Origin of the sequence: Lentzea atacamensis, assembly GCF_003269295.1 — a bacterium.
In the GTDB taxonomy this organism is placed as follows: domain Bacteria; phylum Actinomycetota; class Actinomycetes; order Mycobacteriales; family Pseudonocardiaceae; genus Lentzea; species Lentzea atacamensis.
The window spans coordinates 112,250-223,775 of record NZ_QLTT01000009.1; the positions used below are offsets into that span (position 1 = coordinate 112,250).

The 111,526-nt window shown below is 69.6% G+C and carries 119 protein-coding genes, 2 tRNA genes and 1 riboswitch (2 of these 122 cut by a window edge); of the genes, 41 read left to right on the forward strand and 80 right to left on the reverse strand.

Annotated features, from left to right (window positions below; all coding sequences use genetic code 11):
* From C8D87_RS33720 to rimO, 7 genes are all read right to left on the reverse strand, one after another.
* On the reverse strand, nt 1–1,065 hold the 5' portion of the coding sequence (locus C8D87_RS33720; RefSeq protein ID WP_325049739.1) for a uracil-xanthine permease family protein. The gene continues 174 nt to the left of window position 1, outside the view; only the first 1,065 of its 1,239 coding nucleotides appear in the window; its start codon is at nt 1,063–1,065; the stop codon falls past the left edge of the window.
* Nucleotides 1,066–1,246: 181 nt separating this feature from the next.
* Entirely contained in the window at nt 1,247–2,068 is an 822-nt protein-coding gene (pspM, locus tag C8D87_RS33725; RefSeq protein ID WP_109635138.1) for a phage shock envelope stress response protein PspM, read from the reverse strand.
* A gap of 37 nt (nt 2,069–2,105) precedes the next feature.
* A complete protein-coding gene (locus tag C8D87_RS33730) occupies nt 2,106–2,957 on the reverse strand; it encodes a PspA/IM30 family protein (protein ID WP_109633698.1) in 852 nt (283 codons plus the stop codon).
* Between the two features lie 358 nt (nt 2,958–3,315).
* Entirely contained in the window at nt 3,316–3,744 is a 429-nt protein-coding gene (locus tag C8D87_RS33735; RefSeq protein WP_109633701.1) for a helix-turn-helix domain-containing protein, read from the reverse strand.
* 102 nt (nt 3,745–3,846) lie between these two features.
* Complete coding sequence (locus C8D87_RS33740) at nt 3,847–4,326, reverse strand: CinA family protein (RefSeq protein ID WP_112229752.1); 480 nt, start codon at nt 4,324–4,326, stop codon at nt 3,847–3,849.
* Entirely contained in the window at nt 4,323–4,901 is a 579-nt protein-coding gene (gene pgsA / locus C8D87_RS33745; RefSeq protein WP_109633706.1) for a CDP-diacylglycerol--glycerol-3-phosphate 3-phosphatidyltransferase, read from the reverse strand. Before pgsA ends, C8D87_RS33740 begins: the two co-directional genes overlap by 4 nt.
* Nucleotides 4,898–6,310: a 30S ribosomal protein S12 methylthiotransferase RimO gene (rimO, locus tag C8D87_RS33750; protein WP_211337210.1), complete on the reverse strand. Its 1,413-nt coding sequence runs from the start codon at nt 6,308–6,310 to the stop codon at nt 4,898–4,900. The genes pgsA and rimO overlap by 4 nt, the downstream gene beginning before the upstream one ends.
* Nucleotides 6,311–6,365: 55 nt before the next feature.
* Between rimO and C8D87_RS33755 the strand changes: the two genes are divergently transcribed.
* From C8D87_RS33755 to C8D87_RS33785, 9 genes are all read left to right on the forward strand, one after another.
* On the forward strand, nt 6,366–6,989 hold the full coding sequence (locus tag C8D87_RS33755; protein ID WP_112229754.1) for a hypothetical protein: 624 nt from the start codon (nt 6,366–6,368) through the stop codon (nt 6,987–6,989).
* A 5-nt stretch (nt 6,990–6,994) separates the two neighbouring features.
* A complete protein-coding gene (locus tag C8D87_RS33760) occupies nt 6,995–7,495 on the forward strand; it encodes an amino-acid N-acetyltransferase (protein WP_267899903.1) in 501 nt (166 codons plus the stop codon).
* A gap of 63 nt (nt 7,496–7,558) precedes the next feature.
* Nucleotides 7,559–8,410, forward strand: a complete 852-nt coding sequence (locus C8D87_RS33765; RefSeq protein ID WP_233439295.1) for a MerR family transcriptional regulator — start codon at nt 7,559–7,561, stop codon at nt 8,408–8,410.
* Entirely contained in the window at nt 8,394–9,182 is a 789-nt protein-coding gene (locus C8D87_RS33770) for a hypothetical protein (protein ID WP_112229756.1), read from the forward strand. Before C8D87_RS33765 ends, C8D87_RS33770 begins: the two co-directional genes overlap by 17 nt.
* 13 nt (nt 9,183–9,195) lie before the next feature.
* Entirely contained in the window at nt 9,196–9,339 is a 144-nt protein-coding gene (locus C8D87_RS46325) for a hypothetical protein (protein ID WP_170166679.1), read from the forward strand.
* The gene (locus C8D87_RS46330) at nt 9,336–9,860 is read left to right on the forward strand and encodes a hypothetical protein (protein WP_170166680.1); all 525 of its coding nucleotides are present in this window, start codon (nt 9,336–9,338) and stop codon (nt 9,858–9,860) included. Before C8D87_RS46325 ends, C8D87_RS46330 begins: the two co-directional genes overlap by 4 nt.
* Entirely contained in the window at nt 9,857–11,011 is a 1,155-nt protein-coding gene (locus tag C8D87_RS33775) for a YcaO-like family protein (protein WP_170166681.1), read from the forward strand. The genes C8D87_RS46330 and C8D87_RS33775 overlap by 4 nt, the downstream gene beginning before the upstream one ends.
* Before the next feature lie 4 nt (nt 11,012–11,015).
* Nucleotides 11,016–11,669 carry a nitroreductase family protein gene (locus C8D87_RS33780; RefSeq protein ID WP_170166682.1) on the forward strand — a complete coding sequence of 218 codons (654 nt, stop codon included), beginning with the start codon at nt 11,016–11,018 and terminating at the stop codon, nt 11,667–11,669.
* Nucleotides 11,670–11,752: 83 nt separating this feature from the next.
* Nucleotides 11,753–12,220, forward strand: a complete 468-nt coding sequence (locus tag C8D87_RS33785) for a phospholipase (protein WP_112229762.1) — start codon at nt 11,753–11,755, stop codon at nt 12,218–12,220.
* Nucleotides 12,221–12,237: 17 nt separating this feature from the next.
* Here the strand turns inward: C8D87_RS33785 and C8D87_RS33790 are convergent, their stop codons facing one another.
* Nucleotides 12,238–14,628 (reverse strand): FtsK/SpoIIIE family DNA translocase, encoded by a 2,391-nt coding sequence (locus tag C8D87_RS33790; protein WP_112229764.1) that lies wholly within the window; start codon nt 14,626–14,628, stop codon nt 12,238–12,240.
* Nucleotides 14,629–14,776: 148 nt separating this feature from the next.
* On the opposite strand from C8D87_RS33790, the gene C8D87_RS33795 reads away from it, so the two are divergent.
* On the forward strand, nt 14,777–15,520 hold the full coding sequence (locus C8D87_RS33795) for a lysophospholipid acyltransferase family protein (protein WP_233442450.1): 744 nt from the start codon (nt 14,777–14,779) through the stop codon (nt 15,518–15,520).
* On the opposite strand, the gene C8D87_RS33800 is transcribed toward C8D87_RS33795, so the two are convergent.
* Genes C8D87_RS33800 through C8D87_RS33810 form a run of 3 tightly spaced genes read right to left on the reverse strand, consistent with a single transcriptional unit; the run spans nt 15,417 to nt 19,728 of the window.
* Entirely contained in the window at nt 15,417–16,097 is a 681-nt protein-coding gene (locus C8D87_RS33800; protein WP_215732570.1) for a hypothetical protein, read from the reverse strand. The genes C8D87_RS33795 and C8D87_RS33800 overlap by 104 nt on opposite strands.
* 43 nt (nt 16,098–16,140) lie before the next feature.
* On the reverse strand, nt 16,141–16,914 hold the full coding sequence (locus tag C8D87_RS33805) for an alpha/beta fold hydrolase (RefSeq protein WP_112229768.1): 774 nt from the start codon (nt 16,912–16,914) through the stop codon (nt 16,141–16,143).
* Nucleotides 16,915–16,923: 9 nt separating this feature from the next.
* Nucleotides 16,924–19,728 (reverse strand): AfsR/SARP family transcriptional regulator, encoded by a 2,805-nt coding sequence (locus C8D87_RS33810; RefSeq protein ID WP_112229770.1) that lies wholly within the window; start codon nt 19,726–19,728, stop codon nt 16,924–16,926.
* Between the two features lie 105 nt (nt 19,729–19,833).
* Between C8D87_RS33810 and C8D87_RS33815 the strand changes: the two genes are divergently transcribed.
* The gene (locus C8D87_RS33815) at nt 19,834–20,448 is read left to right on the forward strand and encodes a class I SAM-dependent methyltransferase (RefSeq protein ID WP_109633740.1); all 615 of its coding nucleotides are present in this window, start codon (nt 19,834–19,836) and stop codon (nt 20,446–20,448) included.
* Here C8D87_RS33815 and C8D87_RS49285 read toward each other — a convergent pair.
* The 9 genes from C8D87_RS49285 to thyX form a co-directional block, all read right to left on the reverse strand.
* On the reverse strand, nt 20,384–21,139 hold the full coding sequence (locus tag C8D87_RS49285) for a DUF6891 domain-containing protein (protein ID WP_411711505.1): 756 nt from the start codon (nt 21,137–21,139) through the stop codon (nt 20,384–20,386). The genes C8D87_RS33815 and C8D87_RS49285 overlap by 65 nt on opposite strands.
* A gap of 56 nt (nt 21,140–21,195) precedes the next feature.
* Nucleotides 21,196–21,993, reverse strand: coding sequence for a F0F1 ATP synthase subunit A (gene atpB / locus C8D87_RS33825; protein WP_109633742.1), 798 nt, complete (start codon nt 21,991–21,993; stop codon nt 21,196–21,198).
* 82 nt (nt 21,994–22,075) lie between these two features.
* Entirely contained in the window at nt 22,076–23,755 is a 1,680-nt protein-coding gene (locus tag C8D87_RS33830; protein WP_109633745.1) for a ribonuclease J, read from the reverse strand.
* Complete coding sequence (gene dapA / locus C8D87_RS33835; RefSeq protein WP_109633748.1) at nt 23,752–24,648, reverse strand: 4-hydroxy-tetrahydrodipicolinate synthase; 897 nt, start codon at nt 24,646–24,648, stop codon at nt 23,752–23,754. The genes C8D87_RS33830 and dapA overlap by 4 nt, the downstream gene beginning before the upstream one ends.
* Before the next feature lie 19 nt (nt 24,649–24,667).
* Entirely contained in the window at nt 24,668–25,279 is a 612-nt protein-coding gene (locus tag C8D87_RS33840) for a TIGR03085 family metal-binding protein (protein ID WP_112229772.1), read from the reverse strand.
* Between the two features lie 23 nt (nt 25,280–25,302).
* The gene (locus C8D87_RS33845) at nt 25,303–25,716 is read right to left on the reverse strand and encodes a hypothetical protein (protein ID WP_112229774.1); all 414 of its coding nucleotides are present in this window, start codon (nt 25,714–25,716) and stop codon (nt 25,303–25,305) included.
* Between the two features lies 1 nt (nt 25,717).
* The gene (locus C8D87_RS33850; protein WP_109633755.1) at nt 25,718–27,160 is read right to left on the reverse strand and encodes a serine/threonine-protein kinase; all 1,443 of its coding nucleotides are present in this window, start codon (nt 27,158–27,160) and stop codon (nt 25,718–25,720) included.
* A gap of 68 nt (nt 27,161–27,228) precedes the next feature.
* The gene (locus C8D87_RS33855) at nt 27,229–27,630 is read right to left on the reverse strand and encodes an ACT domain-containing protein (protein ID WP_109633757.1); all 402 of its coding nucleotides are present in this window, start codon (nt 27,628–27,630) and stop codon (nt 27,229–27,231) included.
* A 5-nt stretch (nt 27,631–27,635) separates the two neighbouring features.
* Nucleotides 27,636–28,340 (reverse strand): FAD-dependent thymidylate synthase, encoded by a 705-nt coding sequence (gene thyX / locus C8D87_RS33860; RefSeq protein ID WP_112229776.1) that lies wholly within the window; start codon nt 28,338–28,340, stop codon nt 27,636–27,638.
* A 68-nt stretch (nt 28,341–28,408) separates the two neighbouring features.
* Between thyX and C8D87_RS33865 the strand changes: the two genes are divergently transcribed.
* Together C8D87_RS33865 and C8D87_RS33870 are read left to right on the forward strand one after the other, a co-directional pair.
* Nucleotides 28,409–28,912, forward strand: coding sequence for a toxin-antitoxin system HicB family antitoxin (locus C8D87_RS33865; protein WP_109633761.1), 504 nt, complete (start codon nt 28,409–28,411; stop codon nt 28,910–28,912).
* Between the two features lie 5 nt (nt 28,913–28,917).
* On the forward strand, nt 28,918–29,811 hold the full coding sequence (locus tag C8D87_RS33870; protein WP_112229778.1) for a DUF4097 family beta strand repeat-containing protein: 894 nt from the start codon (nt 28,918–28,920) through the stop codon (nt 29,809–29,811).
* Between the two features lie 31 nt (nt 29,812–29,842).
* On the opposite strand, the gene C8D87_RS33875 is transcribed toward C8D87_RS33870, so the two are convergent.
* Genes C8D87_RS33875 through C8D87_RS33885 form a run of 3 tightly spaced genes read right to left on the reverse strand, consistent with a single transcriptional unit; the run spans nt 29,843 to nt 31,952 of the window.
* Nucleotides 29,843–30,337 carry a hypothetical protein gene (locus C8D87_RS33875; protein WP_112229780.1) on the reverse strand — a complete coding sequence of 165 codons (495 nt, stop codon included), beginning with the start codon at nt 30,335–30,337 and terminating at the stop codon, nt 29,843–29,845.
* A gap of 18 nt (nt 30,338–30,355) precedes the next feature.
* Nucleotides 30,356–30,964: a TetR family transcriptional regulator gene (locus tag C8D87_RS33880; protein WP_112229782.1), complete on the reverse strand. Its 609-nt coding sequence runs from the start codon at nt 30,962–30,964 to the stop codon at nt 30,356–30,358.
* A 4-nt stretch (nt 30,965–30,968) separates the two neighbouring features.
* Entirely contained in the window at nt 30,969–31,952 is a 984-nt protein-coding gene (locus tag C8D87_RS33885) for an aldo/keto reductase (RefSeq protein WP_112229784.1), read from the reverse strand.
* Between the two features lie 128 nt (nt 31,953–32,080).
* On the opposite strand from C8D87_RS33885, the gene C8D87_RS33890 reads away from it, so the two are divergent.
* On the forward strand, nt 32,081–32,623 hold the full coding sequence (locus C8D87_RS33890; RefSeq protein WP_109633772.1) for a winged helix-turn-helix domain-containing protein: 543 nt from the start codon (nt 32,081–32,083) through the stop codon (nt 32,621–32,623).
* Nucleotides 32,620–33,486 carry an SRPBCC family protein gene (locus C8D87_RS33895; protein WP_112229786.1) on the forward strand — a complete coding sequence of 289 codons (867 nt, stop codon included), beginning with the start codon at nt 32,620–32,622 and terminating at the stop codon, nt 33,484–33,486. The genes C8D87_RS33890 and C8D87_RS33895 overlap by 4 nt, the downstream gene beginning before the upstream one ends.
* Nucleotides 33,487–33,656: 170 nt before the next feature.
* Here the strand turns inward: C8D87_RS33895 and C8D87_RS33900 are convergent, their stop codons facing one another.
* Nucleotides 33,657–34,163: a YqaA family protein gene (locus tag C8D87_RS33900; RefSeq protein WP_325049740.1), complete on the reverse strand. Its 507-nt coding sequence runs from the start codon at nt 34,161–34,163 to the stop codon at nt 33,657–33,659.
* Nucleotides 34,164–34,184: 21 nt separating this feature from the next.
* The gene (locus C8D87_RS33905) at nt 34,185–34,727 is read right to left on the reverse strand and encodes a GNAT family N-acetyltransferase (RefSeq protein WP_112229788.1); all 543 of its coding nucleotides are present in this window, start codon (nt 34,725–34,727) and stop codon (nt 34,185–34,187) included.
* A gap of 70 nt (nt 34,728–34,797) precedes the next feature.
* On the opposite strand from C8D87_RS33905, the gene C8D87_RS33910 reads away from it, so the two are divergent.
* Entirely contained in the window at nt 34,798–36,006 is a 1,209-nt protein-coding gene (locus C8D87_RS33910) for a winged helix-turn-helix domain-containing protein (protein WP_112230073.1), read from the forward strand.
* Here C8D87_RS33910 and C8D87_RS33915 read toward each other — a convergent pair.
* The 20 genes from C8D87_RS33915 to rimP form a co-directional block, all read right to left on the reverse strand.
* Nucleotides 35,994–36,551, reverse strand: coding sequence for a GrpB family protein (locus tag C8D87_RS33915; protein ID WP_112229790.1), 558 nt, complete (start codon nt 36,549–36,551; stop codon nt 35,994–35,996). The genes C8D87_RS33910 and C8D87_RS33915 overlap by 13 nt on opposite strands.
* On the reverse strand, nt 36,548–36,985 hold the full coding sequence (locus tag C8D87_RS33920; RefSeq protein ID WP_112229792.1) for a tetratricopeptide repeat protein: 438 nt from the start codon (nt 36,983–36,985) through the stop codon (nt 36,548–36,550). Before C8D87_RS33920 ends, C8D87_RS33915 begins: the two co-directional genes overlap by 4 nt.
* Nucleotides 36,982–37,719, reverse strand: coding sequence for a 4-hydroxy-tetrahydrodipicolinate reductase (dapB, locus tag C8D87_RS33925; RefSeq protein WP_112229795.1), 738 nt, complete (start codon nt 37,717–37,719; stop codon nt 36,982–36,984). The genes C8D87_RS33920 and dapB overlap by 4 nt, the downstream gene beginning before the upstream one ends.
* Complete coding sequence (locus C8D87_RS33930) at nt 37,716–39,008, reverse strand: M16 family metallopeptidase (RefSeq protein WP_170166684.1); 1,293 nt, start codon at nt 39,006–39,008, stop codon at nt 37,716–37,718. The genes dapB and C8D87_RS33930 overlap by 4 nt, the downstream gene beginning before the upstream one ends.
* Before the next feature lie 104 nt (nt 39,009–39,112).
* Complete coding sequence (locus C8D87_RS33935; RefSeq protein WP_112229799.1) at nt 39,113–41,359, reverse strand: polyribonucleotide nucleotidyltransferase; 2,247 nt, start codon at nt 41,357–41,359, stop codon at nt 39,113–39,115.
* Nucleotides 41,360–41,588: 229 nt separating this feature from the next.
* The gene (rpsO, locus tag C8D87_RS33940; protein ID WP_030471762.1) at nt 41,589–41,858 is read right to left on the reverse strand and encodes a 30S ribosomal protein S15; all 270 of its coding nucleotides are present in this window, start codon (nt 41,856–41,858) and stop codon (nt 41,589–41,591) included.
* Between the two features lie 127 nt (nt 41,859–41,985).
* Nucleotides 41,986–42,432: a 2'-5' RNA ligase family protein gene (locus C8D87_RS33945; RefSeq protein WP_109633795.1), complete on the reverse strand. Its 447-nt coding sequence runs from the start codon at nt 42,430–42,432 to the stop codon at nt 41,986–41,988.
* On the reverse strand, nt 42,429–42,905 hold the full coding sequence (locus tag C8D87_RS33950) for a helix-turn-helix domain-containing protein (protein WP_109633797.1): 477 nt from the start codon (nt 42,903–42,905) through the stop codon (nt 42,429–42,431). The genes C8D87_RS33945 and C8D87_RS33950 overlap by 4 nt, the downstream gene beginning before the upstream one ends.
* An 84-nt stretch (nt 42,906–42,989) precedes the next feature.
* Nucleotides 42,990–43,922 (reverse strand): bifunctional riboflavin kinase/FAD synthetase, encoded by a 933-nt coding sequence (locus tag C8D87_RS33955; RefSeq protein ID WP_109633800.1) that lies wholly within the window; start codon nt 43,920–43,922, stop codon nt 42,990–42,992.
* A gap of 35 nt (nt 43,923–43,957) precedes the next feature.
* Nucleotides 43,958–44,845, reverse strand: coding sequence for a tRNA pseudouridine(55) synthase TruB (gene truB, locus C8D87_RS33960; RefSeq protein ID WP_267899904.1), 888 nt, complete (start codon nt 44,843–44,845; stop codon nt 43,958–43,960).
* Nucleotides 44,846–44,856: 11 nt separating this feature from the next.
* Nucleotides 44,857–46,218, reverse strand: coding sequence for an MFS transporter (locus C8D87_RS33965; protein ID WP_215732571.1), 1,362 nt, complete (start codon nt 46,216–46,218; stop codon nt 44,857–44,859).
* A 284-nt stretch (nt 46,219–46,502) separates the two neighbouring features.
* Nucleotides 46,503–47,840, reverse strand: coding sequence for an MATE family efflux transporter (locus C8D87_RS33975; protein ID WP_112229808.1), 1,338 nt, complete (start codon nt 47,838–47,840; stop codon nt 46,503–46,505).
* Nucleotides 47,841–48,371: 531 nt separating this feature from the next.
* Nucleotides 48,372–49,505: an ROK family transcriptional regulator gene (locus C8D87_RS33980; RefSeq protein WP_112229810.1), complete on the reverse strand. Its 1,134-nt coding sequence runs from the start codon at nt 49,503–49,505 to the stop codon at nt 48,372–48,374.
* Nucleotides 49,502–50,488, reverse strand: coding sequence for a DHH family phosphoesterase (locus C8D87_RS33985; protein WP_112229812.1), 987 nt, complete (start codon nt 50,486–50,488; stop codon nt 49,502–49,504). The genes C8D87_RS33980 and C8D87_RS33985 overlap by 4 nt, the downstream gene beginning before the upstream one ends.
* Before the next feature lie 135 nt (nt 50,489–50,623).
* The gene (gene rbfA, locus C8D87_RS33990) at nt 50,624–51,073 is read right to left on the reverse strand and encodes a 30S ribosome-binding factor RbfA (protein WP_109633811.1); all 450 of its coding nucleotides are present in this window, start codon (nt 51,071–51,073) and stop codon (nt 50,624–50,626) included.
* Between the two features lie 13 nt (nt 51,074–51,086).
* The gene (locus C8D87_RS33995) at nt 51,087–51,383 is read right to left on the reverse strand and encodes a DUF503 domain-containing protein (RefSeq protein ID WP_109633814.1); all 297 of its coding nucleotides are present in this window, start codon (nt 51,381–51,383) and stop codon (nt 51,087–51,089) included.
* A gap of 71 nt (nt 51,384–51,454) precedes the next feature.
* Nucleotides 51,455–54,592 carry a translation initiation factor IF-2 gene (gene infB / locus C8D87_RS34000; RefSeq protein WP_112229814.1) on the reverse strand — a complete coding sequence of 1,046 codons (3,138 nt, stop codon included), beginning with the start codon at nt 54,590–54,592 and terminating at the stop codon, nt 51,455–51,457.
* 87 nt (nt 54,593–54,679) lie between these two features.
* Nucleotides 54,680–55,027, reverse strand: coding sequence for a YlxR family protein (locus C8D87_RS34005; RefSeq protein WP_109633819.1), 348 nt, complete (start codon nt 55,025–55,027; stop codon nt 54,680–54,682).
* 18 nt (nt 55,028–55,045) lie between these two features.
* Nucleotides 55,046–56,059 (reverse strand): transcription termination factor NusA, encoded by a 1,014-nt coding sequence (gene nusA / locus C8D87_RS34010; RefSeq protein ID WP_109633822.1) that lies wholly within the window; start codon nt 56,057–56,059, stop codon nt 55,046–55,048.
* Entirely contained in the window at nt 56,056–56,580 is a 525-nt protein-coding gene (gene rimP / locus C8D87_RS34015; RefSeq protein WP_109633824.1) for a ribosome maturation factor RimP, read from the reverse strand. The genes nusA and rimP overlap by 4 nt, the downstream gene beginning before the upstream one ends.
* Before the next feature lie 128 nt (nt 56,581–56,708).
* On the opposite strand from rimP, the gene C8D87_RS34020 reads away from it, so the two are divergent.
* A complete protein-coding gene (locus tag C8D87_RS34020) occupies nt 56,709–57,152 on the forward strand; it encodes a hypothetical protein (RefSeq protein WP_233439296.1) in 444 nt (147 codons plus the stop codon).
* Nucleotides 57,149–57,577, forward strand: coding sequence for a ferritin-like domain-containing protein (locus C8D87_RS34025; RefSeq protein WP_112229816.1), 429 nt, complete (start codon nt 57,149–57,151; stop codon nt 57,575–57,577). Before C8D87_RS34020 ends, C8D87_RS34025 begins: the two co-directional genes overlap by 4 nt.
* A 4-nt stretch (nt 57,578–57,581) precedes the next feature.
* Here C8D87_RS34025 and C8D87_RS34030 read toward each other — a convergent pair whose 3' ends face one another.
* Genes C8D87_RS34030 through C8D87_RS34055 form a run of 6 tightly spaced genes read right to left on the reverse strand, consistent with a single transcriptional unit; the run spans nt 57,582 to nt 62,155 of the window.
* Nucleotides 57,582–58,310: a hypothetical protein gene (locus tag C8D87_RS34030; protein WP_109633829.1), complete on the reverse strand. Its 729-nt coding sequence runs from the start codon at nt 58,308–58,310 to the stop codon at nt 57,582–57,584.
* A gap of 55 nt (nt 58,311–58,365) precedes the next feature.
* Nucleotides 58,366–59,319, reverse strand: a complete 954-nt coding sequence (locus C8D87_RS34035; protein WP_112229818.1) for an aminotransferase class V-fold PLP-dependent enzyme — start codon at nt 59,317–59,319, stop codon at nt 58,366–58,368.
* A complete protein-coding gene (locus C8D87_RS34040; RefSeq protein ID WP_112229820.1) occupies nt 59,312–59,776 on the reverse strand; it encodes a DUF4442 domain-containing protein in 465 nt (154 codons plus the stop codon). Before C8D87_RS34040 ends, C8D87_RS34035 begins: the two co-directional genes overlap by 8 nt.
* Nucleotides 59,777–59,787: 11 nt before the next feature.
* Complete coding sequence (locus C8D87_RS34045; RefSeq protein ID WP_112229822.1) at nt 59,788–60,735, reverse strand: glycosyltransferase; 948 nt, start codon at nt 60,733–60,735, stop codon at nt 59,788–59,790.
* Between the two features lie 9 nt (nt 60,736–60,744).
* On the reverse strand, nt 60,745–61,314 hold the full coding sequence (locus tag C8D87_RS34050) for a hypothetical protein (RefSeq protein ID WP_112229824.1): 570 nt from the start codon (nt 61,312–61,314) through the stop codon (nt 60,745–60,747).
* A 1-nt stretch (nt 61,315) separates the two neighbouring features.
* Nucleotides 61,316–62,155 carry an NAD(P)-dependent oxidoreductase gene (locus C8D87_RS34055; RefSeq protein ID WP_112229826.1) on the reverse strand — a complete coding sequence of 280 codons (840 nt, stop codon included), beginning with the start codon at nt 62,153–62,155 and terminating at the stop codon, nt 61,316–61,318.
* 115 nt (nt 62,156–62,270) lie between these two features.
* Between C8D87_RS34055 and C8D87_RS34060 the strand changes: the two genes are divergently transcribed.
* Genes C8D87_RS34060 through C8D87_RS34070 form a run of 3 tightly spaced genes read left to right on the forward strand, consistent with a single transcriptional unit; the run spans nt 62,271 to nt 64,213 of the window.
* A complete protein-coding gene (locus C8D87_RS34060; protein ID WP_112229828.1) occupies nt 62,271–63,233 on the forward strand; it encodes a GlxA family transcriptional regulator in 963 nt (320 codons plus the stop codon).
* A 10-nt stretch (nt 63,234–63,243) separates the two neighbouring features.
* Nucleotides 63,244–63,801: a sugar O-acetyltransferase gene (locus C8D87_RS34065; protein WP_233442429.1), complete on the forward strand. Its 558-nt coding sequence runs from the start codon at nt 63,244–63,246 to the stop codon at nt 63,799–63,801.
* A gap of 4 nt (nt 63,802–63,805) precedes the next feature.
* A complete protein-coding gene (locus tag C8D87_RS34070) occupies nt 63,806–64,213 on the forward strand; it encodes a secondary thiamine-phosphate synthase enzyme YjbQ (protein ID WP_112229830.1) in 408 nt (135 codons plus the stop codon).
* Here C8D87_RS34070 and C8D87_RS34075 read toward each other — a convergent pair.
* Complete coding sequence (locus C8D87_RS34075; RefSeq protein ID WP_233442430.1) at nt 64,109–65,068, reverse strand: ABC transporter permease; 960 nt, start codon at nt 65,066–65,068, stop codon at nt 64,109–64,111. The genes C8D87_RS34070 and C8D87_RS34075 overlap by 105 nt on opposite strands.
* A gap of 118 nt (nt 65,069–65,186) precedes the next feature.
* Here C8D87_RS34075 and C8D87_RS34080 point away from each other — a divergent pair, with 118 nt between their 5' ends.
* From C8D87_RS34080 to C8D87_RS45380, 3 genes are all read left to right on the forward strand, one after another.
* Entirely contained in the window at nt 65,187–66,167 is a 981-nt protein-coding gene (locus C8D87_RS34080) for a hypothetical protein (protein WP_112229834.1), read from the forward strand.
* A gap of 85 nt (nt 66,168–66,252) precedes the next feature.
* Nucleotides 66,253–67,143, forward strand: coding sequence for an AAA family ATPase (locus C8D87_RS34085; RefSeq protein WP_170166685.1), 891 nt, complete (start codon nt 66,253–66,255; stop codon nt 67,141–67,143).
* A 117-nt stretch (nt 67,144–67,260) separates the two neighbouring features.
* A complete protein-coding gene (locus tag C8D87_RS45380) occupies nt 67,261–67,494 on the forward strand; it encodes a hypothetical protein (RefSeq protein WP_146771948.1) in 234 nt (77 codons plus the stop codon).
* Between the two features lie 52 nt (nt 67,495–67,546).
* Here the strand turns inward: C8D87_RS45380 and C8D87_RS34090 are convergent, their stop codons facing one another.
* From C8D87_RS34090 to yaaA, 3 genes are all read right to left on the reverse strand, one after another.
* Complete coding sequence (locus C8D87_RS34090; protein ID WP_112229838.1) at nt 67,547–69,121, reverse strand: DEAD/DEAH box helicase; 1,575 nt, start codon at nt 69,119–69,121, stop codon at nt 67,547–67,549.
* Nucleotides 69,122–69,355: 234 nt separating this feature from the next.
* Nucleotides 69,356–70,324, reverse strand: a complete 969-nt coding sequence (locus C8D87_RS34095) for a serine protein kinase RIO (protein ID WP_407656872.1) — start codon at nt 70,322–70,324, stop codon at nt 69,356–69,358.
* Nucleotides 70,325–70,526: 202 nt separating this feature from the next.
* Complete coding sequence (yaaA, locus tag C8D87_RS34100) at nt 70,527–71,255, reverse strand: peroxide stress protein YaaA (RefSeq protein ID WP_112229840.1); 729 nt, start codon at nt 71,253–71,255, stop codon at nt 70,527–70,529.
* A gap of 60 nt (nt 71,256–71,315) precedes the next feature.
* Here yaaA and C8D87_RS34105 point away from each other — a divergent pair, with 60 nt between their 5' ends.
* From C8D87_RS34105 to C8D87_RS34120, 4 genes are all read left to right on the forward strand, one after another.
* A complete protein-coding gene (locus C8D87_RS34105; protein ID WP_112229842.1) occupies nt 71,316–71,663 on the forward strand; it encodes a hypothetical protein in 348 nt (115 codons plus the stop codon).
* Entirely contained in the window at nt 71,585–72,652 is a 1,068-nt protein-coding gene (locus C8D87_RS34110; RefSeq protein ID WP_112229844.1) for a hypothetical protein, read from the forward strand. The genes C8D87_RS34105 and C8D87_RS34110 overlap by 79 nt, the downstream gene beginning before the upstream one ends.
* 16 nt (nt 72,653–72,668) lie before the next feature.
* A tRNA-Pro gene (locus tag C8D87_RS34115) sits at nt 72,669–72,740 on the forward strand.
* A gap of 6 nt (nt 72,741–72,746) precedes the next feature.
* Nucleotides 72,747–72,817, forward strand: a tRNA-Glu gene (locus C8D87_RS34120).
* A 10-nt stretch (nt 72,818–72,827) separates the two neighbouring features.
* Here C8D87_RS34120 and C8D87_RS34125 read toward each other — a convergent pair.
* The gene (locus C8D87_RS34125) at nt 72,828–73,583 is read right to left on the reverse strand and encodes an SAM-dependent methyltransferase (protein WP_112229846.1); all 756 of its coding nucleotides are present in this window, start codon (nt 73,581–73,583) and stop codon (nt 72,828–72,830) included.
* A gap of 86 nt (nt 73,584–73,669) precedes the next feature.
* Between C8D87_RS34125 and C8D87_RS34130 the strand changes: the two genes are divergently transcribed.
* The gene (locus C8D87_RS34130) at nt 73,670–74,626 is read left to right on the forward strand and encodes a GNAT family N-acetyltransferase (protein ID WP_170166686.1); all 957 of its coding nucleotides are present in this window, start codon (nt 73,670–73,672) and stop codon (nt 74,624–74,626) included.
* On the opposite strand, the gene C8D87_RS34135 is transcribed toward C8D87_RS34130, so the two are convergent.
* Nucleotides 74,623–74,982 (reverse strand): VOC family protein, encoded by a 360-nt coding sequence (locus C8D87_RS34135; RefSeq protein ID WP_109633871.1) that lies wholly within the window; start codon nt 74,980–74,982, stop codon nt 74,623–74,625. The genes C8D87_RS34130 and C8D87_RS34135 overlap by 4 nt on opposite strands.
* 137 nt (nt 74,983–75,119) lie before the next feature.
* On the opposite strand from C8D87_RS34135, the gene C8D87_RS34140 reads away from it, so the two are divergent.
* A complete protein-coding gene (locus C8D87_RS34140) occupies nt 75,120–76,862 on the forward strand; it encodes a proline--tRNA ligase (protein ID WP_112229850.1) in 1,743 nt (580 codons plus the stop codon).
* A gap of 65 nt (nt 76,863–76,927) precedes the next feature.
* Entirely contained in the window at nt 76,928–78,154 is a 1,227-nt protein-coding gene (locus C8D87_RS34145; protein ID WP_112229852.1) for an MFS transporter, read from the forward strand.
* Here the strand turns inward: C8D87_RS34145 and C8D87_RS34150 are convergent.
* From C8D87_RS34150 to C8D87_RS34210, 13 genes are all read right to left on the reverse strand, one after another.
* Nucleotides 78,067–78,972: an RICIN domain-containing protein gene (locus tag C8D87_RS34150; protein ID WP_112229854.1), complete on the reverse strand. Its 906-nt coding sequence runs from the start codon at nt 78,970–78,972 to the stop codon at nt 78,067–78,069. The two genes, C8D87_RS34145 and C8D87_RS34150, sit on opposite strands and share 88 nt — an antisense overlap.
* An 82-nt stretch (nt 78,973–79,054) precedes the next feature.
* The gene (gene cobA / locus C8D87_RS34155; protein WP_109633881.1) at nt 79,055–80,263 is read right to left on the reverse strand and encodes a uroporphyrinogen-III C-methyltransferase; all 1,209 of its coding nucleotides are present in this window, start codon (nt 80,261–80,263) and stop codon (nt 79,055–79,057) included.
* Nucleotides 80,264–80,314: 51 nt separating this feature from the next.
* Nucleotides 80,315–81,028 (reverse strand): PIG-L deacetylase family protein, encoded by a 714-nt coding sequence (locus tag C8D87_RS34160; protein WP_109635157.1) that lies wholly within the window; start codon nt 81,026–81,028, stop codon nt 80,315–80,317.
* Nucleotides 81,029–81,136: 108 nt separating this feature from the next.
* Complete coding sequence (locus C8D87_RS34165; RefSeq protein WP_109633883.1) at nt 81,137–81,910, reverse strand: S1 family peptidase; 774 nt, start codon at nt 81,908–81,910, stop codon at nt 81,137–81,139.
* A 121-nt stretch (nt 81,911–82,031) separates the two neighbouring features.
* A complete protein-coding gene (locus C8D87_RS34170) occupies nt 82,032–83,393 on the reverse strand; it encodes a M36 family metallopeptidase (protein WP_112229856.1) in 1,362 nt (453 codons plus the stop codon).
* Nucleotides 83,394–83,493: 100 nt separating this feature from the next.
* On the reverse strand, nt 83,494–84,765 hold the full coding sequence (locus tag C8D87_RS34175) for a cobalamin biosynthesis protein (protein WP_233442431.1): 1,272 nt from the start codon (nt 84,763–84,765) through the stop codon (nt 83,494–83,496).
* Nucleotides 84,747–85,568 (reverse strand): hypothetical protein, encoded by an 822-nt coding sequence (locus tag C8D87_RS34180; protein ID WP_146231444.1) that lies wholly within the window; start codon nt 85,566–85,568, stop codon nt 84,747–84,749. Before C8D87_RS34180 ends, C8D87_RS34175 begins: the two co-directional genes overlap by 19 nt.
* On the reverse strand, nt 85,568–86,620 hold the full coding sequence (locus C8D87_RS34185; protein ID WP_112229860.1) for a cobalt-precorrin-4/precorrin-4 C(11)-methyltransferase: 1,053 nt from the start codon (nt 86,618–86,620) through the stop codon (nt 85,568–85,570). Before C8D87_RS34185 ends, C8D87_RS34180 begins: the two co-directional genes overlap by 1 nt.
* Before the next feature lie 28 nt (nt 86,621–86,648).
* Complete coding sequence (locus C8D87_RS34190; protein WP_112230077.1) at nt 86,649–88,025, reverse strand: cobyrinate a,c-diamide synthase; 1,377 nt, start codon at nt 88,023–88,025, stop codon at nt 86,649–86,651.
* Nucleotides 88,022–88,636: a cob(I)yrinic acid a,c-diamide adenosyltransferase gene (cobO, locus tag C8D87_RS34195; RefSeq protein ID WP_109633893.1), complete on the reverse strand. Its 615-nt coding sequence runs from the start codon at nt 88,634–88,636 to the stop codon at nt 88,022–88,024. The genes C8D87_RS34190 and cobO overlap by 4 nt, the downstream gene beginning before the upstream one ends.
* Before the next feature lie 12 nt (nt 88,637–88,648).
* Nucleotides 88,649–90,550 carry a putative cobaltochelatase gene (locus C8D87_RS34200; protein WP_112229862.1) on the reverse strand — a complete coding sequence of 634 codons (1,902 nt, stop codon included), beginning with the start codon at nt 90,548–90,550 and terminating at the stop codon, nt 88,649–88,651.
* 40 nt (nt 90,551–90,590) lie between these two features.
* A riboswitch (cobalamin riboswitch) is annotated at nt 90,591–90,723 on the reverse strand.
* Nucleotides 90,724–90,889: 166 nt separating this feature from the next.
* Nucleotides 90,890–91,855, reverse strand: a complete 966-nt coding sequence (locus tag C8D87_RS34205; RefSeq protein ID WP_211337216.1) for a threonine aldolase family protein — start codon at nt 91,853–91,855, stop codon at nt 90,890–90,892.
* 4 nt (nt 91,856–91,859) lie between these two features.
* Nucleotides 91,860–92,366 (reverse strand): helix-turn-helix domain-containing protein, encoded by a 507-nt coding sequence (locus C8D87_RS34210; RefSeq protein WP_233439300.1) that lies wholly within the window; start codon nt 92,364–92,366, stop codon nt 91,860–91,862.
* Between the two features lie 79 nt (nt 92,367–92,445).
* On the opposite strand from C8D87_RS34210, the gene C8D87_RS34215 reads away from it, so the two are divergent.
* Nucleotides 92,446–93,279 (forward strand): quinone oxidoreductase family protein, encoded by an 834-nt coding sequence (locus C8D87_RS34215; protein WP_233442432.1) that lies wholly within the window; start codon nt 92,446–92,448, stop codon nt 93,277–93,279.
* Here C8D87_RS34215 and C8D87_RS34220 read toward each other — a convergent pair.
* On the reverse strand, nt 93,263–94,339 hold the full coding sequence (locus C8D87_RS34220; protein ID WP_215732572.1) for a cytochrome P450 family protein: 1,077 nt from the start codon (nt 94,337–94,339) through the stop codon (nt 93,263–93,265). The two genes, C8D87_RS34215 and C8D87_RS34220, sit on opposite strands and share 17 nt — an antisense overlap.
* A gap of 43 nt (nt 94,340–94,382) precedes the next feature.
* Between C8D87_RS34220 and C8D87_RS34225 the strand changes: the two genes are divergently transcribed.
* Nucleotides 94,383–95,576 (forward strand): 8-amino-7-oxononanoate synthase, encoded by a 1,194-nt coding sequence (locus tag C8D87_RS34225; RefSeq protein ID WP_233442433.1) that lies wholly within the window; start codon nt 94,383–94,385, stop codon nt 95,574–95,576.
* On the opposite strand, the gene C8D87_RS34230 is transcribed toward C8D87_RS34225, so the two are convergent.
* On the reverse strand, nt 95,530–95,988 hold the full coding sequence (locus C8D87_RS34230; protein ID WP_233442434.1) for a GNAT family N-acetyltransferase: 459 nt from the start codon (nt 95,986–95,988) through the stop codon (nt 95,530–95,532). The two genes, C8D87_RS34225 and C8D87_RS34230, sit on opposite strands and share 47 nt — an antisense overlap.
* Before the next feature lie 13 nt (nt 95,989–96,001).
* Nucleotides 96,002–96,736, reverse strand: coding sequence for a serine protease (locus C8D87_RS34235; protein WP_233442435.1), 735 nt, complete (start codon nt 96,734–96,736; stop codon nt 96,002–96,004).
* Nucleotides 96,737–96,884: 148 nt separating this feature from the next.
* Between C8D87_RS34235 and C8D87_RS34240 the strand changes: the two genes are divergently transcribed.
* Nucleotides 96,885–97,493, forward strand: coding sequence for a LysE family translocator (locus C8D87_RS34240; RefSeq protein WP_112229870.1), 609 nt, complete (start codon nt 96,885–96,887; stop codon nt 97,491–97,493).
* 3 nt (nt 97,494–97,496) lie between these two features.
* On the opposite strand, the gene C8D87_RS34245 is transcribed toward C8D87_RS34240, so the two are convergent.
* On the reverse strand, nt 97,497–98,399 hold the full coding sequence (locus C8D87_RS34245; RefSeq protein ID WP_146771950.1) for an RICIN domain-containing protein: 903 nt from the start codon (nt 98,397–98,399) through the stop codon (nt 97,497–97,499).
* 15 nt (nt 98,400–98,414) lie between these two features.
* Nucleotides 98,415–98,585 carry a hypothetical protein gene (locus C8D87_RS46335; RefSeq protein WP_170166688.1) on the reverse strand — a complete coding sequence of 57 codons (171 nt, stop codon included), beginning with the start codon at nt 98,583–98,585 and terminating at the stop codon, nt 98,415–98,417.
* A 180-nt stretch (nt 98,586–98,765) separates the two neighbouring features.
* Here C8D87_RS46335 and C8D87_RS34250 point away from each other — a divergent pair, with 180 nt between their 5' ends.
* On the forward strand, nt 98,766–100,961 hold the full coding sequence (locus tag C8D87_RS34250) for a tetratricopeptide repeat protein (protein WP_146771951.1): 2,196 nt from the start codon (nt 98,766–98,768) through the stop codon (nt 100,959–100,961).
* Here C8D87_RS34250 and C8D87_RS34255 read toward each other — a convergent pair.
* From C8D87_RS34255 to C8D87_RS34265, 3 genes are read right to left on the reverse strand one after another with little or no spacing between them, the layout of a single operon-like run.
* Nucleotides 100,942–101,664 carry a S1 family peptidase gene (locus C8D87_RS34255; protein WP_233442436.1) on the reverse strand — a complete coding sequence of 241 codons (723 nt, stop codon included), beginning with the start codon at nt 101,662–101,664 and terminating at the stop codon, nt 100,942–100,944. The two genes, C8D87_RS34250 and C8D87_RS34255, sit on opposite strands and share 20 nt — an antisense overlap.
* A 21-nt stretch (nt 101,665–101,685) precedes the next feature.
* Nucleotides 101,686–102,462 carry a S1 family peptidase gene (locus tag C8D87_RS34260; protein WP_109633913.1) on the reverse strand — a complete coding sequence of 259 codons (777 nt, stop codon included), beginning with the start codon at nt 102,460–102,462 and terminating at the stop codon, nt 101,686–101,688.
* Between the two features lie 15 nt (nt 102,463–102,477).
* Nucleotides 102,478–103,500: a M48 family metallopeptidase gene (locus C8D87_RS34265; RefSeq protein WP_109633915.1), complete on the reverse strand. Its 1,023-nt coding sequence runs from the start codon at nt 103,498–103,500 to the stop codon at nt 102,478–102,480.
* 70 nt (nt 103,501–103,570) lie between these two features.
* Here C8D87_RS34265 and C8D87_RS34270 point away from each other — a divergent pair, with 70 nt between their 5' ends.
* The 4 genes from C8D87_RS34270 to C8D87_RS34285 are packed head-to-tail and all read left to right on the forward strand — an operon-like array spanning nt 103,571 to nt 107,526.
* Nucleotides 103,571–104,467, forward strand: coding sequence for an alpha/beta hydrolase (locus tag C8D87_RS34270; protein WP_215732573.1), 897 nt, complete (start codon nt 103,571–103,573; stop codon nt 104,465–104,467).
* Nucleotides 104,468–104,501: 34 nt separating this feature from the next.
* Entirely contained in the window at nt 104,502–106,376 is a 1,875-nt protein-coding gene (locus tag C8D87_RS34275; RefSeq protein WP_109633917.1) for an ABC transporter ATP-binding protein, read from the forward strand.
* Nucleotides 106,373–107,008: a CatB-related O-acetyltransferase gene (locus tag C8D87_RS48175; protein WP_112229875.1), complete on the forward strand. Its 636-nt coding sequence runs from the start codon at nt 106,373–106,375 to the stop codon at nt 107,006–107,008. The genes C8D87_RS34275 and C8D87_RS48175 overlap by 4 nt, the downstream gene beginning before the upstream one ends.
* Nucleotides 107,005–107,526, forward strand: coding sequence for an AAA family ATPase (locus C8D87_RS34285; RefSeq protein ID WP_112229876.1), 522 nt, complete (start codon nt 107,005–107,007; stop codon nt 107,524–107,526). The genes C8D87_RS48175 and C8D87_RS34285 overlap by 4 nt, the downstream gene beginning before the upstream one ends.
* Here C8D87_RS34285 and C8D87_RS34290 read toward each other — a convergent pair.
* The gene (locus C8D87_RS34290; protein WP_170166689.1) at nt 107,492–108,112 is read right to left on the reverse strand and encodes an MFS transporter; all 621 of its coding nucleotides are present in this window, start codon (nt 108,110–108,112) and stop codon (nt 107,492–107,494) included. The genes C8D87_RS34285 and C8D87_RS34290 overlap by 35 nt on opposite strands.
* Nucleotides 108,103–108,279, reverse strand: coding sequence for a hypothetical protein (locus C8D87_RS46340; RefSeq protein WP_170166690.1), 177 nt, complete (start codon nt 108,277–108,279; stop codon nt 108,103–108,105). The genes C8D87_RS34290 and C8D87_RS46340 overlap by 10 nt, the downstream gene beginning before the upstream one ends.
* A 292-nt stretch (nt 108,280–108,571) precedes the next feature.
* On the opposite strand from C8D87_RS46340, the gene C8D87_RS48980 reads away from it, so the two are divergent.
* Nucleotides 108,572–110,452 (forward strand): patatin-like phospholipase domain-containing protein, encoded by a 1,881-nt coding sequence (locus tag C8D87_RS48980; RefSeq protein ID WP_112229880.1) that lies wholly within the window; start codon nt 108,572–108,574, stop codon nt 110,450–110,452.
* A 124-nt stretch (nt 110,453–110,576) separates the two neighbouring features.
* On the forward strand, nt 110,577–111,526 hold the 5' portion of the coding sequence (srmL, locus tag C8D87_RS34300) for a PheS-related mystery ligase SrmL (protein WP_109633928.1). It continues 79 nt past the right edge of the window; only the first 950 of its 1,029 coding nucleotides appear in the window; it begins with the start codon at nt 110,577–110,579; its stop codon lies off the right edge, out of view.

The following is a 111,526-nucleotide window of genomic DNA, read 5'->3' on the forward strand; positions in this document are numbered from 1 at the left end:
GACGCCGCGGTCCATCCAGATCCGGACGCCGATGAGCACGATCAGGCCGTAGAGCACCAACGTGCAGCCGCCCAGCACACCTGCCGGGATGGTCCCGAACAGCGCGATGGCCTTCGGGGAGAACGCCAGCGCCGCGGCGAGCACACCGGCGAACGCGAACGCCGCCGTCGTGTAGACGCGCGTCACGGCCATGACGCCGATGTTCTCGGAGTACGTCGTCGTCCCCGCTCCACCGCCCAGTCCGGACAACGCGGTCGACAGCCCGTTCGCGATGATCGCGTCGCCCGCGCTGCCGTCGAGGTTGCGGCCCGTCAGCGCCGCGACGGCCTTCACGTGGCCCACGACCTCGGCGACCAGGACGATCACGACCGGCAGCATCAGCAGCACCACGGACGGCCGCAGCTCCGGCTGGTGCAGCTGCGGCAGGCCCACCCACGCGGCGTCGCGCAGCGCGTCGAACTTCTCCCTCGGGACGGCACCGAACGCGAGGCCGCCCAGCCAGACCGCCACGAAGCCCAGCAGGATCGAGAACCGGTACAGCAGGCCGCGGCCCAGCACGCCCGCCAGCAGGATCACCACGGTCGTCAGCGCGGCCAGCAGGGGCTGCCTGGCGAAGTTCGAGGTGGCCTGGTGCGAGAGGTTCAGGCCGATGATGATCACGACGGCGCCGGTGACGACCGGCGGCATGACCGACTCCAGCAGGCGCACGCCGAGCGCCTTGACCGCGATGCCGACGACGATCACCAGCAGGCCGGCGGCGACGACGCCACCCAGCTGGGCGGCGATGCCCTGTTCGCGGGCGGCGACGAGAGGCGCGACGAAGGCGAAGGACGAGCCCAGGTAGCTCGGGACGCGGTTCTTGGTGATCACCAGGAACAGCAGCGTGCCCAGGCCCGAGAACAGCAGCGTGGTGGCGACGGGGAGGCCGGTGGCGGTAGGGACGAGCACCGTCGCACCGAACATGGCGACCAGGTGCTGCACTCCGAACCCGATGGTGAGCGGCCAGCTCGCCCGCTCCTGCGGTGCAACGGTTTCACTGTCGGTGATCCGACCGTCCCCGTGCACGGTCCACAACGCCAACGCACTGCCTCCCGGCAACCCAGCCGGGTTCCCGCTGCCCGGCCCCGGAATCCTGCCACGCGATGTAGTGGCTACGGCTAGATAACGGTCTGATAATCACACGATTGCTGTAAAGATCTCCAGGGGGAACCGCCTAATAGGCCCGCGCGACTACCCAACGTCACCCTCAGTAGGCTGAATAGCCTGACACGTCTCGCATCGCAGACGCGAGACCGGCCATGTGGTCCGTGGCGTCGTCGAGCACCTCACGCGGATCCTGGAACGCCGTGCTCGCCGCCAGCGCCTGACCGGCGGCCGCCACCAGCGAACAGTAGCGGTCCACGCCGTCCGCCAGTTGGATTCTGAGCACGCGCACGCCCTCGACCAACGGCGCGCGCTCCAGCGGCGGGGCGGTGTCGCGAGCGCGCTCCACGGCCTGAAGCTGCGCGGACACCGAGCGGATGGCTGCGGAAGCCTCCTGGGCGGTCTGCCGGGCGTGCTGTACGGACTCGGTCGGCATCGACGTGAGCGTCGGCGAGTCGAGCTGACGCAGCAGCTCGTTCATGGCGTCCTCGGCCTCGTGCAGCTTCTCCATCGGAACGCGCGCCGCGGAGATGTGCGCGGGCAGTGGCGGCCTGGGCGGTGGCGGTGGAGCCAGCTCGAGCCGTCGGCGGGCCGCGCCCAGCTCACGCAGCTTGAACCCGCTGCGGACGGCGAGCAGTCCGGGCACGGCGGCACCGATCGTCCCGGAGACGGCGGCCCACGTGCCGAGCACGCCGGTGTAGCCGAAGACGGCGAGCGTGCCGAAGATCGTGATCAGCGCCAGCCAGAACGTCAGCACGGCGTTGGTGCGCTTGCGCTTGCGTTCCAGCTTGGCGCGCGGGTCGTTCCACTTCTGCAAGCGGTAGCGCGCCTGCTCGGCCAGCGGGTGGCCCTGGAGCGACGCACCCAACTCGTTGACGACCTTGCGGACGATCTCGTTGTTGGGACGGTTTCTCCAGGGCTCCATGATCACCTGCTGACTCCTCCTGCCCCGATGCCCAGTTCTAGCTCTGAGCCGGCGGGACCTGCTGCTGCGTGGTCTTCTGCTCCTGCTGGACGCGCTGCGCGATCTCGGCCTGGATCTGCGCCGCGGCGCTGTTGCCCGCGGTGACCTGCGGCGGCGTGCTGGCCTGGCCACCGTGCATGGACGCACGGATCTGCTCCAGCCGCGACGAACCCGCGAGCTGCGTGGTCGAGGCCTGCACCTCGAGCATGCGGCCCTGCACCGAGTTCTGGGCCAGCTCCGCCGACCCCACCGCGGTCGCGTAGCGCTTCTCGATCTTGTCGCGGACCTCTTCGAGCGACGGCACGTTGCCCGGCGCCGCGAGCTCGCTCATCTGGTTCAGCGAGGCGGAGACCTGCTCCTGCATCTTCGCCTGCTCCAGCTGGCTGAGGAGCTTGGTGCGCTCGGCGAGCTTCTGCTGCAGCATCATCGCGTTGCGCTCGACGGCCTGCTTGGCCTGAGCGGCGGCCTGCAGCGACTGGTCGTGCAGCGTCTTGAGGTCCTCGATGCCCTGCTCGGCCGTCACGAGCTGGGTGGCGAAACCCTGTGCGGCGTTCTCGAACTGCTGGGCCTTCTGCTCGTCGCCCTTCGAGCGCGCCTCGTCGGCGAGCACGAGCGCCTGACGCGCGGAGGCCTGCAGCTTCTCTACGTCGCCGAGCTGCCGGTTCAGCTTCATCTCCAGCTGACGCTGGTTGCCGATCACGGCCGCGGCCTGCTGAGAGAGCGCCTGGTGCTGACGCTGCGCCTCCTCGATGGCCTGCTGGATCTGCACCTTCGGGTCAGCGTGCTCGTCGATCTTGGACGAGAACGCCGCCATGAGGTACTTCCAGAACTTCACGAACGGACTGGCCATCTCCTACGCCTGCCTTCTCGGTGCCGGTGTTGGATCCATCGTCTCAATTGTGCGTCGGCGGTTCCACCAACCTGGGGAGATATCCGGGAACACCCTGACCCACCCCGGGACTTAGGAGTACACGCCTGACGACGTGCCAATCCTGCCCGCACCCGCGCCCGAGGACGCGGTGACCCAGCGTGCTGTGGCCAAGCCGTTGCCTGCCGTCCGGCACGCTGCCGTCGTTGTCAGTTGAACGTGCGAACGGCCGTTCTTGTTGCAGACCGTCACGTGTCGGGGGCCACAGCGCAGGGCCGGGCAGCCGAATGCGAGCGGCCCCGCTCGCCTCTGGGCGAGCGGGGCCGGCAACGACGTGTGGTCAAGCTGCGACGACTGCCTTCGGCGGCTCGCCGATCTTGCTCGTGAGCCTGTGCGTGAGCATCGGCTGCAGCCGCAGGTCGGACAGGTCGTCCGAGAGCGTGGTCGGCAGCACGCGGCCACCCTCCAGCTTCCCGCGCTCGTGCGCCGAGCGGCCGTCCGGAACGGTGTCCGGCACCGTGTCGGGCGTCTGCTGAACGGCGCCGATGTCGGAGGCGACGTGGTGCAGCAGCTCGGACAGCGGCAGGTCCAATGCTTCACAGATGGCCGCGAGGAGCTCGCTGGACGCCTCTTTGCGGCCGCGCTCCACCTCGGACAGGTACCCCAGGCTCACGCGGGCGGTCCGAGAGACCTCGCGCAGCGTGCGGCGTTGGTTGGTGCGGGCATGGCGAAGCCGATCACCGATCGCCTCGCGTAGCAGCACGGTCATCGCGCGCCTCCTTCCGGCCGGCCGTGTCCCTACGTTACCGATCGACACCGACAACGGGCAGTGACTTCCGAACACGTCCGCCAAGGGCGAACGAACGCGAAGTCATCGTTTGTTCCCGTCCGCGGTGATCAGCAGGTAATCCGACAGCAGGACCAGCGCTTTTTCAACGGCTGTGAAACGCACCGCTTTCCGGTCGCCACTAACAGTGATTGTCCGCACTGTGGACACTCCAGGACCGCTCAAGCCGATGTGGACCGTTCCTGGAGCGACTCCATCCTGCGGATCGGGGCCTGCGACCCCGGTCAGTCCGATCCCCCAGTCCGATTTGCACCGGTTCCGGGCTCCCTCGGCCAGTTGGATCGCAACATCGGGGTGCACGGCTCCGTGCTCGTCGAGCAACTGCTGATCCACGCCCGCGAGCTCGTGCTTGAGCTCGGTGGCGTAGACGATCAACCCACCGCGGACCACGGCACTCGCCCCCGGCGTGTCGACGATCGTCGCGCACAGCAGACCCGCGGTCAGCGACTCGGCGGTGGCAACGGTCTGCCCGCGCTCCTTCAGCAGTCCGACGACGTTGGTCACGCCACCGCCCTACCTGCGCGAGCTTTCAACTTGAACGCCCGGATGACGTAATCAATTCCCGTCACCACCGTGAGGGCCAGCGCGGCGGCCATGATCACCCACGCGATGATCGCGATGACGTCGTTCTGCGGCAGCAGGAACAACCCGATCGCAATGATCTGCAGCAACGTCTTGGCCTTGCCGCCGCGGCTGGCGGGGATGACGCCGTAGCGGATCACCCAGAACCGCAGCAGCGTCACGCCGACCTCGCGCACGGCGATGACGATCGTGATCCACCACGGCAGCACGTCGAGGATGCTGAGGCCCACCAGCGCGGACCCGGTCAGCGCCTTGTCCGCGATCGGGTCGGCGATCTTGCCGAAGTCGGTGATCAGCCCGTGCTTGCGGGCGAGCGTGCCGTCGATGTGGTCGGTGAAGCTCGCGACGGCGAAGATCCCGAACGCGATGAGCCGCCACGTCGTGTCGAAGCCGCCCGCCGCGAACAGTGAGAGCAGGAAGACCGGAACCAGTGCCATCCGCGCCATCGTGAGGATGTTGGCGACGTTGAGCAGCGGGACCTTCCTGGCCTCCGTCATGTCCCCAGCACCTCGATCACTTCGACGACGAGGTCGACGCCCTCGGAGTCGACCACGCGGCACCGCACGAGGTCACCGCGCTTGAGGTCCTCGGCTTCGAGCACGATGCACTCGCCGTCGACCTCGGGCGCCTGGTGCTCGGCCCTGCCGACGCAGTCGCTCTCGTCGTCCTCCTCGTGCTCGACCAGCACGACGACCTCGCTGCCGACGCGGTCCTCCGCGCGCTGGCTGGTCAGCTCCTCGACGAGGTTGCCGATGCGCTGGACCCGCTCCGCGATGGTGTCCGCGTCGAGCTTGCCGTCGAGGTTCTCGGCCTCGGTGCCGTCCTCGTCGGAGTAGCCGAAGATGCCGACCGCGTCGAGGCGCGCCTCGGTCAGGAACCGCTCCAGCTCCTGCAGGTCCTCCTCGGTCTCGCCCGGGAAGCCCACGATGAAGTTGCTGCGGATGCCCGCCTCCGGCGCGTGCTCGCGGATCTGCCACACGAGCTTGAGGAAGCTGTCGGTGTCGCCGAACCGGCGCATGCGCCGCAGCACGTTCTCGCTGGAGTGCTGGAACGACATGTCGAAGTAGTTCGCGACCTTCTCGGTCTTCGCGATGGCGGCCACCAGCGACGGCTTGGTCTCGGCCGGCTGCAGGTAGCTGACCCGCACGCGCTCGACGCCCGGGATGCTCGCGAGGCGGGGCAGCAGCTGCTCCAGCGCGCCGTGCTCACGCGGCAGGTCCTTGCCGTAGCTCGTCGAGTTCTCGCTGACGAGGAAGAGCTCCTTGACGCCGTTCTCGGCGAGCCACATGGCCTCGGCCACGACCTCGTCGGGGTGCCGCGACACGAACGCGCCGCGGAAGCTCGGGATCGCGCAGAACGAGCACCGCCGGTCGCAGCCGCTCGCGATCTTCAGCGGGGCCACGGGGGCGTCGTCGAGCCTGCGGCGCTGGACCTTGGTGGGCCCCCAGCCGTGGCCGGGCACCTGGACGTCGGCGGCCGCCTCCTGGCGCTTCACCGGCGTGATGGGCAGCAGCGTGCGGCGGTCCACCGGCACGTGCGACTCGACCCGCTTGCCGTGCAGCACGTCGTCGAGGCGCTCGGCCAGGTCGTTGTACTGGTCGAAGCCGAGCACGGCCGCCGCCTCCGGCAGGCTGTCCGCGAGCTCCTTGCCGTACCGCTCGGCCATGCAGCCGACCGCGACGACCTTGGCGCCGGTGTCGGACGCGGCGAGCAGCGTGTCGACCGAGTCCTTCTTGGCCTGCTCAACGAAGCCGCACGTGTTGACGACGACGACGTCCGCGCCCTCGTCCACCAGCTCCCAGCCGCCCTCGCCGAGGCGCCCGGCGAGTTCCTCGGAGTCGACCTCGTTGCGGGCGCAGCCCAGGGTCAGCAGCGACACGCGTCGCGGAGTGGTGGGAGAAGACACGGCGCTCAGCGTAACCGGCCCAGGTCTCCCGCCTTCAATTGCTACGGTCCCGGCCGTGGACCTGTTCGTCTCGACCCGCCCGGACGGCTCTGGGTTCTACGGCTCGCCACCGCTCGCCCCCGGCGCCCGGTGCACGTTCGACCCGGACGTGTTCTTCGCCCAGGTCCCACCACGCGAGCTCGACCCGTACGACGGGATGGTCGTGCACGAGAGTCCGCGCGACGTTGTGGCGTGGCCGTGCCGCATCTGGCGCGTGACGGACGTGGGCACGCCGGTGAGCGAACACCCTCATTTGAAGTTCTCTCGCGTCCGGGAACTGACAGGCGTCGAGGAAGTTCCGTCGTGGCAGTTCTTCGGCCCGCACGGCGACCAGGTGCTCACGATCCTCGACCAGGCCGCGCGGCTGCGCCAAGAGCAGGTGGACCGCATCGCGGCGATGGACGGGACCCGTGAGCGGAGGCTGTACGAGAAGCACTGGGACGACGGCTGGGGCAACTCGTACCTGGAGGTGCACCGCGCAGTCGAACGCGCGGCCGAGTACCGCGACGACGAGATGTGGCGAGACGCACGGGACTGCGCGGTCGCGGCGGCCTGGGGGCTGGAGCAGGACCTGTACACCCCCGCCGAACGCGAGGTGCTTGCCCGCCGGTGGACGTCCGTGATGGGCACTCATACTTGACGATCGTGACCAGTGGGGTAGTCGTGCGGCGCGCCCGCACCAGTGATGTGCGCGCCATGAAGGCGTTGATCGACGGGTACGCGGGGAAGGTCCTGCTGTCCAAACCGCTGGTCACCCTCTACGAGGCCGTCCAGGAGTTCTGGGTGGCCGAGGAGGACGGTGAGCTGCTCGGCTGCGGTGCCCTGCACGTGATGTGGGAGGACCTGGCCGAGATCCGCAGCGTCGCGGTCTCCCCCTTGGCGCTCGGCCGCGGCGTGGGTCACCGGATCGTGGCGCAGCTCATCGCGACGGCCAAGGAGCTGCAGCTCGCGCGCATCTTCGTGCTGACGTTCGAGACCAAGTTCTTCGGCAAGCACGGGTTCGTGGAGATCGAGGGCACGCCGGTGAGCCCCGAGGTCTACGAGGAGATCATGCGGTCCGTCGACGAGGGTGTCGCCGAGTTCCTCGACCTGAGCTACGTGAAGCCGAACACCCTCGGCAACAGCCGGATGCTCCTGGAGTTGTAACTCTTCGAGTAATTACTCGAAGAGTCTTGACTCGACGAACCTGGGCACACCAAGATTTGCGGTGTGCCCGAATCGCTGACCATCGACGAGCTCGCTGCCCGGATCGGCCTGCCCAGCAGCACCATTCGCATGTACCAGACGAAGGGTGTGCTGCACGCGCCGAGAAGGCAGGGGCGCGTGGCGTTCTACGACGCCTCGCACGTCGAGCGGTTGACACTGGTCCAGCGGTTGCAGCAGCGGGGGTTCTCGCTGCCGGCGATCGCGGAGCTGATCACGGCACGCGAGAAGGGCGAGTCGGTCGCCGCGGTGCTCGGCATGGGCGAGGCCGAGGGACCCGACGACTGGGTTCGGATCAAGGTGCGCGACATCAAGCACCTGATTCCGATGGGAGACGTCCAACCGCGACTCCTCCTCCGGGCTATGCGGTTGGGCTTGGTGCGGTGGAAGTACGGCTGGCCGCACGCGCGTCGCTGGGCACTCGAAGCGGGCGGCAGGCTCGCCGGCCTCAGGGTGCCCAGCGATGACGTCATGGACAGCTTCACGCGCCTGCGCACGGCGACCGACGCGATCGCGGCGGACTTCGTGCGGTTGTTCGAGCAGCAGTTCTGGCCGGAGCTGGCCCGCAAGGCCGGTGACGAGAACCAGCTGGAGAACGTGCGGACGTTGCTCGTCGAGCTGACCTACACGGCGGAGACCGCGGTGGTGGGGACGCTGCGGGAGTCGATCAGGGACGCGGCGGAGGAGTTCGCGTCGCGGCACGGGTTGCTGCCCAGCGACGAGTTCCAGCCCGCGTGGGCGGAGCAGCCGCTGCCGCCGATCGCCGAGAAGATCGTCGATCCGGACGGGGAACTGCCGAGCGAGCAGGAGATCGAGTGTTTTCTGGCGAGGGGGGACGAGGATGAGCCTGGTCGCTGATCCCCGGTGGCACGCGCAGATGAGAGACGAAGGCCTGGTCGTCTACGCGGGCGCTGACCTCGCGTACCTGATTCCAGACCTGCCCAGGGCGGTGGCCGTGGCGCTGGCGGGACTGTTCGAGCCGGTTTTGAGGGGAGTGGCTCGAACGGTCGACGAAAGCCGGTTGGGGGAACCGGTTCGCCGGCACGTGGCCCAGCTGAGGACCCTGGGCGCTCTCCGCCCGGCGCGGTTGCCCGCTGACGAGCGCAAGCCGATGGGGGTCGGCACGCGGTTCGTCGGCGAGGCACCCGCCGGGCTGGTGGAGCGGTTGCCGCAGAACGACGATCCGGACCTCTTGCTCGTTGTGCGGACCACCGGCACGTTGGTCGACCTGGTCGAGGTGGCGCGCACCACCGAGGTTCCGCACCTGTTGCTGGACCTCGCGTACCACCACACCGCCGCGATCGGGCCCCTCGTGGTGCCCGGCGCGGGCGCGTGCCTGGCGTGCCTCGCGGTGCGGGCGGGGCGGCGGTGGGGGGATCCGCCACCTCCCCCGCATCCGGGAGCGACGTCTTCGGACTTCCCGGTTTCTCTTGCGTTGCAAGCGGTTCAGAACATCCGCAACGGTTCGCTGGCGCTGCTGGACGCGGTCGTGACCGTCAACCTCGACGAGTTCACGACGACGCGCGAGAGCGTGCTGCCCGCCGCCGACTGCGAGATCTGCCCGGCGCTTCCCGTCGGGCGCGTGTCGTTGCCCTGGGGGGACAGTGAAAGCGGTACAGCCACCACCTGAACCACTCGACGGCGTGGCCGGCGGGCTCGTGATGCTCGACCTGCTCGTCTGGGTCTTCTTCTTCGTCGTGGTCGTCGCCTGCGCGGCGGTCTTGTCGGGCCTGCTCACGGGCCTCGTCTTCGGTGCTGTCCACCTCTTGAGGAGGTCCAGGCGATGACCACCGCGGTCCGGTTGCCCGACCAGTTCTCACCCGGTGCGGCCGCCGCGAACGCCGCGACGCCCACCTGTTGCTGTTGTTGTTGCTGTTGCGCGGTTTCCTCGGTCGGCGCCGCCGTGCACATCCCGGAAGCGCTGCACCAGGACACCAAAGAGCTCGAACGCCCGCGCAGCCTCCTGGTCCTGCCCGCCGCGCTCTACCCGCTGCTCGTCGTCGTGCTGCCGTTCGTCACGCTGGGCGAGGTCTTCGACCTCCACTGGGGTTGGTGGGTCGGCGGCTTCGGGGTGGCGCTCGGGTGGGCGGTCGCGTCCGGCGTCATCGCTCGATCGCCGAGGCCGGGGATGAGCGCGATACGGCTGCTCGGCTGGGCGTTCCTGTGGTGCGTCGAGCCGTTCGTCGTGCTGCCTCTGCTGGGACCGCTCGCCGAAGCCACGCACATCTCGGTGATCGCGGTGATCTACGTCGGCGGCGCATCGGCGTTCGGGTACCGGCTCTTCCGGCACTACCGGGGCAAGCGGTGAAGACCGTCGCCGAGGCGCTGATCGAGCGCGCGGTCGGGTGGCGGCAGGGTGTCGTGTCACAGCTGCACCCCGTGCCGCACAGTCTGTCCGATGTGGACATCGAGGGCTGGGCAGCGGTGCCGGAGCCCTTCGCGACCGGCGGCACTTCCGGCGGCACGACCCGGGTCGCGGCTGTTGCCGAAGCCCTGGAACGGCACGCTGCCGCGCGTGCTCCGCTGGAGGTCGCGACCGACGGGGAGTGCTGGCCGTTGGAGCACTTCAGCCTGCACACCGTGGAACAGCGGGTTCGGGGCGACTACCGCTACCGCAGGGGATACGTCGACACGCGGTACACGCGGGCCTGGACGTTGCCCGGCAACTCCCCGATCCGCGTGCCGGCCGGGCTCGTCGGCCTGGACGCCTCACACGGTCTGCCCACGACCTCGTCCGGTCTGGCGGCAGGCCCGTCGACCACCAGCGCGTTGCTGAGGGCCACCCAGGAACTGGTCGAGCGCGACGCGTTCACCACGACGTGGCTGCATTCCATTGCACCACAACGGTTCGCTGCCGATCTTCCGCACGGCGCCCAGGCGTTCGACCTCACGCCCGACTACAGCCCGCACCCGGTGATCGTCGTCGCCGGCTCCCTGCCGATCGCCGGCAAACCGCGGCCGACACTCGGCCTCGCCTGCCGCGCGACCGTGGCGGAGGCGCTGCGGAAGGCGTACGAGGAGTGGGTGCAGGGCACGGTGTTCATCGAGGTGTGGCTGGCGCGCAACGGTGATCAGCCCGTCTTGGACGTCACCGACTTCGACAAGCACGCGGTCTACTACGCGACCCACCCCGACGAGTGGGAAGCGCTGCCGTGGTGGAACGGCATCGAAACGGATCCGCCACCGGACGCGGCATGCCGTGGCGTCGCCGCTGAACTCACCGAGCTGGTGCACGCGCTGGACGACCGCGGCATCCGGCTCGCGTACCGGGAGCTCACCACGCCGGAACTGTCGGCGGTCGGCCTGCACTGCGTCCGCGTCCTCTCCCCCGACCTCGCGCCGCTGCACCCGGACCACCGCTGGCCGCACCTCGGCGGCCGCGTCCGCGAGCTGCACTGGCGCTACCCGCACGCCTCACCGGGCGTGTTCCCCAATCCAGCACCACATCCGTTGGGGTGATCGCGTGTTCGACGACTTCTGGGCCGCCAGCCGGTTCTCACCGCTGCACCAGCGCAGGCTCGGCGAACGGCTGCGCGACTTCCGGCCGCAGCCGCCGTTGATCGACCCGCTGGAACTGCCTTCCGCGCCGCGACCGCTGCCGAAACCTCACGACCGGCTGCAGAAGCTGTTCCAGGCACGGAAGAGCACCCGCGAGTTCGCGCCGAAACCGTTGACGGACAAGCAACTCGGCGCAGTCCTCGGCGCGCTGGGCGACAACAGCCACCCGTCCGCCGGCGGCCTGTACCCGTTGCGCTGCTACGCGTTCGTGAACGATCGTGCCGTCCGCTACGACATCCGCCGGCACGCCCTGCAGGACATCGGCCCGGCGCCGGCGGATCTGGCGGAGATCCTCGGCACGCCCGAGGTGCCGCCGCTCGCGATCGTGCTGGTGCTGAAGGACGACGAGGCGTTCGAGAAGTACGGCGAACGAGCGGGCAGGTTCGGCCTGATCGAGGCCGGCGCCGCCGCCCAGAGCATCTGCCTCCGTCTGGCAGAGCAGAAACTCGGCGGCTACCTGCTCGGCGGAGTAGCGGACCACGAGATGCTTCACTCACTCGGCTTACCGCGCGAACTTCGCGTGGCCACAGCGATCGCGTGCGGTCACCTGATCACCTGACGTTCATCAGATCGTGTCTACCGAGGACTGTCGATCACACGCTACAACTGGCGAGACCCCGCTCACACACCGAGGAGCTCGCCATGTCGAAGACCCTGCGCTCGGCATTCGTGGGTGCCACCGCATCCCTGGCCCTGATCTTCACGGGTGCACCGGCCCACGCCGTGGACATCGTCGCGGTGACCGACAACTACCTCTACTCGAAGACACTCAGCCAGTTCACAACACTGCGCGCCCAACAGCCCCACGCCGGCCAGCTCGACTGGTCGTCCGACGGCTGCTCGTACTCGCCGGACAACCCCTTCGGCTTCAAGTTCCTGCCGACCTGCCACCGGCACGACTTCGGCTACCGCAACTACAAGCGCCAGGGCCGGTTCAGCGAGGCGAACCGGCTGCGCATCGACAACAACTTCAAGTCCGACATGTACAAGCAGTGCGGCAGCAACTGGACGTGCAGGCGGACCGCCGACCTCTACTACGCGGCGGTGCGTGAGTTCGGTGGCAGCGCGAGCTCCACGGCCACGAGCATCCAGCAGGCAGGCCTGAAGTAAGTCCCTGAAAGCAGGACTCAGTCCTCGTCGCCGACGTCGGCGGGGCCGCCTCCACGCATCAGGTGGATCACGGACTCGAGCTCGTCCGGCTTGATCAGCACCTCACGTGCCTTCGAGCCCTCGGACGGCCCGACCACCCCGCGGGTCTCCAGCAGGTCCATGAGGCGCCCCGCCTTCGCGAACCCGACGCGGAGCTTGCGCTGCAGCATCGACGTCGAGCCGAACTGCGACGTGACGATCAGCTCGGTCGCCTGCACGAGCAGTTCGAGGTCGTCGCCGATGTCGGCGTCGATCTCCTTCTTCTCGCCGGCCTTCTGCGACGTGACGCCGTCGGTGTACTCGGGCTGCGCCTGGTTCTTGGTGAACTCGACGATCGACGAGATCTCCTCGTCGCCGACGAACGCACCCTGGATGCGCACCGGCTTCGACGCGCCCATCGGCAGGTACAGGGCGTCGCCCATGCCGATCAGCTTCTCGGCGCCCGGCTGGTCCAGGATCACTCGCGAGTCGGTCAACGACGACGTCGCGAACGCCAGCCGCGACGGCACGTTCGTCTTGATCAGACCGGTGACGACGTCGACGGACGGGCGCTGCGTCGCCAGCACCAGGTGGATGCCGGCCGCACGCGCCTTCTGCGTGATGCGGACGATGGCGTCCTCGACGTCACGCGGTGCGGTCATCATCAGGTCGGCGAGCTCGTCGACGATCGCCATGATGTACGGGTACGGCCGGTAGACGCGCTCGGAGCCGGGCGGCGCGGTGATCTCGCCGGACTTCACCTTGCGGTTGAAGTCGTCGACGTGGCGCACCCGGTTGACCTGCATGTCCTGGTAGCGCTGCTCCATCTCCTCGACGAGCCACGCCAGCGCGGCCGCGGCCTTCTTCGGCTGCGTGATGATCGGCGTGATCAGGTGCGGGATGCCCTCGTACGGCGTCAGCTCGACCATCTTCGGGTCGATCAGGATCATCCTGACCTCGTCCGGCGTCGCGCGGGACAGCAGCGACACCAGCATCGAGTTGACGAACGACGACTTGCCGGAACCCGTGGAGCCCGCGACCAGCAGGTGCGGCATCTTGGTCAGGTTCGCGGTGACCATGTGGCCCTCGATGTCCTTGCCGAGGCCGATCAGCATCGGGTGCGTGTCCTTGACCGTGGACGGCGCGCGCAGCACGTCGCCGAGGCGCACCATCTCGCGGTCGCTGTTCGGCACCTCGATGCCGACCGCCGACTTGCCGGGGATCGGGGCCAGCAGGCGCACGTTGTCCGTCGCCACGGCGTACGCGATGTTCTTGGTCAGCGCGGTGATCTTCTCGACCTTCACGCCGGGGCCGAGCTCGACCTCGTAGCGCGTGACCGTCGGGCCGCGGGTGAAGCCGGTGACCTGGGCGTCGATCGAGAACTGGTCCAGCACGCCGGTGATGGCCTCGATCATCTGGTCGTTGGCCTTGCTGCGGGTCTTCGGCGCGTCACCGTTCTTGAGGACGTCCGGCGGCGGCAGCTGGTACTCACCCTCGACGGCGCGCACGACCATCGCCGTGGCAGCGGCCTTCTCCTTCTTCGAAGCAGGGGCAGGCTTCGGCGCGGGCTCCGGCTCCTCCAGCGGCAGTTCGGCCTGCGGCTCCTCCTCGACGGGCGCGGCTGCCTGGCGGCGGCGCGACGGGCGGCGCAGGCGAACCGGCTTCGGCTCCTCCGCGGTCTCTTCCTCGTCGAACGGGGTTTCCTCTTCGGCCGCGCCGGGGTGCAACAGCGAGCGGATCCGCTCGGGCGCCTGGCGGATCGGCGTGTGCGTCACGACCAGCAGGCCGTACGCGAAGATCAGGAACAGCAACGGGCCCGCGACCCACGACGTGAGGCCCTGCGCGAGGAAACCGCCGGCCAGGTAGCCCAGCGCACCACCGGCGCTGCGGCGTTCGATCGGATCCATCGGCAGGCCGCCGATGAGGTGGAACATGCCGAGCACGCCGATCATCATCAGCAGCGAGCCGATGATCAGCCGCGGCCGCGCTTCCGGCTTCGGGTCGGTGCGCATCAGCGTGATGCCGATGCCGAGCAACACGACCGGCACGATCACCGCAGGGAACCCGACGGAGCTGCGCACCGCGACGTCGACCCACTGGCCGACCGGTCCGCCCGCCTGCCACCACACGCCGGCGCCGGTGATGAACGCGAGCGCGATCAGCAGCAGCCCGAGCCCGTCCCGGCGGTGCTCGGGGTCCAGGTCCTTGGTACGGCTGACCGTCCGCACGAGGCTGCCGACACCACGCCCCAATGCGCCCCACACGGCGCTGATGGCGCCGCCGCTCTTGCGCGGGGCGGGCTTTCTGGACGCGGTGGAGCGCGCCCGCGGCTTGGCTGGTGCTTTGCCGCGTGACGTGGTCTTTCTCGAAGTCCCTGTACGCCCGGCCATGTGTATAAGGTAGTCCCTCGCGTCTCACCAGCCCCGTTTGCAACTGGGACGCGTGCGAAAGCTCATGGTTCCCCGGATTCGGCACGGTGTCGTTCCGACACGCCGTACGCTGCCCCGCGTGTCCACACCGCTCTTCTGGCGCGTGCTCATGGCGATCGACCGTGGCTTCGTCGCGCTGACCGGCAAGCTCGAGGTGTCCGGCGACGTTCCTCAGGAGCTGCTCGGCAAACCGTTGCTGCTCGCTTCGAACCACATCGGCAACCTCGACCCGTTCGTGCTCATCGCGGCGTGCCGCAGGATCGGCATCAACCCGCGCTTCATGCTCGCGGGCGGCCTCCTCGACGCGCCGATCATGGGCCCCGCCCTGAAGGCGTGCGGCCACCTGCGCGTCGACCGCAGGTCGGCGAACGTGGGCGAGGCGATGCACCGCGCCGTCGAGGCGTTGCAGAAGGGCGGCGACCCGATCGCCGTCTACCCCGAGGGCAAGATCACGCTCGACCCAGGCATGTGGCCGGAGCGCGGCAAGACCGGTGTCGCCCGCATGGCGCTGGGCGGCGGCATCCCGGTGATCCCGATCAGCCAGTGGGGCGCCCACGAGGCCGTGTACTGGGGCAACCTGCGCGTCTCCGGCTGGCGGGACTTCCTGCCGTACCTGAGGTCGTGGCTGTCCGCGATCCGCAGGCGCCCGACGTTCAAGGTCCACTTCGGCAAGCCCGTCGAGCTCTCGGACCTCTCCGCGGAGACGATGGGCGACGCCCGCCGCGCCCACGAGCGGATCATGATCGCGATCACCGAGGGCTTGGTGCCGCTGCGTCTCGACGAGCCGGACCTGCCGCGCTTCCACGACCCGACGCGACCGACGACCGGTTCCTCCCCCTGGCGGCCCGCCTGATCGAGTAGGCGATCACGGTGATCAGCATCAGGAACGGCGCCGGGCTGCTGGTGTAGATGCCGATCACCAGGTCCGCCAGCGGGATCACCAATGCCAGCACGAACGCCTTGGTGCTCGCCGTGGGCAGCTTGACCTTCGGGTCCGCCCACGGCGTGCGGCCCCACGGCTTCGCGACGCTGAGCCACGTCTGGAACGCGAACCCGCTGATCATGCAGGCGGTGCCGACCGGCAACCACGAGGTCACGTGACCGTGCGCGGCAGCTTCGAGTTTGTCGCTCAGGATGAAGATGCCGATGTAGAGCTGAACGATGGTGATCGCGAACTTCGAAAGCACCCACCACTGCCGGAAGTAGCCCCACGGCGTCGTCGCGCTGAGCATCATGCCGGTGAACGCACTGGCGGCGCCCATGAACGCGAGCACCTGGTGATCCAGCACGCGCGCCATCCTGAACGCGTTGATGTCCCCCGTGTTCAAGCCGTAGAGCACCAGCGCCAGCAGCCCGACGGCCTGGCTGAGCCAGCCGACCGAGGTCACGACGTGCAGCCACACCACCAGCGTTCTCGCGCGTTTCGCCATGACATGTAGCTTGCCTACGCATCATGGCGTCACGCATCAGGGATCACCCTGACTCGGCAACCCGATCCAGCCACTCCCCCATGAGCGCGTTGAACAGCACAGGCTGCTCGATCTGCAGGTTGTGCCCAGCGGTGTCCAGCACGGCGAACGACGCGTACGGGTAGTGCGGGAGCAACGCGTAGACGTCCTCGTAGCCGGTCACGTTGTCCTGGCGGCCGGTCAGGAACAACGCGGGCCGCTCGTACGTCCCCAGCTCCGGACCGGCGGACAGGACCCACCTCCCGTGGATCCGCTCCATCGCGTCGCGATCCGCGAGCTCGAGACCGGGCACGATCTCGGCGGCGAAGCGCCGCGCCGTTTCCGCCGTCCGCACCACGGCCATGCCGTCGAACTGCGCGGCCAGGCCGGGATCGAGCACGACGCCGTCCGACCGGCGCACCTCGAACCGCGGCAGCGTCCGGTCGGCCGGGAACACGTTGGTACCGGTCGGGCAGATCAGCGCCAGCCCGCGCACCTGATCCGGTCGCCGATGCGCCAAGGCCCGTGCGAGGTAACCGCCGTAGGACTCCCCGACCAACAGGAACGGGCCGCCGATCTGGGTGTCGACGAACTCCTCAAGCGCCGCAAGCATGTCGTCGCTGGAGTCGATGCCGTCCGCCGGCGACTTCCCCATCGCCGGCAGGTCGGGGTAAAGGCGCCGATAACCGGGCCTGGTCTCGAAGAACGGCTCCAGGCAGCCGAGCATCAGGCGGTGGTCGGGGGTCCAGCCGTGAATCGCGAGCACCGGAGTGCCCGCACCGTGTTCTACGAAGTGCACGAGGTAGTTCTATGCCAACTCGTGCAGCCGTGCCCGCACTTCCGCGGTGAGCGGGTGGTCGTAGTCCTCGTAGATCGTCAACGCTTCGAGCAGGTGCGTGCGGGCGACGTCGGGCTGGCCCGCGCTCGTCTCCCCCAGGCCGTGCAACGCTTCCGCGAGGCTCTTGCGGTCACCCAGCACCCGCAGGAAACCGAGCGCGTGCCGGAACGAGTCGCGGGCCTCGATCCGGTGGCCCAGCTTGAACTGCGCCCAGCCGATGCTGACCAGGGCCATCGCCTTGCCGTGCACGGCGTCGTGGGAGTCCATCAGCTCGAACGCCGTCCGGGCCGAGGCCAGCGAGGTTTCGTACTGGCCGGCCGAGCGGAGGATGTCGCTCAGGAACAGGCGCGTGCCGCCCTCGCCGAACCACGAACCCACCTCGGCGTGGCCCTTCAGAGCCTCTCCGAACCTGTCGACGGCGAGGTCGAACTGGCGCATGCCGCCGTACGCCATGCCCAGGCCGGTGAGGCTCCACGCGGCGCCGACCTGGTCGCCGATCTCGCGGCGGATCGACAGAGCGCGGTCGAAGAGCTCGAGGGCGTCGGCGAAGCGCTGGCCGCGGAAGGCGGCGAGGCCCTGGCCGTGGATCGCCCAGGAGCGGGCGGCCTGGTTGCCGTCGCGAGCGGCGGTGCGTTCGGCGATGCGGTAGGTGCGGGTCCACTCGTCCAGTGCGCTGGAGACGATGAAGTAGTTCCACAGCGCGACCGGGATCTGCCAGGCCGTGGGCGAGTGGTGGTCCTCGGCGAGGCGGGAGACGGCCAGGAGGTTCGAGGACTCCCTGCGGCACCAGGAGAAGGCCTCGTCGTGCGAGGTGAAGTCCTGAGTGGACAGTGGCGGCAGCAGGAACGACGGGTGGTCCGGCGGGGCGATCACGGTGCCGGCGGCGTTCGCGGTGTCGAAGTACCACTGCAGCAGGCGTTTCACGGCTTCGGAGCGGCCCTCGGAGGACTCCTCGGTGGCGCTGAGCTCCGTGGCGTACAGGCGCAGCAGGTCGTGCAGGCGGAAGCGGCCGCGGGCGACCTCCTCCAGCATGTGACCGCCGGCCAGCACGTCCAGCAGGACCCTCGCCCTGGACACCGGCACGCCGGTCAGCGCGGCGACGGCGTTCAGGCTGATCTCGGCGCCGGGATGCAGGCCGATGAGGCGGAACATCCTCGCCGCGTCCGGCTTCAGGGCGAGGTACGACCACGAGAACGCCGCGCGCACGGCCGTGTCCTCGTCGTCGCCGGTCGCCAGCACGTTGAGCCGGTCGCGTTCGTCGGCGAGGTCGCCGGCCAGGTCGGCCAGCGTCAGGTGCGGCCGGGTGACGACGCGTTCGGCCGCGATCCGCACCGCCAGCGGCAGGTGGCCGCACAGCTCGACGAGCTTCGCGGCCGCATCGGGTTCGGCGGCGACACGGTCCGGACCCACCGCGGAAGTCAGCAACGCCAAGGCTTCGCCGCGGGTCAGCGTCGACAACGTCACCGAGTGCGCGCCATCGCGGGCGACCAGGCCGCCGAGGTGGTTGCGCGAGGTCACCAGCACCATCGACGACGAACGGCCCGGCAGCAGCGGGCGCACCTGTTCGGCGAGCCGCGCGTTGTCGAGCAGCACCAGCACCCGTTTGCCGGCGAGCACACTCCGGTACAGGGCGGACTTCGCGGGCAGGTCGTCCGGGATGCGTTCGGCCGGCACGCCGAGACTCTGCAGGAGCTGGTGCAGAGCGGCGGCGGGCTGCACGGGCGGCGACGACGCGTCGAACCCGCGCAGGTCGACGTGCAGCTGCCCGTCGGGGAACCGGGAAGCGACCTGGTGCGCGAACCGGACGGCGAGCGCGGTCTTGCCGACACCGCCGGTGCCGGTGATGGCGACGAGCACCGGCGAGTGGTCGTGCGGGACGAGTTCGGCGAGCTTCGCGAGCTCCTTGGCGCGGCCGGTGAAGTCGCGGATCTCGTGCGGCAGCTGGACGGGCACCAGCGCGGGCGCCGCGGGTTCCGGCTGCGGGTCGTGGCGGCCGACGAGAAGTTGTTCGTGGAGCTGGCGAAGCTCTGGTCCGGGCTCGATGCCGAGCTCCTCGATCAGCAGCCGGCGCAGGTCCGTGTAGACGGCGAGAGCCTCCGCCTGCCTGCCGCCGCGATACAACGCGGACATCAGCAGGCCGTGCAGCCTCTCGCGCAACGGGTGCGCGCTGACCAACGTCGTGAGCTCCGCCGCCACCTCAGCCTCACGCCCGACGGACAGCATCAACGCGGCGCGCTGCTCCACGGCCGTCAGTCGCATTTCGGCGAGGCGCGCACGTTCCACGGCGGCGAACGGTCCTGGCACGCCCTCCAGAGCGATACCGCGCCATAAGCCCAAAGCAGCGTCGAACGCGCTGATGGCGTCCGCAGGTTGAGCACGCAGCCGTCCGGCTTCGTCCAGATGGGCGCGGAACAGGGCGACGTCGGCACTGCCGGACGGGAGCCTCAGCAGGTATCCAGCGTCCGTCGAGAGCAGCACCGAGCTCGGCGCCCGCGAGGCCCTGCCCGGTTCGAAGAGCCTGCGCAGGCCGGCCACGTAGGTGTGGATGCCGTTGTCCGCGCTGGCGGGCGGCTCGTCACCCCAGACGGCGTCGATCAGCTCGCTGCGGGAGACGACGTGGTTGGCGCGCAAGGCGAGCACCGCGAGCACAGCTCTCTGCCGCGGCGGACCCAGGGTGAGCTCCTGACCGTCCACCGTCGCCGCGAGCGCGCCCAGCATGCTGACGCGCAACTCGTTCCGCACCGTGTGTCCCACTCCGTCGCTGTCCGCAGTCACCTAGCAACCTACCGTCAGTTTTCGTCCAGAAGCCATCCAGAGTCCGTGCAGAGGGCTTCTCCACACTTCACATCAGGTGGATTGGGCCGAAATGAGGGGGCGGAGATGAACGCGGCCGATGTCTTCGACACGCTCGGGCTGGAATACCAACGCGCTTGGTCGCACCAGCCCGCGCTGCACGGCACCCTCGCCTGGTTCGCCGCGACGCAGCCCTCCGGCTCGCGCGTGCTCGACATCGGTTGCGGCACGGGCGTTCCCGTCGCGCGCACCCTCGCCAAGGCGGGCATGAAGGTCACCGGCCTGGACGTGTCCCCGGTGATGGTCGACATCGCGACCGCCCAGGTCCCGGAAGCGACGTTCCACAAGATCGACATCCGCGACTTCGAGTCGCCGGCTGGTTCGTGGGACGTCATCTGCGCCGTCTTCTCCCTGCTGCAGATGCCGCAGGCCGAGATCATCCAGACCCTCGGCCGCGTCTCGGCGTGGCTGCGGCCCGGCGGCCACTTCTTCCTCGCCACCGTGGCCATCGACGTCGAGCAGATCACGCTGCCGTGGATGGGCCAGGAGATCGAGGTGTCCTCGTTCTCCGAGGAGAACTTCGAGGAGCACCTCGGCAACGTCGGTCTGCGGGTCGTGCGCCGGAGCCGGCCGGTTTTCACGCCGTCCTTCCCCGGCGCCACGCCCGAGGAGTCGCTGCACCTGGTGTGCCAACGTCCCTGACCGACCAGGCGGCGGCGCCAGTCCAGAGGACTGACGGTGATGGCCCTGCCGGGGTCGCGGACCCACTCGGTGCCACGACCTCGTGGCCGATGGCCGCAGTGGTCTCGGACGACCCGTCGAAGCCGCCGTAGAGGAGCGTCAGCCCGTGACCGGCCGCGGCGGAATCCGTGCACTGGGTGTGGGAGTAGGCGAAGCCGCGGGCATCGGAGCCGCCTTCACCGCCGATTTCGGACTGGCCGCAACTATGGCAACAGGTGAAGTTCTCGCGGGCGGTCATACCTGCCTCCTGCAGTGCGGCGAACGCGCGAGTGAGCCGCTCAGGATCGGTTTCCCCCTGCCATGAGGTCTGCTCCACGACCCGCTCCAGCCACAACCGGTCGGCCAGCGCCTGCGCCTGCGCACGCGAAACGGGCGTGGGGTACTCCGTGTGAGCTCGGCCAGTTCGGCGCGGGAGGCGTAGCCGCCGACCAGCACCTCGCGGACCCGCGCCTCCAACTCCGCGCGCTCGTCCTCGTCGAGATCGAGCCGCGGCGCCTCGCGGAAGGATGCTCCAGCTCGTAGTCACCACCGGCCTCGTGCCAGACCTGGACGAAGACGTCGGGCAGGTCGGGTATCCGCTGAACCACCAGAAACCGGTCACCCTCGCCACCGATTCGCCGGACCAGCGCAGCCAGCTCCTCGATGGACACACGGACGTGCCGCTCCCCGTTCTCCGTTTTCACCACGATCTCGAGCTTGCGCGGATCGCTAGTGCTGCTCGGCCAGCGCGCGGCCGATGAAGTGCGCCGACAGCAGGGCGAAGATGTAGGCCTGCAGGACCTGCACCAGCGCCTCGAGCAGGTACAGCGCGATGGCGAGTGCGAAGCCCAGCGCCGACAACGGCTTGAGCCAGATCGGGGCCTGCAGCAACAGGAACTCGGCGCCGAGCGTGAACACCAGCACCAGCAGGTGGCCCGCGAACATCGCCGCGAACACCCGGATCGCGAGGTTCACCGGGTCGAAGAAGAACTTCAGGATGACCTCGGTCGGGATCAGCAGACCCCACAGCACCGGCTTCGGCACGTCCGCGATGATGAACTGGTTGCGCAGGTAGCCCTTGAGGCCGAACTTCCTGATGCCCACGAAGTGGTAGAGCGGGAAGATGATGATCAGCGCGATCGCGAACGGGAACCCGCTGTGCGTGAACGTCGGGAACTGCACGAGCGGGATCAGCCCGTAGACGTTGTTCACCAGCACGAAGCAGAAGATGCTGACGATCAGCGGCACGTACGGCGCGAACTCCTTCGCACCGATCTGCTCCCGCGCGATCGTGTTGCGGCCGAAGTCGTAGACCGACTCGGCGGCGAACTGCCAGCGGCTCGGGACGATCTTCAGGTTCCTCGTGGTGACGAGGAAGAACGTCAGGATGATGACGACCGACAGAACCAGCAGAACCTGCGGTTTGGTCGGCGCGAACGTGAACGGCAGTCCGAGTGGATCGTGCCAGGTGAAGATGGGCGGCAGAAGAATGTCGTCTTTGCCGGGCGGAACAAACTCGTCGGCCATGGGCGTCCCCCTCGTCCAAGGTCAGAGATCCGACCTTAGCGGACGAGAGGGACGCAGATCACAGGAGGGTCACGGTCGTTGATCAGACCGGGATGACGGTGGGCACGATCATCGGCCGGCGGCGGTACGTCTCGGCGACCCAGCGGCCCACGACCCGCCGCACCGCCTGAGCGACCCGGTGCGTGTCGGTGATGCCCTCGGCTTCGGTGCGCGCCAGCTCCATCTCGACGAGCGGCACGACCTGGTCCAGCGCCTTGGGGTCGTCCGAGAAGCCGCGCCCGGAGATCGTCGGCGACGACACGGCCCTGCCGGTCGCGGTGTCGATGGCGACGGAGATCGAGATGAACCCGCCCTCGCCCAGGACCAGCCGGTCGGACAACGTCGACTCGCCCACGTCACCCACGGACAGACCGTCGACGTACACGTGGCCGACGACGACGCGGCCGCTGACGGCGGCCTTGCCGTCGATCAGGTCCACGACGACGCCGTCCTCGGCGATCACCACGTGGTCCTCGGCCACACCGGTCGCGACCGCGAGAGCCGCGTTCGCCCGGAGGTGCCGCCACTCGCCGTGCACCGGCATCACGTTGGACGGCCGGACGGCGTTGTAGAGGAACAGGAGCTCGCCCGCCGGGGAGTGACCGGAGACGTGGACCTTGGCGTTGCCCTGGTGCACGACGGTCGCGCCCAGCTTGGCGAGGCCGTTGACGACGTTGAAGACCGCGTTCTCGTTGCCGGGGATCAGCGACGACGCGAGGATCACCGTGTCGCCCTCGCGGATCGAGATCTGCCGGTGCTCGCCGCGGGCCATGCGCGACAACGCCGACAGCGGCTCGCCCTGCGAACCGGTCGACACGAAGAGGACCTCGTCCTCCTCCATCCGCATGGCCTCGTCCAGGTCGACGAACAGGCCATCGGGGACGTTCAGGAAGCCCAGATCCGACGCGATGCCCATGTTGCGGACCATCGAGCGGCCCACGAACGCGACCTTGCGCTTGTACTGCACGGCGACGTCGAGAACCTGCTGCACGCGGTGCACGTGCGAGGCGAAGCACGCGACGATGACCCGCTGACGCGCCTTGCGGATCACGTTCTCCAGCACCGGGCCGATCTCGCGCTCCGGCACGACGAAGCCGGGCACCTCGGCGTTGGTCGAGTCGACCAGGAACAGGTCCACGCCCTCGTCGCCCAGCCGCGAGAAGCCCGCCAGGTCGGTCAGCCGGCCGTCCAGCGGCAGCTGGTCCAGCTTGATGTCACCGGTGTGCAGCACGAGCCCGGCGGTGGTCCTGATGGCGACGGCCAGCGCGTCCGGGATCGAGTGGTTGACCGCGAAGAACTCCAGCTCGAACGGCCCGAAGGACGAACGCTGGCCCTCGCGGACCTCCACCAGCCGCGGGTTCTGGCGGTGCTCCTTGCACTTCGCCGCGAGCAGCGCCAGCGTGAAGCGGGAGCCCACGACCGGCAGGTCGGGGCGCAGCTTCAGCAGGAACGGGACCGCGCCGATGTGGTCCTCGTGGCCGTGCGTCAGGACGATGGCGTCGATGTCGTCGAGCCGGTCCTCGATGGCGCGGAAGTCGGGCAGGATCAGGTCGACGCCCGGTTGGTCGTCTTCGGGGAAAAGAACGCCGCAGTCGACGACGAGCAGCCGGCCGGCGTGCTCGAAAACCGTCATGTTGCGGCCGATCTCGCCGATTCCGCCGAGTGCGACGATCCGCAGACCGCCTTCCGGCAGAGCGGGCGGGATTTCGGTCGATTGGGTCACGCGTTGACTCCCAGTTCGGCCGCGATGGCCTCGATGTCTTCGGCCGCGGCGGGCACCAGCGGCAGACGCGGGTCGCCCACGTCCAGTCCGCGCAGGCGCAGTGCGGCCTTCGTGTAGGTCACGCCGGGAACCCGGCGGAAGGGTCGCAGCAGCGGCAGCAGCGACTCGTGGATCTCCTTCGCGCGCACCACGTCACCCGACTCGTAGGCGTCGGCCAGGTCGCGGAGGCGATCCGCGGCGAGGTGGCCGATGACGCTCACGAACCCGACGGCGCCGACGGACAGCCACGGCAGGTTCAGCGGGTCGTCACCCGAGTAGTAGGCGAGGTCGGTGCTCGCGATCACCCTGCTGCCCGCGTGGAGGTCGCCCTTGGCGTCCTTCACGGCCAGGATCCGCGGGTGTTCTGCCAGGCGCAGGAGCGTGTCGACCTCGATCGGCACGACCGCGCGCGGCGGGATGTCGTAGAGCATCACCGGCAGGTCCGACGCGTCGGCGACGGCGGTGAAGTGCGCGAGCAGGCCCTCCTGCGGCGGCCGCGAGTAGTACGGCGTCACGACGAGTGCGCCGTGCGCGCCCGCCTTCTCGGCCTGCTGCACGAGGTGGATGCTGTGCGCGGTGTCATAGGTGCCCGCGCCGGCCACCACGGTGGCCCGGTCGCCCACGGCTTCGACGACGGCCGTGATCAGCGCTGCCTTCTCACGGTCGGTCGTCGTCGGGCTCTCTCCGGTCGTGCCGTTGACGACCAGGCCGTCGTTGCCCAGGTCCACCAGGTGTTTCGCCAGCTCCTGCGCCTTGGCGAGATCGACCTCGCCGCGGGTGTCGAACGGCGTGACCATGGCGGTGAGAACGCGGCCGAACGGGCGGTTCGGCGCTGCGTACGGGCTTCCGGGCATGCGCAGAAACTACCCGAGATCAGACACTTCGGTTCAACGACCGCACGCGTTCGACCGCGTCGGCGTCACCGCTGTATTCCACGCGAGCCTCGTCGCGCCCGAACGCGAGCATCACGAGTTCGGACACCTCGCCGGTGATCACCACGCCGTTCGCTCCCGGCTTGGCGACCATGTGCTCGCCATCGGGCCGCACGAGGGTCACGCCGACCGGGGACGACCGGTAGGTGAACTTGGCGGTGAACGGCAGCAGCTTCCACAGCGCGTTCTCCCGCCTCACGTCGTACGGCCGCGGCTCCCAGTCGGTCCGTGCGCGCCGCACGTCCTCGTGGTGCACGAAGTACTCGGTTGCGTTGATGTACGCGTCGATGGGCTGGACCCAGAACGGCGGCGTGCGCACGAGGTCGAGGAGCTCGCTCCACGCCTTGTGCGCGTAGTCCTCCTGGACCTTCTCGGTCCACTTCGTGAAGACCGGCAGCAGGATGCCGGGCGCGGTGTCCAGCCGCCGCTCGCGGATCGCGAGGTGGGCGGCAAGATCCTTGGTCAGCCACGTGCCGCACAACGTCGGCGCGTCCGGGCCGAGCTCGGTCATCAGTTCGACGAGTGCTTTGCGCTCTTCACGGGCGAGACTCACCCGACCATTGCATCACAACCGGCTCAGGACTCGTTCGGCTTGTAGCAGCTGGTGAAGCCGTCCGGCTTGGCCGAGTTGCCGGCCATCAGGGCGACCACCTGCTCGCGGTTCAGGTTCTCCGGGTAGCCGGGCCAGTCCGGTTCCTGCCCGTTGACGTGCAGTTCGTCCAGCCAGTAGCCGGACTGGCCGGAGGTCTTGGCGAACTCCAGGTCGCAGCCCTTCACCCGCACGGTGACCTCGAGGGTCTTCTCCGAGGACTTCACCGTGCGCTTGCCGATCTTCTTGGACTTCTTCGACTTCTCCGTGCTGGGCTCGCCGATGCCGGTGAAACCGGCGGCCTTGAGCTCGGCGACGAACTTGTCCTCGTTGCCGGAGCAGGCCGACAGGGTGGCCGCGCAGCCGAGCGCCAGCAGGACGGAGATGATCCTTCTCTTCACGCTAGTTGTCCTTCTTCGCGCTGATGGTGCCGTCGAGAGAACTGCCGTCCTTCTTGCCCGCCACGCAGTAGATGCGGCGCTGCGCGTTGTCGTTCTTGTCCTTCTTCCACGCCGACTCGGTGGGGATCAAGGTGGTGAGCTTGAGCTTTCCGCCGTCCTTGATCCACTGCGACTTCAGCGTCAGCTCGCAGCGGGAGAGGCCGAGGTTCCTCAGCGCGTCGATGCCGGGGTAGGCCGCGTCGGGCAGGTTCGACTGCACCGGCAGCGTCTCCACGGCGTCGAACACCTCGAAGTCGTGCGGCTTGTCGCACTCCTCGCGGCTGTCGGAGTCGAGCTGCTTGGTGGGCGCGACCTGGCCGTTGCCGCAGACGTTCTCGGAGAGACCGAAGACGGGGATCTCACCGCCCTCGCCATAGGTCAGCGCCTGGCTGCCGCTGCCGCCCGGCGCCGTGGCCCAGCTGTGCGCGTAGATGCCGCCGGTGAACGCGGCCGCGGCGAGAACCACGGCACCAACCAGCGCGAGGATGCGGTTGCGCTTCTTCTTCGCCGGGTCGACGGCCTTCGTCTGCTGGTATTGCTGGGTCTGAGCGGGCGGGATGCCGGTGGGCGGCGTCGGCTGGTTGCCGATGCTGCCGAGCATCGCGCGGGCCTGCGGGCCGGACAGCCGCGCGTTCGGGTCGGCGATCAGCAGACCGGTGATGACGGCACCGAGAACACCGGTCGCGCGGGTCAGCCGCGGGGTCTCGCTCATGATCGCGTGCAGCGTCGAGGCCGTGGACGAGCGCTCGAACGGGCTCCAGCCCTCGACGGCGTAGCAAAGGGTGGCGCCCAGGGCCCACAGGTCGGCCGCCGGGCCCGCCTCGTGGCCGTGGATGCGTTCCGGCGCCATGTACGCGGGTGAGCCGATGAGGCTGCCACTGGTCGTCAGGCGCGGGTCGTCGACGGCTTGGGCGATGCCGAAGTCGGTGAGCTTGAGCTTGCCGTCCGGGCGGACCATCAGGTTGCCGGGCTTGACGTCGCGGTGCACGATCCCGGCCGCGTGGGCGGTCTCGAGCGCGGACAACGCCTGCAGCGCGATCGACACCACCTGGTTCGGCGGCATCGGGCCGTGGGTGCTGATCAACGTCGACAGCGTCGCCGCCTCGACCAGCTCCATGATGATGTACGTCGTGCCGTTCTCGTTGATCGCGTCGTACACCGTCACGATGCCGGGATCGTTGAGCTTGCCCGCGGTGCGTGCCTCACGCAGAGCGCGCTCTTCGAGCACACGGCGTTCTTCGGGCGCGATGCCGTCGGGCAGGTGCAGTTCCTTGATCGCGACGAAGCGACCGATGTGACGGTCCTGCGCGCGCCACACGATGCCCATGCCACCGCGACCGAGCTCCGCTACCAGGGCGTACCTGCCCGCGATGACGCGTGGTTCGACAGCCTGTCCGTGCAACATGCGCTCCTACACCAGAAGAACCGGGGGCGATGACGGTACTTCAGACCCGCCATGTGGAGGATCGGTTCCTACACTTCCGGCGCTACAACCAGTTCGTGACCTGCGGCACGCAGCGCGAGCACGGCACGACCGAGGTCGGTGTGCTTCACGAGCAGGTGGTCGGTGTCGTAAGTGGACACCGCGAAGAGCGAGACACCCGCGGCGGCGAGCTCACCCGCGAGCGCGGCCATGATGCCGGTGAGCGTGAACTCCAGCGGCCCGCGCACGGTGAGCAGCCGCCAGCCCTTCTCCGCGTTCTCGCCGGGCAGGGCGAACGACGACGGCGCGATGATCGACAGTTCGTCCGGGGTCCTCGTCACGGAGACCAGCACGTCGGTCAGGTCGAGCAGCCCGGCGGGGAGCGGGGCGTCCGCCGCCAGGCGCGTGACCGTGTATTCGCCGGGGCGGACGTCCACGATGAGCCGCTTCATGGGCGTCAGCCTTCAACCACCAGTGGGCTCGAAGCAACTTCTGTGCCGTCCGGGAGTGTCGAGATCACGAAGTCGGCGAACGCGTTCGGCGCGGCCTTGATCAGTTCACGCAGGCAGGCGACGGCGAGCTCGCGCAGTTCGACGTTGATGTGCTCGGTCGCGCGCATCGCGACGAAGTGCCGCCACGAACGGTAGTTGCCCGTCACGACGATCTCGGTGCCGGTCGCGTTGGGCAGCACTGACCTGGCGATCTGCCGCGCGCGCCGGCCGTTGACCGTCTTCTCCAGGCTCCGCACCAGGTCCTCGTACGCCTTGAGGCTCGCCTCGGTCGCCGCGACGAACCGGGCGTGCAGCTCCGGGTCTCCTGCGATGAGCTCGGGCTCGACCACGTCGGTCGGGTCGGTGCGCTGGGAGAGCTGCGAGTACGAGAAGTGCCGGTGCCGGATCAGCTCGTGGGTGAGCGAGCGGGGCAGCTCGGTCAGGTAGAGCGTCGCGCTGCCGTGCTCGAACGCGGCGAGGTGGCCGACGTCGAGCAGGTGGTGCAGAAACGTCGCGTTCGTGTTCGTCATGGGGTTCGAGCGGTCCCACGACTGGTAGCAGGCCCGGCCGGCGAACTCGACGAGCGCCGCGCCACCGTCCGCGTCGGTGGTCCACGGCACGTCGTCCGGTGGGATGAACTCGGTTTTCGCCACCAAGCGCACTCTCGGCATGCCCCGGACATTAGCCCTGATGCCAGGTGGCGGTTGCACGACACCAGAAGTGACGTCATAGTGGTGTCATGGATCTGTCGCCGTACATCGCGTCACTGCGCGAGGACCTGGCGACGGCCGCATCAGCGGGGGACGAGAACACCCGTCGAACGGCCGCCGCGTTGTCCGCAGCGCTCGAACCAGCCGCGCGACTGGCAATCATGAACGCACTGTCGGACCTGGCCGCGGAGGTCACCGCCTCCCTGGACGGCCAGGTCGTGGAGGTTCGGCTGGCCGGCCGGGACGTCCAGGTGGTCGTCACCGGGTCCGCGGAGCCGGAGCCTGAGCCCGCCCCGCGGCACGAGGTGCCGCTCGGTGACGCCACGGGTGACATCAGCCGCATCACGCTGCGCATGATCAACGAGCTCAAGTCGAAGGCCGAGGCCGCCGCGGCGGCCCAGGGTGTGTCGCTGAACTCGTTCATCCAGCAGGCCGTGGGTGGCGCGGTGCACGGCAAGCACAAGCATCAGCACAAGGGGTGGAGCGGAGGCACCGGCTCCGGGTCGCGTGTCCGCGGATGGGTGCAGGGGTGAGCGGGATGACCGAACCGACAGGCGTGGTGCGTCAGCAGAGCTTCGAGTTCGCGGGCATCGCCGAGATCGACATCTCGCTGCTCAGCGGGCGCGTGCAGGTGCGGCTGGTGGACGAGCCGGGCGTGCACGTCGAGGTGCGGCACGACCCGACCGCCGGCAACTCGTGGACAGAGGGCCTGTCCAGCGTGCTCAGCTGGGTGAGCGGCCAGTTCGGGCCCGAGAAGGGCGCTCCCGCGGCGGCCGGTCCCGAGGAGGCGGTCCGGGAAGCCCGCGTCGAGCTGCTGGGCAACCGTTTGCGCATCGAGTCGTCCAAGGCGCTGCCGTTGCGCGCGGTGCCGCTGTCCGTGGTCGTGACGGCGCCTGTGGGGTCACACGTGACGTCACGGACGGGCGCGGCTGACGTCACCGTGACGGGTGGCGCCGGCCGGCTCGACCTGAACACCGGCACGGGCAGCGTGTCCGCGGACCGGGCGGCCGGCGAGGCCAAGGTCAACTCGGGCGCGGGAACCGTGCGGCTGGGCACGATGCTCGCGTCGTTGAAGGCCAAGACCGGCAGCGGTGACGTCGAGGTGTCGTCCGTGGGCGGCAACACCACGCTGATCACCGGAACCGGCGACGTGTGGCTGGGCGCGGTGCAGGGCAACGTCCAGGTCCGCACCGGCAGCGGTGACCTGACCGTGGCCGACGCGGCTTCCGGCGAGATCCATCTCGGCACCGGATCCGGCAACATCCGCGTGGGCATCCGTCAGGGCACGCTCGCGCGCATCGACCTGGTCTCCACGTCCGGCAACGCCCGCAGCGACTTCGAGGTCTCGGCCGAACCGCTGGGTGACGCGTCGCTGTCGGTCACGGGCCGCACGGGCAGTGGCAACGCGCTCGTGACAGCCGCCGCGAACTGACCGGGGGGTCGGAGGGAACGGACGGCGTCCCCTACGGCTCCTGGAACGGCTTGGAGCCGCCGGGGACGTCGTCCGGGAAGATCGGGCAGCGGATCTCGCCGGTCAGGAACTTCCTGACGAAGGCCGAGAAGCTCCCGTCGAACGACCAGCTCTGCCGCAGGTCCGTGATCACCACGGTCCACTCGTCCGGCTCGCCGAGGGTGTACCAGAGGCAGTGGTCGCCGTTGAGCGTCGTGCCCCAGGGCAGCAGACCCGGCACGTCCGGGTGCACGCGGAGACCCGGCTGCCTGCGCAACGCCCGCAGGATCTTGGGCGCCTGCGCCATCCAGTTCATGAACCCGGCCCGCGCGGTGGGGTGCAGGATCCGGACGTAACCGCCGACGATCAGCGGCGGGTAGGCCTCGGCGAGGTGGACGTAGTCGCTGGGCAGCTCCGTACCCGCCCGCGCTTTGACCGCGTCCCAGTCAACCGGGTCAGGACGCCTTTCCGGCGCTCCCAGCAGATCGATCCACTCGTCAGGCGGCACCGCTCACCTCCGTGACCCTCAAGCATCGCCTGCGGCACTCGGGGTTCGGTTGTACCGCAGTCCGGCGATGACCAGTGAGACGACGGCGTCGAACGCGTCCTGAATGTGAGGATCCCCCCACTCCTGCGCGTGCGCGGGGTGGTGGAACTTCTCCGTCGCGTCCCAGACCGCCTTCGCCGTCGCGGCCACGTCGTCGGTCACGAACTCCTGGGTTTCCACTCCCGCCGAAATGATGCGCGCGACCAGACCCACCATGTGCCTGATGTGGTACTCGGGGATGGCCTTGCTCTCCTTGACCAGCACCTGGAACGTCGCGAACAGCTCAGGGTCCTCGGTGTGGCCGTGCCGCTTCTTGTCGAAGAGCTGCTGCAGCCAGGTCTTCAACGTCTCGCCGACGGTGAGGCCCTGGTCGAACCTCGGCGTCATCTGCTCGTGGACGGCGTCGAGCCAGCGGCGGGTCACCGCCTCCCTGAGCGCGGCCTTCGTGGCGAAGTGGCGGTAGACGCTGCCGTGGCTGACCCCGAGCGCCTTGGCGACGTCGACCACCGTCGCCTTGGCGGGCCCGTACCTGCGCAGCACCTCTTCGGTCGCCGCGAGGATCGCCTCTGAGGTCAACGCCTCCGCCACGTACTCACCTCTCGCTGTCCAGCATGGCCATCTGCGCGGCCGCGTAGCGCGTGCCCGCAGCGGCCCCAACAGGAACAACGGCCTCGATCTCCTGCAATTCCCGCTCGGTGAACGTCACGTCGACGGCACCGATCGCCTCGCTCAGCCTCGCACGCTTGGTCGTGCCGACGAGAGGCACCACGTCCTCACCGCGCGCCGCGACCCAGGCGATGGCCAGCTGAGCGACCGTGACGCCCTTGTTCTCCGCGATCTCGTTGAGCTTCTGGACGAGCGCGACGTTGTGGTTCAGGTTGTCGCCCTGGAACCGGGGCGAGTGGCCGCGCCAGTCGCCGGCGTCGAGGGCGGGCGGCGCGGCCGAGATCAGCCCGCGAGCGAGCACCGCGTAGGCCGTGATGCCGATGCCGAGCTCGCGCGTGGTCTGCAGGATCTCCCGCTCGACACCGCGTTCCAGCACCGAGTACTCGATCTGCAGGTCGGCGATCGGGTGGACGGCGTGGGCCCTGCGGATGGTCTCCGCGCCGACCTCGCTGAGGCCGATGTGCCGCACGTGGCCCTTCTCGATCTGCTCGGCGATGGCGCCGACGGTGTCCTCGATCGGCACGCTCGGGTCGAGCCGCGCGGGCCGGTAGATGTCGACGTGGTCGGTGCCGAGCCGCTGCAACGAGTACGCGAGGAAGTTGGCGACCGCGGCCGGCCTCGTGTCGAAGCCGATGAACCCGCCGTCCGCGTCCCGCATCCCGCCGAACTTGACGCTGAGCTGCACCTCGTCCCTGCGGCCCCGGACGACCTCGCTGATGAGCAGCTCGTTGTGCCCCATCCCGTAGAAGTCACCGGTGTCGAGCAACGTGACGCCCGCGTCCATCGCCGCGCGGATCGTCGCGATGCTCTCGTCACGGTCGGCCGGGCCGTAGCTGTGGGACATGCCCATGCAGCCGAGCCCGATGGCGGACACGACCGGGCCGGTGGCTCCGAGCTGACGCTTCTGCATCTCCGAACTCCTTCGTCTCTTCGGTCACTCCACCGTGTCCGATGGACTGACAGATTTCAATATCTGTCAGCCGTCATTTGTCTGTGGGATTGACAAAATAGTTTTGAACGTTCAAAGTTGTTTTTGCGATGAGAGACGTGATCTATCTGGACCGGATGGAGCAGGCCGAGACCCTGCTCAAGCCGCAGCGCGTGGAGGTGCTGCGGCAGCTCGCCGCGCCGCGCTCGTGCACCGAGGTCGCCGAGATGCTCGACCAGACGCCGCAACGCGTGCACTACCACGTGAAACAGCTGGTCAAGGCCGGCCTGGCCACGCAGGTCGCCGAACGCAAGGTGCGCGGCGTCCAGGAAGGCCTCTACCAGGCCGTGGCGCGTTCGTACTGGCTGTCGCCGCGGCTGGTCGGCCGGATCGGGTCGCGCGACGAGCTGGCACTGGGGCATCTCGTGGACCTCGCCGAGCAGGTGCAGGCGGACGTGGCGGCACTGGACCGCAACGCCGAGCTGCCGTCCGTGGGCGTGTCCGGCGAGATCAGGGTCCGGCCGGAAGAGCGCCAGCAGTTCCTCGCCGAGCTGCAGACGACGTTGCAGGACCTCTTCACCCGATACGGCGGCGCGGAAGGGGATGCGTTCCGCATCGCGCTCGCCTGCTACCCCAAAGGAGACAACCGATGAGCACCGGAACCATCCGGGTTCGCACGTCCGCGCCTGTCGCCAGGATCCACCAGGCGCTCACCACCGCCGACGACCTGCGGGTGTGGCTCGCCGAGCACGCGCACGTGGACCTGGAGGGCGGCGAGTACGAGTTCTGGGGGCGCTACACCCCGGACGGCGAACGCGGCCGGCAGAAGCTGCTGGGCCACGACGACACGTCGGTGCGCTTCTCGTGGCAGCTGTACGGCACCGAGTACACGGTCGATCTCGGCGTGGAGCAGCGTGACGGCGAGACGCTCATCGCGGTGGCGCAGACGCCGTACCCGTCCTGGGGCCTCGGGGACGAGCAGGCGGAGATCCTCCAGACGTTCTGGCCGCTGGTGCTGGGCAACCTGGTCGAACACGTCGAGGGCCGGCCGGTGCTGGGGTTCTGCGACTTCACGACGCCAGAGCAGCGGTTCGAGTTCGACATCGCCGCCACACCGGCGGCCATCATCGACGCGCTGACCGACCCGGACGTGTTCGCGCGGTGGTTCGGGGCACGGATGGAGATCGAGCCGCACGTCGGCGGCCGGTGGACGATGGGCAGCTTCGAGCAGAACGACCACCCGGCGAAGATCATCGCGCTCGACGAGGGACACTTCGCGCTCGACTTCCGGGAAGGGATGGTGGCGTCCTGGGAGCTGAAGGGCTCGGAGGGCCGGACGCACCTGACGTTCGTGCAGAGCGGGTTCGACACCGGCAACCCGCCCTACGGCGCGTGGATGGGCTGGCTCAGCGGTTTCGCGGACCTGCGCCGGATGCTGGAGCTGCCCGGCTGGCGTCCGATGTGGCATTCGTACGACATTCCCGGTTTGCCCGACGGCATCCTGGTTCTTGAATAATCAGGCGTGAAACGGCGGGTGAGAGCCAGATCATTCGGCTCTCACCCGTTTGCACGTGGCTTTCGTCGGCGGCGGATCTATATCGTAAACTTCGTGCTCGATTCAGCCCGCATCACCGTTGCCGCGCTCGTGATCGCGTTCTCAGTGACCGCGTCGATCGTCCTCAGCCACTAGAACCAGGCCATCACCATGGCCGGTGAGGCCGCGAGGAAGCTGAACCTCGCGAACCTGCCCACCATGCCGGTCACGACGAACATCACCGTGGACATGCCCGCGAGTCCGGCGAGAACGCTCGTCGCCATGAACGGCGGCACCCCGACCAGCGAGCTCACGGCGTGGGTGCCGGCCATCCAGTTCGGGTGCGCTTTGCACTTCACGTGCACCCAGTCGTACCAGCGGTGCGCGCGCGTGCCCGGCCCGAACCAGCGCCGAAACCGCGACGGCTTGTCGTTCGGCTTGCGGTGGAAGAACTTCGGCAGGTGGATGTCGCCCCGCGCCGCGTAGAAGTAAACGAGCTTGCCCAGGACCTGGCCGACGGCCACGACCAGGCCGACGATCCAGAAAGAGATGTCCGGCCAGCGCGTGCACAGTCCCAGAACCCAGGCTTCGATGCTGACGAAGGGGACCACCGCTGAGCCGAGCGCGACCCCGAAGGTGAGGCCAACCAAGGCGAGCACCTGGCCGAGGCTACACAGGTCTCAGTGCTCGAGCCGGACGGTCAGCGGCCCGGACACCCGGACCTCGCGCAGCGGACGCCCGCCTGCGTCCAACGTGCGTACCGTGCCGTCACCCGTCCAGCCGAGTCGTTCGTAGAAGTTCCGCGACGCCTTGTCCGCCTCCGGCACCCACGCGATCCCCCGCGTCGCACCCGCTTCCTCCAAGCGCCTGCACGCCTCCGCGACCAGCCGCGTTCCGTGGCCGCGCCTCCCCCAGCGCGGTTCGACGAGAACGCTGAGCAGCGCGGTCGTCGCCGCGTCCGGTGGCAGCGACCCGTCCGCTTTGGCCACTTCGTCGTCCGGAGCCTTGCTCGCCACGACGAACCCGACGATGAAGTCGCCCTCAGTCGCTTTGAGCACCGCGTTCTGCTGGACGGCCAACGCCCACGCCTCGTCGGTGTCGAGAGTGTCCAGCACCTCCGGCGGCAGCAGCTGGGCGTAGGCGAGCCGCCACGTCTCCCGATGGATGCGGACGATCTCCGGAAGATCAGCAGCGGTGGCGGTGTGCACGCCGGCGTCGGCCATAACCGCACCTTATCGACGCCGCGTCGCAGAATTGTCAGGGGTGCGTGGCAACATCGGCCACGTGCAGAGGATGAGTGCGGACGTGGCCCGCCGAATCGCCCTGGCCGCACAGGGCTTCACCGACCCCAGGCCGTCCACGGCCACCCGCAGGCACCTGCAACGGGTGCTCTCGCGCGTGCAGCTGCTGCAGATCGACTCGGTGAACGTGGCCGTGCGCGCGCACTACATGCCGCTCTTCTCCCGCCTGGGCGCCTACGAGCCGACGCTGCTGGACGAGGCAGCGTGGACGCACTCGTCGCGCAAACCCCGCATGCTGGTGGAAACCTGGGCGCACGAGGCGTCGCTGGTCCCGGTGCTGGACTGGCCGCTGTTCCACTCCGGAGCCAAGAAGCGCGGCTGGTGGCAGAACTACCGGACCATCCTCGAACGCTCCCCGCAGCTGGTGGACGAGGTCCTCGCCGCCGTGAAGGAGCTCGGCCCCATCGGTGCAGGCGCCCTGGAAAAGGCCCTGATCGGCGACTCCGGCCGCTCCAAGGGCCCGTGGTGGGACTGGTCCGAGGTCAAGCGGGTGTGCGAGGTCCTCTTCGGCGTCGGCGTCCTGACCACCGGCACCCGCCGCAGCTTCGAGCGCCTGTACGACCTCACCGAGCGCGTCATCCCGCCGGACGTCCTGGCGCAGAGGTGGACGCCGGAAGAGGGCGCCCGCGAACTGGTCAAGCGCTCCGCCGTGGCCCTGGGCGTGGCCACCGAGCCCGACCTGCGCGACTACTACCGCCTGGACCCTCGCCGTTGCCAGGCCGCGGTGGCCTCGCTGGTGGAAGACGGCGTGCTGGAGCCGGTGTCGGTCGACGGCTGGCGCGGCACCGGCTACCGGCACGTCGAGGCGAAGGCGCCGCGGCGCGTGGAGGGCCGCGCGTTGCTGTGCCCGTTCGACCCGCTGATCTGGGAGCGGGCGCGCACGGAACGAATCTTCGGCTTCCGGTACCGCATCGAGATCTACGTCCCGGAGCCGCGGCGGGTGCACGGCTACTACGTGTTCCCGTTCCTGCTGGACGGTCAGCTGGTGGGGCGGGTCGACCTGAAGGCGGACCGGGCGGCAGGCGTGCTGCGGGTGCAGTCGGCGTTCGCGGAGGAAGGGGTCGAGCGCGGTCGGGTCGCGGCCGAGCTGGCCGCCGAGTTGAGGCACATGGCCGAGTGGCTGGGACTGGAGGACGTTCTGGTGGTGCAGAAGGGAGATCTCGCCGCAGAACTGGCGGTCGCGGTCGCTCAGCGGGTCTGACGGTCAGGATCGGCAAGAACGCTCGCGACGAAGGCTGCTTTGCCCGCCGTGTACGCCTCACGGTCGTGCCCACTGTGCTGGGCCAACCGTCGCTTCAAGTCCTCATAGGCCTGTACGAGGCGTGCGTCGTTGCGCAGCGCATCACGGAACCGGATCTGGTCGGTCCACCTCGCGTGCCCGGCCTCGATGAGGTGCAGGTGCGCCTCGCGCCGCTGCCCTGACGCGTCCGGCTTGACGAAGAAACGGCGCCACGGCCGGCGATCCAGTTCCGGAGCCACGTACGACCAGCCGTCAGCCACGAGACGTCCGGACGCCTGCGCGACGACGATGTCCAGGTCGGACACCGAAGCCATCAGGTCCACGATCGGCTTGGCGGCCAAGCCGGGGACCGCCGTCGACCCGATGTGCTCGACACCGTCGACCAGCCAGGGTGCGAGCAGACCGGCGAGCCTGGCGCACTCCGCTTCCGCACGCGCGATCCACCGCGGGTCGTGCGGACGAACCTCTGCCCGCTCATGAGCCCACGCCGGAGCACCCTCGCTCATGAGTGCAGCTGGATGGCCTTGCGCATCGTCTCGCGCGCCCGCCCGCGGTCCCCCGCGATGTCGTAGGCGTACGCGAGCCGGAACCACACCCGCCAGTCCTCGGGCGACGCCTCGACCTCGGCCCGGCGCTCTTCGAACCACGAGTCCGCGGCGTCGCGGTCCACCCGGCCGGACGGCCAGCGCGGCAGGTGCGAGACGTCCGGCAGCAGGCCCTCGGCGTCGAGCTCGCGGGCCATCTTCTCGGTCTCCCACCCGAACCGCAGGTTGGAGTACACGAGCCACACCCCGAGCAGCGGCAGGATCAGCACGCCCGCGCCGAGCAGGATCCCGACCAGCTCACCGGTCTGCAGCAGGGCCAAGGCGCGACCGGTGAGCAGGACGAAGTAGACCGCGAGGGCCGCGATCAGCAGCCCGACGGTGACCCTGACCTTCACAGGTCCAGGTACTTGTCGAGGCCCACGGCCAGGCCGGGGCGGGACACGATCTCCCGCACACCCAGCACGACGCCCGGCATGAACGACGTCCGGTGCAGCGAGTCCTGGCGCAGCGTCAGGGTCTCGCTCTCGCCGCCGAACACGACCTCCTGGTGCGCGATCATCCCGGAGATCCGCAGCGAGTGGACCCGCACGCCGTCGACGACCGCACCGCGCGCGCCCGGCTCCTCCTGCGTGGTCGCGTCGGGCATCGGGTCCATGCCGGAGCGAGCCGCCGCGATGAGGCGAGCCGTGTGGGCTGCCGTGCCCGACGGGGCGTCGGCCTTGCGCGGGTGGTGCAGCTCGATGATCTCGGCCGACTCGTAGTAGCGGGCGGCGATCTCCGAGAAGCGCATCAGCAGCACGGCGCCGATGCCGAAGTTCGGCGCGATCAGCACGCCGACGGACGGCTTGTCCGCGAGCAGTGCGGCGACAGCGTCCAAACGCGACTGGTCGAAGCCGGAAGTGCCGACGACGCAATGGATTCCGTTCTCGATGCAGAACGAGAGGTTGTCCATCACCACGTCGGGGTGCGTGAAGTCGACGACGACCTCGACACGGGCATCCACGAGCCCGGACAGCGGGTCGTCGGCGTCGAGGGCGGCCACGACCTCCATGTCCTTCGCGGCCTCGACCGCGCGGACCACCTCGGAACCCATGCGGCCCCGCGCGCCGAGAACTCCGACGCGAATCATGCAATCACCTCGTGTACCTGGTCCGGCAGATCGTCGGCATGATCGTAGGGGCCGACCACGGCGGCAGCGACGGGGCGGCGCAGCAGATCACGTGCGAGCGACGCCACTTCGTCGGCGGAGACCTCGTCGATGCGCGCGAGAGTCGCCTCGACGCTCAGGTGGTCCCCATAGTTCAGCTCGGACTTGCCGATGCGCGACATCCGCGAGCTGGTGTCCTCCAGGCCCAGCACCAACGCACCGCGCAGCTGGCCCTTGCCCCGCGCCACCTCCGCGTCGGACAGGCCGCCACCAGCGACGTCCACGAGCACCTCGCGGATCACGCCGGCGGTCTCGCCCAGCCGATCGGGCTGGCAGCCCGCGTACACGGAGAACGTGCCGGTGTCCGCGTACAGGCCGACGGACGAGTACACCTGGTACGCCAGGCCCCGCCGCTCACGCACCTCCTGGAACAGCCGCGAGCTCATGCCGCCGCCGATGGCCGCGTTCAGCACGTTCAGCGCGAACCGGCGCTCGTCGTGGCGGTCCAGGCCGCGCATGCCGAGCATCATGTGCGCCTGCTCGGTGTCGTCGGTGTGCAGCACCAGCTTGCGGGCGTCGGCGATGCGCGCGCGGCCCGCTCGCGGTGCGACCGCGCTGCCCACCCGCGACAACCGGTCGCCGATCGCCTTGCGCACCAGGCGCATCACGTGCGTGTGCTCGATGTTGCCCGCGACGGAGAACACCATGCGCGGCAACGTGTAGTTCTTCTTGTAGAACGAGTAGAGGTTGTCCCTCTCCATGTCCTGAATGGACTTCTCGGTGCCCAGCACCGGACGTCCCAACGCATGTCCGCCGAACAACGCCTCGATGAACGCGTCGTGCAGCAGGTCCTCGGGGTCGTCGTCGCGCATCGCGATCTCTTCGAGCACGACACCGCGTTCGGTCTCGAAGTCACGCGGACCGCAGATCGCCTCGAACACCACGTCCGCGACCAGGTCGACCGCCAGCGGCAGGTCCTCGTCCAGGACGTGCGCGTAGTAGCAGGTGTGTTCCTTGGCGGTGAACGCGTTCAGCTCGCCACCGACCGCGTCGATCTCCTCGGCGATGGCGGCGGCCGACCGGCGCGCGGTTCCCTTGAACAGCAGGTGTTCCAGGTAGTGCGCGGCGCCCGCCACCTCCGGCCGCTCGTCACGGGAGCCGACCTGCACCCACAGCCCGACCGAGGCGGACCGCACGCTCGGGATGCGCTCGGTGATGACCCGCAGTCCGGAGGGCAGCATGCTGCGCCGCACCTCGGACCCCTCGGACATCTCGAACACCCGCGTGCTGCCCGGCCGCTGGAGGTGCCCCAACCGTCCGGTACGCGGACGGCCGCGGGTGGATGCACCCGCGGCCGTCCCCTTGTCTGTCACGCTCACTGCGCGGGAGCCGCCTCAGCAGCCTCGGTGGCCTCTGCGGCCTCCGGGGCGTCAGCCGGCTTGGCGGCGTCGTCGTCGTTCACGACGACGAGGCTGATCTTGCCGCGCTGGTCGATGTCGGCGATCTCGACGCGGAGCTTGTCGCCGACCTTGACGACGTCCTCCACCTTCGCGATGCGCTTGCCGTTGCCCAGCTTCGAGATGTGGACGAGGCCGTCCTTGCCGGGCAGCAGCGAGACGAACGCGCCGAACGCCGCGGTCTTCACCACGGTGCCCAGGAAGCGCTCGCCGACCTTCGGCAGCTGCGGGTTCGCGATCGCGTTGATCATGCCGATCGCGGCCTCGGCCGACGGGCCGTCCGCCGCACCGACGTAGATCGTGCCGTCGTCCTCGATCGAGATGTCGGCACCGGTCTGCTCGGTGATCGAGTTGATCATCTTGCCCTTCGGGCCGATGACCTCGCCGATCTTGTCGGTCGGGATCTTGACCGACGTGACGCGCGGAGCGTAGGCGCTCATCTCGTCCGGGTCGGAGATGGCCTCGGCCATGACCTCCAGGATGGTGTAGCGCGCGTCGCGGGCCTGGCCCAGCGCCGCCGCCAGCACCTCGGACGGGATGCCGTCGAGCTTCGTGTCGAGCTGCAGCGCCGTCACGAACTCCTTGGTGCCCGCCACCTTGAAGTCCATGTCGCCGAACGCGTCCTCGGCACCGAGGATGTCGGTCAGCGCCACGTACTCCGTCTTGCCGTCGACCTCGTCGGAGACGAGGCCCATCGCGATGCCGGAGACCGGCGCCTTCAGCGGAACACCGGCGTTGAGCAGCGACAGGGTCGACGCGCAGACCGAACCCATCGACGTCGAGCCGTTGGAGCCGAGAGCCTCGGACACCTGGCGGATCGCGTACGGGAACTCGTCGCGCTTCGGGAGCACCGGCATGAGCGCGCGCTCGGCCAGTGCGCCGTGGCCGATCTCGCGGCGCTTCGGCGAACCCACGCGGCCGGTCTCACCGGTCGAGTAGGGCGGGAAGTTGTAGTGGTGCAGGTAGCGCTTGTGCGTCTCCGGGGAGAGCGAGTCGATCTGCTGCTCCATGCGCAGCATGTTCAGCGTGGTGACGCCCAGGATCTGGGTCTCACCGCGCTCGAACAGCGCCGAACCGTGCGTCCTCGGGATCACGGCCACCTCGGCACCCAGGTCGCGGATGTCGGTGAGGCCACGGCCGTCGATGCGGACCTTGTCGCGCAGGATCCGCTGGCGCACGAGCTTCTTGGTCAGCGAGCGGAATGCGGCGCCGACCTCCTTCTCGCGGCCCTCGAACTGCTCGGCCAGCTTGTCGAGCGTGGCGGCCTTGATCTCGTCGAGCGTGTTCTCGCGCTCCTGCTTGCCCGCGATGGTCAGCGCCTGGGCCAGCTCGGCCGACGCGGCCTGCTCGACGGCCTCGTAGGCGTCGGGCTGGTAGGCCGGGTACGTCGGGTACTCACCGGTCTCCTTGGCGGCGACCTGCGCGAGCTGCGCCTGCGCCTCGCAGAGGACCTTGATGAACGGCTTGGCGGCCTCGAGACCCGCGGCCACGACCTCCTCGGTGGGGGCGACGGCGCCCTCGCCGATCAGGTCGATCACGTTCTCGGTGGCCTCGGCCTCGACCATCATGATCGCGACGTCGCCGGAGTCGACCACGCGGCCCGCGACGACCATGTCGAACACGGCCTTCTCGAGCTGCTCGTGCGTCGGGAACGCCACCCACTGGCCCTCGATCAGAGCGACGCGGACGCCACCGATCGGGCCGGAGAACGGCAGGCCGGCGAGCTGCGTGGACGCGGACGCGGCGTTGATCGCCACCACGTCGTACAGGTCGGCCGGGTTCAGGCTCATCACGGTGATGACGACCTGGATCTCGTTGCGCAGGCCGTCCACGAAGGACGGGCGCAGCGGACGGTCGATCAGGCGGCAGGTGAGGATGGCGTCCGTGCTCGGACGGCCCTCACGCCGGAAGAACGAGCCGGGGATGCGACCCGCGGCGTACATGCGCTCCTCGACGTCCACCGTGAGGGGGAAGAAGTCGAAGTGTTCCTTGGGCTGCTTCGACGCCGTGGTGGCGGAGAGCAGCATCGTGTCGTCGTCCAGATACGCGACCACGCTTCCGGCGGCCTGACGCGCGAGGCGCCCGGTCTCGAAGCGGATGGTGCGCGAGCCGAACTTGCCGTTGTCGATAACGGCAGTCGCCTCGTGGACCTCGATGTCCGTCATTTACTTGTTGCTCCTCGTCTTTTGGACACCGCTACGCGCGTTCTGACGAGGCCGGTCTTCGATCGAAGTCCCCTGGGGCGTTTCCACCAGGGGGCCACTACCGAGGACCGGCGAAAACTGCTTCGCGCGCTGCGGGCCCTGTTTTGTTCGTCTTTCAACCAGGGGTCTGTATACACCCGGCTGTACGCCGAGGGGGAGTGACCGGCCGGTCACTCCCCCTCGGCAAGTATCACCTGCGCAGACCGAGGCGCTGGATCAGCGCGCGGTAGCGGTTGATGTCCACCTTGGTCAGGTAGTTCAGCAGACGGCGGCGACGGCCGACCATCAGCAGAAGACCACGGCGGGAGTGGTGGTCGTGCTTGTGCTGCTTCAGGTGCTCCGTGAGGTCGGCGATGCGCTTGCTCAGCAGGGCGACCTGGGCCTCGGTGGAGCCGGTGTCGCTGTCGTGCAGACCGTACTCGCCGAGGATGGACTTCTTCTGCTCCGTGGACAGTGCCACTAGGTACTTCTCCTACATGTTCAGGTCCGTGCGGCCCCACGCCCGCCGAATTGCTGGCCGGGGTAGCCGGTACTGGCCGCCACGGACCGCAGCCAGACCCAACTGGGAAGGTTATCAGGCACGGTGCTCAGCGGCGCGCTGACGTGCGCAAGCCCACCCGTGCGACGGGCGTGTAGACACCATCGGCGCTGCTCACGAGCACTGCTTCTGACGGCTGCCACGGGCTGCTCAGGAACGCCGGCATCGGCTGCCCCCGGTACCCGTACGCCACTGTCAGGTGCGCCTGCCAATTGTCGTTCGCGCCCGCCGCCCTTGCCAACCGATTTAACTCGCCGTCCACTCCCGCCCACAGGATCCTGCCGCGGAAGTCGCCGAAGTCCTTCAGCCGCAGCTGCGGCACCTCGTGACCCTCAAGTGCCCGGAAACGTTCCTCATCCGCGGTCTCGCCGTGGAAGCAGAGCGTGATGTGCCACTTCTCCGGCTTCGTCCACTCCAGGCCGTGCGTGCGGTCGAGCACCGCTTCGAGCTCCGCGACCACGTGCCGCGGCGGGAAGAGCGCGGTGAAGAACTTCACCTGGCGGCGCGGACGGCCCTGCGGAACAGTTCGGCGATCGCCGGGAAGTCCGCGGACAGCAGGTCCGCGGCCTGCTGGAGCTCGGTGCGGTCGGCGACCCTGCGCAGCACCGGGTACGCGACGCTCTCGTCACCGTTGACCGGCAGCGAGTCGCGGGACACGGTCGGCTTGGACTCGCGCACGTCGTCGAGCGCCCGCTGCAACGCCTCCGGCGCCCCGGTCGCCACGTCCGGCGTGAGGATCTTGCGCTCGAGCATGATCAGCCGCGCCAGCACGGCGGGGTTGCCGATCTTGGCGCGGCGGCCGCTCATCACCTGGCTGAGCATCGGCGCGCTGATCCCCAGCACGTCCGCGAGCTGGGCCTGCGACACGTTGAAGGCGACGACCAACCGGCGCACGCGGTCACCCAGAGGCTCCCCGTACCACTCCCTCTGCAGGGCGAGGTTGCGCTGAACGATCTTGTGGTCCTCCACCTTGGCCTCTCCCGTAGCCCGCACTCCGACCCGCATCCTGCCAGCCTGCGGACGCCCCCACGGCCGCTTCGCCCAATCTGACGGTCACGACTCAGTCAGCAGTTCCCTCGTTCGGTCTACATCGCGATGCATTTGTTCGAGAAGCGCCTCGACCGAGTCGAACTTCACCATCTCGCGCAGACGGTCGACGAAGTCCACCGCGACCCGCTGCCCGTAGTAGTCCTCGTCCACGTCCAGCACGAACGCCTCGACCCGGCGTTCCCGGCCGGAGAACGTCGGGTTCGTCCCCACGCTCACCGCGGCCTTGAGCTTCTTGCCCTTCGAATCGGTGAACCAGCAGGCGTAAATGCCGTCGGCGGGAACAGCCGCGAACTTGGGCGTCGAGAGGTTGGCGGTCGGGAAGCCCAGATCCTTCCCGCGCCCATCTCCTCTGACGACGATCCCTTCGAGCCGGTGCGGCCGGCCCAGCGCCTCGGCCGCCGCCTTGACGTCCCCGGCGTCGATGCACGCCCGGACGTAGGTCGACGAGTAGGTCACCTCGTCAGCGGACACCAGATCAGCCCCCTCGGTCACGAATCCGAACCGCTGCCCGAGCCTGCGCAGCAACGCGACGTTACCCGCCGCCTTGTGCCCGAAGGTGAAGTTCTCCCCCACCACGACAGCCGCCGCGTGCAGCTTCTCGACCAGCACCTCGTGCACGAACTCGTCCGCGGGCATCCGGGACGTCTCCAGGCTGAACGGCACCACCACGAAGTGGTCGACGCCCAGCTCCTCGACCAGCTCCGCCCTGCGCCGCAGCGTGGTGAGCTGCGCGGGATGGCTGCCGGGCCGGACCACTTCGGAGGGATGCGGGTCGAAGGTCATCAGCACGCTCGGCAGCCCGCGCTGCTCCGCGAGGGCCACCGCCCGCCCGATGAGGGCCTGGTGGCCTTTGTGGACACCGTCGAACACGCCAATCGTCACGACGCAGCGGCCCCAGCCGCCGGGAAGGTGATCTAGTCCGCGCCAGCGTTGCACGGTGATCAGCCTACGTCGCGGCACGACTCGTGGCGTCACCCAGCCGGACTGAGGACCACCACGGGCTTGCACGCGTCGCCATCGTCCTTCGCCAGCGCGATGACGTGACCGTCCGGCCCGAAGACCCCGTAGGTGCCCTCGAACCCGCCCGCGCGCAGCCGTTGCCCGTGCGAGAGCGCCGACGCCTCGCGCGGGTCGATCTCGCGGCGCGGGAACGCCGTTGCCACCGCGGCGTCGAGGTCCAGCGACAGGCCGGGCGTCTCCTCAAGCTGCTGGAGCGTCTTGGCCACGCGGAGGTCGAACGGGCCGACCCTGGTACGCCGCAACGCACCCAGATGCCCACCGACGCCCAGCGCCGCGCCGAGGTCGCGGGCCAACGCGCGCACGTAGGTGCCGGAGGAGCACTCGACCATCACGTCGAGCAGGACCGTCTTGTCCTCACGGCGCGTGAACAGCACGTCGAAGCGGTGCACGGTCACGGGCCGTGCGGGGATCTCGACCTGCTCACCCGCACGCACCCGTGCGTAGGCGCGCTTGCCGTCGATCTTCACCGCGGACACGGCCGACGGCACCTGCTGGATCGGGCCGGTCAGCTTGGCCACCTCGGCGGCGATCGCGTCGTCGGCCACCCCCGACGCGTCCACAGTGGACAGAACCTCGCCCTCGGCGTCGTCCGTCGTCGTGGAAGCGCCGAGCACGATCGTCGCGAGGTAGGCCTTGCTGTCGAGCGCGAGGTGGCCGAGGAGCTTCGTCGCGCGTTCGATGCCGAGCACGAGCACGCCGGTCGCCATCGGGTCCAGCGTGCCGGCGTGCCCGACCTTGCGGGTGCCGAGAATCCTGCGCACACGCGCCACCACGTCGTGCGAGGTCATGCCGTCCGGCTTGTCGACGACTACCAGGCCCGGTGCAACAGAGGGTTTCACGGCGCGAAATCCTAAGCGACGCGCAGAGCGTCCCAACGACGACGCCGCAACTGCACCGGCACCGCCTCACCACGCTCCTCTGCCGCGAACACCGCCGCACGCGCGCGCCGCCACCACACGAGCATCCGCCAGCCACCCAGCGCCAGCACGACGACGCAGAAGCTGAGCGCGACCCGGAACGCCGTCTGCGGCGTCACGAGGTTCTCGAGCAGGTCCAGCAACACACCCACACCCAGTGCCGCGACGGTCACCGCGAGGAAGCCGCCGACGTTGACCAGGCCGCTCGCCGTGGACTGGCGGTGCGACGGGTTGTAGTCGCGGGCCAACGCGAACGCGACGCCCGAGATGGGCCCGCCGACGGTCAGCACGAGGAACACGACTGCGATGACAGGCACCGGTACGTGACCGCCCGGCCACAGCAGCAGCACGCCCCACCCGGCGAACGCGAACGCCAGGAACCAGCCCGCGATCGGCATGCGCCACTCGGGATTGCGAGAGAACAACGCCCCAACGATCGGACTCGACACAATCGCACCGATGACCAGCAGTCCGAGCGTGGACGACGCCGCCTTGGGCGACATGCCCTGCGCCTGCACGAGGTACGGGTACCCCCACAGCAGACCGATCACAGCCGGTGTGGACATGGTGCTGAAGTGCGCCCAGAAGCCGAGCCGGGTGCCGGGCACGCTCCACGCCTGCCGCACCTTCGGCCAGATCTTCTTGAGCGGCACGGCTTCGGGCTTGGGAGCCGCGAAGCCGTCCGGCACGTCCCGCAGCCGCAGGAACGCGATGATCGAGTACGCGGCAGTCGCGCCGCCCGCGATGAGGAACGCCCAGGTCCACCCGATCGAGCCGAGCATGAGCGTCAACGGCACCGTGGCGACGAGGTTGCCGACACCGCCCAGCGCGGCCGTGACCGCGACCACCAGCGAGTACTGGCGCGGCGGGAAGTGCGCCGCCACGATCCGGATCACGCTGATGAACGTCATCGCGTCGCCCATGCCGAGCACGGCCCGTGCGACGAGCCCCAGCCCGTACGAGTCGGCGACGGCGAAGAGCAACTGGCCGGTGCCCATGAGCAACGCGGCGATGGTGAGAATTTTGCGCGGGCCGAAACGGTCCACGAGCAGACCGGTGGGAATCTGCATGAAGGCGTAGACGCCAACCTGCAACACGGTGAACACACCGAGCTGCGCGGGCCCGAGCCCGAACCGCTCACTCGCCTCCAGCCCGGCGACGCCGAGCGTGGTGCGGTGGAAGACGGCGGCGAAGTAGACGAAGACGGCGGTGGTCCAGATCAGCCACGAGGTACGGGTGGCGCGATCGACCGACGGCAAGACGGCACTCTCCCCAGGTCGGAGGCGGGTAGACATTAGTTACATCGCCTAAACAACCTTCTTGGTAACGATTTCATGCCGTGAGGTCGGACACAGCGCCCACCTGGGTGTCAGCTGCGTGGATGTGAGCTGCGTGGGCGTCAGCTGCGTGGGCGTCAGCTGCGTGGGCGTCAGCTGCGTGGGCGTCAGCTGCGTGGGCGTCAGCTGCGTGGGCGTCAGCTGCGTGGGCGTCAGCGCCGTGGGCGTCAGCTGCGTGGGCGTCAGCGCCGTGGGCGTCAGCGCCGTGGGCGTCAGCTGCGTGGGCGTCAGCTGCGTGGGTGTCAGCGGACCGCGCCCTCCACCGCCCAATCACCCGATCGTGTACGCCACACCACCGCGACCAGCCGCAACACCATGAACGCCGACAGCCCGGTCCAGATCCCCGCGAGCCCCCACCCGAACACGTACGAGGCCCACACCAGCGGCAGGAACCCGATCACCGCGGACCCGAGCGTCGCCGTCCGCATGAACTTCACGTCGCCCGCGCCCAGCAACACCCCGTCCAACGCGAACACCACGCCCGCGATCGGTTGCAGCGCAACGAAAAACCACCACGCGTTCGGAATTTCTCCCAGCACGCCAGCGTCCGACGTGAACGCCTGCGGCAAAACCGGTGCCAGCGCGGCGAAAACCACCCCGAGCCCGATCCCGAACACCAGCCCGTACCGAGTGACCTGCCACGCCAGCTTCTCGGCCTGCCGGCGGTTCGACGCCCCGAGCGCCGCACCGACGAGCGACTGCGCCGCGATCGCCAGCGAATCCAGCACCAGCGCGAGGAACGTCCACAGCTGCAGCACGACCTGGTGCGCCCCCACGGCCGCGACAGACGTCCGCGCCGCCACCGAAGCCGCGCTGATGAAGCACGCCTGGAACGCCAGGCTCCGCAACACCAGATCGCGCCCCATGCCGAGCTGCGCGCGCATGGCAGCCCAATGCGGCCGCAACGGCACGCGTTCGGCGAAGAGCGCCTTGATGAACAATCCGGCCGACAGCAGCTGCGCGACCACGTTGGCGATGGCCGAGCCCTCAAGCCCCCAGCCCACGCCGTAGACGAGCGCCGGGCAGAGTACCGCGCTGATGCCGTTGCCGATCAGGATGTACTTCAGGGGCCGCCGGGTGTCCTGGACGCCCCGCATCCACCCGTTGCCCGCCATCGTTACGAGGATGAACGGCGCCCCGAGCAACGCGATGCGCACCCACTGCACCGCGGCATCGGCCACGGCGCCGCCGCCCGCGAGCACCTCCGCCACGGGCCGGGCGAACAGCTGCCCGAGCAACACCACCAGCACGCCCGCCGCGACCGCCAGCCACGTCGCCTGGACGCCCTCCTCGACCGCCTCCGCACGCCGCCCGGCTCCGTGCAGCCGGGCCGTGCGCGCCGTCGTGCCGTAGGACAGGAACGTCAGCTGCGTCGACACCTGCGTGAGCAGCACACCGCCCAGTGCCAGGCCGGCCAGTGGCAACGCGCCCAGGTGCCCGACCACGGCCGTGTCGACGAGCACGTACAACGGCTCGGCTGCCAGCACCCCCAGGGCGGGCACCGCCAGCCCGATCACCCGCCGCGCGGGAACCCGATCCTCCACACGACCGAACCTAGGTGGTCGGGAAGCGCACTCCATCCCTTTAGCGATGGAAAGCACTCACCTCCTGTTCCGCTCCCCCGCGCGCTTCCTCGTACGCGAGATTCGGTAACAGCGTTTCGGGACACGGCTCACCCGTTTGAGCGATCTGAGCCGCGTCCTGCACGCCTCGTCCGCGGCAGGCGCGTCCGGCGAGCCTTCTGACGGCGACGCCGCCGGACGTCCGCACGAACACGACGGCGCCGAACGAGCTTTCGGGACACGGATCAGCCGTTCGAGCGACCAAGACCACGCCCCGCACGCCCGTCCACAACAGCCGCGACCGCGAAGCCTCCTACAGCCGCGCCCGAGAAGCCTTCCGACAGCAACACCATCAGAAACCCGCACGAACACGACGGCACCGAACGAACCCTCAGGACACGTCTCAGCCGCACGAGCGACCAAGACCACGCCCCGCACACCCGCCCGCAACAACCGCGCCCGAGAAAGCCCTCCTACAGCAACACCATCAGAGAACCCACACGAACACCGAACAGATCCGCAGGACGCGGACCAGCCGCCAAAGCCGACCTAGGCCCGCTGCGGCAAGCCGAACACCCGCTCCCGAGCCACCGCGAGAGCCGAGTGCAGAGCTCCCGAGCGCACGGGGTTGGCGGTGATCTGCGCGAGCTGCACCGGAGTGCGCGGCACCACCAGCTTGCGCAGTTCCGACGACACCAGCTCGCACAACGTCTCGCCGCCGGCCTGTGCCACTCCGCCCGACAGCAGCACCAGTTCCGGATCGAGCACGCACACCACGTTCGCCAGACCCAAAGCGATCCTACGAGCGAGGTCTGACAAAAACGCGCGTCCCTCGGTGCCGGTGGTCAGCGCGTGTGCGACGGCCTCCAGGCCGGAGTCGGCGGAGATGCCGTGGGTGGCGGCCAGCGCCACGATGGCGTCGCTGTCCACCTGGTCGCCGTAGCGTCCGCCCGGTACCTGCATCGAGTCGATCTCGCCCGCGCCGCCGGTGACGCCGCGCAGCAGCACGCCGTTGACCACGACTGCCGAGCCGATCTCGTCGGCTGGCCAGAAGAGCACGAAGTTGCGCACGCCCACGGCCTTGCCGGAGCTCATCTCCTCCAGGGCGGCCAGGTTGATGTCGTTCTCGATCGACACCGACGTGCCCAGCAGCTCGCGCAGGGTGGCGGGGAGGTCGACGTCCACGAGTCCCGGCAGGTGCGGCGCGAAGCCCAGGTGGCCGGTGGCGGGGTCGACCGCGCCCGGCGTGCCGACCACGACGTGGGACAGCGAGTCCAGGCGCAGGCCGGCGAGCGCCGCTGCCTTCTGCACGGTCTCGCGGAACGCCGCCAGGGTGTTCTCCTTGGGCATCGGCGCGCTGTGTTCGGCCAGCAGTGAGCCGGTGATGTCCGCGATGGCCACATCGATGAGGTCCGGCGTCAGCGCCACGGCCGCCACGTGCCCCACGCCGCCGTTGACGGCCCACATCTGGGCGCGTGGGCCGCGGCCGCCGCCGCGCAAGCCCGTGCGCACGACCATGCCGTCTTCTTCGAGGCGTGCCAGCAGCTGCGCTGTCGCGGGCTTGGAGAGGCCGATGACCTCTTCCAGCTCGGCGCGCGTCATCGCGCCGCTGCGCAGCAGCGTTTCGATGGCCGCCCGGTCGTTGATCTCCCGCAGCAGCCGCGGGCTTCCTGTCCTTGTCATGACTCCACCCGCTCCAACGCGCCCTTGAGCGCGGCGACGACCTGCTCCGCGGCCCCGTCGAACGTGAACCCGGCCGCCAGCCGGTGCCCACCGCCGCCGAGCACCTGCGCCACCTCACGCACATCGACCTGGCTGACGGCTCGTAGCGAGACCGACCAGAACCCGGGCCGCAACTCCTTCAGCACAGCGGCCACCTCGGCCTCGGATGCGGAGCGCACGACGTCGATCACGCTCTCCACCTCCTCGCTGCGCACGTCCCGCGCGTCGTCCATGCCCACCACGGCGTGCACGAGCCCCAGCCCGCCGGCGGCACGCTCGTCCAGCTCGGCCTTGGCGAGCACTCGCGACAACATGCCCAAGTAAGCGAACGGATGCGCGTCCATCAACGGACGAGTGACGCTGTACGCATCGACGCCGGTCTGCAACAGCCGGGCCGCCGTCTCGTGCGCCGCGGGTCCTGCCTTCCGGAAGCCCCCGGTGTCCGTCACAAGCCCGGCGTAGATGCACCGCGCGATCGGCTCGTCGACTTCAACGCCCATCTCGTCGAGCAGTCGAAGCGCGATGAGCGCTGTGGCCTCGGCGTGCTCGTCAATGCAGTGCAACGTGCCGTAACGCGTGTTCGACACGTGGTGGTCGATGACGATGACGGGGCCCTTGGCCCGCTCAACCCGGTCAGCGAGCGGCCCCAGCCGCTGCAAGCTTCCGGTGTCCATGACGACGAGCAGCTCGGGCTCCTGCGGCACGTCGTCTCTGTGCACCAGCAGCCCGGCCGTGTCCAAGGCCTTCAAACTTTCGGGCACGTCCTCCGGCTCACCGAAGGCCACGCGCACCACGACTCCGCGCCGATGCAGCGCGAGCCCCACCGCCAACGCACTCCCGAGCGTGTCCGCGTCGGGGTTGATGTGGCCGAACAGGGTCACATCACGGGCGTCGGCCAGTAACCGCGCAGCCTCGGCAATGGTGGTGCTCAGGTCATCTGCCACAGGGAGACGTTAGCTGCTCACGATCGCAATGTGCCGCAGGGCACCCACCGACAAGACCATTTCCGCGGTCTGACGAGGTGACCGCGCCTGACAACGCGAGGTGGGGTGGTTCCGTCCCACCCCACACGCGGACGATCAGTCGTCGTCCTCGTCCTCACGAGGCGCCTTGTAAGGATCCGCCTCGCCGGCGGGCTGAGCCCCTGCCGCCAGCCGGGCCACCTCGGCGTCAGCCGCCTGAGCGCGGGCCAGCAGCTCATCCATCTTCCGCGCCGTGTCCGGCACGGTGTCCGTGATGAACGTCAAAGTGGGCGTGAACCGGACCCCGGTCTGCTGCCCGACCATGGACCGCAGCACACCCTTGGCCTTTTCCAGAGCCGCGGCGGCTCCGGCGAGATCGGGCTCGGAATCCAACCGCTCGCCGAGAACCGTGTAGTACACGGTCGCGTCGTGCAGGTCCCCGGTCACCTTCGTGTCGGTGATGGTGACCCGAGCCAGCCGAGGATCCTTGACCTCGTGCTCCAGAGCCGAAGCGACGATCTGCGAGATCCTCTTGGCGAGCTTGCGGGCACGTGCCGTGTCGGCCACGAGCCTCCCCTTCCTAGTCGTCCTCCGGCCCGACGAGACGCGTGCGGGCGGAGAGCAGTTCCAGTTCGGGTCGTCCTGCGACCAGCCTTTCACAGCCGGCCAGGACTTCCCTGACATGCGCCGCATCACCGGAGACCGCGGCAACACCGATCAACGCGCGCCGATGCAGATCCTGATGACCGGCTTCGGAAGCGGCAACTTCGAAGCGCTTGCGCAGTTCGGCCACGACGGGCCGGACGACAGAGCGCTTCTCCTTCAGCGAGTGGACGTCACCCAAAAGCACGTCCAGTTCCAGAGCCCCCACGTACATGGGCAAGATCCTCCAGAAGAAAAGGGTGCGGAGCCACCGGTTAAACGGCTCCGCACCCCCATCCAGGCCTATCAGGCGCGCGGCTTCTCGCGCATCTCGTAGGTCTCGATGACGTCCTCGAGCTTGAGGTCGCTGTAGTTGCCGAGCGTGAGACCACACTCGAAACCTTCGCGGACCTCGGTGGCGTCGTCCTTGAACCGCTTGAGCGAGCTGATCGGGAGGTTCTCCGCGATCACCTTGCCGTCACGGATCAGGCGAGCGCGCGCGTTGCGGCGGATCTCGCCCGACAGGACCATGCAGCCCGCGATCGTGCCGACCTTGGAGGACTTGAAGACGTCGCGGATCTCGGCGCGGCCGAGCTGGACCTCTTCGTACTCCGGCTTGAGGAGACCCTTGAGGGCCGCCTCGATCTCGTCGATCGCCTGGTAGATGACCGTGTAGTAACGGACGTCCACACCCTCGCGGTTCGCGAGTTCGGTCGCCTTGCCCTCGGCCCGGACGTTGAAGCCCAGGACGATGGCGGAACCGGCCACGGCGAGGTTGATGTCGCCTTCGGTGATGCCACCGACACCGCGGTGGATCACGCGCAGCTCGACGTCGTCGCCGACCTCGATCTTCATGAGCGCGTCCTCGAGGGCCTCGACGGTACCCGAGTTGTCACCCTTGATGATCAAGGTGAGAGCGCTGGTTTCCTTCAGCGCCGCATCCAGGTCTTCCAGGCTGACGCGCTTGCGCTTCGCGGCGTTCTGCGCGTTGCGGGTGCGGGCCTGACGACGCTCGGCGATCTGGCGGGCGACGCGGTCCTCGTCGACGACGAGGAACGAGTCACCGGCGCGCGGCACCGACGTGAGGCCGATGACCTGCACCGGACGCGACGGGGTCGCGTCGTGGACGTCGTCGCCGTGCTCGTCCACCATGCGGCGGACGCGGCCGTAGGCATCGCCCGCGACGATCGAGTCGCCGACGCGGAGCGTGCCGCGCTGGACCAGCACCGTGGCGACCGGACCGCGACCGCGGTCGAGGTGCGCCTCGATCGCGACACCCTGGGCCTCCATGTCCGGGTTGGCGCGGAGGTCCAGCGAAGCGTCGGCGGTCAACAGGATGGCCTCGAGGAGGCTGTCGATGTTGATGCCCTGCTTCGCGGAGATGTCGACGAACATCGTGTCGCCGCCGTACTCCTCGGCGACCAGGCCGTACTCGGTCAGCTGCTGACGGATCTTGGAGGGGTTCGCACCCTCCTTGTCGATCTTGTTCACCGCGACCACGATCGGCGCGGAGGCCGCCTGGGCGTGGTTGATCGCTTCCACCGTCTGCGGCATCACGCCGTCGTCAGCGGCGACGACGATGACCGCGATGTCGGTCGCGTTCGCACCACGGGCACGCATGGCGGTGAACGCCTCGTGACCGGGGGTGTCGATGAAGGTGATGAGCCGCGGGTTGCCCTCGAGCTCGGTCTCCACCTGGTACGCACCGATGTGCTGGGTGATGCCACCGGCCTCGCCCTCGTGCACCTTCGCCTTGCGGATGGTGTCGAGGAGTCGCGTCTTACCGTGGTCGACGTGACCCATGACGGTCACGACCGGCGGGCGAACCTGCAGGTCGTCCTCGTCACCGGCGTCCTCGCCGTAGGTGATGTCGAACGTCTCGAGCAGCTCGCGGTCCTCCTCCTCGGGGGACACGACCTGCACGACGTAGTTCATCTCGGAGCCGAGCAGCTCCAGGATCTCGTCGGACACCGACTGGGTCGCCGTGACCATCTCGCCCAGGTGGAACAGCACCTGCACGAGCGACGCCGGGTTGGCGTTGATCTTGTCGGCGAAGTCGGTCAGCGAGGCACCGCGCGGCAGGCGGATCGTCTCGCCCTGCCCCTTGGGCAGGCGGACGCCACCGACCGAAGGCGCCTGCATGTTGTCCATGTACTCCTGGCGCTTCTGCCGCTTGGACTTGCGTCCACGACGCGCCGGACCACCCGGACGACCGAAGGCACCAGCGGTACCGCCGCGGCCTGCGCCGCCGCCACCACCGGGACGACCGCGGAAACCGCCGCCACCACCGGCCGGGGCGCCGCCACCGGCACCGCCACCACCGCCGGGACGGACGCCGCCGCCACCGCCACCGCCTCCGCCACCGCGGAAGCCACCGCCGCCGCCGCCACCGCCGCCACCGCCGCGGAAGCCGCCACCGCCGCCGCCCCCACCGGGACGACCGCCGCCACCGCCACCGCCACCGGGACGGCCACCGCCGCCACCAGGGCCAGGACGGTTGCCGGCCGGACGGCCCGGCATCATGCCGGGGTTCGGGCGCGGAGGCATGTTGCCCGGGTTGGGGCGAGGACCGCCCTGACCGGGAGCGGGACGAGGCCCACCCTGGCCGGGAGCAGGACGAGGTCCGCCCTGACCGGGAGCAGGACGGCCGCCACCCTGGGCAGCCGCCGGACGGGGACCGGCAGGACGCGGGTCACCGGGCTTCGGGCCGGAGGGGCGGTCGCCGCCCTGCTCCGGACGCGGGCCGGGACGAGGTCCAGGACGCGGGCCGGGAGCGTTGCCGCCACCGACGCCGAAGGGGTTGTTGCCCGGACGCGGGGCACGCGGGCCGGCAGGCTTGGGAGCCTGCGTGCGCGGCGGCACCACGGACGGGGTCTGCGCACCAGCGGACGCGGCCGGAGCCTGCGGCTGCTGGGGCTGTTGCTGCTGCGGAGCCGGGCGCGGGCCCGGACGCGGGCCACCCGGCTTGCCGCCGGGAGCCGGGGCAGCCTTGGGAGCGGCCGGAGCCGACGCGGCGGGTGCCGGTGCGGCGGCGGCCGGAGCCTCGGGCTGCTGGACGGGCGTGGCCGGAGCCTGCGCGGCCGGAGCGGCGGGCGCGGGCTTGGGGGCCGGGGGACGCGGAGCCGCGGGCTTCGGGCCGGGAACGGCCTTGGGCGCAGCGGGCTTGCTGTCCGTCGTGGCTGCCGGCTTCGACTCCGCCGGGGCGGCGGGCGCTGCGGCAGCAGCGGGTGCGGGTGCCTTGGGCTTCGGAGCGGCCGGCTTGGGAGCCGACGGCTTCGAGGACTTGGCTTCGTAGGCGTCACGAAGCCGCCGGGCCACGGGGGCCTCGACGGTCGAGGACGCGGACTTCACGTACTCGCCTTGTTCGGCGAGCTTGTTGAGAACTTCCTTGCTCGTAACACCGAGCTCTTTCGCGAGCTCGTGCACGCGGGCCTTGCCTGCCACTGCTCTCCTTGGTCGTGAGGCCGGCGGGCAAGTCCCATCGACCTCGTCTTAACGTCGCGCGTTCATGTCTTCAGCTTCACGGCTGACTCATGACGGGTCGACCTGCTTCCTTGTTTCTTGCTGACCTCGGGGCTGTCCCGAGGCCTTGTTCCCGTGCTGCTCCAAGTGCTCGCGCAACAAAGCGACGTCGAGTGCCCCCTGGACCCGGAGGGCCCTCGAGAACGCCCGTCGCCGCTCGGCGTTGCGCAGACATTCGAGATCGAAATGCAACCAAGCACCCCGACCAGGAAGCCGCCTGCGGACGTCCGGAACCACCGAACCGTCCACCGCGACCACACGCAGCAGCTCAGAGGGCAACGTCCGGGTACGGCATCCAATGCACGTGCGAACAGGGCCGATGTGTTGGGTGACCGAACCCGACGTTGAACCGTTGATGAGTCTATCCCCTGGAGCTCATTCGGCCGAACTGGATGTGACTGCTCCGGCAGCCGGAGACTCCGCATCGCTGCGGATGTCGATGCGCCAGCCGGTCAGGCGGGCGGCCAGGCGGGCGTTCTGCCCCTCCTTGCCGATCGCCAGCGACAGCTGGAAGTCCGGCACCACGACACGTGCCGTCTTGGCACGCTCGTCGAGCACCCGTACGGACACAACCTTCGCAGGTGACAACGCATTCCCGACGAAAGTAGCGGGGTCGTCCGAGTGGTCGATGATGTCGATCTTCTCACCGCCGAGCTCGTGCATCACGTTGCGCACACGGGCACCCATCGGGCCGATGCAGGCGCCCTTCGCGTTCACGCCGGAGACCGTCGAACGGACCGCGATCTTCGAACGGTGACCTGCCTCACGTGCCACCGCGGGGATCTCCACGGTGCCGTCCGCGATCTCCGGAACCTCGAGGGCGAACAGCCGCCGCACGAGGTTCGGATGCGTCCGCGAGAGAGCGATCTGCGGTCCGCGCGCACCGCGGGACACGCTCACGACGTAGCACTTGATGCGCTCGCCGTGGTTGTACTGCTCCCCCGGCACCTGCTCGGCCGGCGGCAGCACGCCCTCGGTGTCGCCCACCTGGACGACGACCATGCCGCGGGCGTTCGCGCGGGCGTCGCGCTGCACCACACCGGCGATGATCTCGCCCTCCTTGGCGGCGAACTCGCCGAAGGTGCGCTCGTGCTCCGCGTCGCGCAGGCGCTGCAGGATCACCTGGCGCGCGGTGGTCGCGGCGATGCGGCCGAAGCCTTCCGGAGTGTCGTCCCACTCCTCCTGCACCGCGCCGTCCGGACCCAGCTCCTGCGCGAGCACGCGCACGACCCCGGTCTTGCGGTCGATCTCGACTCGCGAGTGCGAGTGATGCCCTTCGGTGTGCTTGTAGGCGGTCAGCAGTGCTGACTCGATCGCCTCGAGGACCGTCTCGAAGGGGATGTCCTTTTCACGTTCGATCGCCCTGAGGGCGGCGATGTCGACGTTCACCTCGGCTCCTCCTTCGGTGCTTTCCGAGTGAGCCGAGCCAGTTCTTCGACCGGCGGCTGCTTGAACTCGATCTCCATGACCGCGCGTTCGATGTGGCGGTACTCCACGCGCTTCAGCTCGCCCTGGTGCAGCAGCTCGACACCGGTCTCGTCGCACTCGCCGACCCGGCCGAACCACTCGACCTGCTCCGGCTGCTTGATCTTCACGAGACGCAGGTGCGCGCGCTTCCAGTGGCGCGGGCGGGTGAGCGGGCGGTCGACACCCGGCGAGGTGACCTCGAGGGTGTACGGCCCGTTGATCAGATGGTCGTGCGCGTCGAGCGCGGCGGAGACCACCCGGCTCGCCTCGGCGACCTCGTCGAGCCCGATGCCGTCCTCGCCGTCCACCACGACCTTGACCAGACGGCGGCGCCCAGCCTGATTCACGTCGAGTGCGTCGAGGTCGAAGCCGATCGCTTCGAGCGCTTCCCGCACAACGGGTGCTAGCTGCGCGGCAAGCTCTCCGCGCGGCGGGCTGGACACGTGGTGTCTCCTTCAGTTCGAACGCATGAAAACCCCGGCCGACGGTGTTTCGGCGGCCGTGGACGCCCAGACTATCTCCTTTGCCCGCCTCCCACCGCGCCGCACGGCTGCTGGCAATATGGGTTCGCGTGATCTCCGAATCGGTCAGCCGCCGCCGTGTGCTGTTCGCGGTGGCCGTCGCACCGCTCGCCGTTGCGTGCACCACAGAACCTCCCGCGCCACCGCCGCCGGACCCGTTGTCGGCGCTCGCGGCTCAGGCCCGTGCGGACGCCGCGCTGGCGAAGACGCTGACCACGGTGCCCGCGGCCGCGGAGATCGCCAAGGCTCGTGAGACCCACGCCGGCCTGCTGCAGGCGGAGGTCGACCGCGAACGGCCCCCGCTGTCCTCGACGGCCCCGCCGGCGCCCACCATCCCGCCCACTCCGCCGGACCCGCTGGCGGCGCTGCGGACCGCGCTCGACGACGCGGTGCGCGAGGCGTCGGCCCTCGTCGCCAAGGTGCCCACCTACCGCGCCGGTCTCGTCGGTTCGGTGGCCGCGGGCTGCGCCTCGCTGCGGGAGGTGCTCTCGTGAACGTGGACGCCGTGCAGACCGCGCTCGGCACCGAGCACGCGGCGTTGTGGACCTACGGCATGGTGGCGGCGTTCCTGGGCAACCAGGCCGCTGCCGTCGCGGAGGGCTCGAACGCGCACCGCGCGCGCCGGGACACGACCGAGCGGTGGCTGCGGGACCAGAACGCGACGCCGAACCCGCCCGCCGCCGCCTACCTGCCGCCGTCACCCGTCTCGGACGGGCCGTCCGCGCTCGCGGCGCTCGTCGCCGCCGAACAGGACACCTGTGCCGCGTGGCGCGGGGTGCTGGAGCGCACCGACGACGCGGCGCTGCGGACCACGGCGCTGGAGGCGCTGACGACGGCGGCGGTGCGCGCGACCCGGTGGCGCAAGGCCGCCGGAACCACCCCGGCATCGATCGCGATGCCGGGTGTCGCCTCCGGCTAGCGGGTCAGCTGCCGAAGGAGGACGCGAGCCTGATCGCGTCCGCGGAGACCTTCTTCATCTCCTTGTTGTGGGTGAGCGCGTCGGCGGACTTGACCGGCGAGTCGGACTCGACGATCACGACCAGCTGGTCGCGCTGCTCGGAGGCGTACCCGCCGTTGGCCAGCGTGGTCAGCGGCGGCACGCTGATCGCCTTGTCCAGGACCAGGTCCTTGACGTTGCCGGTGCCGTCCTTCTGGGTCAGCTCCCGCAGCTGCCTGGCTTCGTCGGCCGTCCGCATCTTCACCACGGACACCGACGAGAACACGGCCCTGCCGTCGGGCAGCTTGGCCGTGTAGAAGGCCCGCGTCAGCTGCAGGCACGGCGTGGTCTTGAGGAACGCCTGCGTCTGCCCCGTCGCGTGGGCCGCGCAGTCGCTGTCCTTCACCGGCTCCGGCAGCTGCGGCACGGTGGTGAACTCGAACTCCCCCGCGGTCTTCTGCGGCTGCGCCACGGGCTGGTCCACCGGGTCCGACGGCTGCAACACCCACCACACGAACCCCGACACCACCGCGACGCCGACGAGCGCCAGCGCCTTGCCCACCCACGTCGTCCTGCGCGGCGGTGACGGCGGCTGCGGGGGCAGCTGCCCCTGGCGGTTGTCCATGATCGACTGGAGCTTCATCAGCTCGTCGGCCGGGTAGAGCGGCGCGGTGTCGGTTGGCCTCGGTGGGAAGCGAGGCAGGTTCTGGGTCACCTCTTCAGGTGACTGGCGTGGTTCCGACACAAGGACCCACGGTAACGGACGGCGGTCAGCCAAGCGCTTTGAGCACCCGATCCACGTCCTCGACCGTGTTGTACAGGTGACAGGCGAACCGCGTCCTGCCTGCGCGAATCGACGACACGACGCCGGGGATGTGGGGCACGTCAACCGAGACGATCGCCGAGCCGTTGGGGCTGAGTCCCAGTCCGGTCAGCAGGTGATCCGTCAGATTCACGCAGTGCGCGCGCACGGCCTCCAGGTCGAGTGTGGCGATCCACGGGAGCGCCACGGCGGCACCCACGTGTGCGAACCATGTCGGCGAGAGGTCGAACCGCCGTGCGTCCGGACGGAGCAGCAGCTCGATCCCGTAGTTCTCCTCGGTGCTGTACCAGTTCGCGGCCACCGGCCTGAGAAAGTCCATCCGGTCCGGCCGCACCGCCATCCAGGCCGCGCCGCGCGGTGCCATCAGCCACTTGTAGGCGACACCGACGACGAAGTCGGCCCACGCCAGCGACAACGGCATCCACCCCGCGGCCTGCGAGACGTCGAGCAGCACCGGCTTGCCCGACGCCCGCAACGCTTCGAGGTCCGCGATCGCACCGTCCGCCGACTGGACCACGCTCAGCGCGACGAGATCCGCTTCGTCCACAGTGGACACGATCTTGTGCCCGGCCGCGACGAACGGCAGCGTCACGCTGGTGAACTCGCCGTCGTGCAGGAAGACCTTCGAACCCGCCGGCAACGCCTGCGCGACCATCGACACGAACTGCGAGACCGTGGCGCCGCATGCGACCGACGTCGCGGGCACCCCGACCAACTGGCCGAACGCCGCACGTGAGGTCTCGACGACCTCGTTGAAGGACGACGACGTGTCCTGACCGCGCCGCCATCGTTCGTGCGAGGCCGCGACCGCGTCGGCGACGTGCCGCGGAGGCACGCCGATGGACGCCGTGTTGAGGTAACCGGGCTCGATGTCGAAGACCGCCCCGAACGCCTCACGCATGGGCGAGCTGCTTACCGCGCTTACGTCGCGCGTAGACCTGCTTCTTCACCTTTGCGATCACGGTTCCATCCTGCCCCACGACGTCCGTCTCGAACCAGATCAACGCCTTCTCCCCGGAGGCGGTCTGGTCCAGCACCTGCTCGACGTGCTCGTCGGTCAGCCGGAACTCGGCGTAGACGGTGCCGCGGCCGGGCGCGACGAACTCGATCTCGCCGGCCTGGTCCCACACCACGTGCTCGCCGCCGAGCTGGTTGAACAACAGCAGCACCCAGAACGGGTCGGTCATCGCGAACAGCGAGCCACCGAAGTGGGTGCCGAAGAAGTTGCGGTTCCACGGGCGCAGACGCATCTTGACGCGCGCGTACCGGTAGTCCGGCGAGATCTCGACAACGCGGATCCCGGCGAACAGGAACGGCGGCCACAGGTTCATGCCCAGGCGCAGGCGGCTTGCCTTCATAAAAAACAGTGTTACACAACGCCCGCCAGACTGTCCGCAACTTCCTGCGGCGAAGGCATGTGACGTATCTCTTTCGCCATCTGACCTGCAGCTTTTCTGTGTTCTCCGTCCATCAGCAACCGTTGTGCGCACTCCGCGACCGCCTCGGCACTCACCGCGTCCGGCCGCACGCCCGCACCGGCTTCGACGACAGCGGCGGCGTTGCCGAACTGGTCGGCGCCTTGTGGCAACACGACCTGTGGGACCCCCTCGGCCAGGGCAGCCAGCATCGTGCCGCTGCCGCCGTGGTGGACGACGACGTCCGCCTGCCTGATCACTTCGGTCTGCGGCAGCCACGGGTGCACCGTGACGTTCGGTGGCAGGCCGGTGAGCTGGACGCGGGGTGCGGCGACGACCACCTGCGCGTCCAGCTTCCCGAGCCCCGCGATGGCCGTGGTGAGCACGGACTCCGTGCCGAACGCGGTGCCGAGCGTGAGGTAGATCAGCTTGTCGTGGGTGCGCTGGGGCACCTCACCGGGAGCTGAGTGCGGCACCGGCCGCAGCAGGATGCGGTCGTCCTGGAAGCCGGCGTCCTGCAACGAGGGCGGGCAGATGTCGATGTGCCTGCCACCGTCCGGGCGCGTGAGCCCGATGCCGTCCGGGAACATGCGGCCGAAGCCGTGCCACAGCACCGGGAACGCCCGCCTGCGCGCCTCCTTGAACACCTCGGGCACGGCCCACCCGCTGATCACCAGGTCGGGCAGGAGGCGTTCCAGCTCCGGCCTGATGTCCTCGGCGTAGATCTCGCCGAAGACCAGGTCCGGACGGAACGGCTGCAGCCCAAGCCTGTTCAGCTCGGAGTGCATCTCGTCGCCGACCGCGAAGTGGACATCGTGTCCGGCGTTGCGCAGTGCGAGCGCCAACGGGATCAACGGGTAGGTGTGGCCGACCGTCGCCATGCTGGCGAAGAGCACGCGCATGACGCGAATCTACGCGGCGACCGCTCCGTGCCACTGCCACTGCTCTCGTCGCGGCACGCCGGGTAGCTCACCGCGTCCGGTGCACCACAGCAGCAGCGCGAACGGGTCGGAATGCCGTGGTGCGTCAGGGAACAGCCGCTCGACCACGGGCGCGCAGTGCGCTGACCGCCACTCCACGCCGAAGGCCCGAGTGATGTCGTGCGTGTGCATCGTCAGCTCGGTGATGCCCATCGCGGCGAACCCGGCCGCGTCCGAAGTGCCCCACGGGTGCCACGCCCGCACGTCCGGAGTGGCCGCGGCGACTGTGCGCGACAGCAACGTGGCGGCGGTCGCGACACCCTCCAGGCAGTGCTCCAGGGACTCGGCGCGAAGGCTGCCGTGCAGGCTGGTCCAGCGGCGCTCCGCACGAGTGGTCAACAGGGCCGTGTAGCCGAGCAGGCCCTCGACGACGTGGTCGAGCGTCACGCGGCAGGACCAGTTCAAACCGTTGGCGTGGCGGGAGAAACCGTCTTCCGGCAGCGTGCCCATGACCCGCATGCAGTCGTCGGTCGTGGCGTCGAGCAATGTGGACCAGTCCATCTCAGGCCGCCCGCAGCAGTTCGATGATCCGGGCCCAGCCGTCCGCGCCATGACCGGATTCGACCGCCCTCCGCGCGTAGTCGTGCAGCAACCGCGGCAGCGCCGCGTCGACCTTCCGCACCTCGCTGGCGTGCACGAGGTGGTCCAGCGTGGCCAGATGCACGTCGAGCGTCGCGTCCGAACCGGGGTAGGAACCGGAGTCGACCTGCGGCGCGTAGCTGCTGATGAACCCCGCGACCGGGCCGAGCCAGCGGGTGGCCAGCGGCGTGAAGTGCTCGGCGGTGGCGCCGTCGGCGGTGACGAGTGCGGCGGCGTGCAGCCACCCGGTGAGCGTGGACCACATGATGCCGAGCAGTGCCGTGTCGTACAGGGCGGCCAGACCGGGGTCTGCGCCGAGGTTGATCGGCTCGGCCAGCGCCGACAACAGGCCGGACGCCTCGGCGAGGGCGTCCTGGTCGCCGCTGTAGAGGATCATCGAGCGCTGGTCGCCGATGCCCGGCGGGGTGGTCATGATGCCGCCGTCTACGTAGCGCCCGCCGCGCCTGGCCATCTCACGGGCCTGTTCCGGTGAGCCCGAGGTGAGGTTGACCAGGATGCCGGGCCGCTCGGGATCGAGGATCTCGGTCAGTGCCGGGTAGTCGAGCACGCAGGCCACGACGACAGGTGCCGAGCGTTGCGCCTCCACGGCCGAGCTCGCCGCCTGAGCCCCCTGTGCCACCAACGGTTCGGCTTTGGCGGGCGAGCGGTTCCAGACCGTGACGCGGTGCCCGGCGCGCAGGAAGGCCTCCGCGAGTGCCGAACCCATCTGACCGAGGCCGAGCACGGCAACATCGGATCGCATTGCGTTGTCCCCCAAGGGTTGTGGTTGATGTTCACCACCCTCGCAAGTCGCGCCGCGCACCGACAGTGGCAGAAATGCCTCCTGTCGAACGATTGCTGCCAGCTAGCCTGGCGGCATGAGCGTGGTGGCGATCTTGGTGACCGACGACGACGCGCCGGCTCTCTGGGACGTGTACGAGGCCGGGCTGGCGTGCGTGGTGTTCGGCGTCGACCACTTCGATCCCTGGTACACGATGCGGTTGTGCGGCCTGGACCCCGCGGCACCGCGGGCCGGGAACGGCTGGACGCTCAACCCCGAGCACGGCCTGGAAGGTCTGCACGGGGCGGACACGATCATCGTCCCGTCCGTCCCGCAGGCCGTTCTCGACGGGACCGAGCCGCTGAACCCGTTGCTGGTCAAGGAACTCCAGGACGCGGCGGACCACGGCGTGCGCATCGCCGCGTTGTGCAACGGAGCGTTCGTGCTCGCCGAAGCCGGGTTGCTCGACGGTCGCCGCGCCACCGCGCACTGGTCCTACACGGACCGTCTCGCCCGCCGGTATCCGCGGGTCGAGGTCGACGACTCCGTGCTCTACATCGAGGACGGCAACGTCCTCACGAGCGCGGGCGCGGCCGCCGGGCTCGACCTGTGCCTGCACCTGGTGCGCCAGGACCTCGGCGCGCACGTGGCCAACCAGCTGGCCCGCAAGCTGTGCGTGCCCGCGCACCGCACCGGGGGCCAGGCCCAGTTCGTCACCCGGCACGTGCCCGAGACCGACGACGACAGCATCGCGCCGGTGCTGGAGTGGGCGGTGCGGCACCTCGAACGGCCGCTCACCGTCGCCGAGCTCGCCCGCCGCGCCGGGATGAGCCAGCGCACGTTCTTCCGCCGCCTGCACGACGCCACGGGCAGCACGCCGTTGCAGTGGCTGCTCGCCCAGCGCGTCGCCCACGCCCAGGCGTTGCTGGAGACGACCTCGCTGTCCGTGGAACAGGTCGCGGGGCGGTGCGGCCTGGGGACGGGGGCGAACCTGCGCCGCCACTTCACCGCCCATGTCGGTGTCCCGCCCACTGACTACCGTCGCGCTTACACCGCTTGAAGGGACCACCTTGGGAACCAACCGCGAGAAGATGATCAAGGGCGAGCCGTACCTCTCGATGGACCCCGAACTGGAGGACGACCGGCAGCGGGCCCAGCGCCTGATGATCCGCTACAACGCCTCCGAACCGGGCGACTACGAGGGCATGCACGCTCTGCTGAAGGACTTCGTCGCGGAGATCGGCGAGAACACGGTCCTGTTGCCCCGCCTGCAGATCGAGTACGGCTACAACACGCGCATCGGCTCGAACAGCTTCATGAACTACGACGGCATCATCCTCGACTGCGGGCCTGTCACCATCGGCGACAACGTGATGATGGGACCTCGCGTGCAGCTGCTGACGGCGTTGCACCCGATCGAGGACCACGAGGCCCGGATCGCGGGCTGGGAGACGACCGCACCGATCGTCATCGGCGACAGGGTGTGGTTCGGCGGTGGCGTGATCGTGTGTCCCGGAGTCACGGTCGGCGACAACACGGTGGTCGGCGCCGGCAGTGTCGTGACGCGTGATTTGCCTGATCACGTGCTCGCGGTCGGCAACCCCGCCCGGATCGTTCGTAAGATCTGAAGCCATGCGCAGCGAGGAGATCCAGATCCGCACCGGTTCCGAGGAGGTCGTCCACGACCTCACGCGTGAGTGCGAGCGGTTCCTCGAAGACGAGACCGGCGACGGCCTGCTGCACGTGTGGGTGCCGCACGCGACCGCCGGCGTCGCCATCATCGAGACGGGTGCGGGCAGCGACGACGACCTGCTGACCGCGTTGGAGCGCATCCTGCCCCGCGACGTGAAGTGGCGGCACCGGCACGGCACCCCCGGTCACGGTCGTGACCACGTGATGCCCGCGCTGGTGCCGCCGTACGCGACGATCCCGGTGCTAGGCGGTGTGCTGGCGCTCGGGACGTGGCAGTCCATCTGCCTGGTCGACACCAACGTCGACAACCCCGTCCGGACGGTCCGGCTGAGCTTCCTTGCCGGCTAGCAGCAGCACCAGGCCGACGAGCGCGATCCCGCCGAACACCCACCACTCGGTGCTGATGGAGCCGTCGTACATGAGGCTGCGCAGGCCTTCCGTCGAGAACCGGAACGGCGTCCACGACCACAGGACCGCCTTGTAGGCCGGGTTGAGCAGCTCCGGCACCTGACCCGCCACCGCGGGCGCCATCAGGTAGAGCAGGCCGAGAACGCCCATCGCGCGGATGCCGAGGTGCTTGAACAGCCCGGCTTGCAGCAGGGCGAACGACACGGCGACGGCGAACATGAACGTGATCGCGGCCGCGCCGAACGTGACGCCCCACCACGCGAGCAGGCCGATGACCGCGCCGACGACCAGCACGGACGTGGTGAGCGCCGACAGCAGCCGGAACCGCCTTCCCTTCAGCACCACGAACAACAACCCGGCGACCATCCCGCCGACCCACAGCAGTGCGCTCGCGGCGAGCGGCGCTGTGCGTTCGGCCGCTGTGACGGCCAGGGTCTCCGTCTTGACCGGCAGCCCGGCGCCCTGGGCGACACCGGTCAGCACCTGCTGCGCGACCTGCGTGCCGGACGGGTTGACCGCGGGGTTGAGCCGGATCGTCGCCTGGCCGGGTGAGATCTCCAGAACCCCGTAGACCTCCTTGTCCGCCAGCAGGGTCCGGGCCTCGGCCGCGTCCACGGATCTGATGTCGACCTCGGCCGAGTCGGCGGCTCTGACGCGTTCCGCGATCGGCGGAGGCGCCACCACGGCGAGCGGGACGTCGTGCGGGTGCACGGTCGCCTGCACGCCGAATGTCAGCAGTCCCAGGAGAAACGCCACCACCGCGCCTGCGACGGCGGTGACCAGCGCGGTGCGCATCACTGACCTCCATTTGTTCATCACGCGTTGAATTTGATGGAACGGTACGCCCGGCGCGCCGTCGAAGTCAACGCTTGATGAATTAAGCCCCGTCAGACCCACCAGGTACCGTTTCCCCGTGACTTACCCAGGTGGCGGCGGACAGGGCGGCTGGAACGACCAGCAGGGCTGGGGCCAGCAGCAGGGTGGTGACTACTCGAGCGGTGGCTACCAGGCCGGCGGCCCTCCGCAGACGGGCGGTTTCCCCCAGCAGGGCGGCTTCCCGGACCAGGGCGGTTACCCGCAGCAGGGCGGCTTCCCGCAGCAGGGCTACGGCCAGTACGGCGGCCTGGGCGTCTACGGCGGCTTCGACAGCGAACCGCCGAAGAGCAAGAAGACCCTCTGGCTGGTGCTCGGCGCCGTCGTGCTGGTGCTGCTGGCCGGCGGCGGCCTGACGTGGTACCTGCTCTCGCGAGGCTCGGGCGACCCGAACGCGCAGAACAACCCGACCACCCCGACCAGTGCCTCGTCGCAGCCGACCACCGGCGCCTGCAAGAACGAGGGCGTGCAGTGCGTCGAGACGTCGCTCGGCTACAACTACGAGGTCCCGAAGAACTGGGACGTCGTGAGCGACGCGCGGATCCCGATCGACAAGTTCCCCGGCATCTCGCTGTCCGCCGTCACCACTTACGGCGACTACGAGTGCGAGGGCAAGCCGTTCACGAAGGGCACCAACGGCGGCGCGCTGCTCCCCAAGGGCGACATCAACCAGACCGCGACCGACTTCACCAAGGCCGTGGCGGAGCAGTTCTACGCGTCGGGCGGCACCCCGCAGGTGACGCTGACGCAGCCCAAGGCCGTGCAGATCCAGCACACCCAGAAGGACGGCAAGAAGGTCGTCGTCGAGGGCGTGCAGGTCGACGCCACGATCACCCAGTCGGCCAACAAGTGCCTGGCGAGCAAGGGCGCGGTCAAGGTCGTCGTGCTCAACGGCAGCAACAAGCTGCACGCGCTGGTGGTGAACGGCGACCTGGAGGGCGGTGGTGGTGGCACGAACCCGCCGCTGCCCAAGGAGGCCGAGCTGCAGAAGATGCTCCACTCGCTGGTGCCGACCACGTAGTCCGGTCAGCGACCGTCCGCCGACGGCACTCGCACCGCTGGGCGCCGTCCGTGCCTGCACCGCGACCCGTGCCGCGAGTGCGTCGGTGACGTGGGCCGCCGACCCCGCCCCGACCGGCGGCTGGCAGGCGGTCTCGTGCATCTCCCCGCGCGGAGCGACCCGCCGTGCCCAGGTTCCCGTGCCGTTCGTCGAGCGCGAACATGAACTCCTTGTGCTGCAAGGGCTTCTGGATGAGGTTCGCGTGCGCCGCCGCCCGCACTTCGTGACCGTGCTGGGCGAGGCGAGCGTGGGCAAGACCCGGCTGGTCTCCGAATTGGCCGCCGCCTGCACGTCTCCGGTCATGGCGTTGTGCGGTACCGCCACCGCTTTCGGTGACGACCACGGCTACGGCCCGTTGTCCGACGTCGTGCGCGGCTTCGCGTCGCCCGAGAACCTGCGCGCCGCTCTGTCTTCTTTGGTCGGTGCCGGAGAGCTGGCCGATCGGCTGCACTCGAGCCTCGCCGGGCTGGCCGGGACGTCGCCCGAGGTGCCGCCCGACTTTCCGGCGTGGCGGCGGTTCCTGGAGGAGATCGCCGATTCCGGGCCGCTGGTCGTCTTCCTGGAGGACGTGCACTGGGCCAACGACGTCGTGCTCGACTTCGTGGAGGAGCTGAGCGAACAGGCCGGTTCGGTGCCGCTGTTGGTGATCGCCACCGCGCGGCCGGAGTTGTTGCAGCGCCGTCCTTCTTGGTCGGAGGCAAGCGCAACGCCACCACGATCAGCCTGGAACCGTTGTCGCACAACAGCACCCGCAGCCTGTCGAACTCGCTGCTGGAGGCTCGGGAACTGTCAGCCGAACTGTGGCAGGCCTTGGTCTCGTGCGTGGGCGGCAACCCGTTCTTCGCGACCGAGTACGCGCGGATGGTGTCCGACCCGCGCATGCCTTGTGTGCACAACGATGGCGGCCTGCCGATGCCGCCTCCCGTGCGCAGTGTGATCACGGCTCAGGTGGACTCACTGCCACTGACGGTGAAGGCAGTCCTCGGGGACGCCGCTGTGGTGGGTGATCTCGTGTCCCCCGGCGCGGTGGCCGCTACCGGTCAGCGAGATCCCGGTGACGTCGCCAAGGCGCTGGAACTGCTGGAACAACGGGACTTCCTGCGCCGCCAGGGGCCGCAACAACGAGACGGGCGAGATCGAATACGGCTTCCGGCACTGCCTGGTGCGCGACGTCGTAACCGGCCAGCTGCCGCGCGCGGTGCGTTCGGAGAAGCAGGAGCGTGCCGCCGCCTGGTTCGCGGAACCCGCGGTGGACCTGATGCCGCACGTGGACCGCAGGACGGGCTGACACGGCAAAGGCCGCCTCCCCGGCACGGGAGAGGCGGCCTTTGCTCGTCGTGTCAGTGCTGCGGAGCCCGGCGCGGACGGCCGGTGCGCTCGGTCCGGCCGAAAGCACGGCCGCCCTCTGAGCGCTCCGAGCGGCGCGGGCCGCTGCGGAGCTCGCCGCTCTCACCGGAGGGACGACGCGGTCCACTGCGGAACTCGCCGCCCTCGGTACGACGGCCGGAGCCGCCGCGGTACTCACCGCGGCCACCGACGGCCGGGGCGCCGAAACGACGTCCGCCACCGCCACCGCGACGGGCCGGCTTCTCGCGCTCGATCACCGGCTCACCGCTCGGGGTGCGGGCACCCGTGATGCGGATCAGGTCGTCGTCGCCGGGGCGCACCTTCGTGCTCTCCGGGCGGATGCCCGCACGGGCGGCCATGCCCTGGACGGCGCGCCGCTGGTCGTGCGTGACCAGCGTGACGACCGTGCCGGACTGACCGGCGCGAGCCGTGCGGCCGGCGCGGTGCAGGTAGTCCTTCGGGTCGGCCGGCGGGTCGACGTGCACGACGAGCGAGACGTCGTCCACGTGGATGCCGCGGGCCGCCACATCGGTCGCGATGAGAACCGGCGTGGTGCCCTCGCGGAACTCGCCGAGCACGCGGGTGCGGGCGCTCTGCGCCTTGCCGCCGTGCAGGGCGCCCGCGTGGACGCCGACGGAACGGAGCTTCTTGGCGAGGCGGTCGACGTGGTGCTTGGTGCGCACGAACATGATCGTGCGGCCCTCGCGCGCGGCCACCTCGGTCACCACGTTCTGCTTGTCCTCAGCGGACACGAACAGCAGGTGGTGATCCATCGTCGTGACGCTCGCGGTGGCCGGGGCCACCGAGTGCGTCACCGGGTTGTGCAGGTACTGGCGGACCAGCTTGTCCACGTCGCCGTCGAGCGTCGCGGAGAACAGCAGGCGCTGGCCGTCCTGCGGGGTCAGGTCGAGGATCGCGCGAACCTGGGGCATGAAGCCCATGTCCGCCATCTGGTCGGCCTCGTCCAGCGCGGTGATCTCGACCTGGGACAGGTCGCAGGTGCCCTGACGCACGTGGTCGGACAGACGGCCAGGCGTGGCGATCAGCAGGTCGACGCCGCGGCGCAGGTGATCGATCTGGCGCGGGAACGACGTGCCGCCGACGACGACGCGGCACCACATGTTGAGCGCGCGGGCGTGCGGCATGAGCGCCGTCTCCACCTGCATCGCGAGCTCGCGGGTCGGAACCAGGATCAGGCCGCGGGGCTTGTGCGGCGTCGAGCGGCCGCCCGCGAGGCGGCTCAGCATGGCGAGGCCGAACGCCAGCGTCTTGCCGGAGCCCGTCTGGCCACGGCCGAGGATGTCCCGGCCCGACATCGCGTCGGGCAGGGTGGCGGCCTGAATGGGGAACGGTGCGGTGATTTCGTTGGCGACGAGCGACTTGATCAGCGCGTCTGCCAGGCCGAGCTCAGCGAACGAGGGCAGCGGGCCTTCCGGCAGCGTGCTCTCGAAGTGCTCGGCGACGATCGGCTCCTCGACCCGCGCCTGCGGACGGGAGTTGCCCTGGCGGCCCGAGCGGCGACGCGGCTTGCCGCGGCTGAAAGAGCGCTCGGAACGACCTTCGGACATTGATGGCAAAACAAACCTCCGGGACATGGCACGTCTCGAGGCTGCCCCGCGCGCTACCGCGGTGCCGATCACAAGGACGGGCCCGGCGTGAGGGTCACGCCGCTGATGAGTGGGTGGAAACACCGGTCAACGGCCGTCAAGCCTTCATCGGTGTACAGCACAGTCTAGCTGATCAATGGCCGTGCCTTGCGCGCCCGGCAGTGTCGTTGGACACGGCCGGGCGCGCAAGGTGGGTCACGCCATACCCGCGACGTCCAGCAGCGTCGCCACCAGCGCAGACGGGTCGGCGATCTCCGGCGGGAGGCCGCGCGAGGCGAACCAACCGCTGATGTTGCGGACGTCGCGGTCGAGGAACTCCACGCCGCGGGGGTTCGCGACGAGGTCGACCACCTGCGGCAGGTCGATCATGATCAGCCTGCCTTCGTGGACCATCAGGTTGAACGCGGACAGGTCGCCGTGCGTGAGACCCGCCTCGGCGAGCGTCATCAGCGTGGCGACCAGCTGGCGCCACAGGTCGAGCAGCTCGTCCTCGTCCGGACGCGCCTGCGCGAGCCGCGGTGCCGCGTTGCCCTCGTCGTCGCCGATGAACTCCAGCAGCAGCTCGGTGCCGCTGCGCTGCACCGGATACGGCACCGGCGCGCCGATCTGCCACAGCCTGGCGAGCGCGGCGAACTCCGCGACCGCCCACTGCTCCGCGATCAGGTTGCGCCCGAACGCGGTGCGGTTCTGGATGGCCCGCATCTCGCGGGACTTCTTCATCCGCCGGCCCTCCAGATATCCCGCGTCGCGGTGGAACATCCGGTGGTCGTTGCTGCGGTAGCGCTTGGCGGCGAGCAGGCACGCCTTCTCGCCCATCGCGCGTTCCAGCAGGAAGACGTCCGCTTCCTTGCCGGTCTTCACGATGCCCAGCTCGCGGTCGACCGCGGCCAGCTCGGTGACGAGCCAGTCCGGGTGCGGCCTGGGCCCCTGCTCGGCGTCGCCCCACGTGGACCAGCGGTCGCCGTCCTCGGGGGTGTCAGCCGTGCTGAGCTGGTCCTCGCGCAGTCGTGCGATCCGCAGCTTTTCTTCTTCTGTCATGCGGCCGCGACGCGTTGGCTCCGTGTCGTCGGCGTTGGCGCGCTTACCGCGCTTTCCCTTGCGCCGCATGGTGTCGGCGTCGTCAAAGGAGGATTCGAAACGCTCGTGAAGATCGTGCTCGCGCACGGTGGGGTCTCCCGGAAGGTGAAGGTGACCGCCCCACTGGCGCTCTGCGATCAAACGCTGCTGATCAGGCGCGAGGGGCGGGAGGACGGGTCGCGGTGCCACGTCCAAAGACAGGCTCGGACACGACGCACCTCCTTCGTTCCTTCTCGCCGCGTGTCGGCTCGCTGAAGCTTGCCCGCTCCCCTCGGGGGCCGCAACCGAATTAACCGGTGATCAGGTCAGCGGTCTTCTCGCCGGTCGGCACGATCGTGAGCCCGGCCTTCTGCGCGAGCTTGACCAGGCCTTTCAGGTCGCCCGGCTCGGTCTTGCTCGTCGCGATGGCACGGGCGAGCAGGCCCTTGTGCGCCTTGTTGAAGTGGCTGACGACCTTGCCGTCGCCGGTGACCACCCGGACGACGACGGCGTGCGGGATCCTCGCGAGGCTCGAGTACGCGCCGGAACGCAGGTCGACGACGAACTCGTCGGCCTCCCTGAGCACCGGCTCCAGCGCGGGCTTCCACACCGTGCGCAGGCTGCCGTGCGACGGGAGCGCGCTGCCGCCGGACAACCGGTACGCGGGCACCGGGTCACCGCCGCGGATCGCCCCGAACAACGCCGACGCGACCGCCAGCCGTTCGAAGGCCCGCTCCTGGTCGGCCTTCCTGAGCGACGGGAAGTCCAGGTTGTCGTAGAGCACGCCGGTGTAGCGCAGGAGTGCGGGCGTCGTCTCTGACGTGCGCAAAGCCGCGTTGCGGTGCACCTCGTCGACCTGGCGCTCCGAGATGTCGAGCGCCTTGAGGCTCGCCGGGACGTCCTTCGCGAGGTCGGCCAGCGCGGACACGAGCTTGTCGCGCACGGGGTTCAGCTCGGGGAAGGACAGCGCGTCGAGATCGAGCGGCGCACCCTCGCCGCCGATCGCCTTGGTCTCCGACGGGGGAAGCAGCACCAGCACGGTTGGCAAGCGTAGGGCAATGCGCGAAAACCGCTGGACCGGCGTGGTGCTCTGGAATGCGTGGACGCTTTGGACCGTCTCTACGACTCGCTCGACGCCCGGCTGCGCCCGGAGGACGTGGCCGTCCTCGTGCGGGAGGCGCTGCCCTCGTTGACGCGCCGCCAGCGCTCGGTGATCAACGAGGTGGCGGCGCACGCGAGCCGTTGGCACGGCTTCACCGGTATGAGCACCGACTACGCCCGCCCTGTGGGTGCCGCGCGGCAGGTCGCCGCGACGCGAGTCGTGTTCGGTGTGGACACCTGCCCGGTCGACGCCACGATCCCGTCTCCGTGCTGGAGTTCGCCTCGTTCGTCGGTGCCGAGATCAACTGGGACCTGGACCGCACCGACTTCCTCACCGACCGGCTGAACCGCGAGGCGCGCGCCGCCGCGGGCATCGAGCTGTCGAAGCGCCAGTACAACCGGCGCTTCCGGATGCTGCGCCGGCTCTCGGCGAAGGCGTCGAGGCTGGAGCGCGTACGTGAGCTGCGCCGCCTGACGCTCATCGCCTCGGCCGGATTCGTCGGCGCGATCGACCGCGACCGGTTCCGCGCGGATGCCGACGCCGCCTGCTTCGTCGCCTACTACACGGCACGGCGCAAGCTGCGTCGTGAGTTCTCGCTGACCGGCCGCGAGAACCCGTTCGACCAGGTCGCGGAGGCGTTGCTCGCGCGGTGCAGGGCTCGCGGCGACACCGACTGGGCGATGATCGCGCTGGCCTGCCCGGCCTGGGAGGTCCTGCGCCACCTGCGGCCGGACCAGCTCGGCGAGCTGCTCGGCCGGTGGTCGGCGGTGACCAGGTCGGTCGCGGGCCTGCTGGCCGGGCTCTGGCGTTCGTCCGAGATCGACAAGGCGACCATGGTCGTGCGCACCGGCGTGGACTCGTCCAGCTGGAACGCGCTGGCCGGCGCCTACAACGCCGCACGCAACGGCTGGATCGCCTGCCTGCACGCCGCGGGTGTGCCGGATCTGCTGGACCACGCGTGGCCGGGCAAGGTCATGCGCGTGATGGCCGCCGACCTCGCCTTCTGGCACCACGAGGCGGGCGGCGGCCTCCACCCGGACACCTCGGTGTGGTCGCGCCTGCCGTTGCCGTGGGAAGTGCTCGACGGCACGGCGGTCTGCACGCGCGCCGATGTGGAGGCGGCGTGCCGCGAGCACGGCGTCGACCCGGAACGCGCCGGATGGACCGCACCCCGCGCGCACGCCGCGATCGCGCGCTTCCGCCCCACCCCGGAGCTGGTGCACGGCGTGTCCGTGTCGGACCCGGTGTGGGCGATGGCGTTGCGGCACGCTCGGGTGTTCAGCGGCAAGCCCGTCCGCACCGGGGTATTCGGTGGACAGGACGCCGCCGGCTGAGCAGGATGCCCCTCGTTCGGCTGTAGTTCAGCGGTAGAACGCCCGGCTCGGGACCGGGTGGACGCCGGTTCGAGCCCGGCCGGCCGGACGCGTGGAACACGTAGCTCAGTGGTGGAGCCCCGGCTCTCATCCGGGAGGACGCCGGTTCGAGCCCGGCCGTGTTCTCCGTGGTGTCTCAGGAGGCCTGCAGCGTCAGGTACGCGAGGCCCAGCGTGCCGCGCCAGCCGCGCAAGCGGTGGGCGCGGTGCGTGTCGGCCTTCGTCCTGATCTCGTCCGCGTGCTCGGAGTCCGGGTTGTCGCGCAGCCAGCGTTCCCACGCCAGGGCGTGCCCGTTCTCGAACACGTCCCACTCGTCGAGGCTCGCCTGCTCCACCGCGAGCAGCCGGTAGCCGTGCTCGTGCGCGAGGTCCACCAGGCCGGCGAGCGAGCCGTACTGGTCGCGCGGGATCGGCATCGCGGCGAGCTGCTCGCCGGTCGGCTCACGCTCCCAGAAACCCTCACCCAGCAACAGCTTCCCGCCCGACCGCAGCAGCTGCTTCGCCGCCGTGAGCGCGTTCGCCGTGTGCTGCAACGGATCTCCACCCCACACCTGGCTGGCACCGTTGACGATGATCACATCGACCGGCCTGCCCGGTTGCCACTGGGCGACGTCGGCCACCTGCAGGCTGACCCGGTCGGCCAGGCCTCGCGCTGCGGCCGTGGCCCGGGCGTGCGCGATGGCGGTGGCGTCGAGGTCGACACCGGTGCCGGTGGCGGTGGGCGCGGCTTCGAGGGTCCGCAGCAGGAACTCCGCCCAGCCGCAGCCGACGTCGAGCACGTGTGCGTCGTCGAGCGGGTGCAGGCTGCGGATGAGACGCTCGGCCCGTTCCTCGGACAGCGGTCCGTGGAAGGTGAGGTCCTCGTGCAGTGGCGCGATCGCTGGTTTCGTCATCGCACGCAGGATGGCGTTGCCGCCCTGTTCCGGACAACGGCTTATTCAGTTGTTGGGGTCATCACCTCCCCGTAGCTTTCATTGACGTGGAACTCGTGTGGCGCGCGCTCACGACAGCGGACATCCCTGCGGTGGCCGCGCTCTACTGCGCCGTCGAGGCGGTCGACGACACCGGCGAGTTGCTGTCCGAAGAGGACTTCGCCGAGCGGTTCGACGAGACGGATCTGCCGGGCGGGTCGCTGGCCGTGCTCGTGGACGGCGCACTCGTGGCGTACGGCTTGGCCGTGCTGCGGGACAATCCCGTGAACACGCACCGCGTCCGGCTCGACGGGGCCGTGCACCCGGACTTCCGCCGCAAGGGCATCGGGCGGCAGCTGCTGCAGCGCCTCATCCTGTTGGCGCGCAAGCTGCACACCGCACGCCACCCGGCCATGCCCATGGTGGTGAACACCATGGTCGAGAGCCGCTGCGCAGGCCACGTCGCACTGTGCGCCGAGCTCGGCTTCACCGCGGACCGCTGCTTCAACGAGCTGGAGGTGGCACTGGGCGAGTCACTCGCCCAGGTCCCGATCCCGCCCGCCTACGAGATCGTGCCGTTCTCCGCTGCCCGCGACGAAGAGGTCCGCGAGGTGTGCAACGCGGCGTTCGCCGACCACTGGGGTTCGGTCGAGCGCAGCCCGGAGGAATGGGCGGCGTCGTTCACCAACAGCAAGCGGTTCGTTCCGGAGACCTCCTTCCTGGCGCTCGCAGAAGGCGCCGTGGCCGGTTTCGTGCTCTCGCGGCACTACCCGGTGGTCGAGGAGCTGACGGGCGTGCGCGAGCTGTGGATCGGGGACGTCGGCACCCTGCGGGAGCACCGCGGGCGTGGGGTGGCCTCCGCCCTGCTGAGCTGGACGCTGGCTCAGGCGAAGGGGCAGGGCTACCAGCGGGCGGGACTCTCCGTGGACTCGGCCAACCCGACCCGCGCGCTCGGCGTGTACGAGCGCGCGGGGTTCGAGCTGAAGCGGACCTGGATCGACTACGGCCTGCCGGTCTCGCTCTAGACCTCTTCGCCGTCCTGGGCGACGCAGAACTCGTTGCCGTCCGGGTCGGCCAGCACCGACCAGGTGAGCCCCGGCATGCTGTGCACCGCGATCTCGGTGGCCCCGAGCCCGACCAGCCTGGCCACCTCCGCCTTGCGGTCCGGCACGTGCGAGTCGAAGTGGACGCGGTTCTTGCCCGGCGTGGCGTCCGGCACCTGCTGGATGCCCAGCGCGGGGCCGTTCTCGGTGTTCGGAGCGAGGACGATGAACTCGCCCCAGTCGTTCTGGACGGTGGTGTTGAGCGCGGCCGTCCAGAACTCGGCGAGCTTGCGCGCGTCGCCGGTGTCGATGGTGATCATGGCAATCGTCAGGGACATGCTTCCGGACGCTACTCAGGGGGTCTGACAATTCCAGGTCCGCGCTGGTCAGAGCCCAACAAACCCACCGCCCGCGATTTCGTCGGCAGCGCAACCAGTACGCTGCCCCAACAGCCCGTGAACGAGGAGTACCCACCGTGATCACCAGGATGTCGTCGCTGTTCCTGCGAACCCTTCGCGAGGACCCGGCCGACGCCGAAGTGCCCAGCCACAAGCTGCTGGTGCGCGCCGGCTACGTCCGCCGCGTCGCGCCGGGCGGGTACTCCTGGCTGCCGCTGGGTCTGCGGGTGCTGCGCAACATCGAGGCCGTCGTCCGCGAGGAGATGGACGCGTTCGGCGCGCAGGAGATCCAGTTCCCCGCCCTGCTGCCCAAGGAGCCCTACGAGGCGACCAACCGGTGGGAGGAGTACGGCCCCAACATCTTCCGGCTCAAGGACCGCAAGGGCGCCGACTACCTGCTCGGCCCCACCCACGAGGAGCTGTTCACGCTCACCGTGAAGGGTGAGTACAGCTCGTACAAGGACTACCCGGTCACGCTGTACCAGATCCAGACCAAGTACCGCGACGAGGCGCGTCCCCGTGCGGGCATCCTGCGCGGCCGCGAGTTCCTGATGAAGGACTCGTACTCGTTCGACCTGACCGACGAGGGCCTGAGCAAGTCCTACCAGGACCACCGCGACGCCTACATCCGCATCTTCGACCGTCTCGGCCTGGAGTACGTGGTGGTGTCGGCGACGTCCGGCGCGATGGGCGGCTCCGCGTCCGAGGAGTTCCTGGCCGTCGCCGAGACGGGTGAGGACACCTTCGTCCGCAGCACCGAGTCGGGCTACGCGGCGAACGTCGAGGCCGTCACGACCCCCGCGCCCCCCGAGCAGCCGATCGACGACAAGCCCGCCGCCCAGGTGCACCACACGCCGAACACGCCCACCATCGAAACGCTGGTGGACTTCCTCAACGCGAACACCGACCGCAAGTTCACCGCGGCCGACACGTTGAAGAACGTTCTCGTGAAGCTCAAGCACCCCGGCAAGGACTGGGAACTGCTCGCCGTGGCCGTCCCCGGCGACCGCGAGGTGGACTTCAAGCGCCTCGAGGCGGCCTTCGAGCCCGCCGAGGTCGCGATGCTCGAGGAGTCGGACTTCGCCAAGAACCCGTTCCTGGTCAAGGGCTACATCGGCCCGGGAGCGATCCAGGCGAACGGCATCCGCTTCCTCGCCGACCCCCGCGTGGTGCGCGGCACGGCCTGGGTGACCGGCGCCGACAAGGCCGACCACCACGTCGTCGACCTCGTGGCAGGCCGCGACTTCACCCCCGACGGCGTCATCGACGTCGCCGAGGTCCGCGAGGGCGACCCGTCGCCCGACGGCAAGGGCGTCCTCGTCGCCGCGCGCGGCATCGAGATCGGCCACATCTTCCAGCTGGGCCGCAAGTACGCCAACGCGTTCTCGCTCGATGCCCTGGGCCCGGACTCCAAGCCCGTCCGCATCACCATGGGCTCGTACGGCATCGGCGTCTCGCGCCTGGTCGCGGCCATCGCCGAGCAGTCGCACGACGACCGCGGCCTGATCTGGCCCCGCAACGTCGCGCCTGCCGACGTCCACGTGGTCATCGCGGGCAAGGACGAGACGCTCGTGTCCGCCGGCGAGGACTTCGCGAAGCAGCTGAGCGCGCGCGGGCTGAAGGTGCTGCTGGACGACCGCAAGACTAGCCCCGGCGTGAAGTTCGCGGACGCCGAGCTCGTGGGCATCCCGACGATCCTGGTGATCGGCCGGGGGCTCGCCAACGGCGTCGTCGAGGTGAAGGACCGCAAGTCCGGAGACCGCGTCGAGGTGCCGGTGGCCGAGGCAGTCGACCACCTGGTTCAGGTCGTTCGCGGCTGATCCCTGTTTCGTCCGAACGCCCGGCCGAGTTTCCGGCCGGGCGTTCGTCGCGTCTAGGGTGCGGCATGGGGCGGAACTGGTACCTGCTGTGGAGCGGCAGCGCGATCTCGGCGCTCGGCGACGGCATCTTTCTCGCCGCACTCCCGCTGCTGGCCGCCACACTCACCCAGGACCCGAAACTGATCGCCGGGGTCAGCTTCTTCGGATCCCTGCCCTGGCTCCTCGCCTCACTCCCCGCGGGCACAGCCGCCGACCGCTACGACAGCCGTCGTCTCCTCCTCGCCGCCCTGTGGATCCAGTGCGCGCTCATGGCGGTCCTCGCCGCCTTCCACAGCGCGCACATCGCGTTCCTGTACGGCATGGCGTTCCTGATCGGCACCGCGGAGAACGTGCCGAGGGCGGTGGGGCAGCCGCTCATCAAGGCGACCGTCGAGAACCACCTGCTGGAGCGAGCCAACGGCAGGCTGTTCGCGTCGCAGGCGGTGGCATTGCAGTTCGTGGGGCCGCCGCTGGGCGGGTTGTTGTTCGCGATCGCGGTACCGGCACCGTTCTGGGTCAACGCGCTGACGTTCGCCACAGCAGCACTGCTGGTGACCAGGATGCGCACGAGCCGGCAACCTCGGCCGGCCAAGCCGAAGGTCGTCGAAGGCCTGCGGTGGTTGATGAAGCACAAGGCGCTGAGAACGGTCACGGTCGTGTCCGCGACCACGAACCTGTGCATCGCGATGACCATGGCGACGCTGGTGCTGTTCGCGCAGCAGAGGCTGGGGCTGACGAACGCCGGATTCGGGGCGTTTCTCGCCACGCTCGCGTGCGGTGGCGTCGCCGGTGGGCTCCTCGCCGAGCGGATGCTCGCCAGGTACCGCCACACCGTCGCGGTGACCGTGGTGCTGATTCCGTTGATGTGGCTGGGAATTGCGACGCTCGCCCGTGATCTGCCCACGGTTGCGGTGTTCGCGGTGGTCAGCTCGTTCTGCACCGCGGTGTGGGGTGTGGCCACGGCGGCGTTGCGGCAGCGGGCGGTGCCCACGAACCTGCTCGGACGCGTCAGCAGCGCGCAGACCCTGATCACCTGGGGTGTTCAGCCGGTCGGCGCGCTGCTGGGCGGACTGGTCGCTGACCACTTCGGGCTGCTGGCGCCGTGGTTCGTGGCCGTGGGGCTGCGAACCGCGGTCGGCGTGGTCAGCCTCAAGCCGCTACGCGATCACTTCACCGGCGCGGCCTTGAACGTCCACTTGGCCGCGTCCCCCGAGCAGGACGCCGCTGTCACCTTGCCCGAGGAATCGCGGTAGCACTTGGTGTTGTGCTGCATGTCCGAGATGGTCTTGTTCGGGTTGACGGACCACTGCTGGGCCGGGCCGCCGTCGCACTTGCGCAGCACGACCTTGCCCGACGACAGGGTGGTGCACAGCTGCGGTGAGCCCTGCTCCATGAAGGCACCGTGGAACTTGAACTGCTGCGGGGCGGAGCCGTTGCACACCGCCGTCGTCAGCTGCGAGCCGGAGGCGCCGCCCTGGAGGCACTTGCCGGTGGCGACGTTCTTGTACTCGCCGTTGGTGGTCTTCGGCTTGGCGCCGCCGTAGCACTCACCGGTCGCGGTGTTGAAGATCGGCGTCGGGTCGACGGTCAGGTTGGACGGCGGGTTGATGATGGTTTCCTCCATCACCGGCTTGCCGTCGGGGTGGTAGTTGGTCAGGGCGTCTTCGCAGTCGATGACGTTCATGGCGTTGCCGCCCTTGCCCCCGACCCAGGCGTCGAAGTGCCACAGGCGAGGGCCGCCGTTGGGGCCGTTGCCGTCCCAGTCCTGCTCGCAGGAGGAGCAGGAGTCCTCCATGATGAAGTACTTCTTCACGCGCGGGAAATAGATCTTCGTGCCCGGCTTGGCTTCCTTGCGGGACGTCGCGAACGTGATCGGGTCCGACCAGGTGCCCTTGCCGCCGGCGGTGTTGTGGATCTGCGGGTAGGCGATGTTGCCGCCGGGCGGTGTGTTGTCGTACCAGCCGTAGAAGGTCCAGAAGACCTGTTGGGATGCCGCGGTTGCCGGGGATGAAGCGAACAAACCGGACATGATCAGCAAAATGCCTGCCGCCACGGACAGGGCGCGTTTCATGCGTGCCTCCGCAAGAACCGGTGGACTGAGGCGGCGTGATTGCAGAGTCCACCGGTCGCGCGGCTTTTGTAAAGAAACTTATCTAACTATTTGCGGAAGCAAGGCCCGCGACTGGGCCCACGACGATGATCGCCGGCGGGCGGACCTCCCAGCGCTTCACGTCCTCGGCCAGCGAGTCCAAAGTGGACCGGAAGACGCGCTGGGCCGCCGTGCTGCCCTCCTGGATCACGGCGACGGGGGTCGAACCGGGGCGGCCTTCCATCAACGCCGTGGCGAACGCACCGGCCCGTTCGACGGCCATCATCAGCACGACGGTGCCCTGCAGGCGTGCGATCGCCGACCAGTCGACCAGCGAACGAGGGTCATCTGGGGCAACGTGACCCGAGACGACGACCACCTCGTGCGCCACGCCTCGGTGTGTCACCGGCACACCGGCCAGTGCGGGCACGCCGAACGCCGACGTCACGCCCGGCACGACGGTCACCGGGATGCCGGCCTCCGCGCACGCCAGGAGCTCCTCGAAGCCGCGGCCGAAGACGTACGGGTCGCCGCCCTTCAGCCGGACGACGAACTTGCCCTCCTTGGCGCGGTCGATCAGCGTCTGGTTGATGAACTCCTGCGTGGCCGCGCGGCCGTACGGGATCTTCGCCGCGTCGACCACCTCGACGTGTGCCGGCAGTTCCTCCAGCAGCTCGCGCGGTGCCAGGCGGTCGGCGACGACCACGTCCGCGTGGGCCAGCAAACGCTTGCCCTGCACGGTGATCAGTTCGGGGTCGCCGGGGCCGCCGCCGACCAGCGCCACGCCGACCGGCGGAGCTGCCTGGTCCGCGATCCGGCCGTCGCGCAGGGCCGCCACGAGCCCGTCGCGAACGGCGGCCGAACGACGGTGCTCGCCGCCCGCCAGCACACCGAGCACGAGGCCGTCGTGCGTGCCGACCGCCGGGGTCACGGCCGTGCCCTCGACGGCGATGTCCGCGCGCACGCAGAAGACGCGCTGAGCGAGCGCCTCCTCGCCGATCTGCGTGTTCACCTCGACGTTCGACGTGCAGGCCACCACGTACCACGCGCCCTCGACGTCACCGGGCTGGAAGCGCCGCTGGTGCCAGGTCAGCTCCCCCGCGTCGACCATGCCCTGGACTGCGGGTGTGACGGACGGCGACACGAGCTCGACGGCGGCGCCGCTGGCGATCAGGCGGGGCAGGCGGCGCTGAGCGACCGTGCCTCCGCCGACCACGAGGACGCGCCGGCCCCGCAGGTCGAGGCCGGCCAGGTAGTGCTGTTCAAAGGGCATGCGTAGAAGCATCCACACCGGACCGGCCGTGTCCAGCCGAAGGGAACATGCTCACAGCCGCAGCAACTCGAAAGAGGTGGCCAGCACGCCGCCGAACCGCTGCCCGACGGCCTCCGCGGCGCCGCGGAGGAACAGTTCCGGATCCGCCATGTCACCGCTCAGCGCAGCCAGATACGCCTTGTGCGCGCGTAGTGACGCCACCGAAGCGTCGAACGAGTCGGTGATGTCCACGGCGTGAGTCGACATCGGTGAGGACGCCGCCGCCACGTACTTGACGCCATTCCACGGCTCAAGGCCCAGGTCCTGGAAAACCCACCGGTTGCCCGCGTCCCGGACGGCGTCGACGGTCGCGCGGCCGACCGCGATGTGGTCCGCCATGTTCAGCGCGCCGCCCGGCCACGTCTCCCGGAAGTTGCCGGTGATCACGAACTCCGGCCGGTGCCGGCGGATGGCTGCCGCGATGTCGCGCCGCAACGGCACGCCGTACTCGATCACGCCGTCCGGGTGGTCCAGGAACTCGACGACGGAGACCCCCACCGCCGCGCACGACGCGATCTGCTCCTCGACCCGCAACGGCCCGGCGACCGACGGTTCCATCGAGTCGATGCCCGCCTCGCCACGGCACGCCAGCACGTACGCGATGTTCTTGCCCTGAGCGGTCCAACGCGCGATAGCGCCCGCACCGCCGTACTCCATGTCATCGGGATGAGCGACGACGACCAGCGCGCTCGACCAGTCTTCCGGCACAGCTTCCAGATCAGCCATGCCCAGCAGGATGCGCGTGACCTCGCACGCGCTGCAACCGACCTACCAGAACGGCCACCACACCGTCCGTTGCGGATCGGTGTGGTGGCCGTCGAAGGCTTGCCGGTGCTACAGCTGGGCGTTGATGACCGAGTAGTACGGGGCGATGCGGCCGTACACGCCGGGGTAGCCGGCCGCGGCACAACCGCGACCCCACGACGTGTCACCGATGAGCTTGCCACCGAACACCAGCGGGCCACCGGAGTCGCCCTGGCAGGTGTCCACGCCACCCTGCGGGAAGCCCGCGCACACCATGGAGGTGTTGCTGTACTGCGAGTACGCGGACTTGCAGGTCGCGTCCGAGGTCAGCGGCACGTTCGCCTTGAGCAGGTACCGGGAGGCCGAACCACCGGAGGACGTGGTGCCCCAGCCGAGGATCAGCGCGGAGTTGCCCGCGGCGTACAGCGCGGTGTCGGCGGGGGTGGCGAGCGGCAGGGTGGCCGAGCTGATGTTGCGGTCCAGCGTCAGCACGGCGACGTCGTAGCCGGCGGTCGCGGTGGTGTAGCTCGGGTGCACCCAGATGCGGGTCACGCTGGCCACGGTGCCCGCGGTGCTCTGCTTGTCGTCACGGCCGTGCACGACTCGCGTGCTGGCGGGCGTACGACCCTTCACGCAGTGAGCGGCGGTGACGACCTTGTTGGCCTTCACCAGCGTTCCGCCGCAGAACTGGGAGCCGGAGGTCGACGCCAGGTAGACGACCCAGGGATAGGTGGAGGTGCTGGCCCTCGTACCACCGACGATCATCGGTGAGACGTCGGCGCTGGCGGCCGGGGCAACGAAGAAGATGCTCGCGAGAGCGGAAACCACGACGGACACGATCAGGCGATGCAGGGTTTTCGCCATGTTGCCAGTCCTTCCGATGACGCTGTGTGTGCAGGGTGTACAGCGACGGCACACACAGCGTCACGGTCGTGGAATCAAACGCACAACCGCCACTAGTCGTTACGGGCGATTTGACATTTGACTACGAGATGCCGCGGGCCGTGAAGGCCGCCTGCACCACGGCCGCGTCCGCGTCGCCGTAGAGCTTCTTCGCCGCCGCGACGGTCGCCGCGGCGGCCGCCGAGAACGTGGTCGAGGGGGCGTACGAGAACTGCGACTCGAGGACGATCTTCGCGGCCTTGTCCCGGCCGAACGCCTTGAAGACGTCGAACAGCGCCCGCGACCAGATCTGGCCGTCGTGGTGCACGGAACCGTTGCGGTCCGCGTACTTCAGCTCGGTGTCGGTGCGACGCAGGCAGTGCGGGGTCCCAGGCGCGTAGGACACCGCGTCCCAGTCCGCGATGCACGCCAACGGGGTGGTCGCGGTGTCCTGGGAGTCGGCCGCGGACATGATCAACGCCCACCAGTCGCCGAAGCCCTCACCGATCGAGCGCGACTCGACGTTGGTGCCGTAGCCCGGCACCTGGGCGTCCTGAATGGCGTGGCCGAGCTCGTGCCACACCACCTCGACGTCCTCGGCGTCGTCCACGCCACCCGTGCCGAACGTGATCAGGTCCTTGCGCGGGTTGTAGTTCGAGTTGTCCGCCGTCAGACCGAGGGTCGTGATGTCCTGCTGCTCGTTGTTGACGTTGGTGAAACCGAGGCTCTGGATGTACTTCTGCGACTCGGTGACACCCCAGTAGGCACTGACCTGCTCGAAGAGGTCGTTGCTGCGGGTGTAGCTGAAGTCGTTGGTGCTGCTGAACGCCAGCTTGTTCTTGGTTCCCGTGATCTGGGCGTACGTGCCCTTCAGGTAGCCGGAACCGTCCAGGTCGGACAGTGTGACGGACCGGTAGGCCGCGCTGGGCACGGCCGAGTCCTCGTCGTTCCCGTCGACCAGGTTCTGGTTCTGCTGCGACGACACGGGGTTCGGGCTGAACACCTTGCCGGTTCCATCCGCGTGCACGAGAAGGCTCTCGCTGTGGACGACCGCTCCGGTCTCCGCGTGCACGAGCGTGCGTTCGGTCGTGTCGCCCGAGATCACCTCGTAGACGAGCCCCGTACCGGGCAGCACCGACAGCTTGGCGTCCTGCGGCGCCGCGACCTTGCGCTTCGCGTGGTCCGCGGTGACAGCGGGCGTGGCGTCGATCGTGCCGACCGCGATCCGGCCGTCGTCCACGGTCTTCACGCCGGTCGCCTTGTCGACGTGCTCGACGTAGTAGGCGCCCAGCACGGGTTTTCCGTCGTAGGTCTGCTCGTACCAGGTGTGCGTCGCGAGCAGGGAGTCGCGGACGGTGAGCAGACGCAGACCTTCCTTGGGCGCGGCGGCCTGGGCGTTGATCGCGAGCAGGGACAGGGCGACGCCTGCCGTGCAGGCCACCGCGACGAGACGACGGGATCTCATGCCGGTCTCCGATGCACTCGGGCCCGCAGGGTGGGCCGTGTGCCTGGCGACGCTAATTCGAGAGATCCTGAACCAAGACCCTACGAAAGGAGGAAATCTGTTACCGGTCCCGGACCCCGGGAACAACAACCACGTCGGCTTCGACCGGATCGTCCAGCGTCGGCCCGGCTCCGAACGCGACGAACGCGACCGCCGCACCACGGGCGGCCAGGTCGGACGCACCCTCGTGCCGGATCTCGGTACCGGAACGCAGCAGGGACGAGACCGCGTCGATCGCTTCCGGCGTGCCGACGACGAACGCCGCGCGCCTGATCTCCGCCTCCGCGCGCGGTGTGCGTTCCTCTGACGCACCCGGCCCGAGCCCGATCAGCGCGAGCCTGCCGCGCGGCAGCACCCGTGCCGCGGCCACCGTCACGTTGTCGCGCTTGAACTTCTCCGCCGCCAGCTCGATCGGGGCGCCGTGGCCCAGGATCTGCGCGCCGCGCAACGCCGCCGCTTCCGCCACGCTCGCGGTGCCCATCGAGTTGCGCACCACCGAACTCGGGTTCGGCACACCGATCTCGGCGAGCTCCTCGGTCGGGAACGTCAGCAGCTCGGCGGTGTCACCGTGCCAGAAACCCCAGTCCTCCACGGCGTCCACGATGCCGGGCTCGTCCGCTTTGGCTTCCGCGGTCGCGAAGGCCTTGATGGCACGCAGGTCCAGCCCGCCCTGCGCGTCCAGTTCCGCCAGCGCGGCACCGACGCTCGTGGCCGACGCTCCGCGCGTCGAGCCCACGCCGACGATGAGCGTGCGAGGCACGATCCGCAGCACGTTGTCCTTGGAAGCGGCGGCGCGGTCGTCAATGATGATCATCCACGTGGCGTCCTCGCCGGCCGGGACGACGTTGGACGGCAACGCGGGCAGCGGGAAGCCGAGCGGATTGCGCAGCACGACCTTCTCTCCCGCCTCGATGGCGGCGGCGCAGCCCTCGACGTTGCCGTCTGCGGTGGCGTCGAGCTGCTCGACGAGCTCGTCGAGCACCGAGTCGATCGACGGGCCGCCGGTCACGACGGGCGTGCGGTTGAGCAGGTCGGCGACGTGGTGGGCGAGCGCGTCGGCGTCACCGGCGAGCGCCACGACGAAGTGCTGGTCCACGCAGACCACGGCGGGGTCGGATCGCTTGTCCCGCAAGAGGGGCGCGATCAGGCGGACCGCGGAACCCGCGTCCAGGAAGAGGACGGCTCCGCCCAGGCGGGACCACAACCGTTGCACTGCGGGCTTGACCGAGCCGTCCGGGACGACCGCGTCCGCACCCAGCAGGCCTGCGAGGTCTGCGGCGTCGCCGCGCTGCGCCGCTCCCGCGAAGACACCGATCACTTCTTGCTTCCCCACAGCACCGTCACCGGAACGGCCGGAGCGAACCCCGAGTCGAGCAGGCGGGAGGCGGTCCAGTGCACGCCCTCCACCTCGTAGCCGGCGGCCTGCAACGCGTCACGGGCGGGCACGATCTCGTCCACGCTCTCGGTCACGACCACCACGCGCCGTGCGCTCACGGCCGCGCACGCCTTCACCTCGGCAAGCTGACCGCGGCCGACGAACACCGCGTCCGGGCGCGGCAACGAAGCCGTGTCCAGCTCGGCTTCCTCGACGCGCACGTCGACGCCGTGCGCAGACGCGTTCGCGATGATCCGCACGCACTGCACGGGATCCGGTTCGACCGCGAGCACGGCGGCACCCAGGCGTGCGCACTCCACGGCCACCGCGCCGGAACCGGCCAGCACGTCCCACACCAGGACACCGGGACGCGGGGCGAGCCTCGCCAGCACGAACGCGCGGACCTCGGCGCCGAGGACGTGCGAGCGGCTGGCGAACTCCTCGTCCGGCAGCGCCCAGCCGTCGCTGGAGGTGAGGAACTCGTTGTCCGCCAAGCACAACACTGCATCCGGCGCGGTCCAGCGCCTGGTCACCGCGTCACGCGGGTCCACAGTGGTCAGCTCGCCGGAGTCCGCCACCGTCAGCGTGCGGCGCCACCCCGCGAGGCCCGCGCCGATCTCGGCGGGGCCGATGCCGTCGGCGAGCTTGACGATCACGGCGGAACGGGCGCGGCACACGTTCAGCGCGGGGCGCAGGCCGTCCGCCGCGTCGACGATCTCGGCGGGACGGCCGGCTGCCTCCAGCAGCTTCTCCACTGTCATCAGCTAGTAGGCCTCTTGGGTTTGCGGGCGGCAGGCTTCTTCTTCGCGGGCGTGGAGGTGGAAGCGCGCACGGTCGTCGGCTTCGGCTTCTCCGCGGCGACGACCGTCAGCTTCGGCTTCGGCGCGGCCTCCTCGGCCGGCTTGCGCACGGACTGCTGTATTTCCTCGACCGCGGTCCACGCCGGGTTCGGCTCGGCGGCGGGGGTGGCGGCGGCGGGGATGGCGGCGGGGATGGCGGCGGGGACCGGTTCGTCGGTGCGCGTCGCGATGCGCGAGGCGGCGCGGCGCGACCAACGGGTCGGGCGGGCGGCACGGATCGGCTCGTCGACCGACGCCGCGGCCGAGGTGGAGACGCGCCGGGTGGGTGCCTTCACGGCCGCACCGACCAGGAACAACGTCGGGCGGTACAGCTTGTGCTGCTTCACCACCGACTCCAGCTCGCCGACCGTGGTGTGCACGACCAGCTCGTCGGCCTGGCTCACCTTGTACGCGACGACGACCGGCGTCTCGGCCGAGTAGCCGCCCTGCAGCAGCTTCTCGACGAACTGGCCGGTGCGCGCGCCCGAGACCGTCGCGGCCATCGTGGTCTGCAGCGCGGCGAACTCGGCGACCAGCTCGCTGCTCTCCGGCGAGACCAGGACGGCCGACGAGGCCTCGGTCAGCGTGATCTCGCGGCCGATCCTGGCGGCAGCGGCGGCGACGACGGACACGCCGGGCACCACCTCGACGTCCAGACCGAGCCGCACGCACAGGTCGTGCTGCTCCTGCACGCCACCACCGGTCGCGGCGTCACCCGCGTGCAGCCGGACGACCGCCTGACGCGACGCGGCGGCACGGCGGTACAGGTCCGTGATCTCGTCCTGCGTGACGCGGGAGAAGTCGACCAGCTCGGCGTCGGCGCGGGCGTGCTCGCGGACGCACTCGGCGTCGATCGCGCTGGGAGCCCAGATGACCACGTCGGCTTCCGCGATGCGGCGCGCGCCTCGGAGAGTGATGAGGTCGGCGGCGCCCGGACCGGCGCCGACGAAAGAAACCCGACCGGTCGTCGTCACGACAGCTCCACAGGGGTTTGACGAAGGCTTAGGCGAAGACCGTACCGCCTCCCGCCCGTGCCACGAACGGGTGGCAGGCCCGCACGAACCGGGCTACGGCTTCCGGATCACCTGCGGGGTGCGTGTGGAGGTACGAAGCGTGCACTCCCCCGGCCACGAAACCCTCCGTGACGGGCCGGGAGTCGACGCCGCGCCAGTGCCACGCGGGTGGCGTCGAGTGCGGTGTGGACAGCTGGGTCCGGTGGAACTCGTGGCCGGTCACGCGGCTGCCGGGCGGGTGCAGCGGCGAACTGGTGGACGCGACGGCGTCCCGGTAGCCCAGGGTCAGCTTCGGGGTCATGAACCCGTCGGCGTCGAGCACGCCGCACATCGGGTGCCCGTCGAGTGATCTCGCGAGGTAGAGCAGCCCGCCGCACTCGGCGTGGACCGGCGCGCCCGATCGAGCGAACCCGGCCACGGCCTCGCGCAACTTCGCGTTGGCGGACAACGCTTCCGCGTGCTGCTCCGGGAACCCGCCCGGCAGCACAAGACCTGCGGTTCCTTCCGGCAGATCCTCGTCGTTGAGCGGATCGACGACGGCCACGGCCGCACCTGCCGCTTTGAGCACCTCGACGTGTTCCGCGTAGCCGAACGTGAAGGCCGCTCCACCCGCGACCGCGATCAACGGCTCGCCGGTCACCGCTTCGACCTGCGGCTCCCACGCGGCCACGGCCATCGACGGCACAGACGACGCGAGCGCGCGCACTGCGTCCAGGTCGATGTGCTTGGCCACGGCGGCGGCGATCGCGTCGACGGCGGTGATCGCCTCCGGGCCGTGCTCCGCCGCCGTCACGAGCCCCAAGTGCCTGGAGGGCAAGGAGAACTGCGGATCGCGCGGCAGCACTCCGAGCACGTCGAGGCCGACCTCGTCACAGGCAGACCTGAGCACCTGCTCGTGCCGTTCCGACCCGACCTGGTTGAGGATCACGCCGCCGAGCCGGACCGTCGGGTCGTAGCCGCGGAAGCCGTGCAGCAGCGCCGCGAGCGACCGGCTCTGGCCCCGCGCGTCCACCACGAACAGCACCGGCGCGTTGATCAGCTTGGCGACGTGCGCGGTCGAGCCGACGCCAGCGGTGTCGACGCGGCCGTCGAACAGCCCCATGACGCCCTCGACCACGGCGATGTCGCACCCCTTGGCGCCGTGCGCGAACAGGCCGGGGATCCGGTGCTCGCCGACCAGGACCGGGTCGAGGTTGCGCCCCGGCCGCCCGGTGGCCAGCGAGTGGTAGCCGGGGTCGATGTAGTCGGGGCCGACCTTGAACGGAGCGACCCGCGACCCGGCGCGGCGCAACGCGGCCATGAGGCCCGTCGCGACGGTCGTCTTGCCACTGCCCGAGGCGGGAGCGGCGACGACCAGCCTGTTCACCACTCGATCCCCCGCTGGCCCTTCTGCCCGGCGTCCATCGGGTGCTTCACCTTGGTCATCTCGACCACGAGGTCGGCGGCGTCGACCAGCTGCTGCGGCGCGTACCGGCCGGTGATCACGACGTGCTGGTGGCCGGGGCGGTTGACCAGGGTGTTCACCACCTCGTCGACGTCGATCCAGCCCCAGTGCAGCGGATACGTGAACTCGTCGAGCACGTAGAAGCCGTGGCGTTCCGACTCGAGCCTGCGGGCGATCTCCTGCCAGCCCTCGAGCGCCGCGGCGGCGTGGTCGGACTCGGTGCCCTGCTTGCGGGACCAGGACCAGCCCTCGCCCATCTTGTGCCACTCGACGGCGCCGCCCTCACCGGTCTCGTCGTGCAGCCTGCCGAGCGCCTTGAACGCGGACTCCTCGCCGACCTTCCACTTGGCGGACTTCACGAACTGGAACACGCCGATGTCCCAGCCCTGGTTCCAGCCGCGCAACGCCATGCCGAACGCCGACGTCGACTTCCCCTTCATGTCACCGGTGTGCAGCATGAGCAACGGCCGGTTGCGACGCTGCCGCGTCGTCAGGCCGTCCTTCGGCACTTCGGTGGGCTGTCCCTGTGGCACTTGGGTTTCTCCTTACGCGGCGCGGACGACGCCGGCGAGCTGGTCGGCGCTGAGCTGGTCGAGGCGGACGCAGGTGCCCTGCAACGCCTCCGCGATCTTCTGCGCGAGGCCGAGGCGGATGTGGCCCTGTTCGCAGTCCACGACGACGACCGCGGTCTGTTCGAGCAGCCCTGCCGCTTTCAGCGCGTCCTTGGTCGGGTCGCCGCCGAGTCCGCTCGACGTCGCCCTGCCGTCGGTGAGCAGGACGACCAGCGGGCGTTTCCGCGGGTCGCGCAGGCGTTCGATCTCAAGAACCTTGTGCGCCTTGAGGATGCCGTCCGCGAGCGGGGTCCTGCCGCCCGTGCGCATCTTCTTCAGGCGGGTCGCCGCCGCGTCGACGGACGTGGTGGGCGGCAGGGCGACCTCGGCGGCCCGGCCGCGGAACGTGATCACGCCGACCTTGTCGCGTCGCTGGTAGGCGTCCCGCAGCAGCGACACGACCGCACCGCTCACCGCGGACATCCGCTGGCGCGCGGCCATCGAGCCGGAGGCGTCGACGACGAACAGGATGAGGTTGGACTCCTTGCCCTCGCGGACCGCCTTGCGGAGGTCCGCGGCGGTCAGCAGGAGTCCTGGACCGCTGCGGCCGCGCGCCTGCTGGTGCGGGGCCGCGTTGGTGAGGGTGTCGGCGAGGTGCAGACCGCTTCCGTCCACTTTGGACGATCGGACGACCCGGCCGGTGCGGGCGCGGGCCCTGGACCGCTTGCCGGGCGCGCCTTCACCGACGCCGGGAACCTCCAGCAGCCGCGCCTTGAACGCAGGGGCGGGTTCCGGAGCCGGGCGGTCGTTGGGCGCGTTCCCGTTGCCGGCCGGGCCTTCCTGCGGTTCAGGCAGCTCACCGCCGCCGGGGCCGTCGTCGTCCGGGCCGTCGGGTTCCTCGGCGTGCTCGGCCGCCTGCCGCATGGCGTCCTCGAGCTGCTGCTCTTCGATGCCGGGCTCGTCGAACGGGTCGCGGCGGCGCCGGTGCGGCAGGGCGAGCCGGACGGCGACCTCGACGTCCGCTTCCTCGACCTTCTCGGAGCCGCGCCACGCGGCGTGTGCAGTGGCGGCACGGGCGACGACGAGGTCCGCGCGCATGCCGTCGACCTCGAAAGCCGCGCAGACGGCGGCGATCCGGCGCAGCTCACCGTCCGGAAGGGACACCCGGGGCAGCTTGGCGCGCGCGTCGGTGATCCGCTGCTTGAGCTGGACGTCCTCCTGCGCCCACCTGGCCGCGAACGTCACGGGGTCGGCCTCGTAGGCGAGCCGGCGCCTGATCACCTCGGTGCGGACGCCGACGTCCCGCGCCGCCTTCACCGCCACCGTCAGCCCGAACCGGTCGAGCAGCTGCGGCCGCAGCTCCCCCTCCTCGGGGTTCATGGTGCCGACCAGCAGGAACTGGGACGGGTGCGACACGGACACGCCTTCGCGCTCGACGTGCGCACGCCCCATCGCGGCGGCGTCGAGCAGCAGGTCGACGAGGTGGTCGTGCAGCAGGTTGACCTCGTCGACGTAGAGCACGCCCCGGTGCGCGGCCGCGAGCAGACCGGGCTGGAACGCCCGCACGCCCTCGGTCAGCGCCTTCTCCAGGTCGAGCGAGCCGACCAGCCGGTCCTCGGTGGCACCGACGGGCAGCTCGACGAGCCTCGCGGGCCGCCGCTCGCCACCGTCGTGCGGCGCGTCGGGGCAGTCGGTGGTGCCGGGAACGCAGCCGAAGCGGCAGTTCCTCGACACGTCCAGCTCCGGCAGCAGCGCGGCCAGGGCACGCACGATCGTCGACTTCGCGGTCCCCTTCTCGCCGCGGACGAGAACACCGCCGATGCCGGGGTGCACGGCGTTCAGCAGCAGGGCCAGCCGGAGGTCGTCATGTCCGACGACAGCCGAAAAGGGGAACATGCTCGGCAAAGTCCTTCCTCGGGTGTCCACGCCCGTGGTCGGTGGTTGAAGAGGGGGACGAGTTCCTGACTCCCGGAGCGGGGTCCGGTCACAGTCGCGGGCACGGCGCCGGATTCACACCGGCTTCCTCGCGCTCCCCTCACAGCCCCGGCATCGTCGCACTTCGCACCTGCCGGTCCAACAGCCAGGTGAGTTACGTCGCCCCGAGAAGTGACTCCGGCAGGCGGACGGGCCGGGTTTCGGCCCCGATCGCCGGGTCGGCAGTGGATGGGGTGATCAGCAAACGCTTGCATCCGCCGCCAAGTGCATCCGACTGCCGGCACACGGCGGGAGCGACGGTCAGAGCAGGCTCTGAAACTCCGCCCAAGCCTCCCGCACCTCGTCCGCCGTCCACTCCATCGCCGGCCCGGCAACGGTGACCTCGGTCTTCGCGAGGCTCCCGTCCTGCCAGAACGAGCCGAGGAACTTCCCGCTCAGCTCCGTCAACCTGGCCGGGTCACCCGGCAGGTGGAACGCGAACTGGTGGGTGTGCGGCTCCGGCAGGCCCATCGCCTCCGCGACCACCTTGGCGTGAGCGACCTGCGCGCCGAGCTTCGGAAGCACGGTGTCCAGGCCGTGCATGGCCGACAAGGCGGCCGGCCACTGCTGGAACAGCATGCCTCCGTAGCGGTGCCGCCAGACGCGCGCCTGGTCGACGAAGTCCTGGGTTCCCGCCAGCGCGGCGCCGGACATGCCTTCGAGCGACTTGTAGAACGAGACGTAGACCGAGTCGAACAGGCCGGCGATCTCCGGTAGCGGCTTGCCGAGGCCGAAGGTGCTCTCCCACAGGCGGGCGCCGTCGAGGTGCACGACCGCGTCCCGTTCGCGCGCCTGGTCCACCAGCGTGGTCAGCTCGTCCCAGGTGGGCAGGATGAAACCGGCCTCGCGGTCCGGCACCTCCAGCAGCAGCGTCCCGTACGGCTCCGGGCAGGTGGCCACCTCGGAGTTCGGCACTTTGATCGGGCGCAGGCCCGAGAGGACCGTCAGCGCGTCGTCCTCGTGGTTCAGCGGGTGCGCCTGCGGGTGCATCGCCACGATCGGGTTGTGCGTGCGGTCGGCCCAGCACTTCAGCGCGATCTGCTGGGCCATCGTGCCGGTCGGCACGAACAGCGCGGCCTCGGTGCCCAGCAGTTGCGCGACCCGCTCCTCCAGCGCCGCCACCGGGCCTCCGTCGCCGTAGCGGTCGGGCTCGACGTCCGGCACCGGGCCGAGCTCTTCCAGCAGGGTTCGCTTGCGTACTCCGGAGAGCTGACGGTTCAACACCACGGCATCAAACCTCAGCGGCCAGCGTGTCCGCGAGTGAGACAACACCCGCCCGGATCTCGGCCGCGGTCATGCCCTGGTCGAGCAGGAACGCGATCTGCTCGCCGCGAAGCACGGCCAGCAGCGCGTGCGCGTTGAAGGTGGAACCGACCAGCCTGGCCAGGCGGTCCACGGTGAGCCTGAAGTTGCCCTCGCAGCTGCGCACCGAAGTCCGTTCGACGGCGATGACCAGCGGCAACGACGCCAGCACGTGATCGAACAGCTGGCCTGCGAACTCCGCGGCGGTGCGGCACTCCAGCGAGGCGACCTTGATCCACGACGCCGCCGTGGAGTCCACCACGGCCTGGATCAGGCCCGCCTTGTCGCCGAACCTGCGGAACACCGTGCCCTTTCCGACACCGGCTGCCGCGGCCACGTCGTCGATCGAGACGGCGTCGATGCCGCGCTCGCGGATCAGCTCGGTGGCGGCCGCCAGGAGCGCGGCTCGGTTGCGGGCGGCGTCGGCGCGTTCCAACGGTTCTCCTCGACTTAAGCGGACCGGTAGTCCGTACAGTAGCAACCGGACCGACGGTCCGCTTATTGGGAGGAAGACGATGAAGGCAGTGCGGTTCCACGAGTTCGGCGGCCCCGAGGTGTTGCGGGTCGAGGAGGTGCCGGACCCCGCAGGCGACACGCTGGTCGACGTCACCGCGATCGGGCTCAACTACGGCGAGACCGTCATCCGGCGTGGCAAGGGGCGTGAGCTGTTCCCGTGGTATCCGGGGCCGAGCCTGCCCGCGGTCCTGGGCTCGGAGGTCGTCGGCGTCACGGAGGACGGCCGCCGGGTCATGGGCGTGCCGCGCGACGGCGCCTACGCCACGAAAGCGGTGATCGAGAACCCGATCGACGTGCCCGGTGACGTCAGCGACCACGAGGCCCTCGCCCTCCTGCTGCAGGGCACCACCGCGGTGGCCGCGACCAAGGCGGTGCGAATCCAGCCCGGTGACCGGGTGCTGGTGGAGGCGGCGTCCGGCGGTGTCGGCACGCTGCTGGTGCAGCTCGCGGAACGGGCGGGAGCGACGGTGCTGCAGGCGTCCAGCAAGGGTGGCATCGGCTACGACTGGGACGGCCTGGAGCCGGTGGACGTGGCGTTCGAGTCGATCGGCGGCGAGGTCGGCAGACGCGCGTTCGAGCTGCTCAAGGACGGCGTCGGGCGGATGGTCGTGTTCGGGTACGCCAGTGGCGAGCCGCTGGACGTCACGGCGAGCGACATCTTCCGCAAGGGCGTCGCGGTGATGGGGCTGCCCCGGAACACCACGCCCGAGGAGGTGCTCGGGCTGAACCTGAAGCCGGTCCTCGGGGACGTCTACCGGCTCGACGAGATCGCCGAAGCGCACAGGGCGCTCGAAGCCCGCACCACGAAGGGCAAGCTCATCGCGCGACCGTGACCGACTTCGGCGCCCGGAACGACAGCAGGTTGAGCCACTCGGGATCCTCGCCGGTCAGCCGCAGCGAAGGCTCGTGAGCAGCGACGGTCCGCAGCACCACGGCCGCCTCCAGCCGAGCCAGCCCGGCGCCGAGGCAGAAGTGGCGGCCGTAGCCGAAAGCCAGGTGCCGCGGATCGCTTTCCTTGCCGCTCAACAACAACACGAGCTCGGCACCGGCAGGCACGCGCACCCCGGACAGCACCACCTCACGAGCGGTCAGCCGCCGCCAGGTCACCACGGGCGTGTCGGTCCGCAGCACGTCCTCGACGAACGACTCGGCGACGCCGGGCTCCGGCAGCCGGGCCCACAGCGAACGGTCCTGCAACGCGCGCCGCAGAGCCGTGGAAAGCAGCTGGGTCGTCGTCTCCTGGCCCGCGATCAGCAGGAAGTAGCAGAGGCCCGCGGAGTCCTCCGCGGACACGCCGGCGTCGGCGAGCGCGCAGAACAGCTCGCCGTCCCGCGCGTGGTAGCGCTTGATCAGCCACTGGTGGAAGTCGCCGACGTCGTCGACCAGCTCCAGCTGCCGCTCACGGGAGATGTTGCCCCAGAAGAACTCCAGCGACCCCGAACTCCACCGCTTCAACGTCGGGATGTCGACGTTCTCCAGGCCGAGCAGCTCCATCAGCACGATGGCCGGCAGATCCCACGCGAGGTCACCGACAAGATCATTTCGGCTGAGATCTGAGCCACCCAGCCGTTCCAGAACCAGGGCACGGATGCGAGGCTCCGCAGCGGCGACACGGGCGGGCGTGAAGAACGACGCGACCAGGCGCCGCAGACCCGCGTGCGACGCCGACCCGTTGTTCGCGAGGGTCGGCGGCAACGAGAAGCGGGCCCTCACGAGGGCGCGCAACGCGGCAGGCGCGACCGGGGTCACCGCGGTCAGGGCGTTGTCAGGCAGAAACGTCACGGGATCGGCGAGAACCGCGCGCACGTCGTCGTAGTCCGACACCACCCAGCGGCCGTCGCAGAACTGCACCGGCGAGGTGAGCTCGGCACGCGTGAAGGTGAACAGGTCCACGAGCGGCACGCTAGTCGGCGGATGGGAGACTCAGCCGGTGACGGTGAGCACAACTGAGGGTATTTCCAGTGGTGGTGAGTCGACGTTCGACTGGATCGACGTCCGCTCTGAGGCGCGTGCCAAGGCAGGCCTGACCCGGCGGGTGCGTCCGCGCCAGGCCGGCTCGACGGACCTCGACCTCGCCAGCAACGACTACCTGGGCCTCGCCAAGGACAAGCGCGTCGCGGGTGCCGCGGCCGCCGCCACGCTCAAGTGGGGTGCGGGCTCGACGGGTTCGCGCCTGGTCACGGGCTCCACCGAGCTGCACGCCGAGCTGGAGTACGAGCTCGCGAACTTCTGCGGCGCGCAGTCGGCACTGGTGTTCAGCAGCGGGTACGCGGCGAACCTCGGCGCGATCACCGCGCTCACCGGCCCCGGCACGGCGATCGTCGCCGACCAGCACATCCACGCGTCGCTCATCGACGGCACGCGCCTGTCCAAGGCGGACGTCGTCGTCGCGGACCACTGCGACGTCGGCAAGGTCCGCCACGCGCTCGAGACCCGCGGCAAGCGGCGGGCGATCGTCGTCACGGACTCGGTCTTCAGCGTCGACGGCGACATCGCGCCGCTCGGCGAACTGCACGAAGCCTGCCGCGCGACCGGTGCCGCGCTCGTCGTGGACGACGCGCACGGCCTCGGCGTGGTCGGGCCCGGCGGCCGCGGCGCGGTCGCGGAGGCGGGCATCATCAAAGCGCCGGACGTGATCACGACGCTGACGCTGAGCAAGTCGCTCGGCGCTCAGGGCGGAGCGGTGCTCGGCCCGAGCCGGGTGATCAGGCACCTGATCGACACCGCGCGCACGTTCATCTTCGACACCGGCCTCGCGCCGAGCAGTGCGGCGGCGGCGCTGGCGGCCATCAAGGTCCTGCGCGAGGAACCGGACCGCCCCGAGCGCGCGCTCACCGTGGCGCATGAGCTGAGCAACCGCCTGAAGGAAGCCGGTTTCCAGGTCAGCACGCCCACGGCGGCCGTCGTCAGCGTGCGGGCACCGAGCCCGGACCAGGCCTTCCAGTGGGCCGAGAACTGCCGCACCAACGGCGTGATCGTCGGCTGCTTCCGGCCGCCGTCGGTGCCGGACCAGATCAGCAGGCTGCGGCTCACCGCGCGCGCCGATCTGACCGAGGCCGACATCGAACGCGCGGTGCGCGTGATCAGGGAGTGCGCCGCATCCGCAGGTGTGGAATCCCGTCCTCGATGAACTCCGCACCTTCGGGCACGAAGCCGAACGACGCGTAGAAGTCCACGACGTACGTCTGCGCGTCGAGCACACACGGCGCGTTGCCGACGTCGACCAACGCCGCCTGCATGAGCCTGCGGCTGAAGCCACGGCCACGTGCCATGCGTGCGGTGGCGACGCGTCCGATGCGGAACGTCCCGTCGGGCTCCTCGAGCAGCCGCAGGTACGCGAGCGGATCGTGCGACCCTTCAGCTTCCAGCCAGAAGTGCCGCGTGCCCTGGTCGAGGTCGCGGCCGTCCACGTCGCAGTAGACCGAGTTCTGCTCCACGACGAACACGTCCTGACGCAGCCGCAGGATCGCGTAGAGCTGGGAGGGACTCAGGTCGAGTCCCCACTGCCGGCGCAGGGTCGCCGGAAACGGTGTGGTTCGCACCAGACCTTGGATATCAGAAGCCCAGCGTCGACCGGTAGTGAGCGAGACGGGTGTAGACACCGGGTTCATCTGCCCGTGCGCACCCGCGTCCGAACGACACGACGCCCGCGAGCCTGCCGCGCACGACCAGCGGCCCGCCCGAGTCGCCGGTGCACGCGTCCCTGCCGCCGCGGCCGGCGCAGAGCATCCCGCCCGGCCGGTAGTCCGGCTCCTTCAGGACGCACTCGGAGTCGGACAGGATCGGCACCGTCACCTTGCGCAGCGTCATGGCGGGCGGGGTGTTCTCGGCCGTGCGGCCCCAGCCGAGCACCGTGCCCTCGTCACCGGCGTCGCCGAGCGCGATCGTCCGGTACGGCAACGGGCGGGCGAGCGTCAGCACCGCCACGTCGTCGCCCTTCGTGACCTCGCGGAAGCCGGGGTGCCGCCACACGTCCGCCACCGCGGCCTCGGTGCCGTCGGTCTTCACCCGCAGGTCCGTGCGGCCGGCGACCACGCGCAGCTGCTCGGCCGGGCGCTGGTTCCTGCTCATCACTCCCTTCAGCGTCGCGCAGTGCGCGGCCGTCACGACCTTGTCCGCGGCCACGAGCGCGCCGCCGCAGATCAGCTGACCATCAGGGGTGGTGATCGCCACAACCCACGGGGTGTCCGCCACCCGCGCGGGTGTCCCCCCGACGATCGCATCAGCCGTCGACGCACCGCTGACCAGCGCGATCACCGCCGCGAGCACGGCAAACCGCTTACCCCTCACGGACCACTCCCCGTTGCACCAGGTGGACGATTGGTCACCAACCGTAGCGACCACGCTAGGACGGCGTCAAAACAGGAGATTCTCGTGTTAGTGTCCCATCTGGCCGGAGATTTTGCGGTCAGTGGCGCAGATCACGGGGGTATGTACGGTGTTGTTCGACTTCGGCCAGGTTCCGGCCTTCCTCATCGCGTGCGCGGTCGTCATCGTGACCCCCGGTGTTGACGCGTTCCTGTTGCTGCGCACGTCACTGCGGTCCGGCACCCGCTCCGGCCTGCTCGCGCTGGCGGGCATCCACTCGGCGGCGGCCGTCCAGGTCGCGCTGGTGATCTCGGGTCTCGGCGTGGTGCTCGCGCAGTACCCCGTGGTGCTCACGACGCTGCGCTGGATCGGTGCCGCCTACCTGCTCTACCTGGCGGTTTCCATCACACGCGGGCTGCTGCGGCGCTCCGGCGACGAGCCGGAGGAGGTCATGAGCGACCGGCCGTTCCGCCAGGGCTTCCTGACCAACATCACGAACCCGAAGATGATCCTGTTCTCGCTGGCGTTCCTGCCACAGTTCATCGGATCGGGTGAACCGGCACCGCAGCTCGCGATGCTGGCCGTGCTGTTCCTCGCGCTCGCGGCGGTGTGGGAGCTGATGATCGTGCTGGCGGCCTCGCGCGTGGCGGGCCGGCTCAAGCGACCTGGTGTGACGACCGCGCTCGACGCGGTGTGCGCGGCCGTCTTCCTCACCATGTCGGTCGGGCTCGTGGTCTGAGCCTCAGGCGAGGTGGAAGATCCACCTGCTCATCTGCGGCGCCTTGCCGAAGAGTCCCTCCGGGAAGTGCCCGATGCGGTCGACGAGGGGCATGAGGTACCTGCCCCTGTCGACGTTGCGAAGCCGGTACCCGCCGAACGCGTCGGGCCCTTCCAGCCGCCACTGCTGCGTCGTGTCGGCCGCGGCGCAGTCCCCGCGCAGGTCGACCACGTTGTCGTAGTGCTGGTCCGGCGCCGCACGCAGACAGCCCGTCGGGGTGCGCAGCCCGATCACGCCACCGCCGAGCTCGACCCGCTGGAACGCCGAGCCTGGGCAGTCACCCGTCGCGACGCCGTTGGGGCAGCGCCCGAACTTCTGCGAGCTCTCCAGCGTCACCAGGGCGCCGGTGGTGTCGGGCAGGACCGGCATGCGGCCTGCTTCGGCCACCAGCCACCGCTGATGGTCACTGTCCTGCGAGTCCTCTGTGATGATCCCGAAGTTGAACTCGCTGTCGTACCAGGACGTGTCGGCGTACCAGGGCCATGCGACGGCCACCTTCAGCTTCACCGCCCCGGACGGGTCCGGCGCCAGCTCCCAGCGCTGGTGCCGGTCGGTGTCGTCGCACTCCTCGCCGGTCAGGGACCCTTCGCCGCGGATGCACTTCCGGTCGGCGACGTTGCGCAGGAAGAACTGGTTGCCCGCCGCGGGTACCCGCTCCCACCGCTGGTTCGCCGCACCGGTGCAGCCGGCCATCTCGACCAGGAACGGGTCGATCGTGCTCGCCGTCATGCACTGGCCCCGTGCCACGTTCTTCAACTCGATGATCGTGTTCCCGGCGGGCTCGGCGCTCGCGGGAACCGTGGTCATTGCCCCCAGGGTGATCGCGGCCGCGATGGCGGCGGCGACACCCAATGATCTACCAGTCATACTCCTGCAGGGTAGTCAGCTGATCTTGGGAGCGGCGCGCATTCCGATGTAGCAGTAGCCGTTCGCGAAGACGACAGGCATGAAGTCGTCCTGGAACGACGAACCGGCGCCGGTGGCCGCGAAGACGCTGTGCGACACGGGGATCAGGTCCATGTCCATGGACGGGTAGATGGCCATGTCGTCCACGAACTCGTAACGCGCCTGCGGTCGTTGATCGTGATGACCACGCCTTCACGTTTGTAAACCTTTCGAGTACGGGTTGGAGCGCGTGCTGGAAGGGCTCAGCTCCCGCGCGACGTGACGCGCGGCCCCGGTGTCACCATCGCGCCGGGCTCCCCCGCCAGAGAGATCTCTACGATCGGTTTCGTGGCGGATCGGCTGGAGGCTCTGCGCGACGCGCTGGCCGCGCGTCCCGGCGATGCCGTGCCGTTCGACGCGCTGGCCGCGGAGGTGTGGCCGGACGAGCTGCCGATGCACCCGCGAGCCGCGTTGCGCACGCTGGTCAGCAGGCTGCGCGCCACCGAGCAGGTGATCACAGAACCGACCGGGTACCGGCTCGTCCCCCGCCCTCCCGCGCCGTGTCAGCTGCCGGCCGACCTGCCGGACTTCGTCGGCAGGAGGGAGGAGATCGCACGGCTGGAGCTGATCGACGCGCCGGTGGTGGCGATCACCGGGCTGCCCGGTGTCGGCAAGACCGTGCTCGCGATCAGGGAGGCCCACCGGCTGCGCGAGCGGTTCCCCGACGGACAGCTCTACGTCAACCTGCGCGGGTTCTCCACCGGGCCGCCGATGACGGTCCAGCAGGCGCTGGCGCGGTTCGTGAAGGCGCTGGGCGGCGGGCCGGAGGACGACTACCGCGAGCTGCTCAGGAACCGGCGCGTGCTGGTCGTGCTCGACAACGCGACCGCGGACGTGATCGAACCGCTGCTGCCCGCCACGCCCGGCTGCGCCGCGGTGATCACGAGCAGGCAGGACCTGCCGCAGTTCGCACAGGTCAAGCTCGGTGTGCTGACCGAGCAGGAGGCGCACGAGCTGCTCAAGGGCATGCGGATCGACGGGGACACGAGCGAGCTGATCAGTCTCTGCGCACGGTTGCCGCTCGCGCTGCGGATCGCGGGCGCCAACCTCGCCGGGCGGCACCTGCCGGACTACGTCGAGGAGCTGCGCGAGCACCGGCTCAGGGCGTTGGAGATCGAGGACGACGACACGGCCGTGCAGGCCGCGTTCGACCTCTCGTACCGGAAGCTGTCCCCGCGGGCGCGCCGGACGTTCGACTTCCTGGGTGCGGTACCCGGCCCGGACATCCCGGCCGGTCTCGCCGGCGACGCGATCGGCGAGCTGGTCTCGGCCAACCTGGTGCAGCAGAACGGGGATCGCCACCAGCTGCACGACCTGCTGCGCCTGTACGCCCACGAACGGGCCACCGCGGCGGATCGGCAGGCGGTCTTCGAGTGGTACCTGGCGCGCGTGGACGGCGCCGACGCCGAGCTGAACGCCGGCTACACCCGGCTGCTGCCGCCCTCGGCCGGCCGGATCCCGTTCCCGGACCGCGAGGCCGCGATGACGTGGTTCGAGACGGAGAGGCTGAACCTGGTCGCGCTCGCCCAGGACCGTCCCGACGCCGCGCTGGTGGCGGGGATGCGCGCGTACCTCCTGCTGTCCGGTTACTACGGCGAGCTGCGGACGATCGCCGGTGCCGCGCTGGCCGGCGGCGAGACCGGGCAGCGGGCCGCGGCGATGCGGGTCTGCCTCGCCTACCTCGACTGGCGGTTCGGCGAGCACCGGACGGCGATCGCGCACTGCGAGCGGGCGATCGCCGAGTTCGAAGCCGCCGGCAGGCAGGCCGAGCAGGCGACGGCGCTCAACATCCTCGCCGGGATCTACCACGACATCGGTGAGCTCGGCCTCGCCCGCGAGCACCTCAGCGCGGCACTCGACCTCTACGGGCCGAACGGCATGCACGCCCAGCTCATCGGCGGTCTCGGCAACCTCGGACTGGTGGAGCTGGAGCTCGGCAGGCTCGACTCCGGCGAAGAGGCGCTCAGGAGATCGGTCCGCCTCGCCCGCGAGATCGACGACGTGCAGCACACGTCGAACGGCCTCAACAACCTCGGTGTCGTGCTGGCGGCACAGCACAAGCACACCGAGGCCGAGGAGGCGTTCCGCGAGGCGCTGGAGCTCTCGCAGAAGCACGGAATGCGGCCGGTCGAGATGTCCGCGCGGGTCGAGTACGCGGAACTGCTCATCGCGACCGACCGGCGCGACGAGGCACGCGAGCACGCCGCACGAGCGCTCGAACTGGCCGGAGCCGACGACCTCTTCATCGAGATCGACGCCGGCCTGGTGCTCGCCGAGGTGAACCGGTCGGTCGCCGAGTACGACGAGGTGCTGCGCCGGGCGGTCGACGCCGAGTTCCGCATCATCGAGGTGCGCGCACTGGCGGGCAAAGCCGCGTTGCTGAAGGACAAGGCGTTGTACGACAAGGCCATCGAACGAGCGGAGAGCGCGGGCCTGCGTTACCGCGCGAACCTCTTCCGCGAGCTCAGCTCAGGTATGTCCTGACGCGCGTGTAGACGCCGGGCGTGTTCGGGCGGGCGCACCCGATGCCCCACGAGACGATCCCGGCGAGCCGGCCGTCGACCACGAACGGGCCGCCGGAGTCGTCGATGCACGCGTCGACCCCTCCCTCCGGATAGCCCGCGCAGAACATCGCCGTCGCGTCATAACGCGCGTAAGCCCCCGAGCACTGCGCGTCCGCCATGATCGGGATGGAGGCCTTGTGCAGCAACGGGCTCTTGTTCGTGTCGCCCTCCGCCTGCCGTCCCCAGCCGTACACGACACCGACGTTGCGCGCCGCGTACACGGCGCTCGTGGCAGCAAGCGGCAGCACTTGGTACGGCATCGGCTGCACGAGCGTCAGCAACGCGATGTCCTTGCCGCGCGAGGGCGTCGAATAGCCCTCCGCGATCTGGTAGTGCTTCACGACGGACGTGCTGCCGCCGTCGGTGAGCAGGTCCAGCCTGCCGCCGACCACGGTGATCGAGCTGGGTTTGCGCCCGTACACGCAGTGCGCGGCCGTGGCGACCAGACCCGGCCCGACCAGCGCGCCTCCGCAGAACTGGTAGCCGGACGACGTGGTCAGGGCGACCATCCACGGCGCCTCGTCGGCGTCGTCCACCACGACACCGCCGACGATCCTGGGGGCAGCGTGTGCCGGGGTCACCGCGATCACGATCAGGGCCAGAACCGCTGCCAGCAGACGCATGCACCCACTGAACCCAGGGGTCTACGGGTCGACAACTCCAGGCGGCAAAGCACCCACGACCGGGTGAAGATCCTTGGCGTAGCGGGAGATCCGGACGTACACGCCCGGCTTGCCCCTGCGCGCACAGCCCTCGCCCCACGACGTGACACCGACGAGCTTGCCGTCCGCGACGACCGGACCGCCCGAGTCGCCCTGGCAGGTGTCGATCCTGCCACCCTCGAAGCCCGCGCAGAACATGTCGGCCCGCACGAACTGCGGGTAGGCGTCGGCGCAGAAGGCGTCCGGCAGCACCGGCAGCGTGGCCTGCAGGAGGTAGCGCGACGTCTTGCCGTTCTCGCTGGTCCGGCCCCAGCCGAGGGCGCGCAGCTGCGTACCCGGCTGGTAGAGCTCCCGATCGGCCGGCTCGGCCAGGGGCAGCGGGGTGTACGGCAGCGGGTTCCCGAGCGTCAGGACGGCCACGTCCTCGCCCTCGTCGGCCGAGACGTACTGCTTGTGGATCCAGATGTCCGCAGGCGTGACGGTCACTCCGGCACCGCGGTCCTGCTTGTCCTCGCGACCGGCGACAACGCGCAGGTCACGCGGCGCACGACCCAGCGCGCAGTGCGCCGCGGTGAGCACCTTCGTCGGCGCGACGATGGTGCCACCGCAGAACTGGAGGCCGTGGTCGTCGGTCAGGTAAACGGCCCACGGGTTGGCCTTGATCGAGGCCCGCTCGCCGCCGATGACCTGCTCACCGGCGGCAGCGGTGCCTGTCGAAGCCATCACCGCGCAGAGAACCAGCACCAGGAGTCGTCGCATGACTCCACATGGTAGCTACTCCGCTGGACCGTTCGGAGCAACTTTGCTCCAGACCTTGCCCGCGGCACCCATGACGGCCTCGCCGATGTCGTTGATCGTCTTGATCAGCGGGTCGGCGGAGTTGGTCATGGACTCCTTGTACGAGCGGGCGGCGGCCTTCACGTCGTCCGTGAGGTTGTTCGCCGGCCGGTCGTCCTCACGACGCAGGTAGGTGCCGGTGAGGATCTCGCGGTACTCCTCGGTCGCCGCCCAGCGCTGCAGCTCCGCGGCACGGACCACGGCCATCGGGTGCGTGCGGCGTTCGGTGTGCAGGAGCTTGAGGACGCTGTCACGGATGTCCTCGACCTCCTCGTACTCCTTGGCCTGGGCGAGGAACTCGGCGATGTCGACCTGGCCGCCGAGGTCACCCGCGAACGCGAGGTGGGCCCGCAGCGCCGCCTGCGGGTCCTGGCAGGCCAGCAGGCCGGCCCGGTCGCAGGACAGCTCGGTCTTGCGCTGCCACTCGAACAGTGCCGCGATGACGGCACGCATGGCGAACGCACCCGCCGGCATCCAGCCCAGCGCGAACTGGAGGTTGAGCAAACGGGCGAGGATGGTGTTGTAGAGCCCGTGGCCGGACATGGCGTGGCCGGTCTCGTGGCCGATGACCCAGCGCATCATCTCCGGGTCGAACAGGTCGACCATGCCCGTGGTCAGCACGATGAACGGCTTGTCGATGCCGATCGTCTCGCCCATGACTACCGGCGAACGCCGCACGAAGAGCTCTGGTGGCTCCTCGATGTCGAACGTGGCCGCGACCTCGTTGCGAATCCGGTCGAGCTGCGGGTACTGCTTAGGGCCGACGCGAACCGACGAGGCGACCTGGATCAGGCGTTCACCGCGCTCGGAGAACGCCGCCGCGACCGCCTTGATGATCGGCGCCACGGCTGGCACGGCGCGGAGCACGGCGAGCGCGCCCCGGTCGGCCGGATGTTCGTAGGCGCGCGGGCTGATCCCCGGAAAGCGCACCCTCGATGACTGCTCAATATCCCCCGTCACGTCACCCAGGTTAGACACGATCCGGACAAGGGTGCACGGAATCGGCTCCGGACCGTTGCAAACTTGCGCGGTGAGCAGCGACGAAGACACCACGGTTCTGCCGTTGCGCGGTGGAGCCACCGCGACCCTCGTGCGCCGGCGGGCCGCGGCCAACGACCGCGGCGCGATCCTCTACGTGCACGGGTTCGCGGACTACTTCTTCCAGGAGCACGTGGCCGGGCACTACACGGCCCAGGGCTACGACTTCTACGCGGTCGACCTGCGCGGATACGGCCGGTCGCTGCGCGACGGCGAGCTGCCGAACTACACGACCGACATGGCCGTGTACTTCGAGGAGATCGACGCCGCCATCGCGAAGGTTCGCGAAGAGCACTCGCGGGTGGTGCTGATGGGTCACTCGACCGGTGGGCTCACCACGTCGTTGTGGGCGCACGAACGGCGCGCCAGCGACTTGATCAACGCGCTGGTGCTGAACAGCCCGTGGCTGGACGTCGTCGAGCCGCCGTTCATCCGCCAGGTCGTGAAGGTGATCGGGCGGGTCGCGCCCAAGGTGAAGATCCGCGCGAACCTCGGCGAGGCGTACGGCGCGGCGATCCACAGCTCGCGCAACGGCGAGTGGGACTTCGACCTGACGTGGAAGCCGCTCGCGGGCTTCCCGGTGCTGGCCGGGTGGATCCGGGCGATCCTGATCGCGCAGGAGAAGGTCCACAAAGGTCTCGACGTGCGCGTGCCGGTGCTCGTGATGCACTCCGACAAGAGCATGCTCAACGCGCGCGAGTGGAGTGAGGACGTGTCCAGGGCCGACGCGGTGCTGGACGTCGAGGGCATGAAGAAGTGGGGTCCGAAGATCGGATCATCCGTCAAGGTCGTCGAGATCAAGGCGGGCATGCACGACCTGTTCCTGTCGCCTGAGCCGGTGCGTGCGGCGGCTCTGGCCGAGGTCGACGAGTTCCTCAAAACGACTTGACCTCCTCATAGGTCGAAGTTCGAGACTGGTCGTCATGAACATCGACTTCAACGCCTGGTACGCGCTCGAAAGCGCGATGCAGGACGAGAAAAATCGTCGCGTCAGCCGGGCGACGTTGAAGCGCGTCGCCCGGTTCGCCCGGCCGCAGCGGCGTTCCGTGTACGTGCTGCTGGCGATCAGCTCGGTCGCGGCGGTGCTCGCGGTGGCCTCACCGGTGCTGGCCGGACGCGTGGTCGACCAGATCGTCGGTGGCCGTGATCTCGGGCTGGTCGTGTGGCTCGCGCTGGCGATCGCCGGCGTGGCGGTGCTGGAGGCCGGGTTCTCGCTGGCCGAGCGGTGGCAGTCGGCACGGGTCGGCGAGGACCTGATCCTGCGGCTGCGCCAGGCCGTCTTCGACCACGTGCAACGGATGCCGATCGCGTTCTTCACGCGCACGAGGACCGGCGCGCTGGTCTCGCGGCTGAACAACGACGTGATCGCGGCGCAGCGGGCGTTCTCCGAGACGATCTCCGGTGTCGTCACGAACGTCATCGCGCTGGTGCTGACCCTGGCCGTGATGCTCACGCTGTCGTGGCAGGTCACGGTGCTCGCGATGCTGCTGCTGCCGATCTTCCTGATCCCGGCGCGGCGGATGGGCAAGCGGCTCGCGTCGATGCACCGCGAGGCGGCGAACCTCGACTCGGCGATGACCACGCAGATGACCGAGCGGTTCTCCGCGCCGGGTGCGACCTTGATCAAGCTGTTCGGCCGGCCGTCGCTGGAGAGCGCCGAGTTCGGCGCGCGGGCGCGGCGGGTGCGCGACATCGGCGTGCGAACCGCGGTGGCGCAGTGGCTGTTCCTCGTGGCGTTGACGCTCGTCTCGTCGCTGGCGCTGGCACTGGTCTACGGGCTGGGCGGGTACTTCGCGATCGCCGGCCAGATGGCGCCGGGCACGATCGTGACGCTGGCGCTGCTGCTGACGCGGTTGTACGGGCCGTTGACGGCGTTGGCCGGTGCACGGGTGGACGTGATGACCGCGCTGGTGTCGTTCGAGCGGGTCTTCGAGGTGCTGGACCTGCCTCCGTTGATCAAGGAGAAGCCGGACGCCGTCGCGGTGCCCGACGGGCCGGTGTCGGTGGAGTTCTCGGACGTGAAGTTCGCCTACCCGTCCGCGGACAAGGTCTCGCTGGCGTCGCTGGAAGAGGTCGCTGCGCTCGACACCCGCGGTGGCGAGGAGATCCTCGGCGGGGTCTCGTTCGTCGCCGAGCCCGGTTCGCTGATCGCGCTCGTGGGCGCGTCGGGTGCGGGCAAGTCGACGATCGCGTCGCTGGTGCCCCGCCTGTACGACGCGGACTCCGGGTCGGTGCGACTGTCCGGTGTGGACGTTCGCGATCTGTCGTTCGACTCGATCCGCGAGACCGTGGGCATGGTGACGCAGGACGGGCACCTGTTCCACGAGTCGATCGGGGCGAACCTGCGGCTGGCGGCTCCCGCGGCCACTGACGAGGAGCTGTGGGACGCGCTGCGGCGGGCGCGGCTGGCGGACCTGGTGTCGTCGCTGCCGGACCAGTTGGACACCGTGGTGGGCGAACGCGGCTACCGTCTGTCCGGTGGTGAGCGGCAACGACTCACGATCGCCCGGCTGCTGCTGGCCAAGCCGCGCGTGGTGATCCTCGACGAGGCCACCGCGCACCTGGACTCGCGATCGGAGGCGGCGGTGCAGGAGGCGCTGGTCGAGGCGCTGGCCGGCCGGACGTCGCTGGTGATCGCGCACCGGCTGTCGACGATCCGGGCGGCGAACCAGATTCTCGTCGTGGATCACGGGCAGATCGTCGAACGTGGTACGCACGAGGAGTTGCTGGCCCTCGAAGGCCACTACGCCAAGTTGTACCGCACGCAGTTCAGTGAAGAGCCGATCGGAGCGCCGTGACCATTCCCTCGCCCGACAATCTCTACCCGTTGCCGGACATCGCCCGCACGGTGCTGCTCAAGCCGTTGGTGAAGAACCCGCAGATCGAGATCGGCGAGTACACCTACTACGACGACCCTTTTCACGCCGAGGAGTTCGAGCGGCGCAACGTGCTCTACAACTTCGGCACGGAGAAGCTGGTGATCGGCCGCTACTGCGCCCTGGCAGAGGGCGTCCGGTTCATCATGTCCGGCGGCAACCACCGGACCGACGGCGTGTCGACGTTCCCGTTCACGATCTTCGGCGGGCTGTGGGGCGAGAAGACGCTCGACATCGCGCTGGGGGCGCCTTCTCGCGGGGACACGGTGGTGGGCAACGACGTCTGGATCGGCTACCAGGCGTTGATCATGCCGGGCGTGCGCATCGGGAACGGGGCGATCATCGCGTCCGGATCGGTGGTGGTGTCGGACGTGCCGGCGTACGGCGTGGTCGGCGGCAACCCGGCCAAGCTGCTGAAGAAGCGGTACAGCGACGAGGAAATCGAGCTGCTGGAACGCATCGCGTGGTGGGACTGGCCGGTGGAGAAGGTCACCGAGCACGTCCGCGTGATCATGTCGGGGACGCCGGCCGAGCTCGCGGAAGCCGCGGAGTGAAGGCCCTGCTCATCACCGGGCCGGTCGGGGTCGGCAAGACGACGGTGGCCGAGGCCGTCGGCGACGTGCTCGCCGCGGCGGAGGTACCGCACGCCGTGATCGACCTCGACTGGCTCAGGCACTGCCGTCCCGCACCGGCGGACGACCCGTTCCACCTCGAACTGGAGTTGCGCAACCTCCGTGCCGTGGCCCGCAACTACGCCGACGCGGGAGCACACCGCCTGGTGCTGGCCGGGGTGCTGGAGAACAGAGCCGATCGCGCCCGGTACGCCGAGGCGATCGGGGCGAAGCTCACCGTGTGCCGGTTGAAGGCGGACCTGTCCGTCATCCGCAAGCGGCTCGCCCAGCGCCATGCCGGCGACGCGGGTCTGCAGTGGCACGTGCACCGCGCCGGGGAGCTGGAGAAGATCTTCGCGTTGGCATGGGTGGAGGACTTCGTGGTGGCGGCCGACCAGCCCGTCGCGGACGTCGCCCAGGACGTCGTCACCGGTTGGCTTGCGGCGGAACGGGTTCAGTAGCGCGAGTGCCGCGCCAGGAGAGCAGCAGTGCCAGCCACACGACCGCCGACCCGGCGAAGGCCAGCGCGCCCGCACCGAGGGTTGCCAGCACCGCACCACCCACGAGTCCGCCTCCCGCGACACCGAGCTGAACGGCGGAAGCGTTCGACGTCAGCAACATGGCGCCGTTGTCGGGAAAGGTGTCGAGCAGCCGGTTCATCTGGGTCGGTGTGAAGGTCCAGCCGAACAGCCCCCACACGACCAGGCGGAGGAACAAGAAAACGGCGTTGTGCGCGAACGGGATCACCAGCAGAGCCACCGCGATGACGAACGTGCTGGTGCGCAACATCCTCCGCCAGCCGTACCGGTCGACGAGGAACCCGCCCGCGAGCGTGCCGGCGGTGGTACCGATCCCGAAGATCATGAGCGCCGTCGCGATGGTCGCGCTGGCGCTCCCGACGTTGTGGCCGACCACGACGGAGATGTAGGCGTAGACGATGAACTCGGCGGTGACGACGGCGAGCGTCAGCACCAGGATCGACGGGTGTGTCTGGGCGCCGGCCGCCGCCCAGACACACCCGAACCCCTCTTCGTCCGTCACTCGCACGCGACCCGCAGCTTCGAGCGGGGAGCGACAGCGACCTCCTGGACCGCGAGCTCGTGCTCCACGCTCTCCGCGAGCAGAGCGTCGAGGCGGTCTTCCACGCTGCGGACGCGGTCCTCGACCTGAACCTTGCCGAGACCGTCCCCAGAGCCGAACGTGATCTGTGCCATGTGTGTTCACCTCCTTCGGATCGTCGATGCCGTGTCAACCTTCCGATGATCATCATCTTTTCAATTGATCTTCGTTCCGCATTCACCCGGCGTGGCCGGTGCACCCGCGTCGAGCGCGTTTTGGGGTACCACTCATGTTTGGGACGGCGCCCCCACGAAGATCGACTTCTTCTGCCGGGCGCACTCGCGGACGCCGCCGGCTCAAACGTCCCGACCAACGAACAGAGATCAGTTCCGCGGCGTCTGAGTGAACTTTCGCGACGAATGCGGCTGATCGCGCGATCATCGGCACATGGAGTACGACCGCTACTGCGACCTGACCATGCGCGGCGGCACGACCAGCGGCGTCGTGTATCCACTGGCTGTCGCGTCACTGGCGCGCCACTACGAGTTCAAGCAGATCGGTGGCGCGTCCGCGGGCGCGATCGCCGCGGGTTTCACCGCTGCCGCCGAACGAGGTCGTGCGTCCGGTGGCTTCGAGAAGCTGGCGGCGCTGATCGACTGGTTCACGTCCGGCTCGGGTGCGGACCGGTGGCGGCTGGCGCAGTTGTTCCAGCCCACCGACAAAACGCGGGCGCTGTACCGGATCGTCGTGGCGACGATGCAGAAGCGCGAGACGACGGGGCGCAGTGCGATCTCGTGCCTGTTCTTCGCGTTGCTGGGTGCCGTGGGGATGCGAGCGAAGACCGTGCTGGCGCTGATGGCGTTGCTGTGGCTGGGCGGGCCGGTGCTGTGGTCGGCGTGGCTCGCGCCCAAGGCTTATCCGTCGTGGCTCGCGACACTGGTCGTGCTGCTCGCGTTGGCGTGCATCGTGTTCGCGCTGTGGCCGTTGCGGGGCAGTCTGCCGTGGATCGGGTGGGTGTTCGTCGCGGTGCCGCTCGTGCTCGGGCTGGCGTTCTCCCGGCACTACGCGACGGCGGCGGTCGTGCTGCTGGTGTGGCTGGTGCTGACGCTGGCGGCGGTCAGCGCGCTGACGTTCACCTACGGGTATGCCATGCAGCGGTACCTGAAGAACAACGCGCGGTCCATCCACTTCGGACTCGTACCCGGCACCGGTGACTTCACGCCGTCCTGGCTCGACCGGCTGGCGGGTGTGCCGAAGTCGACGGGGGTTCCGCCGCTCGCCGACTGGATCGCCGACCAGCTCGACGCGCTGGCCGGCACCTCGCACGCGTTGACGTTCGGCGATCTCGGCGACATCAACCTCGTCCTGATGACGACCGATCTGTCTCAGGGGCGGCCGTACCGGTTGCCGTTCAAGGAAAGCTGGCAGTACTGCGAGGAGTGTCTCGGGTACGTGCTGCCGCGCCGGGTCGTCGAGCAGATGAACGGCGCCGAGGCGGACTCGAAATGCCCGCTGCACGAGCGCATGCCGTTGCGGTCGCTGCCCGCACGGGACCAGCTGCCGGTCGTGCTGGCCGTGCGGATGAGCCTGTCGTTCCCCGGCCTGATCGCCGCCGTGCCGCTGTGCCGGGACGGGCGCGTGCACTGGTTCTCCGACGGCGGCATCACCAGCAACTTCCCCATCCACTTCTTCGACTCGCTGCTGCCGCGCTGGCCCACGTTCGGCCTGAGCCTGCAGTCCTACCCGAACGGCGACACGGCCGAGGTGTGGCTGCCGGAGCAGGACGCGTCGACCAAGGGCACGCGCTACGCGTCGTTGACGTCAATGCCACGCTTCCTGCTGTCCATCCTGGACACGTTCCTGGACTGGCGGGACACCATGCAGTCCGGGCTGCCCGGCTACCGCGGCCGGATCGCGCACGTGCGGCAGGCCGACGACGAGGGCGGCACGAACCTGTTCATGCCGCCGGCCACGATCAAGAAGCTGGCGCTGCGCGGCCAGCGTGCCGGTGACCTGCTGCGCGAACGGTTCGAGCAGCAGCACAACACCGACCGCTACCGCTGGATCCGGCTGCGCCTGGCCCTGCGCGAGTACCAGGAGCTCGGCGCGCAGGCAGAGGACCGCGAGGCGATGTACTCCGAGCTGCTCGCGCGGTTCCAGATCCCCGAGGCGCTGCACGAGTGGTTCCGCACTCCCCCGGCCGGCGGTGACCCGTACCGGGCGGAGATCGAGCTCGCCCTGGACGACGTCGGCAGGCTGAAGGACGACGGACCGTTCGACGGCGCACCGCCCGTGGATCCGGATTTGCGGCTGACACCGCCCGAGTAGCGGGTTAGCCTGAGTTCATGACGCGATTTAACCACCCCCGACCCGCGGCGGTGGCGCGCGCCTAGAACCTTCCCGTTGGTCGGGGGACTCCGCAACCCATCCGACACGCAGAACGGGAAACCCCATGTACCGCACCGATGAACTCGTGCACGCCCTGAACGTCCGCGACCTCACCGACCCCGCGCAGGGCCCGCACGCGATGCAGCTGCTGATCGCCGATCTCAAGGCCGCGCTGGACAACCCCGAGGAAGTCCGCCACCACCCGCTCGTTCCGGTGGAGCACAACTACGAGCACCTCGGTTATCCCGCCGACGCGATCACCAGGGACGCCCGCTACACCAGGTACGCCAGCGAGACATGCATGCTGCGCAGCCACACCACGGCGATGATCCCGCCGGCACTGCGCTCCGCCGTTCCGGACGTCACGCTGCTCTGTCCCGGCCTCGTCTACCGCCGCGACACGGTCGACCGCCTGCACACCGGCACACCGCATCAGCTCGACGTCTGGCGGATCTCGCACAACGAGGAACGGTTGGAAGACCTCATCGACACGGTCGTCACAACGTTGTTGCCCGGCAAGCGATATCGCACGATCGACGCCCAACACCCGTACACCACGCACGGCAAGCAGATCGACGTATGGCACGACGGCCAGTGGGTCGAGGTCGGCGAGTGCGGGCTGGCCGCGCGTCACGTCCTGAAACACCACCCGCACGGCCTGGCGATGGGTCTCGGGCTGGACCGGATCCTCATGCTGCGCAAGGGAGTCCCGGACATCCGCCTGCTGCGCAACGGTGACCCGCGCATCACGTCGCAGATGCTGGACCTGGCCGAGTACCGCCCGATCTCACGGCATCCGGCCGCGATCAGGGACATCTCGATCATGGCGCACGAGAGCGAGGACATCGAGACGCTCGGCGACCGGATCCGCGCGCTGGTACCGGAGGACGTGATCGAGGAGATCACGATCCTCGGCGAGACGCGGACGGAAGACCTGCCGGAACACGTCCAGCGACGGCTGGAAGCCAGGCCTGGTCAGAAGAACGTGCTCATCCGCGTGACGATGAGGGCGCC

What these genes read in the sequence shown, in the direction of transcription:
- C8D87_RS34255 (WP_233442436.1), bottom strand. Translation starts at nt 101,664, where the DNA reads ATGCGTCTGCTGGCAGCGGTTCTGGCCCTGATCGTGATCGCGGTGACC.
- C8D87_RS33795 (WP_233442450.1), top strand. Translation starts at nt 14,777, where the DNA reads ATGGCGATCGACCGTGGCTTCGTCGCGCTGACCGGCAAGCTCGAGGTG.
- C8D87_RS33905 (WP_112229788.1), bottom strand. Translation starts at nt 34,727, where the DNA reads ATGGCCGACGCCGGCGTGCACACCGCCACCGCTGCTGATCTTCCGGAG.
- C8D87_RS34150 (WP_112229854.1), bottom strand. Translation starts at nt 78,972, where the DNA reads ATGAAACGCGCCCTGTCCGTGGCGGCAGGCATTTTGCTGATCATGTCC.
- atpB (WP_109633742.1), bottom strand. Translation starts at nt 21,993, where the DNA reads ATGGCCGACGAGTTTGTTCCGCCCGGCAAAGACGACATTCTTCTGCCG.
- C8D87_RS34275 (WP_109633917.1), top strand. Translation starts at nt 104,502, where the DNA reads ATGAACATCGACTTCAACGCCTGGTACGCGCTCGAAAGCGCGATGCAG.
- C8D87_RS33915 (WP_112229790.1), bottom strand. Translation starts at nt 36,551, where the DNA reads ATGAGCGAGGGTGCTCCGGCGTGGGCTCATGAGCGGGCAGAGGTTCGT.
- thyX (WP_112229776.1), bottom strand. Translation starts at nt 28,340, where the DNA reads ATGCCGAGAGTGCGCTTGGTGGCGAAAACCGAGTTCATCCCACCGGAC.
- C8D87_RS33980 (WP_112229810.1), bottom strand. Translation starts at nt 49,505, where the DNA reads ATGACAAGGACAGGAAGCCCGCGGCTGCTGCGGGAGATCAACGACCGG.
- C8D87_RS33935 (WP_112229799.1), bottom strand. Translation starts at nt 41,359, where the DNA reads ATGACGGACATCGAGGTCCACGAGGCGACTGCCGTTATCGACAACGGC.
- C8D87_RS33895 (WP_112229786.1), top strand. Translation starts at nt 32,620, where the DNA reads ATGAGCACCGGAACCATCCGGGTTCGCACGTCCGCGCCTGTCGCCAGG.
- C8D87_RS33800 (WP_215732570.1), bottom strand. Translation starts at nt 16,097, where the DNA reads ATGGCGAAACGCGCGAGAACGCTGGTGGTGTGGCTGCACGTCGTGACC.
- C8D87_RS34200 (WP_112229862.1), bottom strand. Translation starts at nt 90,550, where the DNA reads ATGTTCCCCTTTTCGGCTGTCGTCGGACATGACGACCTCCGGCTGGCC.
- pspM (WP_109635138.1), bottom strand. Translation starts at nt 2,068, where the DNA reads ATGGAGCCCTGGAGAAACCGTCCCAACAACGAGATCGTCCGCAAGGTC.
- C8D87_RS33730 (WP_109633698.1), bottom strand. Translation starts at nt 2,957, where the DNA reads ATGGCCAGTCCGTTCGTGAAGTTCTGGAAGTACCTCATGGCGGCGTTC.
- C8D87_RS34170 (WP_112229856.1), bottom strand. Translation starts at nt 83,393, where the DNA reads ATGAGATCCCGTCGTCTCGTCGCGGTGGCCTGCACGGCAGGCGTCGCC.
- C8D87_RS46330 (WP_170166680.1), top strand. Translation starts at nt 9,336, where the DNA reads ATGACCACCGCGGTCCGGTTGCCCGACCAGTTCTCACCCGGTGCGGCC.
- C8D87_RS33770 (WP_112229756.1), top strand. Translation starts at nt 8,394, where the DNA reads ATGAGCCTGGTCGCTGATCCCCGGTGGCACGCGCAGATGAGAGACGAA.
- C8D87_RS33865 (WP_109633761.1), top strand. Translation starts at nt 28,409, where the DNA reads ATGGATCTGTCGCCGTACATCGCGTCACTGCGCGAGGACCTGGCGACG.
- C8D87_RS34035 (WP_112229818.1), bottom strand. Translation starts at nt 59,319, where the DNA reads ATGCGTGAGGCGTTCGGGGCGGTCTTCGACATCGAGCCCGGTTACCTC.
- C8D87_RS34260 (WP_109633913.1), bottom strand. Translation starts at nt 102,462, where the DNA reads ATGCGACGACTCCTGGTGCTGGTTCTCTGCGCGGTGATGGCTTCGACA.
- C8D87_RS33975 (WP_112229808.1), bottom strand. Translation starts at nt 47,840, where the DNA reads ATGGAGTGCGCTTCCCGACCACCTAGGTTCGGTCGTGTGGAGGATCGG.
- C8D87_RS33785 (WP_112229762.1), top strand. Translation starts at nt 11,753, where the DNA reads ATGTCGAAGACCCTGCGCTCGGCATTCGTGGGTGCCACCGCATCCCTG.
- C8D87_RS33735 (WP_109633701.1), bottom strand. Translation starts at nt 3,744, where the DNA reads ATGACCGTGCTGCTACGCGAGGCGATCGGTGATCGGCTTCGCCATGCC.
- C8D87_RS33870 (WP_112229778.1), top strand. Translation starts at nt 28,918, where the DNA reads ATGACCGAACCGACAGGCGTGGTGCGTCAGCAGAGCTTCGAGTTCGCG.
- C8D87_RS34050 (WP_112229824.1), bottom strand. Translation starts at nt 61,314, where the DNA reads ATGGACTGGTCCACATTGCTCGACGCCACGACCGACGACTGCATGCGG.
- C8D87_RS33965 (WP_215732571.1), bottom strand. Translation starts at nt 46,218, where the DNA reads ATGTCTACCCGCCTCCGACCTGGGGAGAGTGCCGTCTTGCCGTCGGTC.
- dapA (WP_109633748.1), bottom strand. Translation starts at nt 24,648, where the DNA reads ATGCCCGGAAGCCCGTACGCAGCGCCGAACCGCCCGTTCGGCCGCGTT.
- C8D87_RS34045 (WP_112229822.1), bottom strand. Translation starts at nt 60,735, where the DNA reads ATGCGCGTGCTCTTCGCCAGCATGGCGACGGTCGGCCACACCTACCCG.
- C8D87_RS34245 (WP_146771950.1), bottom strand. Translation starts at nt 98,399, where the DNA reads ATGACTGGTAGATCATTGGGTGTCGCCGCCGCCATCGCGGCCGCGATC.
- C8D87_RS48980 (WP_112229880.1), top strand. Translation starts at nt 108,572, where the DNA reads ATGGAGTACGACCGCTACTGCGACCTGACCATGCGCGGCGGCACGACC.
- C8D87_RS34090 (WP_112229838.1), bottom strand. Translation starts at nt 69,121, where the DNA reads ATGTCCGAAGGTCGTTCCGAGCGCTCTTTCAGCCGCGGCAAGCCGCGT.
- C8D87_RS34075 (WP_233442430.1), bottom strand. Translation starts at nt 65,068, where the DNA reads ATGCGCACCGCGCTGGTCACCGCCGTCGCAGGCGCGGTGGTGGCGTTT.
- C8D87_RS33885 (WP_112229784.1), bottom strand. Translation starts at nt 31,952, where the DNA reads ATGCAGAAGCGTCAGCTCGGAGCCACCGGCCCGGTCGTGTCCGCCATC.
- C8D87_RS34040 (WP_112229820.1), bottom strand. Translation starts at nt 59,776, where the DNA reads ATGAAGGCAAGCCGCCTGCGCCTGGGCATGAACCTGTGGCCGCCGTTC.
- C8D87_RS34060 (WP_112229828.1), top strand. Translation starts at nt 62,271, where the DNA reads ATGAGCGTGGTGGCGATCTTGGTGACCGACGACGACGCGCCGGCTCTC.
- C8D87_RS33890 (WP_109633772.1), top strand. Translation starts at nt 32,081, where the DNA reads ATGAGAGACGTGATCTATCTGGACCGGATGGAGCAGGCCGAGACCCTG.
- pgsA (WP_109633706.1), bottom strand. Translation starts at nt 4,901, where the DNA reads ATGACGGAGGCCAGGAAGGTCCCGCTGCTCAACGTCGCCAACATCCTC.
- C8D87_RS33855 (WP_109633757.1), bottom strand. Translation starts at nt 27,630, where the DNA reads ATGAAGCGGCTCATCGTGGACGTCCGCCCCGGCGAATACACGGTCACG.
- C8D87_RS34165 (WP_109633883.1), bottom strand. Translation starts at nt 81,910, where the DNA reads ATGGCGAAAACCCTGCATCGCCTGATCGTGTCCGTCGTGGTTTCCGCT.
- C8D87_RS34215 (WP_233442432.1), top strand. Translation starts at nt 92,446, where the DNA reads ATGAAGGCAGTGCGGTTCCACGAGTTCGGCGGCCCCGAGGTGTTGCGG.
- dapB (WP_112229795.1), bottom strand. Translation starts at nt 37,719, where the DNA reads ATGATTCGCGTCGGAGTTCTCGGCGCGCGGGGCCGCATGGGTTCCGAG.
- C8D87_RS34135 (WP_109633871.1), bottom strand. Translation starts at nt 74,982, where the DNA reads ATGTCCCTGACGATTGCCATGATCACCATCGACACCGGCGACGCGCGC.
- cobA (WP_109633881.1), bottom strand. Translation starts at nt 80,263, where the DNA reads ATGCCCTTTGAACAGCACTACCTGGCCGGCCTCGACCTGCGGGGCCGG.
- C8D87_RS34180 (WP_146231444.1), bottom strand. Translation starts at nt 85,568, where the DNA reads ATGACAGTGGAGAAGCTGCTGGAGGCAGCCGGCCGTCCCGCCGAGATC.
- C8D87_RS34070 (WP_112229830.1), top strand. Translation starts at nt 63,806, where the DNA reads ATGCGCAGCGAGGAGATCCAGATCCGCACCGGTTCCGAGGAGGTCGTC.
- C8D87_RS34160 (WP_109635157.1), bottom strand. Translation starts at nt 81,028, where the DNA reads ATGGCTGATCTGGAAGCTGTGCCGGAAGACTGGTCGAGCGCGCTGGTC.
- C8D87_RS46340 (WP_170166690.1), bottom strand. Translation starts at nt 108,279, where the DNA reads ATGGCACAGATCACGTTCGGCTCTGGGGACGGTCTCGGCAAGGTTCAG.
- C8D87_RS34145 (WP_112229852.1), top strand. Translation starts at nt 76,928, where the DNA reads ATGGGGCGGAACTGGTACCTGCTGTGGAGCGGCAGCGCGATCTCGGCG.
- C8D87_RS34055 (WP_112229826.1), bottom strand. Translation starts at nt 62,155, where the DNA reads ATGCGATCCGATGTTGCCGTGCTCGGCCTCGGTCAGATGGGTTCGGCA.
- C8D87_RS33790 (WP_112229764.1), bottom strand. Translation starts at nt 14,628, where the DNA reads ATGGCCGGGCGTACAGGGACTTCGAGAAAGACCACGTCACGCGGCAAA.
- C8D87_RS34125 (WP_112229846.1), bottom strand. Translation starts at nt 73,583, where the DNA reads ATGACGAAACCAGCGATCGCGCCACTGCACGAGGACCTCACCTTCCAC.
- C8D87_RS33910 (WP_112230073.1), top strand. Translation starts at nt 34,798, where the DNA reads ATGAGTGCGGACGTGGCCCGCCGAATCGCCCTGGCCGCACAGGGCTTC.
- C8D87_RS33815 (WP_109633740.1), top strand. Translation starts at nt 19,834, where the DNA reads ATGAACGCGGCCGATGTCTTCGACACGCTCGGGCTGGAATACCAACGC.
- C8D87_RS33995 (WP_109633814.1), bottom strand. Translation starts at nt 51,383, where the DNA reads ATGTACGTGGGGGCTCTGGAACTGGACGTGCTTTTGGGTGACGTCCAC.
- C8D87_RS33850 (WP_109633755.1), bottom strand. Translation starts at nt 27,160, where the DNA reads ATGTTGCACGGACAGGCTGTCGAACCACGCGTCATCGCGGGCAGGTAC.
- C8D87_RS33930 (WP_170166684.1), bottom strand. Translation starts at nt 39,008, where the DNA reads ATGTCCGAGGGGTCCGAGGTGCGGCGCAGCATGCTGCCCTCCGGACTG.